This window comes from Microbulbifer maximicatervae (SeqCode) (assembly GCF_052467695.1).
Map to the genome: position 1 here is coordinate 757226 of NZ_CP174320.1, position 115343 is coordinate 872568.

Below are 115343 nucleotides of genomic sequence, written 5' to 3' on the forward strand. Positions count from 1 at the left end.
CGCCGTAGCCCGCGCCTCGGACGGCTTCGATACAGGATTCAGCCTCCGCCGGGCCGTATACCGACAGGATTTTATCGGACAGGTTTACCCGGGCATCAGTCACCCCGGCTACGGCCTTAACCGCAGTCTCAATTTTGTTGATACAACCGGCACAATTGACTCCACTCAAACGGAACACCGTTGGCGCAGATTGTTGCTCCTTCGTCATCTTGCTCTCCCGCAACACCAATTACAGCGACAAAGTTACAACCTTACCGCTAGGGGAAGGCAACAGTTGGCAGCGCACCGTCTGCCGAAATTTCGCAGTCAATTCATCCTTCAGCTTAGTGGTTGGCACCAGGGGCAGGAAAAGGCTGAGGATTCGCCAATGATCGCGCATGCGATGCGCCGGAATGTTATTATCGCGCCATGACACATCCCCTGCTTCCCGAAAGACCCCTGAGTATCTCTCCTTCTCTGGCTGCCACTGTCGGCCTGGAGGAAGCTGTGCTGCTCACTGCACTTGGCGACCTGGCTCCATTCCTTCCCCTGGAGCCCTACGGAGGCCGGGATTGGTATACCGCCGAGGGGGAGCAGCTATATCTGCTGCTGCCCTTCTGGCAGGCAGCGGATATCCAGCGGGTAGCCACCAGCTTGCGCAACCAGGGTGCCCTCCTGCTGGGGGCGGCACCATTCGGCAGTAGTGAGATTCTGAAGTTCGCCCTGTCCGGTGAGTACAAGCGCCCGGTGGCAACACCCCCTACCCCGTCCAACCGCAATGCCAACACTATTGCCCCCAGTTGGCAGCCGGATAGTGAAACCATGGCACGTATCGCCCAACTGGGTATTCCAGAGCACTTTGTAAGGGAGCAATTGCCAGAGTTTGTCACTTACTGGCGCGAGCGCGCCGAGCCCCGCCACTCCTTTGGCTCCCTGTTCCTGCGCCAGGTTAAAAGCAAGTGGGAGGCTTTTCGCGCAACGGCTCAGCGCAAGCAGCCACTGCCCAACGGCTGGCAACCCAGCGATGAGACCCTGCGCAAGCTGGCAGACGAGGGAGTCCCCAGCACTTTTGTCGGCCGCGGCCTACAGCGCTTTCTCGATTACCACCGCTCCAGTGGCAAGCAGTCCATTTCCTGGGATTTGGAATTCAATGATTGGATCATGGAAGACTGGGAAAAGCAGGACACGCCATTTATCGAAAAACGCAAGCCCACTGCTATGTCCCGCGACTGGCAGCCCAGCGAGCACACCTGGGAGCAGTTGCAGCGCCTGGCCATCAATCCGCGCTTTGCTGCCGAATTACTGCCGGAATTCATTTATAAATGGACCGAGCGCGGTGGCCACAGTGCCCGCTGGGGTGAACTGTTTATCGAGTATGCGCGGGAAGAGTGGGCCTATTACTGCCAGGGTATTGAGAAAAACCCGGTGGCCAAACCCATCTCCCGCAACTGGCAGCCCAGTGGTGACTGCCTGAGTCATTTGATGAACCAATGCGAGATAGATCGCGACTTCGCTCTATCCCTGGTTCCGGAATTTATTATTTACTGGCGCGGTCAAAATGCCGCACGTAAAAGCTGGGACGCCGTATTTGTGCGTCACGCGCGCCACCAGTGGGCGGAGCGCAACAAGCTGGCAATAGGAAACTCTTATGGCAATCCACAAGACTCCCACAACAACACCAACCAGCGCACCCGCGACCGGTCAATCGGCGACATACTCACAGACACAAACTGGTAGTGAACAGGGCCAGGAACTGCTGAACGAAAAGAAGCGTGCAATCAATGAAGTATTTGCGCTGTTTAAACTGAATTATCACAATCAGTTCAGCGCAGCGTTTCCAGACACTGAAACCCTTCACCACGCCAAGCGCCTCTGGCTGGAGGCCCTGCTTGCTTTCGCTCCCCAGGATATAATGCAGGGTGCCAAGCGAGCGATCCTGCAAAGCGAGTACCTGCCCACCGTACATAAAATGCTGCAGCTGTGCGCCGCTGGGGAGAATGGTTTACCGGAAGCACGCGCCGCCTATCGCGAGGCCTGCAATGCCCCCAGCCCCAAAACCAATTACAACTGGAGCCACTTAGCGATCTATCACGCAGGGCGGGAATCCAACTGGTTTTTTCTTGCCAATAACCCCGAGTCTATCGCCTACCCGGTCTTTGCTGAGCACTATCGAAAAATATGTGAACGAGTCCTGGGGGGAGAAAAACTAACCGCTCCAGAGCAATTAAAGCTGGAGGAAAACCCCGGCTCACCACTTTCCAAGGAAGAAAATTCGAAAAGACTCTCAGAGATGCGGGCAAAGCTTGGCATTTAGAAATTAACAGCCAACTGCTTACTCTGACTTTGAATACAGGGCCTGATATCTAAAGGCCCTCACGCCAATGACTTGTTAAGTAAAAGCCCTGATCTAGCTTTACTGTGCTTGAAATAAAAATAAACAAAGCACAGGACAGATCATGAATAATTTTAAGACCACCTTAAAAATAAGCTTTTTCCAGCCTTATATTCACTTTCGCTACAAATACCAGCGCTGACTTTGCCAATAGGAAATATATTGGGGCTACCCTCGGTGAAACCTCTTATCCTCAATTTTGCTCATCTGCAAACCCCCGGATAAAATCACAGATTCCTCAAGGATCTACAGACGGACGCTTTCATTGCAACAGTAGCGGCAGTACGATTAAGTTTTATGGCGGCTTACGCTGGAACAGATACCTCGCCCTTGAAATCAGCTATCTAAAACCTTCAGCTGCGCAAAGCAGCTTTTATACCAATAATGAAAATGGAGAGTATGCAAAGGCCGCATACCAGGTTGAAACACATTTATTGACCGCCTTTTTATTGGGTTTTTATCCTGTTAACTCCAATATAAATATGTTTGCCAGAGTCGGAGCTGGAGCTTGGAGAGGGAAATTATCAGAGCAACAATCCGCTCAATTTTATCTCCCCCAGCAATTATCCAATGGACAATTCACGGCACAACTTCAGACGTTCGATAAAGACAAGTCCCAAAACCACAAAGGCCCTCACTGGGGAGTTGGGGTCGGTATGAATTATGTCTATAGGAATCACTGGATTTGGAGACTGGAGTGGGAGAAACTGGAGCCCACTGGAGTAGACTTCAATGCAGAAACACTATCACTGGGTTTAGGGCGGCTTTTTTGAATTTTGTTAATTGACACCTATAACTTTATACAAATTAAATAGAGTTCCCACAAACTATTACTGGGAACTCTACCTTTAGGCGCCAAATCCAGTTAATAGAGTAGGTCCTAACTTCGACCAATCTAAAAGACGTTATTATTTTGGTGGTTGCCTTAATCAAATTTCACTCTAAAATCAGCTTCAGCGGTCTCCCATATAAGCTAAACAAGGTCAAGCCATGAACCGCTTTAGCCCCCTATTCATTATTTTTCTACTTTCCTTACCAGCCCTTGCTTGCGCCGATTTCTACTCACACAAATATGCTGGTATTTCTTTCGGTAACCAGCATGCCAATAACTTGTGTAGCGAAGCAGAAAAGCGAGTTCAACAAATTAGCGCCAGCTTAGATCAAGTGGATCTCAGTCGGTGTGATGATAAAAATAACGCCTGGAAACTATTTGCAGGAATTCGATGGACACCTTATCTGGCAATTGAAGCCAGCTATCAAAATTTCAATAAGTACCAGCTGGATACCCATATTTCATATGGGGGTGGTGAATACTTAAACTATTTCTCTAATTTTGATAGCCAGCTTTTCAATATATTTTCCCTGGCGTATCTTCCCCTGGGAGAATCATTTAGCTTATTCGGGAAACTTGGCACCGGCATCTGGTATGCGGAAACCAATGAGATTCAGAAGGGTGAAGTTTTTATCCTATACCAGCTTGAAGATGGCAGTTTAGTAGAACAATTAACTCCTGTCAGAGGTGAATTAAACGATAGCAGCAATGGATTCCACTGGGCATATGGTGCTGGTGTTAACTATAGCTATAGGGGCAAATGGAGCCTACGGATAGAGTGGGAACAGTTTTCAAAAATTGGGGGCGATACGTTTCTGGATGAAATAGATAGTGAAGCTATCACCATGGGCTGGAGTATGCATTTTTAATGATAAAATCCAGTTAAATACTGACAGAACTCCTCTCTATAAACAGCCATTAACTAACACATTCTAAAATGAACAACAAAAAGAATAAAATACTGAATGAAAAAGATCTGGAGGAATACCAAGAAGACTATCGAGCGAAAATAGATTATGAAAACACGCTAAAAGAAACCAAAAAAACTCATTCAATTATATACATTACAATAGTATCTATACTATTAATTTACTCAATCTTCGTTTCGAGAAGCTCTAGGCAGCTAGACAATTTTCAATGGACCATTCTTATAGTGTTTGTGCTGTTAATATTCGGAACAAAAAAACAGCTAGAGCAAGAAAAACTTGAAAACCCACCTTTTTGCACCGACTGTAAGAAAAACATGGAGCCCTATGAGTTTCGATCTAAAAGTAAATCACTAGATATTAATGGTATCGCCTACCTATGTAGGGACTGTAAGTCGAAAATAATTGATACTGAGCCATCACATTCTGGCTAATTCACATAGACAAATGGCCTATCTTTCCGATCCAATTAGATATCTATAAAATCAACAGCCAAGCTTCACAAGATTAGACGAAACTGTATCAATAAGTATTATGCCAAGATTTCTCAAGGCTTCAGCCCTACTGTTTTTTCTTTTTATTCTTTGGATTATCTATCTAGCCAATACCGGATCGAGTAGTATATTTTTTGACCTTGTCCGTGCTATCCCCTATGGCGATAAATTAGGCCATATCGCCTTGTTTGGTACTTTTGGCCTTATCCTGATACCTGCCACCCGCGCCACTTATTTTAAGCTCGGCTTTATTAGAATTTACTATGGTGCTATCGCAGTGCTTGGCTTTGCCCTGATTGAAGAGATAAGCCAGGCATTTGTTCGCTCAAGGACTTTTGACTTACTTGATCTGGCCGCCGATATCGTTGGAGTGATACTTGCGAGCTCTCTGGTTTACCTGGTTCAGAGAGCCCGCAACATTAACAATTTAAGCCAGCCTGAAAACCCCGATACCGCTAGTGAGACAACAGACGATTGATATCCCTCCAATCAACCAATTTAAAATTCTGGGCTGCGCTGGGCATTCGGTTGCGCCCATCCTGGACAACTAACAAACCTCGAGGATATTCCGCACCCAAAGCTGAACTGGTAACGGCCAAACCATCGGTCTCCGAACTGCCATCCACACCTAGCTGGGGATTCATACCAACCCGAAAATGGGTAATAAATTCATTCCCACTACGGCTGAATAGTGCATAGCTATCATTACCTTGACTGGATATCACTAGATAGCCCTTATCGCCATCCTGATAAAGTGCCAATCCCTCTATATCTGCCACCAGCTTTTCACCATCCACTTCTGCCACCAACTCTGGAGAGGCCTCTGATAAGGACTTTAGGTCCAGCCGCCAAATCCCCCGGTCTTCCTCAGCAAAAAACAGGGTTCCGAACTGGTCATCCACAACACAGCCTTCAACCTGTCCATAGTCATCAAACTGGATACCCTGCTCAATCTCAAACTCATTGGAGGACTCAGAGACATTGATTTTGAGCTGATGCAAGCTGGCCTCCTTATCAGAAACCCAGGCATAAAGCCCACTATCGTCCTGTTGCAGGCACAAGCCATAGGGATCATGAAGCCCTATACCCCGATATCCAAGATACTCCACTTCGCCCATTGCACTGATAGCAAATAGATCCAAACCGGGATTAGTACGATTAGAGGCAACGGCAATCGCATCAATATTAGGGTGGGAAATTTTACGGATATCGACATTATTGACCCTGCCCACTGGAAAATGCTGTTTTAACCCGCCGGACAGATGATAGACATTGAGCCCCTTTTTTTTATCTGTAGCAAAAATCAGGCTGTTTGCCGGCGAATGAGAGTTCACCCAAATAGCGGGATCATCAGCAGCATCACCATAAGAGTGAACGGGGTCAGTTTGTCCCCTGGCGGCAACAGTGGGAATAATTTCAAGCGGATTATCTGTAACGCTGGTCAGCTTGTTATTTATCGGGAAATAGGTTATTTCACTCTGCTTATCATTTAGCACGGCCAACCTATCACCAAAAACTGCAATAGAGGCAGGACTTTCTGCAGGCAATGTCCAAGACTGGTCGGGCCTACCACTTCCTGACAAGTCGAAAACCTGTACTCCCTGTTCCACAGCAATCCAGATTTGGTCCTGCTGATAATCCAGTTGCAAGCTGCCGAAATCATCACCGAGCTGTTTCGCCGAGATTAAAAACTCACGCTCCTCATCTCGCTCTGCATCGGCATTCAATGCCAATATCCCTATAGGCGGCTGTGATACCAGTAATCGCCCCCGACGGTTATCCACGCTACAACTATTAACCTCCTCCCCCAAATATATTGGGCGGATCTCGGTAAAGTCCCAGTGCTCATCACTGGGAGAAAGCAGGTACTCAAATCCCAGTCCGTCCTCTCCAATGGCAAACAGGTGATCTCTTCCTGCTTGTAGTGAAAAACAGAGTGCGCTCACAGGCTTGGCACTCTCAAGCTTTCCTAAAAGTTGAAGCTGCAAATCATCGTTTAGATCAGTAAATAATTGATATAGATGTAATTCTGCTTCCTGCTCTTCGTAAGCGGCCACCAGGTAGCTACCATCTTCTCTTGGCTGAATTACAAGTGCCTCTACTCTGCCATCCTTTTGAACTTGTATTTCTGCGGAATCATCTACAAGCACCAGCCCCTTATCTTTACTGGATAGCAACAAGTATTGCTGCTCAAGGAAACTGACCAGCTGAATCTGTTCAGCTATCACCCCCTTTAAAGATATGATCTTTTGCGAAGATAATCTTTGACTACCCTTTTCAAGATCGCATCCCAGTAATATAAGGCAGGACAAAACACCCACTATTGAAAAACGCATAATAAAACCTGCTCAGGATTTACCGGAAAATAACAGAAAATATTACTTTTGCAAAAAACAAAACCCCCACAATATTGCAGGGGCTTTATCAAGGTAAGAATTTACACTAACCAAAAAATTCCAGTTAAAATTTTAGAAAGTGCTGTAGCTCAACCCAATCGCATAAGTCGGACCGTATTCTTCGTACTGACCATTAAACCCAGACGTGTGAACATAGTAAGGCTCATCCGTGAGGTTAACCCCAGTAAAAGTGAGTTGAAGGCCATTATCAAAGCGGTAGCGGGCCGACAAATCCAATTGCAAATGGTCTTCTTCGTAGCGGTCATTGACCTCATTTTCAAGGTCTACTTCCAGCAGGCGTTCACTGCGGAAAGCTGCTGACAGGCGCATACTAAAGGCATCGCGTTCATAGCCTACAATAAAGTTGCCGACAAAATCCGCCTGGGAAGGCATAGATATTTTGTCACTGCGATCACTGCTATTGAGACCCAGATCAGCTTCTGAATCGGTTAATGTTGCATTAGCCCTGAGTAAGAACCCATTTTCAAAACCTTGGGTCCAGGCCAGTTCGGCACCGCTGATACGGGCGTTGTCTCCGTTAATCGGTTGCCATACTTCAGCATCATCAACCGCTAAATTCCCTACAAAACGGGTAAAATCGGTATTACTGGAAACCTCAGACATAACAATAAAGTTATCGATACTCTTATGGAAAAGTCCCACAGAGAACATACCCAGGTCGTCCGCATAGTATTCGGCAGATAGGTCGATATTGCGGGATTCATAAGGGTCTAATTCTGGATTTCCAGCTTCAACCTCCAGTTCCCCATCATCGTATTCAATTTTGGCCGGAGAGGGGTTCAAATAGCCAAATGATGGACGCGATAAGGACTCCGAATAAGCTGCACGGAGAACAACATTATCGTTGTAATCAAACTTGTAATTAATACTGGGGAAGAAATTGTCGTAGTCCCGCTCGTAGTTAACCTTAGTGGCATAAACCTCTTCTGCAATTAAATCGGCACCCGGCAGGGGCTCTTCCGACTCTGCCACATTCACTCCTTCAGCAGTAAATTCGGTGCGCTCATAGCGAACCCCAAAAACCAGCTGGGAGCGATCCAACTCAATAGAATTCATCACATACAAGGCCGTGATGTCTTCATTCATTGCGTAGTCACGGGCGGATGCCAAAGCGGTCTCCGTCTCATCTATGTCAAAATCACTGAGGTTAGCATTGATAAAACTATTCAGGCTTCCAACATTGACGCCAGGTCCAAATGCATCCAAACCATAATCGATACTATTGCGAGAAAAGTCCGCCAGAGTGTAATCCCCACCAAACCCTTCATATACAGTCGCATTTAAGTCACCAGCCTTTTCTCGCTGACGCTCATGTAATCCGAATTTAACTACTGAAGGATTGCCAGCCCAATCAATTTCTCTACTGATATCAATACGGAAGCTAATTTCTTCATCTTCAGTAAAGTTATCTTCAATGACCAACTCATCGAGTTGATAACTGGCCGGGTCCAATACTGCTTCAACATCCTCACTTCCCACCGCCATACGGGGAGTATCACCAGCTTCAACATACCCCAAACGCAAGGAGTCCAAGACAAAATCGGTATCGCGTCGATTGGGTTCAGATTCCTCTGCATGGGAATATCCCAAGGCATAGGACAATCCCCATTGCTCAAAATCATGCTCGCCACCAAATACCGCAGAAATAATTTCCTGTTCTTCCAGGCGGTCCTTCAGGGACTTCTCCAACGCGGCCTCTTCCCATTCTGCCGAGTTGGCTGAAATAGTCTCCGGCTCATCGCGCTCATCATCGAGTTTCCAGGAATTGCGCTGGCGAATTTCCTGATCAGAAAAATCGGAGTACAAGCTGTGGAGATAGATACTGGAGTCACTGCCCAGGTCCAGGTCGAAGTTGGCAGCAACGCCTGTGCGCTCCCTGGTAATGCTGTAATCTCGATGTTCTATTTCGGTCGCGCCCTTAGCGACAGAGCCATCTTCAGCCGTCAGCTCTTCCCAGCTACCGTCAGTCTCAATATTATCTGAGCCAAAATCCCGCTCCTGGTGACTTAGCGCCAGGGCCACCCCAAGACGGCGCTCGCCAGCAAGTTCAAAAATATTTGTCATTGTCGCAGCCACTTTGGGGCTGTACTCTTCCTGCAGCTCACTGTAACTATTCTCTACGCTGAACTTGTAGCGATTGCTGTCATAATCCAGGGCATTCAGACTTTTGATCTCAATGGCACCGCCAATAGAATCTGCGCTCATATCTGGCGTAAGCGTTTTAAACACCTCCAAACTCGCCAATAAGTCCGATGGAATAACGTCCAGGGCTACCGCCCGAGTGTTTGTTTCCGGTGCCGGCAGGCTCACTCCGTTAATTGTCGCCGCATTCAAATTTGGGTCTATACCCCGAACCCCGACAAAACGACCTTCGCCCTGATCCCTTGCAATAAATACCCCCGGCATCCTCTGTAACGCTTCCGTGACATTGGCATCGGGGAGTTCACCGATCGCATCAGATGTTTGCACCGCTACGACTTTATTGGCATCGCGCTGCCGATCCAAATCGCTGCGCGCATTACTCGCCTGAGCAGTAACTGTCACAGTTTCCATAGCCTGGTCATTCTCTGCGACAGTATTCGCGCTAATGATGGCAGTCGCCAGAGCCGCCAATGGCATTCCCAGTAACCGCAAGCCTGAAGTTCTGTATTTCATTGCGTCCCACTCCCACTTTGCCGGTGGCTTATTGAATTGGACGCAGACTAGAAGGCCGCTATGAACTTTACGTGACATTTTTTTTAAGCTTGTCATCACATAGTCAATTAGTACTGCGACGATAGATGTAAGCCCTGCTATTTACACAGATATCAATCGCCTTAAAAAGAACCATCAAGGCAATTAACAGTAAAAAGCGTCATATACTGAAGCCAAATATGGAGCAGTCATGAACGAAAGCCCCACAAACCCAGCACGCAGATCTCTATTTAAAGTCCTGGGTGGTGTAACCGCCACCGGTACTGTAAGCAGCTTACTACCCGGCTGTAGTGAAAGTGAAAATCCCACACGCAACTCCCTCACCTTTAAAGAAATCCCCCATGGCCTGGATTACCAACACCATCTACCAGAGGGTTATAAATCCACGGTTCTATTGAGGTGGGGAGATCCCTTACATAGAGAGGAAACATCTTTTCAGCCTGAAGAACTTAGCGCCAGTAGCCAGGAACAGCGATTCGGTTACAACAACGATTTTATTGCTTTTATGCCCTTGGCAGCGGGGATCAGTTCAACCCATGGATACCTGCATATACAAAGTAAAAATAGTGATCGCGGGCTTTTATGTGTCAATCACGAATACACCCAGCCCCATCTAATGTTTCCCGGTTATAACGACGAATACAGTGCCACCAGAGGAGTGAGTGCCGAGCATGTGGCCATTGAACAGGCCGCCTGCGGACACTCCATCGTGGAAATTCGAAGAAGTAAACAGGGCTGGAAAGTAGTGGCTGACAGTCCCTATAACCGGCGGATAACTTCTACGACGCCAATGGAAATCACTGGCCCGGCCGCAGGCGACGAACGTTTGAAGACCCACCAAGATCCCAGCGGAACCCAGGTCCTCGGTACCATAGGTAACTGTGCAGGAGGAAAAACCCCATGGGGAACCGTATTAATTGCTGAAGAGGGGTTTGGTGGCGCTTTTCAGGGAGACCCAAAAAAGCTCGAAGATTCCCTGGAGATCGAAAACCATCAACTTTTTGGTATAAAACCGGAAAATCGCAACTGGGGTGACCACGACCGCCGATTTGATATTCAGGTAGAACCCCATGAGCCCAACCGATTCGGCTGGATGGTGGAGTTTGACCCCTATAACCCCCAATCAAAACCGCGCAAACTGACCAGTTTTGGGCGTTTTGAGCACGAAGGCTTTACCCTGGTCTGTAAACCGGGACAACCGATCGTTGCTTACGGCGGCGATGATGATGAACATCAATTTGTCTATCGCTATGTATCCCAAGATAACTATCAGCCCGAAGATCCCGATACAAACCGAAAGCTACTCGTTAATGGCTCGCTCTATGCCGCGCGCTTTGCCGACGATGGCAGTGGCGAATGGCTGCCGCTGATATATGGCCAGGGCCCACTGACCGCAGAGAATGGTTTTCGCAATCAAGCAGATGTAATGATTGATGCGCGCCGCGCAGCCGCGCTACTGGGAGCCACGCCAATGGATCGGCCGGAGGACGTGGAGACTAACCCCCACAATGATTGCACCTATGTAATGCTGACCAAAAACAAGAAGCGCAGCGATACCGATGCCGCCAACCCCCGCGCCCGCAATACTGCCGGCCATGTATTGGAAATAGCGCCCCCCGGGAAGAAGGGAAACCGCGACCACACAAGCGCACAATTTCAGTGGCAGCAATTTCTACTTGGCGGAAATCCCAATGCTGAAAACCCCGCTGAAAGGGGCGCCTATGGACAGCAGTCCCCTTACGATATCTCTGAGCACGGCTGGTTTGCCAATCCCGATAACGTTGCTTTCGACCCCAGGGGCAACATGTGGATTGCTACCGATGGCTGTGAGAGTTTTGGTTTCCACGATGGTCTTTGGGCCATGGCTACCGAGGGGCCCCTGCGAGCGGCACCCAAGCACTTCTTTGGTTGCCCGCAAGGGGCTGAGGTATGCGGGCCGGAATTTACCCCCGACGGAAAAACACTATTTATTGCTGTGCAGCACCCCGCCGATTCACGCAACTCAACTTATGACAATCCCCTGCACCGGTGGCCAGATAATAATCCCCAGTTACCACCTCGGCCGTCGGTACTGGCCATCTACCGCGAGGACGACCAAATAGTCGGTAGCTAGGCAATTGATATGACGAACCAGGGACCCTGCTAAAATTTTAATCTAAAGCAGTTTTCGGCCTCTCATCCCGCCTATAGGCAGGTTGCCAGAGGCCTATAAGCCGAGGTCCCTATGATATCGAGGTGTGCAACCCTTTTACGCCGCCTTACCGCCGTGCTGGCAACTGCCAGTTTTATCCTTGCCGCCACACCGGGATCTGCCCAGGTACCGGAAAATCCGGTCAATCTCCGGGGCAGTGGCGCCAGTTTCCCCTACCCAATCTATGTAGAGTGGTTTCGGCAGTTCACCCATCGGGAAAACAACATATTTATTTTCTACGAGATGAGCAGTAGCGGTGATGGCATCAGAGACTTTCTCGGTCACACAGTCGATTTTGCCGCCTCAGATGCTGCTATTGAGATCGATGAGTTACGCAACCTAAAAGGTGGTGGCGTGGTACTGCCGGTTACTGCTGGGGAAGTGGTACTGGTATTTAACCTCCCCGGGATCGATAATCTAAAACTGTCCAGGGAAGCTTATGTGGGGATTTTTCTGGGGGAAATCACCCACTGGGATGATCCCAAGATTGCAGCTGTAAATCCCGATATCAAGTTGCCAAGGGATGAGATCACCGTTGTTACCCGTTCTGAAAGTTCGGGTACCTCCTATATTTTTTCTGGGCATATGAGCAGTGTGAGTCAAGAGTTTCGCGAAAAAATTGGTTTGGACAGAACACCCAGTTGGCCAAAACTGCCCAGATTTAAAAGAGCGCCGGGCAATCAAGGCGTAGCCGCTAAAGTAAGAAAGAAAGTTGGGGCCATTGGCTATGTGGAGCACGGATTTGCTCAACTGGTAAACCTACCTGTGGCTTCACTGGAAAACCACGCGGGAAACTATATTGCCGCAGGCCCCAAGAGCGGAGCAGAGGCTCTTTCAGAGATTGAATTTCCAAAAGCATCACTACCAATTAGTGGAGCTCCCAACCTAATCGCCTGGATTTGGGACCCCAAAGGAGAAACAGCCTATCCCATTACCAGTTTTTCCTGGCTGTTGCTCTACGCAGACCAGGATGATCAAAAAGCACAGGCATTAAGGCAAATGCTGGTCTTTATGTTGAGTAACGCATCCCAAAGCCAGGCCGGAAGCTTGGGCCTGGTGCCCCTTCCGGAGAATATACGTCAAAAAGTACTCAATGCCGTTACCTACGTGCGCTAATTTACGTAGCTTCAGCGCACTCCACAATACGATTACGTCCAGCGCGTTTGGCCTGATACAACGCAGAGTCTGCCCGTCGCATTAGCTCCAGGATATCTTCTCGCCCCTGCAGACGGGCTATGCCAATACTTGCGGTAAACTGGGCTTGCCCAACTGCACTTTTAATCACGATTTTAGCGATATCCCGGTGTATACGATTGGCAACCTTCATAGCTCCTTCGACATTGGAGCTGAGTACTAGCGCGAATTCCTCCCCACCAATACGCCCGAAGATATCCACATCCCGCACGTGTTGAGAAATTACTCGGGCAGTCGCACAGAGTGCCTGATCGCCGATTAAGTGGCCATGAATATCATTAACAGATTTAAAATTGTCGATATCCAGCATTAATACACACAATGGCATTTGGTTATTAATTGCCACAGCCACCAGATTACTGGCCTCTTCGAAAAAGCAGCGGCGATTAAAAATACCTGTTAGCGGGTCTGTGCGCGCCTCCTCTTCAGCCTTGGCTTTAGCGTACTCCAATTCCTGTGTGCGAAGTTTTACCTGTTGCTCCAGCTCAGTTCTCGAGGCTTCCAGGTGTAGTAGATACCTTTTTTCTGCAGTCTCTTTTTGTTGCCTTAAACGTTTTACCAGTAATCCGATAGCTATCATTATTGCCAACATCTCAACAAAAGAGGCAACCGGGGGCCAATAGTAATTAATTGGATTGTGCACCACATAACCGAGATCCCTCATCGCCTGCACCAAAAGCCCCAACACCAAAACGCTCCAGGCTAAAGCAAAAACGGCCGCAGAAGTATCCCCCTGTCGCCAACGCACCAATGCGACAACAACAACGCCAGGATAGAAAAACAGAGCGAGCATCATGGAAATGTGCGCCAGAGCTTCCCACTGCAGAACAACGCAAATAACCAGGAATAAACCATTGAGTAAAATTAATTTTAAAAAGTAATCCAGTCTTGGGGTGTACTTTGCCGTTTCAAGAAAGTATCGGGCAAAAAGAATTCCGGTCAGAATCGCCACAGCACTACTAATCGATTGATAGCGCCAATCAAATTGTTCTTGGAACAAATATTGATGGGTATATCCCAGCAGAGATCCCCACACCCAAATTTTCGTTACAGAATATAACGAGTATAGATACAGGATATTCTTACGCGCAGTAATAGCACCAATCAGCGCAAGAATGGCCATCAAAAAATAGCCACCAAAAAGAAATGACGTTAAAATAGCCTCAGCCTTACTCCTCTCTTCAAGTTGTTCAGGTCGCCAAATGCGCATACTGGGAAAGGCAACACCTAAAACTCCAACATCAAATTTAACCATCATTTCCTTTGATGCAAAGGGGGGGATTTTAAGTGGGAAAGCAAAGCGATGATGCTTGATTTCTCGACTGGAAAAAGTCTGATTCGCAGACAGGCTTGCCAGCTCCGTGTAAGGCTGACTGCCGCCCTGAATCCTGGAAAAGGCCGTCAGCCCATCGAGCTGGTTATCCACATATTCAATCGAGACATAAACTGTTTCACTACTGGAATTTTTTAATATGAAGTGAGACCAGAAGGCTCCGGATTTAAGCCCGGTAGATCCGGCAGTTCCCAAGGGAAGAAAAAATTTATTTTTGTAAGCTTTTTCAGCTTCAATAATGTTTCCAAACCCTGCTGGGTCATGCCAAATTGCATTTAGGCCACTCAGTTTACTTCCTCCATCCAACGAGGTGATATCCACAACTGTATGGGGGTAACTGGGCATAGAAAGAAGTATGGCAAACATCAGCACTGCACAACAAACCAAACGGTTGTGCCATTTAGGGCCGCCCTTTTGAGTCCACAGTTCAAACTCACCAATTGTTTTTTTCATTCTTACTATGTAGATACGCAACAATTTCCGTCTTCATAAAGACCAAATCAGTCATAATGGATACTGACTTCCAAAGTGAATTGATAATGCTTGTTGTATTTCAGAGAAATAGCTTCCATACAAGAAAGTCATCAATTCATACTTAAATAAAATAGCTATGTATGAATTCTACAAGTCCGCACCTGTACAAAAAACACACTAGTAAGGACTTTAAATTATCAGGTACAACTTTTTTCTACTCCCCCTATTTGGCAGTTTCACTCTTCATTTATCAAGCGCTTAAGTAATGTGTTTTATGCCTTTTAGCTTGAAATAAGGGTACACAGGCTGTTACGCCGTCTTACACCTTGGGACTAATCCTTAAAATCAAGTATTAATTAGGAGAGACAAAGAATACAAAATCTTAAATGCGCCAAAGAGAAAATTCCTGTTAACGATTACATTTGACTACCCACATCAAATTTAAATATTGTCTCTAGAACGCTAAATTTAGAAATTGTTGCTGATCCGGGGATCTCATCGTTGTTTACCAATCAGTACATATAGAAAATATGCCACTCTTAAATATTAAGGAGCCTCTAAAGAACAGCTGAATACAATTGGGCTTATCTCACAACACAAGTATTGAACCCTCCCTTAGACCAAACAATGAACCGCTAGTCATTCCTCAAGCAGGTTTCTGATATAAGGAGCCCGGTGAATTTCAGTGCAACTGGAGAGCTATCAAATAGCTAGCCTTACCAAACTAGACGCCACGATGTCGTCTACAATATCTAGGACCATCGCTTGATCTTCTTCCTGAGTAGAGCAGTTACTCCCCCTCTGGTATTTAGCGGCGGGTTGCTTATCAGTCAGCATGCTCCCAGGGTCTAAAAGTTGTTGCTCTACTACTTATGTCAAAGCCTCTTAAACCGTATTGGAGATACTTATGTTTAATAATGTTGGCTGGATTGTGGAGGCGAAAATAAAGAACGGACAGGAACAGGCCTTTAAGTCAATTGTTGATGAAATGGTAGAGATAATCTAGCAGCAAGAAACGGGGACACTGAATTATCAGTACTATATTTCTGATAGTGGAGAACTTATTGTATACGAGCATTTCAAAGATGTAAGTGCCGCGCATAAACATGTGGATACCTGGGAGAATTATTCAGAGCGCTGGCTCAAGACGGCAGAACCCACTCGCGTCATCTATTTAGGCGATCTTCCCAAAGATCTTCAGGCACGCCATGCAGGCCTAACCCCCCAGCAGTATCACACCTATGCAGGATTCGAGCGCAGCCATTAATAAACTGAATATAAAAAATTATACTAATTCTTATGATGATAGTATTGTAATTAGGAGTGCGAATTTTAATTCTTTGCTTTCCAAACGGTTAGTTTTAGCAATAAATTATAAATACTATCCCTATAAATCTAAGCCATGTCATAAAGCGCTTTTATCACTAGTACCAAGCCACACAAGAACATTACCAATAGAGTGTATTTCCTAAACTTTTTAAAGCTGACCTGATTCAATCTCCTTTTCGCGAGGGTTACACCAATAACCCCCCCAAGCCCAGCCGCCACACCATAGAATGCCAACTCTAGGGATACCGCCGAGAATGTAATATAAGTTCCCAGCTTTACAAGCTGCATTAACAGCCCATTAAAGGCCTTAGTGGCTATCAGGGATTCTTTCTCGAGGCCATAATTCAGCAAGAAAGGGTTCTTAAGCGGACCCATTGCCCCAATAAGACCGGAAGCAAAAGCGGTCACCAATCCCAAAGGTAAAAAATAGGGAAGTGACATGGGAAAAGATCTTTCCCTATGGCCAAAGCGATACTGAAGTATCGTGGACATTAAAAAAAGCCCAACCACTATTTGTATCCACTCTGGGGACATCTGTGTATAGGAATATGCACCTAGCAATGCCCCGACTAAGCTTCCTGGAGTAAGCCAGCGTACTACCCGCCAATCAATATAGGACCAGAAAACCAGTGCCCGGTAGGGCGAAGCCAGGCACTTGGCAATGGTTACCGTTGGTGCAACCAGGTGTGGGCCAACGATAAAGCTAATCACTGGAACAAGGAGCAGTGCCCCGCCCCCGGCCGCAAGCGTGCTGATATACCAAATCAAGACGCCAAAAAACAGCAGCAATAGCTCTATCATTTTACCGCTTCAGAAGTCACCAAAATCACAGTGAATAAAGTAGAAATTCAGGCTTGGGCGCAATTCCAACACTAACCGGCAATCCAATACTCTCTTCACTAGAAGAAACGCAGCCTTAGCTCAACCAGTACAATACCAAATGCCAGTAGCTAAATTGAAAAGAACTGCTGAATCCCGACAAGTACATTGGTTGTTGCTACGGAGGCCAGGATCAGCCCCATAACGCGACTTACGATACTGGCCCCGGCATCACCAATAAATCGATATATCCAGTTGGCAGTCAGCAACAGCAATATCACTATCGCCAACACCGCTATCATGGCAGATGCTGTACTCAGCTGATGAACCACATCAAATCGATGGTTATCTGTGAGTACCACAGCCGCGAGCATGGCTCCGGGTGAGGCAATGGAGGGCACCGCAAGAGGGAAAATCGCTGTCTCATGCCCCTCACGGATGATTTCTATCTCCTGCTCTGGCTTGCTCTCACCAAATATCATGGTTAAGGCAAACAGGAACAGGACGACGCCTCCAGCTACCTGAAATGCAGAAAGGGGCACGCCAATCGCCTCGAGGAAGAATTGCCCTGCGACCAAAAAGAACAACAAGATCCCGGTGGCAACGAGTACTGCCAGCCAGGCTATCCTGCGCTTTTGCCACTCTGCATGTCGTGAAGTGACTGCGATAAACACTGGCAGAGTACCCACCGGGTCAATCACAGCAAAGAAAAAGACAAAGCTACTGATCCAATCGTTCAATTGGGACTCCGACGTGCCGTGCTACTATCCGCTTAATTAGAGCCCCAGGCAGTATGGGCAGGACCGGAGCGAGGTGTGCTTAGGGGGTCCAACGCCGTTATCTACGGTAACTGCTGGCGCAAGCGTAACTTGTAACTTAGAAAAAAAGTCTAGTGCATGACGAATCACTCACCGACCGCCCGACGCATCGCTAAAACCATCCTCAATGGTTTTGACGCCTATTTCGCAGACTATCAGAACATCACTTTGGGCGCCAAGGCCCGTTTTGAAACCGCCTCCTGGCAAGCGGCACATGAGGCCAATAAAGCCCGGATCGATCTTTACAAAACCAAGGTCACCCAAGTGGTGGACCTGGTCCATTCGGTAACCAGCAAGGACACCAGCCAGCTGGAGCTGTGGCGTGATGCCCGCGCCACTTATGCACAGCTGATTGCCAATCACAGCAATTATGAGATCGCCGAGACCTTTTTTAACTCGGTGTTTTGCAGCCAGTTTCACCACACCAACATTCACGACAGCAATATCTTCGTCAAGCCGTCCCGAGCACCGGAAGACAAACCGCTACGGGATTACAGCATCTATATCAGTTACAGCGGCCGCCACGGCCTCGAGTGTATGGTCGAAGATATTCTCAAGGATTTCAGCTTCTCCACGCCCTGGGAGAATATGGAGCGCGACATTGCCCATATCTGCGAATCCCTGCGCAGCGCCCCCCTGGCCAATGTGGACAACGAGAAACACTTGCGGGTGGACATGCTGGAGTCGGTTTTCTACCGTAACAAAGCGGCCTATCTGGTGGGGCGCATAATCCTGAACGGCGAAGTTATCCCCATGATCCTGCCCTGCCTAAACAACGGGCGCGGCGGTATTTTTGTGGACACCCTTATCTACAATAACGACTCCGCCAGTATTATTTTCAGTTTTACCCGTTCCTACTTTATGGTGGATGCGCCAATCCCCTCCCGCTTTGTGCGCTTCCTGTCCACCATTATGCCGCTCAAGGAGAAGTCTGAGCTTTACAACTCTATCGGCTTCCACAAACACGGTAAGACCGAGTTCTACCGCCATATCCTCGCCCATATGAAGGTCAGTAACGACAAGTTTGTTATTGCACCGGGCATTAAAGGGATGGTGATGAGTGTATTCACATTGCCCTCCTACCCGGTGGTATTTAAAGTCATTAAAGATGAGTTCGACCAGCCGAAAACTGTCACCGAGAAGATCGTAAAAGAAAAGTACAAGTTCGTATCCCGCTCTGACCGGGTCGGCCGTATGGCTGACACCCAGGAGTACTCTTACTTTATTTTCTACCGCAATCGCTTCAGTGAAGAGCTGATCAAAGAACTGCAGGAAGTGGCACCATCAAAACTGATCATTGATGAGAAGCGGGTCATCATCAAACATCTATATGTAGAGCGGCGTATGGAACCGCTTAACCTCTACCTGCAACACGCCAATGAAGAGCAAACTAGAGAAGCCATGGAAGAATATGGCAATGCCATCAAACAGCTGGCAGCCGCAAATATCTTCCCAGGCGACATGTTGCTGAAAAACTTTGGGGTTACCCGTCACGGGCGGGTAGTCTTCTACGATTACGATGAACTCTGCCCATTGACGGAATGTAACTTCCGCAAGATTCCCGAAGCTCATACCTCTGAGCAGGAGCTGGCCGACAAGCCCTGGTATACCGTCGCAGAAGCCGACGTCTTCCCGGAAGAATTCCGCCTGTTCTTCTCTGGCAATCCCACCGCGCGCGCTGCATTCGAAAAGCAGCACGGCGATTTATACAACTATCGCTTCTGGAAACTCTTACAAGATCGTATTCGCGCCGGACATGTGGAGAGTGCTTTCCCCTATCGACGCAAGTGGCGTTTCCCGCGCCGTTCCCATAACCGTGCACAACAAAAGTAGACGACCAATCTATGACTATATTGGTAGGAGGACTTTTCCAAGGGAGCGGATAATCCGTGCATATTTTTCGCTGGGCTCTAGTTGCCGCAACTGTTTCCCTGCTGACGACCAGCGGTTGCGGCTATTTCCCCAGCGAGATGTCCATCCCCGGTAAGCTTCCGCCGGCAAAGCGCCCACCACCTTACGCACGAATCACAGGAAAACCCCACGTAGTTAGCTGCGCAACCCCCGCTCGGGGGTTTCCAACCCTGTCCTTTGATGAAGTGTTTACTTTTACCGAAAATCCGCGACAACCATTCGTAGAGTCATACGGCCTCCCCCAACAGTTCGACGTGATTGCCTATGTCTGGGGCGCGGAAAGGTGTACGCCAGCAGCCTTCTGTAACTACGGAGATTATTACCAGCTGCTGGGACGAGGACCCAGAGGCGACTTTGCGACCTGGATCTCAACACCACAATATCCCCGTATTACGATTCAATCCCCCTGCGGCCAGCGGCTGAATGTGGGCCAGGGCTATCGTTTTTCATTTAGTGATGGACAACTGGTGGGATTTAGCCCCAACTAAAGAAAAGAGTTGCCTCTAGCGTGATAGACAGTATTTGAGACATGCGGTGAAGACACCCAGTTAGGTCTGTAAAGCATCTATGCCCATACACCCTTGGGCACCGTACAATTCCCTTCTGCCTTTTTTAGTACCTCTGGGAATGCTTCTTCAAGTAGCGGTAAATAGCGTCCTGGGCCCGACAACCTCTACTCCCTTCATTAGCCAATCTGGTATTGGTTTGACCGGCATCAATTAAGCGGGCCTTCTGATTATCATGCCACTGTAATTCCATGATCTTCTTAATGGTTCGGAGGTGTCGAGAATTGGTCACCGGGTAAGTGACTTCGATCCGTTGATCCAGACAGCGGTTTTTCAGGTTTGCAGAGGACATCCACATCAGTTCATCGCCACCATTATGAAACACATAAATCCTTGCATGCTCCAGAAACTTATCCACCAAACTGATCACCTTAATATTGTCGGATAATCCAGGAGTGTCGCATACCAAAGAGCACTCACCGCGAACGAGTAATCGAATCTCTACTCCCGCAGCGCTCGCCCGATAAAGGTGGGCAATCAGCTTGCTGTCTATCAGGCTGTTGCACTTAAAGAATATGCCAGCTTTACGCCCAGCAAGGGCAGCCTCTATTTCCCGGTTTATGGCCTGCTCAAACGAACTTCTCAATGAGAAAGGAGAAACGATAATATGCTTGAAAACCTGTTTTGTATTGGGGAATCGCATAAATTCAAACAAGTTATAGATGTCGCGCCCCACTCCCTGATCATTAGTCAATACACTGAAATCACAGTAGACACGAGCAGTACTCTCGTTAAAATTCCCTGTTCCCAACTGGGTATAAAAGCGATTCTTTCCCTGTTCACGGCGAACTACAGAAATTAACTTCGCATGAACCTCCATTTCTGGAACACCGTAAACAACCAACACTCCTGCTTCTATTAATTTACGGGACCAATAAATATTGGCTTTTTCATCAAAACTCGCCCGCAATTCAACAACCGCAATTACTTTTTTATTATTTCTAGCCGCATTAATTAACGCCGCGATTACCCTTGAGTTTTTCGCCATTCGATACAAAGTAATACGTATCTCTTTTACCTGCGGGTCAATAGAGGCCGAAGCAAGGAAATTTGTTATTGCCCAAAAATCATGATACGGATAACAGAACAATCCATCATCGTCTTGCAATTGGTCAAAAATATTTTCACTGGTGGATAAAGCCAAGAGCGGTGCCGGCCTTCTATACCGACAACTTTTGGAGTCCGGGGCAAAGCCCATAAGATCTTTGGAGTTGTGATAACGCCCACCAGGGGTATAACTATCCCTGGATCCCATCTTCAGCTTTTTCTTAATCAGCTCCAACAGTGTATTAGGCATTTCCATGTCGTAAGCAAGACGTACCGGCTCTGCACGCTTACGCTGTTTGAGCGACCGTTCAACACGTTCGAGAATATCCCGGTTGACATACTCCCCCAGCTCAATATCTGCATCCCGACTTATCTTGAACATATATGCCTTGGCAGAAAGAATAGGCAGGACATTGCGGAAGACTTCTTCCAAGCACACTCGAATAATATTATCCAGAACGATGTAAACTTTCTCTTTCCTGCCTTGTCGCGATGGAATTTCCAGGAACCGGGGAAGAATAGCAGTAGGAATCTCCATAACTGCATATCTGCTTGGCTCCCCTTTTAAATTCAAAGTGATAGCGAAATAGATATTGTTGTCACTCAGCAATGGCATTGCTGATCTGCCATCGATAAAAAAAGGCTCTAACTCCGGTAAAACCAGACTATGGAAATAATTTTTTACAAATCCCAACTGATGGCTATTTAAACTATCTTCTCGAACAAGATAAATACTATGCTTTTTCAATCCCGATAACACTTTGACATAAGCTTCGGCATAGCGCTTTTCAAGCGTCAAAATACGATCATTAATAGTTTTCAATAGCTGGGAAAAGTGCTCCCTCTGCCCCACACCAGAATCAATACTCGCCAACCTCCGTACACCAGCAACCTTAATGCGGAAAAACTCATCCATATTCTGGGAGAAAATTCCGAGAAAGTGTACCCGTTCGATAGCCGGGACTGTTTCATCCTCGGCTTCCTGTAGTACTCGCTCATTAAAAGATAGCCAGCTTAATTCGCTGGGAAATAGAGGAATATCATTCAGCATAGATAGAGCACTTCACCAACGCTTCTACTATTGATCACCAAAATACAGATACCAGCCTCCCCAAATCCGCCCTACTGGTACAGAGCTTAAAATCTGGCTAACTATAAAATAATAGAACAAGGTGACAGCGTATTTTTGGATTCACTCCTTGTGATATCGGCTATAAAACCAACAGTAGAGCTTCTATCTTGGTAGCGGGATCAATAAATAAAGGAAAGATGCACTCTATCATGAGTGATAGCCTAAATTGGGTAGAATAATGATGTTAGCAGTGCAAATGGTATTTGTGACCCCACAGACAAACTGAAGGGTCACCTTTTTATCTAGGGAAGGTCTACAGCCCATTACTGACGATCTATACTACTCCGCCTCGCGCTGCTTTAAAAAGCGATAGATGGCATCCTGAGATCGACAACCTTTTCGTCCCTCATTAGCTAACTTGGAATTTGTTTGCCTGGCATCAATCAGCCGTGCCTTCTGATTATCACTCCACTGCAATTCCATAATTTTGCGAACTGTAGCCTGGTGCTCCGGATTCATAAGCGGGAAAGTGACTTCAACTCGCTGATCCAGGTTTCGTTTCATCAGGTCCGCCGAAGACAACCACATCAGCTCATCACCACCATTGTGAAAAATATAGACTCTGGCATGCTCCAGGTACTTATCTACCAAACTGATAATACGAATATTGTCTGATACGCCCGGAGTCTCACAAACCAATGCACACATCCCACGAACGATAATACGAATTTTTACACCTGCGGCACTGGCACGATACAGCTGCTCAATAATCTGGCTATCCACAAGGTTATTGCACTTGAAAAATAGCGCCGCTTCCTTCCCTGCCTGGGCGGCATCAATTTCACGATCTATCGCTGCAGTAATCGCATCCCGATAGAAAAATGGTGAAGTGATAATACGTTTAAAAGAAGGGCGCTTACGCGGTGCCTGCATAAACTCAAATACATTGTACACGTCCCGACCCAGCTCCTGGTTATTGGTCAATAAGCTAAAATCGCAATAGACCTTCGCTGTATTCTCATTAAAGTTACCGGTGCCTAGATGGCTGTAGAAACGGTCTTTGCCATCCTCGCGACGAAGCACAGAAATTAACTTGCAATGTACTTTGAGATTGGGCATGCCATACACTACATTCACCCCGGCATCGCTCAACTCATGGGACCAATGGATATTGGCCTTTTCATCAAAGCGCGCCCGCAACTCCACCACCGCAGTCACTTTTTTGTTATTGCGAACCGCATTTACCAGAGCCGCAACTACACGGGAGTTCTTTGCTACCCGGTAGAGATTAATCCGAATTTCTTTTACCTGAGGGTCTAGTGCGGCAGATGCCAGGAAATTGACAATCGCATGGAAGTCATAATAGGGATAATAATAAAGCCGATCCCCTGCGCATAGCTGTGAAAATACACTTTCATTTTTCGGTAAGGCTGGCAGTGGTGTGAGGCGCTTATAGCGAAGTCGGGCGGATTCTCCCGGAAATTTCATCAAATCTTTAGAATTGTGATAACGCCCACCGGGGGTATAGGTATCATAACGCCCCATTTTCAGTTTCTTCTTTACCAACTCCAGTAAAGCCTCAGGCATATCACCATCGTATGCCATACGCACCGGATCTGCACGCTTTCTCTTTTTTAGTGAGCGCTCCATTCGGTCGAGAATATTCTGGGTTACCTCTTCACTTAACTCCAACTCAGCATCGCGACTGATCTTAAAGGTATAGGCGCTGGCTTTAGCGATAGGCACCACATGGCGAAATATTTCTTTAAGGCATCCCCGGATAATATTATCGAGAACGATGTAGACTTTCTCCCGCTTCCCCTCCCGTGGAGGAATCTCCACAAAGCGGGGAAGTGTATCCGTAGGAATCTCCATTGCCACATAGCGCTCGGTACCATCATCCAACTCAAGTGCTATCGCAAAATAGATACTGGTTTCATTAATCAAAGGCATGGGCTTGCGCCCATCGATAAAGAATGGTTCCAACTCAGGCAGCACTTCCCGGTGAAAGTAACTTTCTACAAACTGGCGCTGGTTATCGCTAAGCGAAGTCTCCCTAACCACATGGATATCATGCTTTGCCAGATCCTTTAAAGCTTTGTTATAGGCCTTCGCATAGCGCAACTGTAACCTCAATACTCGATTATTAATCGATTGCAATAGATTACTGTAATATTCCTTCTTTTCTCCGCCAACGGAAAAGGCTGCTAAACGACGTACCGCTGCAACATGCACACGGAAAAACTCATCCAAGTTATTAGAGAAGATTCCCAAAAAATGTACGCGCTCAATAACAGGCACACTTTCATCTTCCACCTCCTGTAAAACACGCTCGTTAAATGAAAGCCAGCTCAACTCTTTGGGAAATAGAGGCACATCGTTAGACATTGCAAAACCATAAAACGCACCCAGTATCTGACGGCAGTTTAAAAATCCAGATTATTCTGGAAGCGGCCTTAACACGGGGCTGAGGGTCAAGATTAAGTAAAGAAATATGCCACTGAAATGTGGCTGTGAGCAAGCGCCTATAGCAATATAACGATCTAGTATGGCTTCACAGTTTTCTGCCACACTGTTTCAGTCCATAAATTGGCACAAATAAATAAAAAATATCTTTTATTTATAAAAGATATTTAATAATTTTGTAACACTTTTATAGGTTGCGCCTTTTTGGTGCGCTGTAAATTGACTGCACCCACTATTGGACTGAAAAGTGGCAAAATGAATAATAGAGCGTCCGGCTCCATACATTAGCGCTTTCAACGGGATATTGATGCAAGCTCCAAACGAACGCTATGCCGCCCTAGATTTGGGCTCAAACAGTTTTCATCTGCTCCTGGCGGAATTTCGCGATCAGCGCATGGTACGCCTGCACACAGACAGAGCCATGGTGCGCCTGGCCGAGGGGCTGGATATTAACCACCACTTGGACCCGGCAGTAACCGAACGTGCCCTGGCTGCTCTGCAACGCTTTCAACCAGTGATGGATAAACTGCCCCTCGACCATGTGCGTGTCGTGGGTACAAATACACTGCGTATGGCTGCGGCCAATGCCGATGGCTTTTTGGAAGAAGTGGAATCAATACTCGGTGTGCCAGTGGAAATTATCAGCGGTATCGAGGAGGCCCGCCTGATCTTCACCGGGGTTCTCGCCGCCGCCAATGGCCCCCCTCGCTTGCGCTGCATTATTGATATTGGCGGTGGCTCTACGGAGCTGGTTCGCGGTGGTGATACTCCACAGCAACTGGAAAGCCTGGATATAGGCTGTGTTTCCTACAGTAAACGTTTCTTCGCCGATGGCCTGATCAGCCGCAACACTGTAAACCACTTCCAGCGCGCGCGGCGAGCGGCGCGGGCCGAATTGCAGGAGCTACAGCATATTGCCGAAGGCGCGGAAGTTACCGGTTGCTCCGGGACTATCAAAGCGGTTGCCAGGATTTGCAATGATGGTGAAGTAAAGGCGATCAAGCGCGGGGATATCGATCAGCTTGCGCACCGGGTTTCCTCCGCCAAACATATCGCGGACCTGGATTTGCCCTACCTGGATGAAGAGCGTCGCCCGGTATTCGCTGCCGGCTTAGCGATACTGCATGCAATATTCTGCGAACTCGACATTATGCGTATGGAAGTCTCCCCCTATGCAATCCGCGAGGGCATAGTGCACGACTTGGCCGGGCGCTTGCACGGCGGGGATCGACGTGCAGATACGATTGCCGCCATGGTAGAGCGCTGGCAGGTAGATACCAACCAGGCTAAACGTGTCAGTTCCACCTCACTCAAGCTCCTGCAGCAGTTGCGCCCCCAGTACCCACCAGAAGGCAAGGTGCGACTGCACTGGGCTATCCAGTTGCACGAAACCGGCCTGGCCCTAACTCACAGCAGCTTCCGCAAGCTGGGGGCCTATATGGTTAAACACGCCGATATGGCCGGATTTGCCAAAAGTGAACAGGAGCACCTGGCCTATCTGGTGCACAACCAACGGGGAAGAATCAAACCGCCACGGGAGCACTATGGCTTCCACCCCAGCCCAGACCTTCTGTTATGCCTGCGCCTCGGATGTATTATTCACCGGGACCGCACCGAACGCAGCCTGGACGGCTTAAAGCTATATGACCAGGGAGACGCCTATCACCTGGAAGCCGATCAACAGTGGCTGGAGGATAGCCCGGCAATTGCAGAATTGTTGGAGCAGGAAGAGCAACACTGGCGCTCACAGAATCGGCCCCTACAGATAACGGCGGTATAAGAGCCAGGGGCCCTTGTGAGCCACTCTGAACACTGGCGTTTTACGCAAATATTCACCCTACAATCAAAAGCTATGAAACTGAGCGAAGTCACTCTCGAACACCACTATGCGGATATGGGGGAAGCCTTTGGCACCCCCATAGCACCCACTCCTTTCCGCCACCCCAAGGTAATCGATACCAACCCTTCAGTGCTGCAACTATTGGGAATAGATCCCAACGAGAAATCTGCCCCCGCCTGGGCCGAGCTGGGCTGCGGCGCCCGCCTGTTTAAGGGAAGCCGCCCATTTGCGATGAAATACACCGGTCACCAGTTCGGGGTCTACAACCCGGACCTGGGGGATGGGCGAGCACTGCTGTTGGGTGAAATCGAGAGTGAAGGCCGGCGCTGGGAACTGCATTTAAAGGGTGCAGGAAAAACGCCCTACTCCCGCTTTGGCGATGGCCGCGCAGTATTGCGCTCCACCATACGGGAGTACCTCGCCAGTGAGGCACTCTACGGCCTCGGTATTCCCAGCACCCGGGCACTGTGCATTGTCGGAAGCGACGAACCAGTCACCCGAGAGAAAATCGAAACCGGGGCCATGCTGATCCGAGTGGCGGAAAGCCATGTGCGTTTCGGTCACTTTGAATACCTGTTTTACACCAAGCAACTGGAGGCCCTACAGGAGTTGATCGGGGTTATTTGCCGGCGCTTTATACCGGGTACAGAGGGTATAGCAGTGGGCGACCAAGCTGAAGCACTGCTGCGCTTTACCACCCGCCGCAGTGCAGAGCTAGTGGCAGCCTGGCAGTCCGAAGGCTTTGCCCACGGCGTGCTCAACACCGATAACATGTCGATTATTGGCGACACCTTTGACTACGGGCCCTACGCCTTCCTGGACGACTACGACCCCACTTTTATCTGCAACCACTCCGACCACACCGGCCGCTACGCCTTTGAGCAACAGCCTGGTGTCGTACTGTGGAACCTGAATGCTCTAGCCCATTCACTGTCGGCCTTTGTCGGTGTAGACGCTCTGCGCGAATGCCTGGAGCAATTCCAGCCGGTGGTAAGCGAGGCCTATGCGCAACGTATGCGGGCCAAACTGGGCCTGGAAAAAGAAGAGGATGGCGACCAGGCCCTCTGCTCGGAACTGCTGAAGTTGCTTCAACACGGCGAGGCTGACTACAGCCTGTTTTTCCGCGCCCTGGCCCACTACCGGGGGGAGCGTCCGGCCAGCGCTTTACACGAGTTACTCAAACCCTCTCACCACAGCGCCCTGGATCAGTGGCTGGAGCACTATGATCGCCGCCTCACCCGGGAGACAAATAACTCCCGGGAGCGCAATCTAGCCATGCTGTCAGTCAACCCGAAATACATTCTGCGCAATTATTTGGCACAGAAGGTCATCGAGGCTGCTGAAGATGGCGACTATCATCCTTTGCGGACTCTGCGCCAGTTACTGCAATCCCCTTTCGCCGAGCACCCGGAGCGAGAAGTCTGGGCCAGTGCACCGCCAGAATCCGGCAAGCGTATCCCCTTGAGCTGTTCCTCTTGAAGGTGCCTTTGGATAACTCACAAAGGTCCCGAAATTGGGACAAATAGAAAGAAAAGGCAGGGATATGTGGCCAAATGCTACTTTTTGACTGTTAGATTTTACCTGATGACGACTAGCCCACTGCCCTCGTAGGTGACTTGATGTAATATCTGGGTCACCCTACTTTACATAGGAAAATAAGTGATGATTAGAAACCTGCTTCTGGCCACCTTTGGCCTGCTGTTCGCCCTGCAGGCCAGTGCTGCAGATATCCTGGGCAACTGGCGCACTATCGATGACGAGACCGGAGAGACAAAGTCCATCGTCAACATCTATGAAAAGGATGGGAAGTATTACGGCAAGGTAGTGGATCTTCTGATGAAGCCTAACGACACCGTTTGCGACAAGTGCCCAGGCGACCTGAAAGGTAAGCCCATTGTCGGCATGGATGTCATCAGCGGGCTGGAAAAGAAAGGGAAAAAATACGAGGACGGGGAAATTCTCGACCCGGTTAAAGGCAAGGTTTACGACCTGAAAGTCTGGCTGGAGGATGACAACACCCTTAAGCTGCGCGGCTACCTGGGCTTCCTCTACCGCACCCAAACTTGGCACCGAGTTCAATAAGCAACTAGGTGCAGCTCTCGGGCCCGAGTTCTATCGGGCCCAGAAACCTCTCTCTCAAGCCCAGTTAAAGCACCACCCTGCCGCTTTCACCGCTCGTTGCACGGGCCGACACCACTTTATCGTCTTCACTGGTATCAATTCGTACCTTGGCGCTCATACCTGCGCGCAGAGGCGGAGAATCCTTGAGGGGGTATAGACGCAATCGCACAGGCACCCGCTGCACGACTTTCTCCCACTTGCCACTGGCATTCTGCGGCGGTGTGGAAGCAAACTCACTGCCACTGGCGGGGCTCATACTGTCCACCTGAGCCTGCCACTCAAAATCCGGGTAGGCATCCAGGGTCACTTCCGCTTGCTGACCCGTGCGCACGCGACCCAGCTCAGTCTCTTTCAGGTTGGCCTCCACCCAAAGGCCAGTGGAGCCAATCATTTGCAGCAGGTTAATGCCCAGAGTGGCCATCTCCCCCACCTTGGGTACGGTATTGGCAATAGTGCCATCCACAGGAGCAATAATGCGCGTGCGCGATAACTGGTAGCGGGCGGTATCCAGTTGCGCTTGAGCCACTTTTAAATCTGCCTGCTCTTCCAGGGCAATACTGGGATCACCTCCCAGTTCAGCGCGCAAGCTGGAGAGCTTCTCAGCATTAATGGTGATCTGTGCACGGGCCCGCTCCAGCTGCTGGCGGGCGCTGTCCAGCTCCGCCTCGGAAAACGCCACCTTGCTCAGTTTTTCATTGCGCTCCAACTGGCGGCGATAAAAGTCCGCATCTTTGCGTGCCTGCTGCAACGCAGCATCTGCTTCAGCATATTCCGAACGACGAGCGAGCAATTCGTTGCGCACCTGGGCCAGGCGCGCCTCCGCCTCAGTCACCGCCAGTTCGAAGGCCGTGCGGTCGATCTGAATCAATAATTGCCCTTTCTCCACGACCTGGTTGGCACTCACCAGCACCTGAGTGACAACACCACTAACCTCGGGCGCCAGGGAAATCTTGTCCGCTTTCACGTAAGCGTTCTCTGTCTCGACAATATCGCTACCGCGCAACAGGTTCCATCCCCCTATCAGGACGGCCAGTACCAGGAAAAAGGAGAGTGCGAACTCTCGTTGTCCGGCGCGGTCTAGCTTAATGGACAGCTTTTCAGTCACATTCAATCTCTTCACGTGTCAAATTCTTGCGCAACCGCAATAGCAGCGACTGCAATTGATCCATCTCTGTGGCGGAAAAGCCCGCCAGTGCCTCACTGCGGATCTGCTGGGCTACACCGCCCAGTAACTCAAGGGCCGGCATTGCCTGCTCCGTCAGATAAATACGGAAACAGCGCCGGTCCTCGGGATCGGGCCTCCGCTCCACCAGTCCCTCCTGCTGGAGGTTATCCAGCTGGCGCGCCAGACTGATCGGCGCTAGGTCCAGGCGCTCGGCCAACTCTGCCTGCTTGAGGCCCTCCTCGCGCAGTAGATGCCAAAGCACCTGCCAGCGGGATCCACTCAGCCCATGGTCCTTGGCTCTGCGGTCAAAGTTTCGCCGCAGCAGCCGTGCTGCACTGTGTAGTTCAAAACTCATTTCAGTAACGGCATCTTCCCTGGACATATCTACTCTCCCTGTCTAAGGCCGCTCATTATAAGCCTGCTTATTATTTCATCAATGTGCGAGTTATCAATATCCCAAAACCCCATTAAAAAAGGCGGTCACTAGGACCGCCCTTTCGACCTGCATCCGGGATAGGCCTATTTCTCCAGAACCTCGATCTTATCGACCTTCTGGAAGCCCCGGGGCAGCTTGTTGCCGCGCCGGCCACGCTCGCCGCGATAGTGATCCATCTCCGAGATCTTGATCTTGGTATGGCGCTTACCGGCGTGAACGACCAGCTGGTCCCTGCCCTTCAATACGGCAACACCAATGACCACCTCTTCGCGGGCCGCAGCTCGGGCCGAAGTGATATTGATAATCTTGTTGCCCTTGCCTTTGGACAACTCCGGCAATTCGGTCACCGGGAATACCAACATGCGCCCCTCGGTGGTCACCGCTGCCAGCAGAACGTCATCGAGGCTCTCCAGCAATTGAGGGGAAAGCACCTGAGCCCCCTTGGGCAGGGTCAGCATGGCTTTACCCGCCTTATTGCGCGACTGCAAATCAGAGAGCTTGGCGATAAAGCCATAGCCCGCATCGGAAGCCAGTAACACTCGCTGCTCATCAGGGCCCATCAACAAGCCCTCAAAGGTGGCACCGGAGGGGGGATTAATACGCCCGCTGAGGGGTTCTCCCTGCCCTCGTGCCGAAGGCAAAGTGTGGGAGGCAATGGAGTAACTGCGACCGGTGCTATCGAGTAATAACGCGGGCTGGTTACTCTTGCCCCGCGCGGCAAAACCGAGACTGTCCCCCGCCTTATAACTGAGCGCTGCCGCATCAATTTCATGGCCCTTGGCCGCGCGAATCCAACCTTTTTCAGAAACGATAACGGTGATGGGATCTGAAGACAGCAGCTCTGATTCACTAAACGCCTTGGCCTCTTCACGAGCCACAATCGGGGAACGGCGATCGTCGCCAAACTCTTTGGCAGCAGCTAGAAGTTCTTTCTTGATCAGGGTTTTGAGGCGGCGCTCGCTGTTCAGGGTTTTGGTGAGGGTATCTCGCTCTTTTTCCAGCTCCGCCTGCTCGCCGCGAATCTTCATCTCTTCGAGGCGCGCCAACTGGCGCAGCTTGGTATCGAGAATGTAGTCCGCTTGGATATCCGTGAGCTCAAAGCGATCCATCAGCTCCTGCTTGGGCTCGTCACAGGTACGGATAATTTCGATCACTTCATCAATATTGAGGAAGGCAACCAGCAAACCTGCCAACAGGTGCAGGCGCTTCTCAACTTTATCCAGACGGAACTGCAGACGACGGCGGGTGGTAGTGGCGCGGAAAGTCAGCCACTCCCGCAGGATTTTATCGAGGGACTTCACCTGCGGGCGCCCGTCGATACCGATCATATTCATATTGACGCGGTAGTTGCGCTCAAGATCGGTAGTGGCAAACAGGTGATTCATCACCGATTCCATATCCACCCGATTGGACTTCGGCACAATTACCAGGCGCGTCGGGTTTTCGTGATCCGACTCATCGCGCAGGTCGCTCACCATAGGCAGCTTCTTCGCCTGCATCTGCTGGGCAATCTGCTCCAGGATCTTGGCCCCGCTCACCTGGTGGGGCAGCGCAGTAATGACGATATCGCCGTCTTCTTTGCCCCACAGGGCGCGCATCTTGATAGAACCGCGACCGGAGGTGTAAATCTTACGGATATCATCCCGTGGCGTAATAATCTCCGCCTCAGTGGGCATATCCGGACCGAGAATATGCTCACACAGCTCTTCCACTGTGGCCTTGGGATTTTCCAGCAGCTCTACAGTCGCGTTGACCACTTCGCGCAAGTTATGCGGGGGAATATCCGTAGCCATACCCACGGCAATACCGGTGGTACCGTTCAATAGAATATTGGGCACCCGCGCAGGCAGAACGCAGGGCTCATCCATGGTGCCGTCAAAGTTGGGCTGCCAGTCCACAGTGCCCTGACCCAGCTCCGACAGCAGCACTTCCGAATATTTCCCCATGCGCGACTCGGTGTAACGCATCGCGGCAAAGGACTTGGGATCATCCGGCGAGCCCCAGTTGCCCTGGCCATCAATCAGGGGGTAGCGATAACTAAACGGCTGCGCCATCAGTACCATCGCCTCGTACACCGCGCTATCGCCGTGGGGGTGGTACTTACCGATCACATCACCAACGGTGCGCGCGGACTTCTTATACTTGGCAGTATTCTTCAGGCCCAGCTCACTCATGGCGTACACGATACGCCGCTGTACAGGCTTAAGGCCGTCACCGATATTCGGCAGGGCGCGGTCCAGGATCACATACATGGAGTAATCCAGGTACGCCTTTTCGGTGTACTCCTTTAACGGCAGGCGCTCTGTGGCCTCATAAACAGAGGTGTCGGTCATACAGCACTCGTTATTTTGTTCGGAAGGGGCGGATTATGGCGGACTGAGGCGGGAGGTTCAAAGGGAGCTGACGGTAAAGGGCTATATCATTGGCTCGATTCGAAATTTGTCGCCTGTGTTTGGCCCATATGAGCCAGTTAGAGAGCATCATATAGAGCCAAAGGCTGCCATGCAGCCCAACGGGTATCTTTATCGCCAGGGACCATTTTGCAGAACATTAACATCAGACGATAAAACAGAACCACGATGATTTACTCAAGAAGAAGCTTTAAATAACGGATTACTTCCAGCGAAGCCCTGCTGTAAACCACTTGATTACAGTAAGAATTAGTTGACCCAACAGCTTAAGTGTCTCAATTTATATTAGCTATTACCTTTAATAATCATTTACATTCTGTTCAAAATATGTCTTGAAGAAATCTCTTTTCATAACCTCTTTGCCAAAATATTTTTCTGACTCAGCCAAGGCTCCATCCATAGGCATTCCATTTTCTACATGCATCAGGAAACTCCTCAAAAAAATCTGTGTATCAATACTTCTAAAAAAGATACCTTCATCTCTATCATTTACTATTTTTTTAAAATCTGAGTAAGATTCAATTTTAGAAAGTAAATCTTCAGCCAATGTATAAGCCAATTGTGCTACCTCACCATCAAATGAGCATCCAATACGATACTTTGCATCTATAAGCTCATCTGAATACAAGCCGACTTCAATTAGCTTTGGATAATCCGGGTTATATCGGCCCTGAGGAAAGCAAAGCCACTTATCATATATTGGGGAAATCACTTTATGATCTATACAAGCGTAATAACCCCAATTCCAACTCCTACTATTACGAATAATTCTTAAATATTTTGTAAGATGTAGAGTTGAACCTAAAGGAATTTCTTTATACTTAAACTGCTTCATTGCTGGCCGCCCCTACACAAAAAACTCAAACAATTAAAATTGGGAACTAAATTAAAAAAAGGGATTGCGGCAATTGCGCAATCCCCCTTTCATATTTACGTACCCTCAAAGAAATAGGACTTTTACAGAGGGGTCGTACAGGTAGAGTAATTGCGAGACCTGAGACGATGCGCAAAAATCAGCTCGATATCCTTGATTGCTTCAACATCTACCAGTGGACCGTAAATATCTTCTAATAAGAAGGATAAACGCCAGCCTGTTGCCGCAACACTGCGCTCTTTGAATAAATCCGTAACTGTATTGATAGAGCCTGCTCCAGATCCAAATACATCCAAAGCTGCACTCATAGATACACGATAGCTATTGTTAACAGCGGCCAGCTGGGAAAGCCCTGCAGTATCCCAGAATAATGCACTGTAAGTATTGAACTCTCCCTCAACACCAGCAGCGCCGTCATCCCTGGTTATTTCATAACCAGGGAACCGGTCCCGCACAACACTGGCACCGCCATAAGTGAGGTATGCAGGCGTTTGTGATTCACCACTGATGCTATACAGGGTGGGGATATTGAGGCCTATTGTTTCAATCTTATCCATATAGGACCCACCAACAAGTAAACAGCTCGATCCACCCTCCTCAAGGAACATCGGACCAGTAAAGAAGTTACTACCAACCGGTTCTTTCACTGTGCTGAACTCGATTGTTACCCAGGTGTCTGACCCGAAAGTGCGCGCCAGTAATTTCAGCTGCTCTTGGAAAGCCTCCCGGGCACTTAAGCGGGGACCACTTTGTTGATTTGGATCTGGGTGCAGGTAGGTTTGCGCAATACCATTAACATTATCGATGTAACCAAATACCTCTTCTTTTATCGAAAAGGTATCAGTTAATTGGTCCAAAGCGGCTGTACCAGGCCAATCAAAATCCATCATGATACCGTAAAGATCCCACATATCCTCAGCATTACGCAGATGGAATACAGACTCTTTACTAATATCTAAATTGCGAATAACAAATGGTCTTTGCCATTTGTACTCAAGGGCCTCAGCAGTATAAAGAAGCCATTTTTGTGCTTGATCGAAATCGTTGGCCGCTTTCAAGACCTCTTTTGGGACTCGACGTGAATGAATCAGGTCCGCAAAATAGCGCTGAGCTAATTCTGGAGCATCATTGATTATATCTGCAACCATGCGATTAGCTTGATCCAGAATCATAGGTAGACGCTTGGATTCCTGCACCAATGTCGCCTCACTTTGTGCAAGTTCCAGAACAATGGCATTTACTTCAAACCATAGGCTTTCCAATCTATAACGACTACCAGCTTCTAAAATTTTACCGCTGCTATCGTAGAGTTTTACACGGTGCTCAGCTGCCAGGGCAGTATTCGCATCCTCTAGCAAAATAAAATCACCCAAAGCATCAATGGTGCTGTTAAGCGTATTCACATGATCTGCGAAGTCACTAACAGCATCCCAGCTACCATCCATATAATCCTGGGCGGCTGTAGACAAAGATTCAAACAATACGGTACGGGATTCGAGCGCATCTTGCCTCTCGCGAAGGCGACTTATTTGAAGGCCAAGCGAGTCCTGTTGCGAACGATAATCCAGAACTATTTGCTCAAAGCCATCTTCAACACCGGCATCCAGTGCTAAGCGCTCCACTTCCGATTGGATTGTTTCCAAACGGTTATTTAGTCGCTGAAGACTTAGCTTCATTGAAGCTTGGATATTCGCTACATTTCGCGACCAAGAGGCTACTTCACTGCTATTCCGGGTATCATCAGTTACATACACACAGCTCTTTTCATAGCAGTTATCGATAAATGTGGCACCCAACAGGCTATATATACGATTAGATAATAGTTGGTGGCGCCCTGAATAGGCCTCTGTTAATGCCTGGGTATTATGGAGGTAGTTATCATAATCCAACTTGGCAGAAGCAAGACTACTGTCCGCCTGCACAATAAAACCTGTGTCTTCCCCATCGAGGAACTGACTCAATATATTGAAAGAATCAAAATGTGTATCGCTGCTAAAGCCATGTGGCACAGCTAACTTCGACATACCGAGGAAGTTGGTATCACCGGTAAGCCAGGACATAGCATTTTCCAGCTGATCAAGTTGAAAATGCCACTGCTCTACCGCCTGAGGTAAACCGGAATGCGAAGAGACTTCAGTAAAATCAGTGTCGGAGAATAGAGTGCGTAACTCAGCTTCCTTGGCTACCAGAGTATTCTGCAGAGATAAAATCTCATCGATCATTTGAGTAGACAAGGAAGAGTTAAGTTGGTCTGACTCTATCAATAAACCTGCCTGCTGTACTTTTACAGCCGCGAGATTACCCATTAACCGGTACAGCAAGGTGATATCTTTGTACTCGCCGGGCAGAACACCGGCTGGGGCGACATCGTTTTGGGTATTTGTTACCGAATCATAATATCGAGGGCTAACTTGCCCCCGAGAACTGGTCAATTGCTGCAGATAAGTGGGCGTATTCTCTACAAGAGCCACATACTCAACGAAAGCACTATTGAGCAGGGTAAAGGCATTCCCGACATGCTCAATTTCAATAGTAGCCAGCTCTCCATTCAAACGACTGGACAGCGCCTTATCCAGAGCAATATTGGCGTGAACAATTTCTGCGACCGCTCGATCGTAATAGAGATCCAGTAACGACTGTTGCAGGTCTAAATTCGTGGGGTATAACTCTAACTGTTCATAAATCAGAGCTTCAGCAACAGAAATACGTGCACGCTCAGGATCGCCATATAAATCAGAAAACTCTTTGGGAGAGACACTGCTAAGATAGCTATTAATGACCTCTTCAGATTTACCATCCAAGCTATACATTAAATCTAAATAACGGAATGCTGCATTATCGCGAGAATAAACCCCACCTTGCGGATCCTCTGCCTCAGCACTTACTGAATCAGCTTCGTTATAATAGAGCTGCTTACGAATAGCATCTACTAGCAGCTGACTTTCTACTTGAGTACCAATTCCAGTAGAAAACTCCAGTGCATTAGCTCCATCTAGTTTTGATGCAACTATCAATTCACTGCCAGACAACTTATCTGTGACTCCAGATTCGCCTCTAGCAGGAGAGTGCAACGACAGCCCAGCAACTAGTGCCAGTCCCATAACTGCTGTCGATTTCGACGAGTATTTCATTTATTCCCTTCCTATATTCTTATAATTTATCCCTTTAACCTGCTACATCTATCCACATACGATCATCGCAATAAAACAATACAACAATACAACAATACAACAATACAACAGGATAAAATTCGCACGCCTTCTAACATGGCAATTACTTTAATTCAACAACAAAAATTTTCCAACAACCCGCATTACCACCAAATTTATTAATTAAATAAATTCGCATATAGCAGGGGCAGATATACATGTTAAATATATTTACAGAAGGGCTCGCGTATAGCCCGAGAAACATCATTAAGAAAAATGCAAAATCTATAACTTATATCGCACAACCCACAAACTTAATTTAATGCTCAACAACTCACCACATAAGAATCTATATTATCCTGACTATAAACATGATTTTCATAAAGTCCATAATGGATAGTCTTAGAACATAAAATTTTCGATTCAGCTATGTTGAACAACTCAAAGTAGTGCCTATAAGAAATAATCATATTTTGGTCACAACTATATAGGAAAACATCAGAAAAATAATTAATTTTCTCAACATGGTTCCTTGTTAAGCAAGAAATACAATTTCTTATATTGATATTTTTTTAAACGATAGAACCAAATGAAGGTTTCTTATCCACGCAAAAATTATAAACATTCAATAGAGCTATAAATACTTCACTCAGAGCACCAATGCGGAGATAATTATTGGTATCCAATATCTATAAGGCTATCCATGCCGGACCTTAAAATCAAAGATCTTTCTATCGGCACCCTGCAAGGCGCGAGTTTTACCCTAAAACCCGGCTTAATTACTTGCATATCCGGTCAATCTGGTGCAGGTAAAAGCCGATTACTTAGAGCCATAGCAGATCTGGAATCTCACGCAGGTGATATATCCCTGGGTGGAAAATCTCAAAATGCTTACCCGGCACACCAGTGGAGAAGCCATGTGATGTTGGTTCCTGCACAGACTGCCTGGTGGGAAGAAACTGTCGGCGATCACTTCGCAACCCCCATGAATGATGCACTTAAACTTCTCGGCTTTCCTGAGGACGCGGTAAAGTGGCAAGTAAATCGACTGTCTTCGGGAGAAAAGCAGCGCCTGGCTCTTATTCGCGCAATATCCTATAAACCTCAAGCGCTTCTTCTAGATGAGCCTACGGCCAACCTAGACGCCAAATCTGCGCATGAGGTAGAGCAATGGCTGACAGGGCTCATTGAGGAGCACAAGCTACCTACGATTTGGGTAGCTCATAGCCAGGAGCAGATTCGAAGGGTAGCTCACCGCCACTTGGCCATTGTTGATAATCAACTGGAAGAACAGGAGATCCGTCGATGAGTGTAATCGACCTATCCTGGTGGCAGCTGTCTTTGGCAGCGGGGTTGGTATTGGCTCTAGCCGTATGCACTCATGTAGCGCGGCTGCAACTAAGTAGATCGTTAATTGTTGCCGCTCTGCGCACGGCTATCCAGCTCACCCTGGTAGGACTGGTACTGGAAACCCTTTTTGCAGTTGGCACCCTACTTTGGGTGGGACTTCTGGCTTTGGCAATGCTGCTATTTGCCGGGCAGCAAGTGGCAGCTCGACAAAAGTATCGTCTGCTCGGTGGCTGGAGTTTTGCCGTAGGCACTTTATCAATGCTGGTGTCCGCTTTCAGTATCACCATATTGAGTTTGGCCGTACTGATTGGCCCTACCCCCTGGTACCAACCCCAGTATTCCATTCCACTTTTAGGTATGTTGCTGGGGAATACAATGACTGGTGTTGCCCTAAGCCTGGACCGTCTAACAGAAAGTATGCACCGCTCCAGGGATATTATTGAGAATCGCTTGATGCTGGGGCATACCTGGCAACAAGCCAGCTTGGAGTTTCGGCGGGATGCGATGCGTGCAGGATTGATGCCGACAATTAATTCCATGGCTGCCGCTGGGATAGTATTTTTACCGGGAATGATGACAGGGCAGATTCTCTCAGGCACCTCCCCTACAATTGCCGTCAAATATCAAATCCTGATTCTTTTTGCGATTGCATCAGGCACCGGTTTCGGCACTTTTCTCGCTGTTGCCCTGGCCTCAAGACAGCTCTTTGATAAGCGGGAGCGCCTGCGCACTGATCGCCTGATTAAAAATGTCTAAAGTCTGTGGAGAGATGATTCGATCGAAGGAAGGAGCGCTGGACACCTGAGAACCAGCGCTCTATTAACCTTTAACGGCCAAAGAATAAGATAGCCCCGGCGATAATCAGACCTACCAGCAAGGCCCATACACCCCGCAGCATCAGCGATCGGGCATATTCCGCCTCTTTGTAACGCAGTGCATAAGGAATGCCGGTAATCGGCCCGAGGACGATCGTTACAATCCCCCAAACCCAGCGCTTGTTACCCAGGGCCGTCAACGCAGCCATCAGGCCACCAAACCAGCATAAAGTTACGCCAATTACAATTACCACCAACGCCAGGATGGACCACCATTGGTTGGCCAGGAAAATTTCTACAATTTGGGTTTCAGTCATGGAATTTAGCCAGTCCGTATTACCTTCCGATTACATCTTAATGCTCTCGGCACCTTAAAAGATTAGGTGCTTCCAGAACGAGACATCCGGATACCAACGCAAAGATGCTAAAAGAGCCGCCGCAGTGAGTGAAACCCATGCAGATGACCCTTTTGGTACCCTTCTAAGCTGAAATCACCATTGAGGAAAGCGGCGATACAGCCCTAGGACGCTATAGTAACCCTAAAGTGAATCCCGGGCGCATATTCCGTCTTGACTAAAAGATACCCATAGAGATAGCGAGCACTCACTATCATGAGTACTCAGTAACTATCTCCAGCCCCGTGATCTTCTGGGTATCGTTGGCAAATTCGTAGTAATCCGGCTTTTCATCGATAAAGATTTGATGGGTCATTGTTGTCTCGGCCGGAAGATCAAAGATCCCCGCTGGCACTGAGTATTGGGAAGTTTCCTTTAAGCGATAAAAGAGGTGCGAACCGCACTTTGAACAAAAACCCCGTTCAGCCCAAATTGATGAATCAAATACACTGACATGTTCCTCACCGGTAATCTCAACACTGGTTTGACAATCCACCGCCAACAGAGGACCACCGCCCCATTTTTTGCACATACCGCAGTGACAAACCCCCAAATTTGAAGAGGGTAAAGATGCGCTAATTGTCACTGAACCACAGAGGCAACTTCCGTGTACTTGAGTCATTTTTTTACCTAAGTATTTCTTACTTCAGAAAATCAATATCAAAATCGGGAGTGGAATCTACCATAGAAAACTAATCAGCCATTGATCAAAATCAGTAATATTGTAAGCTTCATATCGCAATGTGAAATAGTGCACAAACCTCCCAAGAAATAATCACTCCGCAATAAACAGCCAATAAACAATAAATCACTGCTTATTCAGCTCACCACACTAAACTCATCCTAACATCTAAAAAGTTAATGAAAATCCTATGATTTTTTTCAAGACAGCTAAATATGTGCACCTTATCAAGCAACATTAACGCTTATTTACTGGGATTCAGGCCAACTTATATATTCCCCGAGAGAACCCACTCAGCAACCAGGCATTACTTGAATTATTTTAAATAAACTCTAATTCGAAAATTCCACCCTTGGATCACCAAAATCCTTACCAATATAGTCAGGTGCGCAAGGGATTAATTCTGAAGCCTCTATTCCTGCATCAATCAAATACTTTTCGACATTTCGGCTTCGCTCCATTGCCAAATTTTCAAGTTCCTCACGAAGTTCCAGAGATGGGTTTCGGTAAAAAGCAACCTGGGCTCTTCCGCTTCTACTCATACCTGCCATGGAATAGGGGTATAGGGCTTGCCAGTCCCGGGCATTAGAGATGCCGCATACTCCTGGCCGTGCGTCAGGGTTCTTAAGTAAAACAAAGACCATACGCTGTAGTTGTGTCAGTGCTAAATTAGTTAATTTTGCACTGCCAGGTTCAAAGTCAATAGACGCAAATGATTTCGTCCTGAAACGCCCCCAGGCATAACGTGCTAACAAATAAACGCCATAGGGAGTCAAATAGCTTATCAAGGCATCTATAATTGCCTTTTGTAGCAACTCACTAAATACAAAACTAAAGGAGAACTTGGGATCGCGAATATTACCGCTAACAGGCATGCCAAACTTGATATCCCCCCGCCCGTCTTTTAGCAACCATAGAGCAATATTCAAGGGAATCAGCGTGGACTTCACCGGTAGCTGATCATCTTTCCGCACCCGGCGAACTTTTAGTTTTTCCAGTCGTATATCGGCAAAGCCATCGAGTTCATTTTCAAATACCCGAATATTAACTACCGCATCCCCCTGCCCTTGGAGAATTTTGTAACCCAACAACTTGGCCATATAAGGCGTAGCAGGTATCAAATTTACGCTGGTGAGATATCCGGTAAGATCAGCATTCCATTTTTTATCTCCCAAGTAATCTACAGTTCCCCCTATCTGGACCTCACCAAATCCGCCAGGCCTTCCATTAACAACAATCACCGCAGGAGGGTGTTCGGCCAAGTTACTTAAATCACTGAGATTAAAGTTGATATCCCGGACCGGTAAGCGGGCCCTGAATTCATCTTGATAGTCAACCCAACTAAAAGTGCCGTGTTTTAGGTAGAGGTCACCGAGATGATAAAGTAGCGGTGGGCTGCCCTCCTCCCTGAAAGCAAACGTGTCAATGCCACCAAAGCCTCGCAGCTCATTAATTTTTCGGGCTACCGGAAACTTCCCCGATAAATCCCTTAAGAGAATAAATCGAGGGCGCAGAAAGTCGATAAAACCTATAGTGAGTGTTTTCTTAGGGCGGTAATAGCTCAAACCTTCAACCCACAGGGACTTAAAATCAGCTATCCATCTATGGCGATCAAAATCCAAACTATCCGGGTTTCTCTCAAAAAAATGAAAGTGAATTGCTTCACCACTGGCAAAGCGCCATTCGGTATCGGTAAAGAGCAAATGCGACAAGGTTATGCTCTCACCGTGCACTAACTCTTCCCCAGAGGGTGAAAGTAAAGTGATGCCATTGACCCTTACAACAGCAAGTTCTGCCCCCTGACCACGGCGGTAGTTTCCCTCCAGCATTAAACTCGAGAAGCTGAAGCAATGATCTCCCTGATCCAGATAACCACTGGGAAAACATCCTGCAATTTCCTTAAACTGTAAATCCTTGAAATCAACCCCCTGCCGACTGATATTTAAGTGCCCGGCCCCCATACCGGATACAGATAAAAGTTTAAGTGGCAATTCCTGTGGAAAATTTTGCTCATGCAACTGTACATTACTTATTTTTATCCCAGAAAGGATAAGCTGCCTTCCGCCAGTGCCATTAATACCTTCTGCCTTGCCAATACTAAAGGCCCCAAATTCATAACAGGGCGCTATCTTTTCGTCTTTTAATAGTCCCCCTGGCATACATCCCCTCGCACCAGAGGCTTTCGCCAAAGATTCCCCTTGCAAGGAGATATTATCAATTTCAAATTTTGGTATTTTCAGTGGCCCCAAATTTTTCCTGGGTATTGATAGCCCAACCAATTCTACAGAACCTTGAACTGACCAGGGGTGTGACAATTTGATTTTCTGTAATCCCGGCATTGATAATTTGTCAACCCCAAAACAATGGTGGGAGTCACCTGCCCTGGCCCGACTCAGCTTATCGACAGTTACTGCAAGCCCCGAATCCCGCGTACACACCCGGATATTCTGCAAGCTTAGATTCGACACCGAGAACTCTGCACCGCTATCCCAGATAAATCGACTCCAACCCAAGCTCTGCACACCGGCTTCTAAATAGCCGCTACCCTTTTGCCAAAACGCGATAGGCTTACTCTTTAATGGTCCTAAATCCAAGCGGGGGGCGCCGGAATCTATACCCAATTTTACCCAGGAATCACCAAAGCTTATTTGTGGGGTCTCAATGCAATCGGCAAGCCCCATATCTTCATTATTTTCAGAAGAATAAGACCTCAACCCACAAAGCAGAACATCATCGACATTGAGCCCATAAAAATCGAGTGTATTGGAGGAAAAAGACGTTCTCTTCGTGAATACTCGCCCCAGTTGCAACATGGGTACAGTTTCGAAGTCCTCCTTAAATTCCACTTCTTCGATCGACCAACCGCTTTGCCCTAGCGAATGGATGTCTTGCCCAAATACACAGGTCGGTATCGATTTATACTTCTCCGCTAGCCAGGGAAGACACAAGGTTACTCTGTCAGCAGCAACATCCTGCAATGCAATTTTTGACTGGGTAGGCTTTTCCCGGGACCACAGCAACTCTAGCTTTGGTATAAGTACACCCCCAAGGTCAAAAACATTCTCGCCAGACAGGTTTTTCAGCTGCACGGATTGAATTGCTGAGTCATCCATATTGGCAATTAGATTGCGTTGGCTAAAATAAACGAAGGAGTAATCTCCCAGTGAAAGGCGCTCAACATCTACACAGTGAATATTTAGTGAACTCACTTGCCTACCGCCGGGAAAGCAGCCACTCAACTGCTCAGCATTTGCACCGGGCAAAGCGACATAAGATTCAGAGTCTGATGTACGTCTATGTCTTATCCTGGCAAGGGGTAGTTCTATCTTTTTTAAGTCAAATAATTTCCTGCCCCCCTTTGTCTTTGCTTCAGCACTAATCACGGAGATTTTTTTTACAGAGAGATCTATCCCCTGCTGCCAAGATATAAAGAGTGGCTCCTTTTGCTCTAATGAGCGGATATCAAAGCAAACTGGCAGATATTCGTGGCTTTTGTTGGCGCGATAAAATAACCTTTTCCAACCTTCAGTGAGACAGCCAGCCAGTTTCTTCAAAACAAGTTTTTTTAGCTCCAGGTTTGGGTTTTCTATGCTGGCCATCCCTAAGTCGTCAGGATTTTTATCCGCATCAATATTTTGTTGATCCAGTCTTCCTTTTTCGGTGCCGTAATTATCATCACCAACTCCTTGAGGAATACCCGGTAACTGACTGGTCGCCGCCCAAGGATTATTTGTAACCTTTCTTTTAAATAAGCTATCGCCACTTTCAAACTGCTGTATCAGTAAGCCATTTCCTGCACCCGCGGAATCATTTAGAAGTAATCGGTGAAGGCGCAGTTTTCCCAAAATGGCATAGCCATCTTCACCTCTCTGCCAAGCAAAATGTCCCCGCCCTGAAAAGCTGTTTAAACGTGCGCACAAAGGCTGCCAATCCGAGGGGAGAAAGTCCTGCGGCAAACACCCTGATAGTGACTGGATAAAAAAGTCCTGAACAGATAGCGGGCCGTTACGACCTATTGTATCAATGGCCTGCCAGCGTAGGTCCTGTAGCTTAGCTCTGGGACGGCCTCTGGCACCTATTGAAAATTGAGCCAATTGCAGAGGACCGCTGGAAAGCCCCCAATCAATATTGTGTTCAGCAGAGCCGAACTGAAAGGCAAACTCCTCTGTACTTTTGAGACCAACCATAGAGACACAGTGATCGGGCTTCTGCCACAGACCGCCCGGTACACACCCATTGGCTGTTTCAATCGCAAGGTGGGCAAAAGATAATATTCGCGTTTTGGCATAAAACTGAAGAGGACCAAATACACCATTATTAGCCCTGATGGGATGGCTGGTAGATCGAGCCATATCCAAGAGGTAGCCTCGATTAATTGAACTGGCTCCTGTATTTATTTTTAAGCGATCGTTCCAGTCAAAAACCGTTTTTTCCGGCAGGTCTAAATTAGCCGCTCGCAGACACAGGTGGGAATTGGCGTTACGCAGATGTCGTGGACACCAATCAAATGCCTGGGCAAAGCCTCGACTCCATCCCAAGCGCTTTTTCGGGCGCTCAAAATTAAACTCACTGATGCTAATAACCCCGGCCCGCCAATCCTGCCAAAGGCGATCACTGTGCCTCAGTACAACACTCTCACCATTGAGCTGCCGCCACTGGGCACGAGCTTTGCGGCCAAACCCGAATTTCATATCACCTTCTGCGGCAAGCCGGCGGGCGGAGGCGCAATGTCCAATCAGGCTTTGCAGCCCTGCTATTGCATCGGCCCAGCGCTGTGGCGGGCATCCTATAAAGTATTCCGCAGTAAACTTGTTAAGATCTGTATTGAGACTCGGCCAGGAAAAATTGACCTGGGTTCCTTTCAAGCTGCCTATCACCGTGTTGTATCGTGATTTACCTCTCTCCCAGGCCAATAAGTCACCGACCTGTAAATCCCCAATAGCAATATCTACATTCAGGGGAACATCACCTTTGCGCCATAATGCCAGCGTGAATTTATCGGTTTGGAGTTTGCCGATGGCTGCGCAGGTAGCTTGGCTCCAAATAGGCTTGTGCAGGTAGCAAAGTTCGCTATCTCGTATCTGGGCGCGACCGATAAGCAGCCTGAAATCGCGATCCTGCCGCGCTCCGCCTCCAAGATTCCAGCCACCCACCTCCCACTCCCGGTACAGTTCACCCGGGTAAGACTGCAGGTCCATATAGGCACCGCTCACCGATGCCTTGGGTAAATGAGCTCGCCCCCATAACAATTGCCACCAGCTGTAATCGAGCATTACCTCATGAGCAGAGAATCCCCGCCCTTCGCGATTCTCAGCTTTTACATCAATCGCTATAACACTTAGATTCAGCAGCGATACGCGCAAATGATCCACATGGAATTCAAGGCCTCGCTCCTCCATCCAGTCGCCAGCTTTTACCCGCACCCAGTTTGCTGCCCACCAGTGAAGAACTTCCACCAGCAATAGCCCAGCTAGCAGCCACCAGATTAAGCGGCGGAAAAAGGCACTCTGAGAAGCGGGCTCTGGGGGCATTAGAATTAAGCGCCAGAAAATGAATTTTATGCAGATTACAACTGCAATTAGGCCCATACAGTAAAGACCAGCACCTGGGGATTTTTTTGCCTTGGCGCTGCTATTCGCGATAATAAGCAGCTGCGTCGTCCATTCGCTCGCAGTCAAATGCGAACTGTCTACTATTTATCCAGGGGTGTATTTGCGCGGCGCGGAAGTTTGGGAAGCCAGTATCCTTACCGCCTCTCATTTTTTCTGTTACCCAGCCAGTGAGTAGACATGCAGGAGCATCCAAACTACCAGGACATCCTTTTGGTCGGCGGCGGCCATAGCCATGCTATTGTGCTGCAAATGTGGGCCATGAACCCTCTGCCAGGCGCGCGTCTGACCCTGGTCTCTCCCCAAGTGCAAACCGCCTACTCCGGTATGTTGCCCGGAATGGTTGCAGGCCATTACTCCCTGGAAGACACTCATATAGATCTTGCCAGACTCTGCCGGGCCGCTGGTGCCCGCTTTATACAGGCCTGTGCACACGAAATTGACATCGATAATCGCACCGTATCCCTATTGGGTAGACCTCCCATAGAGTACGACCTGCTCTCTTTGGATGTCGGCGCGACTCCCGCCCGCGAGTTACCGGGCTCCGAATTGGCAATCCCGGTAAAACCTATCGGGCATTTCTACCGTTTCTGGCAAAAGCTGCAAAAACAGGTTGGTGAAAACACCTCACCTTTCCGCTTGGGAGTTGTCGGCGGCGGTGCCGGAGGTTGCGAGCTGTCGATGGCAATGGCGCACGCTCTACAAGATGCCGTTAAGAAAAAGCAGGTAGAGGTTCACCTGATTCATGGTGCCGCCGCAATTCCCCAGGGCTATCCAATCAGAGCGCGCAAATTAATCTCAAAGGAGATGCAAGAGCTAGGGGTTCAGTTACACCATAACTGGACCGTTAATGAAATTACCGAACAGGGTGTCGTTAATGGGAGTGGTGACTGCCTGCCCCTCGATCAGGTAATACTCACCACCAATGCCTGTGCTCCCCCCTGGCTGGCCAACTCGGGCCTGTCCCTCGATGACAAAGGCTTTGTGGTGGTGGATCAAACACTCCGCGCCCAGGGGCGGGAAGACGTTTTTGCAGCTGGTGATGTGGCCAGTTTCGCTCCAGAACCTCTACCCAAGGCTGGGGTTTACGCCGTTCGCCAGGGGCCTGTTCTATTTCACAATCTGCGCGCCTCCCTGACCGGACGCCGCTTAAAACAATACCGGCCACAAAAAGATTTTCTCAGCCTGCTCTCCTGTGGTGGCAAGCGGGCTGTGGCAGTTCGAAATGGCTTCGCCGCTGCAAGCGGTCTGATGTGGCGATGGAAAGACTCTATCGACCGCACATTTATGCGACGCTTCAGTGAGCTGCCAATGGACATGGCTGATCACACTGCCAAAACCAAAGACATCGTCGACCAGCGCTCAGGCTCTTCTCTATCTCCTATGCGCTGTAATGGCTGTGGCGCAAAAGTTGGAGCCGACATCCTGCGCCGCACGCTGGCGACCCTTCCGGATCAGCATTCGGAATACCTGTTAAAGGGCGTCGGTGATGATGCCGCAGTTATGGACCTGCCGGCTAATCATTTATTAGTGCAGAGCTCCGACCAACTGCGTGCACCTGTAGATGATCCGTGGATATTTGGTCGCCTGGCGGCTCTGCACGCCCTATCCGACCTATTTGCTATGAATGCTCGACCCGCCACTGCACAAATCCTTGCAACCCTGCCTACGGCTGCAGAGGAAATTACCCGGCGAGACCTACAGCAGTTGCTCGCGGGAGCCATCCACGAGCTGAACCGGCACCACTGTGCCCTATCTGGAGGGCATACCGCCGAAGGTTCTGAAATGCTAATGGGCCTAACCGTCAATGGATTTTCCGAGCGGGAGCAACTCCTGGAAAAAACGGGTGCCCGTGGGGGAGACTGCTTGATCCTGAGCAAGCCATTGGGCGTAGGCACTATCCTGGCAGCAGAGGGCGCGGGTGAGGCTAAAGGCCTATGGTTGCAGCAGGCGCTGGAAACCATGTTGCATAGCAATGCCGACGCCGCAGAGATATTTGCCCGCCACAACGCCAATGCGCTGACAGATGTCACCGGCTTTGGCCTGCTAGGCCACCTATTGGAAATGCTCGGCCCTGAAGGGTTAAGCGCGACACTGATCGCTGAGAATCTACCACTAATCTCCGGCGCCGCCACTTGTATCGAGCGCGGATGGCTATCCAGCCTGCAACCGCAAAATGCCAATGCCTACGCCTTTGTGGAAAACCCCCAGGAGTGGCAGCGGTTACCCCAGTGGTCGCTGATTACCGATCCACAGACTTGCGGGGGACTCCTCGCTGCTGTTCCTATTGAGCAAGCCGAAGCCTGCGTGGGCGCACTGCTAGAGCGCGGTTACACCCAGGCGTCAATTATCGGTGTAGTGAGGGACTCACAGAATCCAGAAGTGAGCGTACACTTGCGCAGGTCAGCAGACTGGCGAGCGCTAATTTCACAGGACAACGAGACTGTACCAGGCCAGGTTTAAGGATTTTGCGAAACCGGAACAACAACCGGTTATGAGCTTTGTATGATTTCTATTGAGAGAGGCCTTCACCGACTCTGTTAACTTGTCATCTGTCTTTCAGCGCGACATACTGGCGCTAGAAAAAACATCGGTGACATATTTCCCGATACCAAAAAAGGTCTTCACAGATTGGGGAGTCGGCTTTTAGCAATCGACAGGAAGACCCCTATGAAAAAGATCGTCATTATTGGCGGCGGTGCCAGCGGCCTGCATTTGGCTACACGGCTCGGTCAATATTTTTCTTTTACCCCTTTCTTTAAGCGCCGCCGCAAGTCCCCCGCTGCACAAGTTACTCTGGTTGATCAAAATCGCACCCACCTGTGGAAACCACTGCTACACCAGGTTGCCTCCGGCGCATTGGATGCCAATATGGATGCACTGAATTATCAGGTGCATGCCCGCATTCACGGCTATGAATTTCAGTTGGGTAGCCTGCAGTCCCTGGATCGTGAACGACAAGTAGTCGGGCTCGGACCTGTTAATGATGAGGACGGTAGCGAGTTAGTACCCGCACGGGAATTGGAATACGATTATTTAGTACTGTGTATCGGCGGGCACAGTAACGACTTTCATATCCCCGGCGTCAGAGAAAACTGCTTTTTCCTGGATAGCAGCAACGAAGCACAAAAATTTCACCAAAACCTTCTCAATCGTTTCCTGCGGCTGGAGACACATGTTGATGATAAGTTAAAAGTGGCAATCGTTGGCGGCGGTGCAACCGGTGTAGAACTCTCTGCTGAATTGGTGGATGCCGTAAAACAAGTCGGCAACTATGGACGCATTCGTCCCAATGCGATGGAAATCACCTTGATAGAAGGGGGTGAGCACCTACTCCCAGCACTACCAAAACGAATTGGCAATAATGCTGAACGCGAACTGGCCAAGATGGGGGTTAATATCCTTACCGGCCACCATATTGCTTCAGCAAACGAACGTGGACTTACCACCTCCTGTGGCAGGGAACTCCCAGCCGCAATCCGAGTGTGGGCTGCCGGCGTCAAAGCTCCGGGATTCCTCACCCAGTTGGATGGTCTCAGTACCAACCGACTCAATCAAATCGAAGTGGAAACTACCTTGCAGACCCAAACTGACGCAAAGATATTTGCCATGGGGGACTGCGCCAGTTGCATTGACGGCAATCACCAGCGAGTGCCTCCGCGCGCCCAGGCAGCACAGCAAATGGCTACCCTGGTTGGCGACAATATTATTGCCCTATTTGAAGATAGACCTTTGCACCATTTTTATTATCGCGATCGAGGCTCTCTGGTATCCCTCAGTCAATACACTGCCGTTGGCAACCTGATGGGGGCGCTGGTTAAAGGCAGTCTTACCGTAGAAGGGCGCCTTGCTGGCCTTGCCTATCGCTCGCTCTACCGTATGCACTTGGCGGCAATCCACGGCTGGCCGAGAGCTATGCTGCTCTACCTAATCGGACAGGCGAACCGGTTTGTGAAGCCGAAGCTCAAGATGCACTAAAGGATCAATCCCATGAAGCTAAGGGAAAAATAGAAAGTTAGTGCAAAATTAACTAATAGTGCTACCAATAAACCCTGCACATGGAAGTGCCAGGGCGGTAACATTATGAGTCAGGCCAGCCCATCAATTAAGACCTCTGAGCTGAATGCGAGCTCCTCTGAAGATCCAAGCAAAGCCCTTGTGTGAAAATATAAAATGAAAAAACAGTATCAAAAAATCGTTGTACTTACCGGCGCAGGAATTTCAGCTGAATCTGGCATAGGTACTTTTCGCGGCGCCGATGGCCTGTGGGAAAACCATCGCCTGGAAGATGTCGCAACGCCAGAGGCATTTGATCGCAATCCGGCACTGGTACATAGATTTTACAATGAACGCCGCCAGCAACTGCTATCTGCAGATATCCATCCCAACCCTGCCCATCTCGCCCTGGCCGAACTGGAACAGAAATTCCAAGGGGATTACTTACTGGTTACTCAAAATATTGACAACCTGCATGAGCGCGCGGGCAGTGAGCAGCTAATTCATATGCACGGAGAGCTACTAAAAGCACGATGCCGTAGGAGCGGAAAACTATATCCGCTCAATTCGGATCTTTCGATAGCTGATACCTGTAGTTGCTGTCAGCAGGCGGGAAACCTTCGCCCCCATGTGGTCTGGTTTGGAGAAATGCCTCTGGAAATGGAAACTATCTATCAGGCGTTGTCCGATTGCGACCTATTTATCAGCATTGGCACATCTGGAAACGTCTACCCAGCAGCGGGATTTGTCGAATGTGCCAATCAGGCTGGAGCTCACACAATAGAGTTGAACCTGGAGCGCAGTAGTGTCGGCGATGCCTTCAAAGAACACCGCCACGGACTGGCGTCACAGGTAGTCGATAGTTTTATAAAAGAAATTATTAATTAAGGTGACTCTGAAACTGCATTTTCTGTCTGCGAGGATTTCATCGGGCCATAGCGCTGTATCAAAGTGGTTACTCCCTCATTATCACGCACAAGGATATAGAGTCGGTCAAACTCACTGGCCTCTCGAATGGGTCGCCCTTTTTCACCGCCGAGCAATTCCGCCAGTTTTGGAGTGGTATTGCTGTGCCCAACCACTAAAATTCTATTTCCCGCCTGCTGCAAAGAGTTAGCAAATTCTTTTAAATCTCTGGGGTTATAAATTTCCACTTCAAGCCCCAGCTCTTTTGACAGTGGCTCAACCGTTTCCCGGGTGCGGTTGTAGTCAGTGCTATAGATAGCATCTATACCCACTCCCTCAAGAATATAGGCGAGTTGCCGTGCACGCTGCTGGCCCGCCTCAGTCAAATGAGGGTCGCGACCCACCCCGGGCCCTTTCTCTTTTTCTGCATGGCGTATTAAGTAAATAACCTGAGACTCAGAAGAGTCGGCTAAAACCCAATTTGAAGCCCCAACCAGAACAAAAAGTGTACAGAAAATAAACAACTTAAGTCTTGAAAGCACAGTATAAACTCCCAGGTAAATAACGGGACAGACATATGCTGAATATAATAAGGTAAGTAAAGAGAGGATGCGGCGAAAATGCCAAATAATGCGATGAATTAAAATCGAACGATTTTTGAAAAAATATTTGATGCCGGATATCCGGCATCAAATTAGTGGTCATCCAGAATTAGATTTTCCACTCTTTTACGGTGTCCAGGCCGTACTCATCAATCCACTGGCTCAGGGCCTTAGGATTACGCTTTTTCTTTTCAACAGTAGCGCCGGTATACGGGTTGCGATAGTGACCAGTTTCCAGCTTGGGCTCTGCTGCCTTTGCTGCCGGTGCTGCACGACGGCCGCGACGGGGGCTGTCACCTTCCTTCTTGAGGTGACGGGCAACGCGAGCCTTCAGGGTTTGTACGTAGTCTGCAGGATCTTCATCGCCCAGCTGTGCTACCAACCACTCAACGATTTGCTGGCCACGGGCAACGAAGAACTCCTCTTCATCCATGTGGTATTCAGCAGCAAGGTTTACCAGTGCTTTATCATAGGCAATTACGCCATCTTTCTTGCGTTCAGCCTGAGCCATTTGCTCTTGTAACTCTTCGATTCTTGCCTGATGTTCGGCGATTTGTTGTTCAAGTTGTTCGTATTCCTGAAACATTCAATAAACCTCAACGACGGTTATTAAAAAACACAGAGATATATCTGTGGCGCTGGGCGACACAGATTGTTATTTCGGATATACCGTGTAAAAAATCAACAAACATCATGGCTGGCCAATGGCAAGCAATTTAGTGATGTTTAGTCCGGCATATTATGAATTGCCCGATATACATGAGTAGATACCACTACACATCGTGTAGTTCTGGTGTTAGGTATATTCGGCAAATACATTATTAAAAACTAGCCGATTTCAGCTCGGTTCGGCAAACACTCCGAATCACTGATTATATTTTTCGACTGAGGTCGCGAATAATAATCTTTCACCGGCAAATATCAACCATTTGTGTCCCTACCTTTGAATATAATAGGAATAATTCAAAATAAGGGCTAAAAAGTGTAACAAAGGCGGCCATATCTGCAATCTTAAAAGGATATCCCTAGGGAGCGCAATTAGCTATATTGTAGCTGCAGTCGTCAATTGCAAATTAGTCGCTGTGTAACGGTAATCGAGCATATTGCCAAATACAATTGGATACCCAGATCATACTATGTCCACTCACAATAATATCCACCATATACCGACTTTGGCCGCTCTGATGACGCCATTTCCCTACCATATCGATATCAATGCCACGGTAGAGGATGCTCTGGCAATGATGGAGGAGCACAAAGTACGCCACCTGCCGGTAACACGTGCGGGCGACTTGGAGACGGTCATTTCCCGAGGGGATATCGAAAGAGCCAATGCACCGGGACACCGCCTAGAAGAGCAGCAGCTCTATGTACATGACCTATGTGCCAGACGTCCCTTTATCGCAGATATCCACGACCCGCTGGATAAAATTCTCTTAGCTATGGCCGATACCAGTATTGGCTCTGTGCTGGTTATGCGGGAAGGCGAGCTGGTTGGAATTGTAACTGTGACTGATATTCTGCGCTTTTGTAGTAAGTTCATGGCAGAGTTGGCCCAGCCGGTAGACGATTCTATTGCTTAAGCTCACCGCGATTACAAGGGCCAAACCCAAAGCAACATAGGGATACTCACAACCAGTACCAACAATTCGAGTGGCAGCCCCATTTTCCAGTAATCACCAAACTCAAAGCCCCCCGGTCCCAGAATTAAGGTGTTATTTTGGTGCCCAACCGGCGTCAGAAATGCGCAAGAAGCTCCAATTGCGACAGCCATTAGGAAACTGTCCGGGTTCACCGCCAGTTGTTCTGCGGTGCTCATGGCAATTGAACACATCACAGCCGCAGTAGCGACATTATTCATAAAATCAGACAGGGTCATGGTAACCACCAGGATCAGCCCCAGGGCCAAAACAGCACTACCCTGAGCCAGGACATCCAATAAAACCTGAGCTATCAGGTCGGCAGCTCCCGTTGACTCCATCACATCGGCAACCGCAATCAGAGTGCCCAATAGCACTACTACGGACCCATCAACTGAGTCATAAACATTTCGCAACGGCACTATCTTCAACGCCATAAAAGCCAATACACAGGTGGCAAACGAGATCGCGGCTGGTAACAGGCCAAATGCTGCACCCGCGACACCAAGCACCATCGCCAGTAAGGCAATGGCCGCCTTCTCCTTGTTGGGGATGCTAATATCCCTTGAGGCCAGAGGCACACAGCCTTTTTCCCGCGCAAAGCTATATAAGTTTTTATCAGCCCCCATCATTAACAAAGCATCGCCGGCGAGTAATGGTGTCGAACGCAACCGGCGCACCGAGCGGCGCCCCTGGCGCGAGAGTGCTAGCAAGTGAATCTGGTATCTCGCTGCGAGGCGTGAAAACCTCATAGGGCGTCCCACTAAAGGGGAGTCTGGCATAACAACCAACTCCCGCAGCTGCATTTCGGTACGATCCGCCAGTGCTTTTATTGGGGGCTTATTCTGAGAATCACTCTCGGTATTATTGCTGCCCGATTGTCGAGCCTTACCCGATGAATCTGCCCCAAGGGCTCCCACTGTTTTCAAACTGAGATTGGACAAGCAGGTGGCAAGGCTCTCCGGCTCCGCCTCAATGACCAAAATGTCACCGCTATTTACTTTATGCCAGGGAGTCGCGGGAGACACCCTGGCATCATTGTGTACGACACCCACAACTTGGGCATCTTCTGTTCCCAGCATCTTGGAAATTTCACGTAGATTCTTGCCGGCAGCTACGCTTTTTTCCTCAACAAGTGCTTCTGTTAAATATGTGCCAGTTTCAAAGGAGGAGGCCCCCGTTCGGTTGCGCGTAGGCACCAAGCGCCATCCAACGAATGCGATAAACAAAACTCCGGCTATCGCAACTGCCAGACCCACCGGGGTGAAATCAAACATACCGTAACTACCGGCGCCAGAATCCGCCCGAAAACCGGAAACGACCAGGTTTGGCGGTGTACCTATCAGTGTGGTCATTCCCCCCAGAATCGTTGCAAAAGACAGGGGCATTAAAACCCTCCCCAGTGCCACTTTCTGTTTCTCGGCCATATCCACAGCCACAGGCATTAATAAAGCCAACGCGCCGACATTATTCATAAAGCTCGATAAAAACGCGCCGAGTCCAATGAGTAACAATATGGATACTGAGATACTCCCGCTTTTGCGGACAACTCGTTGAGCAAGTGCATCCATTGCGCCGGTATTTTGTAAGCCGCGACTCAGGATTAACACACAAGCTACAGTCACGACCGCTGGATGCCCAAAACCAATAAAAGCATTTTCCGGGGGAATCAGACCGGTAAAGACACAAGTCAATAAGGCTGCTATAGCAACCATATCGTGGCGCCACCGCCCCCATATAAACAGGGTTATAGTGACACTTAAAATAATCAGGATTAGTAACTGGTCAACAGTCATGGAGAAAGATATCCCTGAATATAAAAGCTGCTCAGATTTCTGTTCAGCTATCTATTCAGGGTATACCCGGGAAACTACATGGAGCGCACTTCTACGCCATAACCCCAGCTACATTAGGGGTACAAAATTCAGGAGAAAGTAACTGCCCGCTCTTCCAATGGATAAAACTGAGTACCTACTTTAATACAAACCCTGGCAGTACTGCAGGAGAACCAACCTCTATATCCAGTGACCTGAATATTTCTATAGGTGCCAACCATCGCCTGGCGCAAGCGTTGGGCCCAAGGTCTTAACTTTTCTCCATCGTAGCCGGAACCACAGGCACAAACATGCAAATTAACGAAATTAGCGGGAAGCCCCTCTTTAACCAAGGTATCTGCTAGCTGTCGAGGCGTGTAGGTTTTCCACTCTCCTCCTTGCCAGTTAGGCATGCCGTTTACATATACTTTTTTCTGCTTGTTGTTACTCGTGGAGCGCTCAGCACCAATAAATTGTCCATCCCCGGCACCCGTGCCATGGGTTACGATGTAAAGGGTATCGGCAGGGTTCAGCTTACTCAAACACTGGTTCACCCACCGATACATGGCTTTTCCAAAACCGGAGGTTACTTTATTGGCCAGGATTTGATTCACCGGTATGCCCCAGGCTTTCGCCAACCCCTCCGCATATTCCTGCATTTCATCACTATTTATCGGGATATAGATATATTTTTTAGCCACGTTTTTATCCTCTATACATGCAGGAGCAACCCGCCCATTATGTAATCCAAATGCTTCCAGGATTTTTAAATCCGCTGCAATAATTCAGGGAAGCTAAGATTTACCTTCTGTGACCTGAAATCGCATTAGGTTCAAAAAGTAAATGTAAACACTGAGCTATCGAGCAATAAATTAAAAAAGTATTCTCTCATACTGAGCATTAATTTCCGGTGTAAATATCAAGCTGTCATCTAACGCTAAGCACATCATATATTGCATATACAAGTAGCTTCTTCAGTTGCCATAGGCCTGGAAAGAAAATGGAGATACAATCAAATACCACCTACTTCCTAAATAAGCAGGAGTGCTACCTTGCGGACCGATACTGCGAATTACACGGACATCTTCCTGAATGATATTCCGCTGATGGACGTACGCGCCCCAGTTGAGTTTGTTCGCGGCGCTTTCCCTTCCGCAAGAAATCACCCCCTGCTTGACAATCACCAACGTGAACTGATCGGGACTGAGTACAAGAACAAAGGCCAGCAAGCAGCAATTGACCTTGGCTGGCGTTTAGCAACAGATGAAGTGCGAAGCTTATGTCTTTCACAATGGAGCGCATTTATACGTAAACAACCCCAAGGTTACCTCTACTGTTTCCGAGGCGGTTTACGCTCCCGAATGACACAAAAACTGCTACGCTCGAATAATATTGAATACCCGATAGTAGAGGGTGGCTATAAAGCCATGCGGCAGTTCCTGTTAAACAAGCTGGAAAAGCATTGTACCCAGCTGCCCTTTATCGTTGTTGCTGGTCACACCGGCAGTGGCAAAACAGAATTAATCCAGGCTGCGCGGCGGTATATCGACCTTGAGGGGATCGCAAAACATCGAGGTTCTAGCTTTGGACGCACCAGTAGTAGCCAACCTTCACAAATCGATTTTGAAAATCAGATCAGTATCGACCTGCTGAAGCTTTCCCAGCAGGCAGGTGCTATTGCGATTGAAGATGAAAGCCGTCTAATTGGACGCTGCGCACTTCCTCCAGTATTGCAAACCGCCATGAAGGCCGCTCCCCGGGTTCTTGTCGAGGAGCCATTGGAAACACGGGCACAGCGCATTGTGCAAGATTATGTTCACGAGGGCTTAGAGCGCTTTAAAAGCAGTGAAAAATCAGCAGCTGAATCTTTGGGGGAAGAATTACATCTCAATCTCAATAAAATCAGTAAACGCCTGGGAGGGCTGCGCTACAAGCAGCTCAACGAAGCCTTAGCTTCAGCTAACCAAGAATTACTGAGAACGAATAATAGTGATGTGTACATCCCTATCGTGGTGTCACTGTTGCAAGAATACTATGACGGCAGCTACGACCATCTTATGAAAAAATCGGAACAGAAAATTCTGTATCGAGGCAACTACAACGAAGTACAACAGTGGTTGAAGGAGTCCAACCACTCACTGCAAAAACCAGAATAACAATCCTCAGCTTTTGTGAGCGAGGCGATTTAATTTAAATCTCCGCATTAAAAACCAGTCCCTAAAACTGCGCGGCAGCCAGCGTGCCATCCAGGGCAACAGGCTGCTGCGGTTGCCAATACGCACCAAAGGACGAGCGCGTTTTCGCAGCAGCTCACGCACCAGCTTTTTGGCCAGTGTGCTTGCCAATGTAGCATTCTGTTGGGACTCCTGGGCACGGGCCCTAACCGCCTCTTCCTGCCGTTTATACAGGGAGTCCGGCGGCAAAAGACCGCGCAGGGATGTCTCAGCGTGGCGACCAAATTCCGATGCGATCGCGCCGGGTTGGACCGTCATTACCCGAATGCCAAAGGGTTTTAGTTCAAGTCGCAAAACATCAGAAATGGAGTGTAGGGCCGCTTTAGAAGCACAATAGGCACCAGAGAAAGGTGTGGGCATTACCCCGGAAACCGAGCCGATATTACACACAATTCCGCCCTGCTCCGAACGCATTAAAGGTACACAGGCCCTAATCAAAGCGAGAGGGGCAAATACATTGGTTCGGAACTGCTTTTCCAGTGCTCGCGTGTCCAGTTCCAGCAGCGGCCCCATCTGACCGTAACCGGCGTTATTGACCAAAATATCGAGCCGCCCGTATGCCGCTTTTACTGCGTGAACCACTCGATTGATATCCGCCTGGGAATTCACATCCAGAGCCTCTGTTGCAATTCCCAAGTCCGCCAGCTCCTGTAAACTTTCCGGGCGGCGCGCCGTGGCAATCACTATGGTTCCCCGGCGATGTAGTGCCAAAGCCAGCTCCCGCCCAATACCGCTTGAGCAGCCGGTAATTAAAGCCACTCGATCCGGAACCACATAACCCCGCCCAATTTGCGCAAGGCTTTCCGCAGCAAAACTTCGATTGGGAGAACGAAATCTGGAAATGGGCGGCTTATCCACAGGAACTGCTCCGTTTAATGGTCCTATCTCTCAATGGGCGTTTGCAGGTACTCAATCAATCCGAAAACATTGCCATAGGGGTCGAGAAAGCTCGCCATCAGCACACGTCCAGAAACTTCCTCTATATCCGTGTGCTGGCGCACCCCCATAGTACCGAGTCGCTCAATCTGCGCGGCCAAATCCAAAACCTGCCAGTAAGCAACTACACCATCGGCCCGGCTGATCGCACTGCGCGCATCGGCATTTAATCCGAGTTCGCAATCACCAATACTAAACGCCGCATAGCTATCGCTTTCATAGCTGGGTTTCTGTTCGAGTACCTGCGTATACCAGGCCACAGCCTCGGTAATGTTGGCAACTCCGTAGACTGTTTTGCGCAAGCCAAGAATCTGCCCCATTTGAGACACCCCGTTGAGTAATTTTTATCCACTGGGTGGGGCACTCTGGCGCAGTTTATTGCAGCTCTTGCTCCAATTGCTCCAGTAGGTCCAGGGGTTCCATCTCAACCCCTTCCAGTTCGGCGTTCCAGTTTATCCCCACCAATAAGACATCTTCATGCATGCCGGTGAGCCAGTCATCCATAAATTCTTCCAGGTCAATTGCCACGGCCTCATAGTCAGCCCAGTCTCCTTCGCAGTGGTCTTGTGCAAATTCTCTTTGCGACCAAAAGGGCATAACCTCGGTATCGGCCCGCTTTTCAGACTCACAAAGTGCAAAGCCCTCCTCACCCTGCAGGGCCCAGACGCAGCCCTGGCCTACAGCTTCAGGCAAAAAGCGCGCGCAATTATCTTCAAAATTATCGGTTAGGGTTTCGCTTTGCATAACAACTTCGCTTAAACGGTTTTACCGCAGTTTACGTTAGTTTTCCCGGCCTCAATAGGCCCTAAATTCTGTCGAATACTGCCATCGACTCAACATGATCGGTATGGGGAAACATATCCATGACACCCGCCTTACTCAACCGGTACCCCAACTTCACCAATTCACCGGCATCCCGAGCCAGCGTGGCCGGGTTACAGGAGACGTAGACGATCCTACTGGCAGAAAATCGCGCCAACCCGCGCACAGCCTCCAGAGCGCCGTCTCTCGGAGGGTCCAACAAGATTTTATCGAAACCTTCTTCTGCCCAAGGCGCACCTGCCATTTTTTCGTTCAGGTCGGCAGAATAAAATTGCACATTTTGTAATTGGTTCAAAGCGGCATTGTCCACACCCCGTTGAGTTAAAGCGCCGACACCTTCGACCCCGATCACTTCCGCTGCACGACGCGCCAATGGCAGGGTAAAATTCCCTAACCCGCAAAATAAATCCAATACGCGCTCGGAGGGTTGCGGATCGAGTAACTCAACGGCTCGACTCACCATCTGCCGATTTATCGCAAAATTTACCTGCACAAAATCCTGCGGTTTAAATCTCAGCGTCAGGTCAAATTCCGGCAACTGATAACTTAGATAAGCAGCTCCTTCTGTCGGCCAGATTCTCTCCAGGGAAGCATCACTGCCACCTTGTATATACAGGTGTATACTAGTGCTTTTAGCAAATGCTAACCAGAGCGCCAAGTCCTTATCTGACAGGGGCTTTAAATGGCGGAGCACCAGAGCTGTCACATCATCTCCAACCGCCACTTCCAGATGAGAAAAGTTTGCCCGGCCTTCACTTTCGCCAACAAGTTTTTTTAGCGACCCTAAATGTTCGGCAATTTTTGTATGTAGTACCGGGCACTCATCAATATCTACCAAATCATTGCTGTGCTTTTTTCGAAAACCAAAAAGCATCTCACCACCCTGGGATTTTTTCAATTTGCGAATGCCGATACGGGCCTTGCGCCGATAACCATAGGCATCAGCGGTTAACGGCGGCAGTATTTCTTCGGGTTCAATACCACCAAAGCGCGACAACTGATCCAAAAGAATTTTTTGCTTTTCAATAATTTGTGCCGATGGCTCCAGGTGCTGAACCGAACAGCCTCCACATGAATCCACATAGGCGCACTGCGGCGCGCACCGATCCGCTGAAGCCGATAGGATTTCCTCAACAATTCCCTCATCAAAACGGCCGCGCCGTGCGGTATAGCGGAATTTAACCTGCTCTCCCGGTAAGGCACTATCAATAAACACCGTTTTGCCACCCACCCGGGCAATACCGCGCATATCGTGACTAAATTTTTCTATTGTCGCTTCAGCGCGGCTCGGCAAGTTTTTTTTAACCGGCTTGCGGCCAGTAATAAAACGGGGCTTCTTACTCATAATTAATTGGGAGAATTCAGTACAACTAAAGAATAGAAAAAAGTTACAGGGTCAGGCGGTGACCGTTATCGCGCAACCAGCGGCGCAACTCTTTAAATCTGGGGCACACACTTTGGACTAAATCCCAGAAAGCGCGGCTGTGGTTATGATGTTGCAAATGGCAGACCTCGTGAGCCACCAGGTAATCCACCACCGGCTCAGGAGCGAGACAAACAAGCCAGTTAAACTGCAGCTCACCGCGGATACTGCAGTGACCCCATTTGCTTTTGGTGCGACGGACTTTTACTGATGAAATACTTAACCCCAGCTGCTCGGCCAACACATGGGATTTTTGCGTTAACAATGCCAATGCTTCCCGCTGGTAAAGGCGTTGTAAAGCGGTTTGCAGCTGTGTGTTATCGGGCTGGCGATAGCGGGTATAAAGCCTGATAGCACCATCGCCAATACCGGCACTTTTACTGCTCATTGCACGCTCTAAGGGAAGCTGCTGTCCCAGCCAGGGAAAACTCTCACCAAAAGCGTACTGATATTGCGGCACCTGCGCGGCGCGCCGGTCGGCTGCGAGTAATTGCGCTCTCACCCACTGGATATTTTCCTGCAGGAATTCATGCCCATAACGGGCTGCACAACGCTGTGGAATTCGCACTTCCACACCACCGGAAGACAGTACCAGTCCCAGTCGCTTGCGCCGGCTCGAGCGCACCAAGCGATAGGGAATATCTTCAAAAATAAAATCCTGGGCCTGTTTCAAGCGGGATCTCCACTCGCAACCCAGGAGCTAATACTAGGCACCATGAGCTACAACAGCCATGGTAATGCGAGAAATACAACTGAGTTTACCATTGGGCGCATAGATCAGAATTTCCCACACCTGGCTGCTGCGCCCAATATGCACGGGTTTTGCACGACCTCGAACCTCTCCCTCGGGGACAGGGCGCAGATGATTGGCGTTAACTTCCTGACCGACACAATAAAATTTATCGGTATCCACTAATAAGTTGGCACCTATGGAACCCAGTGTCTCCGACAATACGACATTGGCACCACCATGCAAAATACCGAAGGGCTGGCGAGTGCGATGGTCTACGGGCAAGGTCCCTTCCAGGTAATCATCGCCAATTTCCGTAATTTCCATTCCCAGGTAGCCGGGCATGCATTGGGATATTCCCTGGTTCAGTTCTTCCAGTGAAGGATCTAAATGCCAAATTGCCATTACAATAAATCTCTTGTGCGTGTGATACCGGAGCATTAACCCGGACTTCTTTACTTACATTCAGGACCAATAAATTTTTCTACTTACCAATAAAATAATCTGGCAGAAAAAAATCCGGGGGGATAATAGCCGGGCGTTAAATGCGTGGGGCCAAACAAGCCATAACGAAACAACTCCATATCCAACATCCGCAGCTCCCAGCGAAGGCGGCTGCGCTGCAAGTACAATGCCTGGGCCTGGGCTTCACTATCAGTGTTCCGATAGGCGTAATGCAGGGAAAGTAACTCGCGCTCTAAATTATCCCGGCGCCACAAAAGGCGCTGGTAATGCTGCTCTATACGGTATTCAGCGAGACCGCGCTCGTAATTCTGTAAAAACAAATCAGCAGTAGGGCCAGTGCAAACCCCTTGGTAATTACGTCCCCTACGCCCCTGGTGATAGCCATTTTCAGCAGTGCAGTAAGTCTCTACACCCTCTTCATGGCCCTGCAGCCATGCATCGCTATCCACATGCATATCGTAGCTGTCACACTCTTGGGCAATATCGTACACCAGCGACTGTGAGCGACCGCGAGCGCCGTCTTGCAGGCCCCGCTCATACCAGAGCCCCGCGCGGCACTCCTCTTCGGAAATTACTGCGCAGCCGCTTAACCCCAGCACCAGCAAGGCGAGAAAAAGACGTATTTTTCCTGCAAACATAAAATGGGACTCCCGGCCCGGCGCTGTACTTCCCGCCTGTTATTGGAATCCAGGTATCACTTAACCAAAGCGCTTGTCGGCGACAAAAGGATTGGTTTGGCGCTCCTGGCCAAAAGTGGACATGGGGCCATGCCCCGGTACAAATTGAACCTCATCACCCAGCGGCCATAGGCGCTCTTTGATAGAGCGAATCAGGGTATCGTGATCTCCCTGGGGGAAATCCGTGCGCCCGATCGAACCGGCAAACAAAACATCTCCCACCAGAGCCAACTGGCTGGGGCGGTGGAAGAAAATCACATGGCCGGGGGTATGGCCCGGGCAGTGGTGTACCTCCAGTTCCTGATCCCCTACAGTAACCGTATCTCCCTGCTCCAACCAGCGGTCTGGAGTAAATACTTCGACAGCGGGGAAACCAAACATCTGCGCCTGCATGGGCAACTGCTGAATCCAGAAATCATCGCCTTTATGCGGCCCCTCTATCGGCAGCTGGAGCTGCTTGGACAACGCCGCAGTGCCCCCTACATGGTCCAGGTGGCCGTGGGTCAGCAGGATTTTCTCCAGCTTGAGACCGCGCTCCTCCACCGCCGCCAGAATCTTATCGAGATCGCCACCGGGGTCGACAACAGCCGCGCGCTTACTGTCTTCACACCACAGCAACGAGCAGTTTTGCTGGAAAGGAGTAACCGGAACCAGGTGATATTGCAGCGACATAAGAGAGCGGCCCTTCATCTTTTACAGGAGACTGTTGAGGTAATTGGGGATTATACCGCGAGAGCCTGCTGAGAGGGTTGTGGATGCCGATGAGCGGGCTTATTCACTGTCTTGAGCAGGGAGCGCACATCCTCTATCAGCTGCTCAACAACTATCGGGTTCCGCCAGTAATCCTCAGGGGGCGAGGGAAAAGCCACTGGACTCAAAGCGCCGTGATCGCTGAGTGAACAAGTCTCATAATCACGGCACACCGCCTGGTTATAGGAGGGGCTCAGGGGTTTAAGGGGCCAGCCAAACAGGTCATTGGGGTGATAAAAATTCTTCCAGCGAAAATTGTATCCCCGGGAATTGGAGGTGACCGCCTGAATTTGCTCCCGGGGTCGATCGGCGCACCAGAGGGGCATTGTCGGCCCCAGGGTGTACCAATGGCTCAGGGTCTTGAGGCGCAAAAACCTCTCACGCGCCGACCCTTTGTGAACGCCTGCGGGACCACCATCACGCCAAACACCGCAACTGACATTGGGGCGCTGGGCATCCCAGAGGTAATTAGATAGGTTGATACAACCCACCGAATGGCTGACCAATATCACCGGGGCCCGCTCATCAACCTGATCAGCGGCCTTGGCCAGCGCCGCATAGATCTCGCGCTGGGTCTTTTCGTAGTTGCTATCCCGGCGATCCACACTGCCGGACTGCGCCGCCGTCTGCGACATCCCCAGGAGTAAATATTTTCGTGCACGCAGGAAGTCCAGCTCGCGTTTCTGCATACTCTCAAAGGTGCGTTCGATGTTACTCTGGAAGTGCTCCAGGCCGGGTAATTCAGCGCAGTAGAGACGCGACCACTCCTCCCCAAGCTCGGTTTCCAATGCCGAAAACAGTGGCTTTGCAAACGTGTTATCCACAGCCCCCATACCCGCAGCAGCAAGGATTACGATATCCGCCATGGCTTCCTCTTCTTATTATTCTATCGGCGCCTTCGCAGCGCTCGGCTTTTTTAATTGAATGAACATTGATGAAAACCCGCACAAGGGGCATTCTCACTGCCAAAGAAAAATCGAAAAAATACTGAAAGTGGCGCGAGGGGAAGCTGCACAATAATGCATCCCTTTACGAGCCGGTGTGGATACATCACAGTAAATATGAACTAACGTACCCACTAGTGAGCCGCAGAAACTGCATTGCGACGGGTTGAGATGACCGATTTAACCCGAATAGTAATATACTGCCCAAAGCTAAACCGGCGCCACTCCAATTTGCCACCCAAGAGGCAGAATCACCAGAAAGCTGGCCTATTACAGTGCTGTAACAATACCCGGGTCCTGGTGCATAATAGTGGCTGTACAAAAATCAAACATTTATAACAATCCCTCCCGCAGCGATGCTTTTAACTTCCAAATACAGCCTGCCGGATTGCCCCGAGCACGCCCTATCGCGCCCGCGCCTGCTGTCGGTTTTGAACCAATGCCACAGCGATCAACTGCTGCTGGTGACGGCTCCTGCGGGATACGGCAAAACCACGCTGGTTACCTCCTGGGCCTCACAGCAGGACAACCCGGTCGCCTGGTATACGCTGGATGCCAGCGATAATGAACCGAGCCAATTCTGCCGCTACCTGGTGGAAAGTGTGCACAGGGCGACCGGCAATGGTGTCCCCCAGACTCACCAGTTATTGTCCGCACCCCAGCGCCCGGACCCCTCGACTCTGGTGAGCCACCTGCTGTCGGAACTGCGGGGCCTGCCCAGCGAACTGCGCATCGTGCTGGATGACTACCACCAGATCGACAACCAGCAGGTACACGACACAACCCGCTTTTTGTTGCGCCACGCCCCCGCCGGTGTCGGTATTGTTCTCACCAGTCGCAGCCAACCGCCTTTGGGCCTGGCCACCCTGCGAGTTCAAGGACGATTACTGGAATTGGGCAGTAATGAGCTGGGCCTCAACATTGAGGAAATCGCCACCCTGCTCAAGCAGCGCCTGCCGTTTAATCTCGACGGCGACCGCGCAGCCCAACTGCATCACCTCAGTGAGGGCTGGCCCCCCGCCGTACAGCTATTCACTTTATCGGTGCGCGACAGCAACGAAGTGGATCGCTATCTGGCAGAGCTGGAGCAGGGCCACAGTCATATTCTCGATTACCTGGCTGAGGAAGTGCTGGAGCGGCTGGAACCCCAACTGCGCCAGCTCCTTTCCTGCACATCGATCCTCACCCGGGTTAACGCCCAGCTGGCGGAGCGCCTTACCGGTCGGCAAGATGGTCAGCAGTTGCTGGAAGAAGCCGCGCGCCGCGGGTTATTCCTGCAGGCGCAGGATTCAAGCCGCCAGTGGTTCCGCTTTCACCCGGTCTTCGCCCGCTTCCTGCAGCGGCAAATTAATGACCGCGAACACTTGCTGCAATTGCACAGCACTGCCTGTGATACCTGGCAAGAATTAGACCAGCCAGTGGAGGCCCTGCGCCACGCCCTGGCCGGCGGCGACCGCGAGCGGTTAAAGCAACTGCTCAACGATCGAGGAGAACAGCTTCTGCGCGCGGGGCAGTCGCGCCTGCTGCGGGACTGCCTCGACTGGCTCGGTGACGAAGCCCTGCAACACAGCGCCCGCTTTACCCTCCTGTCCGCAAAAATGGCGCGGGAGAATTTTGAATACGACCTGTGCGAGAAAAACCTGGCGGCCTCGGAAAGCTGGCTGCAGCGGGAGGATCCGGCACAGTGGCGCGACTTTGAAGGCGCCTTTGCCACCATGCGCGCCCAGGTGGCCATTGCCCGAGGGCAGACACTGCAAGCCAAGGAGTATGCTGAAGAAGCCCTGGCCCTACTCCGCGCAGACCAGCTGGGCGAGAGAATCTCTGCTCTGCTGGTCACCGGTGAGACCAGCTTCTGCCTGGGTGCCTTGCAAGAGGCCAACCGCTATATGCAGGAAGTTGAAGCCCTGGCGATCGCCGAACGGGATATCCCCAGCGCCGCCTGGGCCATCTGCCAACAGACAGAAATCGCCTTTGCCCAGGGCCTGCTGAAAAAAGCGTCCACGCTGCAGGAGAAGGTCCAAACCCTGGTGCAGAAAAATCACCTGTCTACACTGCCCATCTCGGAATTTGTGTGCCGGCTGCGCGGCCAGCTGCAATGGGAGTCCGGCGATCTGGAAGGTGCCGAGCAATCCGCTCGCCGAGGTATGCAAATCAACCGCCGGGTCGGCGAGCACTGGCTGCTGCCGGAGTACACCCTGCTGTTAAAAATCGCCCAGGCTCGGGGGGAGAAAGAGGAGTCCCTGGAGTGGCTAGAGCGTATCGAGCGGCTGCTCACAGACGGGCGCTACCACCGGGACTGGATCGCCAACGCCGATGCCACCCGCATCCGCACCTGGCGCGCCCTGGGCAATCAGCAGGCCATCGCAAGCTGGTTGGAACAGGCTACTCCCGTCGCCGACAGGCCCAGCAATCACTTTGAACAGTGCCACGGACGCAACCATGTGCGCGCGATGATTGAGCTGCACCACTGGTCCGATGCCAACCGCCTATTGAGCCGCCTAAAACAAGTCGCCAACGAGTGCGGCCTGGAAACAGATCGCCTGCGTAACCGGGTGCTGGAATCCCACCTGCTGTGGCTGAGGGAGCAATACCCCCAATCTGTGGAGGCTATTAGCGAAGCCCTGCTTCTCTCCCACGAACGGGATTTTCGCGCCAGCTTCCTGCAGATCGGCAAACCTTTAATCGTTATCCTGAAAGCCGCCCTGGAAAATGGCCTGGGAGAGGCGGAGTCCAGCAAAGCCCAACAACTGATCAAAGCGGCACAGCAGCAGCCAGAGCTGGACGGTGGTATTCGCATCGAACTGGATGACACCATTATCCGCGAGATACTGGCCAGCGATGCCGTGCCAGACTTCCTGCGCCACTCCCCGCTCACCCCGAGGGAATGGCAGGTACTGAATGCGATTCACTCGGGGCTGTCGAACGAGAAAATCGCCCGTCACTTTAAGGTGGCGCCGAGCACCATCAAGACCCATATTCGCAGCCTCTACCAAAAGCTGGACGTCAAGGATCGCCAGGAGGCCATCGCCCTGGCCGAGCAAATGCTTCGCTCGGTCCAGGACAAACCCTAAACAGTCCTGCTCCAGCGGCACAGGGACGTGCCCACTATGCTCCTCATCCCCGCCTGCCGATACCAAGCCACCCAAGGCCAGTCACCCTTTACCCCCCTCTCCCCCCTCGCCGGGGAGGAGGAAGCCCGCCAATGACTGCTCCATACTCACCCTATCCTTTAAAGGTGGACTATCTCCACATTTCAAATAATGAAACAAGGCAGTAATCCATGAGCGGCAACAGCTATGAGTGGTGGCGCAATAGCGTTATTTATCAGATTTACCCACGCAGCTTCTGCGACGCCAACGGAGATGGCATCGGTGATATTCCCGGAATTACGCAAAAACTGGATTATGTAAAATCCCTCGGCGTAGACGCCATCTGGATCTCACCCTTTTTTAAATCGCCGATGGTGGATTTTGGCTATGACGTTGCCGACTACCGCGATGTAGACCCTATTTTTGGCAACCTGGAAGATTTCGACCGGATGATCAAAGCGGCCCACGAGCGCGGCCTGAAAGTGATTATCGACCAAATCCTCAGCCACACCTCAGACCAGCACCCCTGGTTCCAGGAGAGCCGCGCCAACCGCGACAACCCCAAAGCGGACTGGTATGTATGGGTTGATCCCCAAGAAGATGGCACCCCTCCCAACAATTGGGTCTCCGTATTCGGAGGAGGCTCCTGGCGCTGGTGTACCCGCCGCCGCCAGTACTATTTGGCCAACTTCCTCAAGGAACAGCCGGACCTGAATGTGCACAACCCGGAAGTCCAGGAGCAGTTGCTCGCCGATATGAAGTTCTGGCTCGATCGGGGTGTAGATGGTTTCCGACTGGATGCGGTCAACTTTATTTTCCATCAGCAGGCCCTGGCCAATAACCCGGCGCGCCCGCTCAAGCTCGACGAGAAAGGCCTGCCACCAGTCAATCACTACGACTACCAGTGGCACCAGAATGATAAATCCCAGCCGGAAAACCTAGTGTTTCTCCAGCGGGTAAGACAGTTAATGGATCAATATCCCGGCACTGTGACCGTGGGCGAAGTTGGCGACGACAACACCCACAAGATCATGGCTGAGTACACTACGGAAAAACGCCTGCACATGGCTTATTCCTTCGATCTATTGACCGAGGATTGCAGTGCGGGCTTCCTGCGCGAAACCCTGGAAAAAAACCGCGACGTAATCGACAAGGGCTGGCCCTGCTGGTCGATCAGCAATCACGATGTACCCCGCTCAATAACCCGCTGGAACAAAGGCTTTAACGACGATCAAGCCGATGCCAGAGCCCCGCTGTTCCTGCTGATGCAATTGGCACTGCGCGGCAGTGTCTGCCTCTATCAAGGGGAAGAACTGGGCCTGCCGGAAGCGGAAATTGCCTATGAAGATCTAGTGGACCCCTACGGCATTAATTTGTGGCCGGAATTCAAAGGCCGCGACGGCTGCCGTACACCGATGCCCTGGACCAATACCAGCGAAGACAACGCTGGCTTTTCTACAGCAAAACCCTGGCTGCCCGTTTCAACGGAGCACCAGCTGCGAGCGGTAGAAGTGCAGCAAGACACTCAGCGCTCCATGCTCAACCGCTTCCGCGCATTGATCGATTGGCACCGGGAGCTACCCCAATCGTTGGCGACAGCAGAGCAGGAAGTGATCGACACGGGCAGTGATTTGTTTGCTTTTGTAAGGCGCAGCGACAGCGAAGAAATGCTGGTTGTTCTCAACCTGGGGCAAAACAGTGGCACCCTGGAACTACCTGCCGAGTTCTCCTGTGCGCACAATATTACCCCGGCATTATTTGCTGGCAATGCGGAAGGAAATAGCTTAGAGCTAGCTGCCGCAGACGCCTGTGTGCTGCTGCGTAAAAAAGCCTGATTGATTAGCAATATTTAAAAGATGCCCAGCTCATATTCGAGCCTGGGCATCGAGTAAGAATTACAGTCTCTCTGCAACGTCTCCTCCTTTCGACGTCTGCTTTCCCGCCGGCACAATGCCGGCTTTTTTCTCCTTAACTCCAATAACTCATCATCTATTGCCTGCAATACAAAAAGCCAGATAAAAATATTCGATGTGACTCCCCTCTCAACGTAAGTCTTCGCTATTGGAAATAACCAAATGCAAGGCCAAAATCATCAACTAATGAAAAATACCAACTCATCGAGTTAAGAATCCTTCAATCTCAATTTAAAGCACTACCACTGGAGAGTCACGTCATATGATTTTTCAAATTAAAAATTGAAAAATTCAAAACGTTTATATAAAACCGATAATAGGACTTATATTTTAGCTACTTCGAAATGGGACTGTCCTTCCTTGAAGTACAAGGTGAGAGAGGCTTCTCGCAACCTTCCCACCCTATCAGTGAGACTAGTTTCCTTAACAAAATATATGAATTGCTTCTCCCAGTGAGTATAAGTTTACCTCTTCTTTCTAAAACAACCGTACTTAATTTCAAATATGCTACCAGGAGACTCCCGTGAAGCATTCAGTCTTACTTGGTACTTAACCGCGAATATCTTCCATAACATTGCTATTCAAACTGTCTTATATACAGCATTTCATATCTTGTTCTACTTTCAATATAAGAATTCAAGAGAAGCTTCTCCTATTTCTGGAGAGAGCGGGCTAAGTCATTGACTTTAAAGGGGGTGGCACTATTGTCACGAGCAAGAAAAGCAGGTAGATATATAGCCGCTGTTATATATCTACCTTTTGAGGATTGCGCCAGAGCCTCTAACCTACTGATATTGTTATATTTTCTGGTTAATCTTGGATGACTGCAGCAGAAATATATAGAAGGGTGATATAAAGACGCTTCTTTTGAATTAACTGTTATGTGTAAATCATGAATACTGAACTTCGAAAAATCATCTCTGACTTCAAAGAAAAAGTTGAAGAGGCCAATGAGCTACTAAAGAGGTATCTTGAGATTGATGAACCTCATAATTGGGGGCCGCCTATTGAGCAGGTTGGCATGCTTGGAGGGAAGCATAAGTACTTTTTTCACGGTATTGGCTGTAAAGTTCATATCAGTAAAAAAGACATTGTTGACTTCGACTATGGAGCCAATGGTCGTATTGATGGTTTCGATGAGTGGAGACTATGTGGCTTCGTTCGTACTCGTAGCAAGCAATATCCCAATGTAAAAGAAAGTGATATTAAACAATGGTTTCAAGAGGCTATTGAAGCCAAAGAAATAAAGAAAGCGGATCCGAGAGAATATGGCAATTTGTACTATCTCGTGCAAAACACATAACAAAGCAAGGCAAAATCGCCCTGCGGGCTGGACGCGCTAACGCGCGCCTTTGCTTGCGGCGTTATGTGTAAACCATGATTGACCGAGAATCTAGAAATAAACTTGCTGAGCTTATTCGTCGCTTGGTTGCTGGCATAATTACAAATGACGAGTTTGAAGATGCTTTACCTCAGTCAAAAGATGATGCTGTATGGGAGGTTTTTCATCACGGGGTTTGGTGTCTGTACAGCGATATGAAAGAGTATAAACTTAGAGGCAAAGAGGCACTTTCCAATGAAGAGCGGTCTGTTGTAGCGCGTTGGATTCTTTTCCTAAAGTCAGATATTGAGTATAAGTGGCCCTCTGCTCGTTTCAGAGACAGATTTCTTAACTCAATCAGTTTCGGAGCTTTCGGGCAAAGCACTCTCGAAAAGTGGCAAGAACATGGTGAGTTGGCATATTGGCCTTTCACTGATATCGCTCAGTACAACAAGGCAAAACTGGGTAAAGGGTATCTCGGTGCCAAAAATACATAAATCGGGTAGCCAGTAGTTTCTAGCTACCGGCCCCCACACCACCCATCGTGCGGGTCCGCAATGGGCGGTTCCCTACCCGTAATGAATTTCTACCCAGCGATCACGTAACGAGACCAACCCCATCTTTTGGAAAACCTCATTGTTTAGTGCAATATGAATACCTTCTGTCTTTGCATTTCGCCAGTAACTTTTACCGGACGATCCACAAGTGACAGCCAGTGATTCACTCACACCCATGCGTAGCAAATTTCGAATTTTCGTTCTTACCCTACGCCAATTCTTCCAATAGCTCATTCTTAATCGCCGCCGTATCCAGCAGTCAAGATCAATACATTTTTGGTAGCCTTGTGCTATACCAAAATAATTAATCCAGCCACGGAGGAATACGGTAAGCTCTTTCATTTTCTTCTCCATCGAAATACCACGGGATCGCCCTGTAATCTGACGGACGTGATATTTAAATTGGCGCAGCGACTTATCATGCCAGACAAGCTTTGCTCCACTGAAAGAAAACCCCAGAAACTTACACCGGCTAACGGGGACTACTTGGCTTTTAGCATCGTTAACTTTGAGTTTAAGCTTGCGCTCAACAAAGCGTTTGATGCTGGCCATAACCCGTTCGCCGGCACGCTTAGAGGAAACGACAATCACGAAATCGTCCGCATAGCGGACGAAATTGTGTCGGCGTTTTTCCAGCTCTTTGTCGAGCAGATCGAGTACAATATTGGAGAGCAGCGGCGATAAAGGGCCACCTTGCGGCACCCCCTCATAACACGCTTGCCAACATCCATCTTCTACCCAGCCTACGCGCAAGTAGCTTGCGATCAGTTTGAGTAAACGCTTATCGTTAATTCTTTGGCCGAGTAAGCTCATGAGAAAGTCATGATTCACTCGATCGAAGAACTTGGATAGATCGACATCCACCGCTATTCGCTTGCCACCCTCGATATACTTTTGTAGCTTTTTCACCGCGTGATGCTGTGATCGCTTTGGCCGGAAGCCATAGCTAAACTCTGAAAAAGTCACATCGAAAATAGGGTTGATGATTTGCGCGATTGCTTGCTGAATAACACGATCAAAAATCGTAGGTATCCCTAGACCTCGCTGACCACCGTCTGACTTGCGAATGTAGACGCGTCTAACAGGCAGCGGCTGGTAATGACCTTGCCGAATGGCTTCGATAATTTCATCGCCGACTGCCTTGAAGTGCTGCACAAAATCATCAACGGTAATCCCATCAATGCCTGCGGCACCTTTATTCGCTCGAACGTGCTTCCATGCAGCATTGAGGTTTTCTTTGCTGAGGATAGCATCGAGTAGATTTTCATTTGAGTTGAGTGTCATGGCAGTGCGCTACGTCAATTTTATATCCGGCTGGCAACATATCGGTAGGCTAGCCCTGTCTTTTAACTCGTGGATTTTGGGTTCAGGCCTTCACCCTGTCCAAGGTATTAATCTTGGCATTTGGCTACTATGCCGTCGGCTGACTTCTGTTTAATCACCTTGATCATTACTGACCAAGGCGCCGCTGTGTCCCACCATTTTTGTCTACCCCACGATGGTGGCTAGCGAGTTGGGCCTATTTATGATTCAGCGGCCACGCTGACAGCTTCACAGCGGCAAGTTAAACAGATCTCCCCAGATAAGAACGTGAACTTTCACTACACAACTGCATCATTTACTCTACCCGTTAGACCACATGGCTTTGGTATCCTTGGCTACCTCGCCTCCAGGCTAAGCCTTATATGATGTTTCTGTTCGTCAGCTCGTAGTTTTGCTAGCGGCTTCCTCCCCACAAAACCTCGCGGTATTGCAGTTGCCATTCGCTAGTAGTTAGCATTTAATGGACCCATTAAATGGTGATCCTCCTACAGGGGACTTTCACCCCATTAGTTCACGCCCATGCTGGGCGTACCAAATCAATCAACTTCGCGCCTACGGCGCCGGACAGCTTGCTCTACGCTTCGCTTCGTTCCAGCTGCCGGTTATTGAGGCGTTATGTTTTTAGGAGATTGATGCGGTGACATGGATGATATTGGCTGCACCGGCAGCTATCGCGCTCATCGTTCTTCTTATTATTCGATTGTTTAGCAAGGTTGGAGGATACACCCTTTGTTGTCTGCTCTTCCTAGTCGGAGTCGCTCTATCTGTGTATGACTTCTATGCCAGTATTCTGAGTACGGAGCACTTGGCTGGTGACTGGGATTGGATTGGTATCGGGATCCTACTAGTAATGGGGCTAAGCGTGGTGGCTGGTTGCATTTTGTTTTTGGTGTATTGCGCACTCCATGCGGCACTTTCACAGAAATATAACAAAACCCAGTGGTAAAGCCAGCTTCGCTGTCTGGACAAATCAATGCGGCTGCGCCGCTATGGATGGCGTTAAATGAAGAAAGGAATCAAGACTACAGGAATACAATTACTGATCTTATTGGGCTTGTTTGTTGCTTCTATCGTTTGGTGGAGGCTTTGGTTTTACCAAGGCTTCGTTGGCCCCATTCCTTTCTTACATTGGTTTATCAGCGTGAATGGTGAGGCCTCGTATGACTTAACCTATTGTGAAATACTTATTCAACTTATACTGATTTGGCTATTATCTAATGTGTTTTACTATATAAAAAAACGTTATGGTAAGAGTATTTAACCACCTCAGGCACGCGACTCACTTTTCGTTCCGCCTTTCGGCTATACAAATAGTGCTCGCATGCTAAAGGCGTTCTGTGTCAAAGGAGTTATCGTGAGTATACCTAAAAGGGGAAGTAGAAAAATTGTAGTAGAAGGAAATTCGTACCGTTGGATCGTACGAGACCGGCCGACTTACACACAAGCTTGTCAAGGTGGGAAAATGCTTGCTGCTATTGAATTAGATAGCCAAAAAGGTTCTACGTTATCGGTTGAATTCAAGTGGCTGCGTCCAGATGTTACAATAACTAGCTATCCAAACTCTGTGACGCCAAAGTTAATTGAGTCATGTATTAAGAGTGCAATAAACGAAGGCTGGAATCCAATTAATCCTGGTCCAGCTTATAATTATTATTGCGAACTAGATCAACACAGAGCAAATGTATCAAATTGATGCCTACACTATCGCTTCGGCACAGTTTATACAGACGTATTGTGTAAAGGGATTTCATGACACTTTTCATATTAGGCATTCTTTCGGTGACAGTATTTTCCCCATTAGTATTGCCTTGGGGTCAAAAACTACTGATTTATTGTACTGTCGTATGGTTTTTGTTGTGGCTTATCTTTTTCTTACAAACTGAGCGTGAAAGTAACCCAATTTATGATGTAGGTATAGTTGGCGATAGTGCTACTTTAGGTATTTCAATTTTGGCCTTTGCTATCGTAGTATTTGCACGTAGCTTTATTCATTTTGTCATGAATAAAGCTAATCATAATCAAGTATGATAAGCGTAGGTAGAATTGCAAATACCACATATTTGCTGGACCTCCGCCATTTGGTGAATGTTAACTATCTAAGGGCTTTCGATGCAAATTAAATCGGTACATCCAGTAGTAAAAGCCTTCCTGATTTATCTTTTAAGTGTTATAACAATTGCGATGCTCTTTGCCCTATTTGATGATTGGATAAAGGAAAAAACCAACTACTCGCTCATTTTGAAAGGATACATTGTTGGCCCCCTCGTTTGGCCGGTAGCTTATTTGGGGCTGATTTATGGTAAATCGAGAAGTTCAGACAGTAGTTAGTGATGACAACTCCAAATCTTACCAAGGTTACAAGCTGATAGAGAGGCAGCCACATAACAATCACAGGCACATCGACGGCTTTTCCATTTCGGCCTCGCCTTGATTTTAAAGCCCTGCATATTGCGGGGAGTATGAGGCATAAGAGTGTATACCTACGAACTTGAAAAGAACATTTGGTCTGAGAAAGACTTCTCCCTAATGGGGTGGCACGACTCCAAAATATGGGGTTTCCTGGCTGATACGGAGAATTTCGAGTTTATGATAGATCTCGATTACATTTTTCAATGGATTCATCCAAGGGAAGGGGAAACGTATTTTAAGTTCTGGGTTGCTCCAGTTACGATGGTATTTGAAAATGCTTGCAATATTTTACTTGACATTGAATCAAGGCAAGGTGAGCTAGAAATCGCCGATCTGCATATGGTGAATGAGAGAAAAACAAAGAATGGTCGCTTCGATGAGTACGATTTTCGTTTTGACTGCCAGGAAGGGGAATTTAAAATAAGCGCCACAGGTTTCAAAATGTACGTTCGTAAAGCACCAATTTTACAGAGTGGGAAAGCTTTGAATTACAAATTACGCGGAGGTATAGATTTTAGCCGAGAGTACAGTAGCTCATAATAAGTGACTATGGTCGCTCATCAAGTTTTTAAGCCATACTTTCATTCCAATAGGTGTTATTTTTTACCATCGTATTCAGGGTCGTAATCTGCTTTCTCATGCAGAAAATCAGAGCCACCTTTTTAGGTTTGCCAGAGTCCACTAATCGCTTATACATCGGCTTTGGCATGGGATCGTATTGTATGGCGAAGAGTTTGTAGTTGTTTAATGGTATCCTTAATACCATTTTTATCACTGGTAAAACTAAAGAATTAATCAGTAGGTCTCACATAAATATCCAGTTGTTTGCTACCGGTATCGATACTGACATTGATCTCTTGAGGTTCCATAAGATAAGCTATCTCCGCCTTGCTATCCAGGCTAGAGGCCCACATGACTATTCAAGTTATGCCTAGTGAGTGTCTGTCACGTTCCTACTTGTTTTATAAACCGGCGCAGCAACGAACTGTGACAAACAAGGCCTTCGGTGGCCGCAGAAGGTGGATCTCAATTTACCCGTTAGCGAAAAGGATTTTCGACATCAGAATCGATTAAGAACAACCATACAAGTCGCAGCAATCGCTCTCTTTGTGCGAAGCGTTACTTACGGAGAAACTCTTGAAAAAAACAACCTTTTTTTTATTCGCTCTATTTGCCACAAGTAATACCATCGCTCAGGAAGACAATTACTACTTAAGAATATCTTATGGCAGCGTTGACACAGATATTGAAGCCCAAGAAGTTATAGATAGTTATGATTATTCACTGTCAGATTCAGAAGGCTGGAGCTTTTCAGCCGGTTACCGGATCAATAGGTTTCTCGCTTTAGAAGGTGGATTTAGCGATTTAGGAAAATCTAGTGGAATGTACCACTACTCAAGTACAGATACTAACTTTAGCATTACAGAAAACCTCAGCTCAGAGATTAAGTTAAAGACACTAGGCTTATCTATTTCTACTGATACGAAAAAAGCATTATATACAGGGCTTCGATTTGGATATCAGCGCTGGGATGTTAAATATAAATTCAAAGGGGAGTATTTGGAGTACCTTGCGGCCCCAACTGTTATTGGTGCTCCAGGTAGCGGGGGACCTGTTGAATACTCAGAATCAAGCAAATGGCGCAACGATGGTTACGATTGGTACTATGGGATAGCAGCAGGTTGGAATTATCAGAATTGGGCCATAATCCTGGAACACACAATCTATAACGTCGATAATGAAACCCCATCTTTCTCTGCATTAGCGCTTAGCTATAATTTCTGAATAATCAGTTTACAGATTCGAAGGCGGCCTCATCGAGGGCCGCGCTATTTTTAAAATAGTATCAGATCCTTGATACATCTCGATCTAGAGCCAATACTCACGGATAGATCGAGTGGTATGATAACAGAGCAACCTAAATGTCCATCGTCATCGCTGTGAGTCCTCACTTAACGGCCAGTGGTTCAAGCAACCGAGATGGGTACGTGGCATCCTTGATTTAATATCGCTCTTGAAAAGTAGATGCTTAACAAATTAGTGCTGTTCGCCTAAACACTAGGGGTAGGACTTACCTACTAATAGTAGATACCCTATATAGTTGGGTTTTGGCCTATCATGAAATGCACTATAAGCTAAATAGAACTTAGGCATATACTGAAAGCACCTGCATATGGCCTATACCTTAGGCTTGTTGGCCAAGTACTACAGCACGGATTGCTATTCGAAACCCCGTAGAAAAACCGCGACGTTATCAATATAGGATGACCCTGCAGCTTAATCAGTTGTCACGGATATATCCCTTTCAATAGCCCGCAGAAATAATGGTTTTTCACGCCAGCTTAATGCCGGCTATTTTAGCTTTAACTCTACACCTTCAAATTTCTCTTACCACCGTCACCAATGTCCACATAGCGAGTGGCGCAAACTGCTAAATTGAAATATCCAGTGCTGGAACAGACTCCACAGGTAAACCTTTGTCATTGGGAAACCCAAAGTGCAAGGTCAAGAATCATCGCCAAATAATCAAAACAACAGCGGCCAGCAATCGCTGGATTTGCAGAGCGCTGATATTGGCGCGGTTTACACTGAATTAAACACGTCACCCGCCGGCCTCACCGAGAATGAAGCCAGCGCCCGCCTGAAAAAATATGGTCCCAATGCCATTCAGGAGAAGGAGCAAAGCGCACTCGCTAAGTTTTTGCGATTTTTCTGGGGACCCATTCCCTGGATGATTGAAGCGGCCGCATTGCTCTCTGCATTAATTGGCCACTGGCCCGATTTCGCCATCATTATGGCCCTGCTGTTGTACAATGCGATTGCTGGGTTTTGGCAGGAACACAAAGCTGCCAATGCGCTGGCAGCACTGAAGGCCAGTATGGCCCCCAAAGCCAATGTATTAAGGGATGGGGAGTATCAATCCATTGATGCGGCGATGGTGGTCCCAGGGGATATAGTACGAATCAAGCTAGGGCAAGTCGTGCCCGCTGACGTGCGTTTTACTGAAGGGAAATCCATCAGTATTGATCAGGCCGCCCTTACCGGAGAATCTCTACCCGTCAGTAAGAGCATCGGTGATATTGGCTATTCCAGCAGTATCGCCAAACGGGGGGAGATGACCGCTGTTGTCATTGGTACCGGGCACAATACATTCTTTGGGCGCACCGCCCAACTTGTTGCCGGCGCAGGGCAAAGTGCCTCACATTCGCAGAAAGCCGTCACCCATATCGGTGACTTCCTCATCGTGCTGTGTTTGGTGCTGGCCGTTATTCTGGTGGGCACAGAGTTATACCGCGATATCGTGGTCGCGGAAACATGGCACTGGTCAGATATCATCAATATTCTTCGCACTGTACTGGTGTTGCTGATCGCATCGATTCCCGTTGCCATGCCTTCGGTCATCACTGTGACCAATGCTCTCGGTGCCCTGGCGCTATCCCGTAAAAAAGCGATCGTCTCGCGGCTGGAGTCCATCGAAGAGTTGGCCGGTGTTGATATCCTCTGCTCAGATAAAACTGGCACCCTCACCAAGAACCAATTGTGCCTCGAAGAACCTACCTTATTCAGCGCGGAAAACAACGACCAGTTAATTCTTGCCGCCGCTATCGCATCTGAAGCAGGCGCCAGTGATCCAATTGATCAAGCAATTTTTGCCGGCCTGAAAAATAAGGAAAAACTGAAGAAATATAAGGTTGAGGAATTCACTCCCTTTGATCCGGTGAGCAAACGCACAGAAGTCAAGGTACAGAATCAGGATGGGCAAACCCTATATTTCAGCAAAGGGGCCCCCCAGGCTATTGTCGACTTATGCAACTTGAGTGGTGCGAAGGCCGACAAAGCCACTGCATGTGTGCAACAACAGGCCTCCAGGGGGTTGCGCTCCCTGGGCGTTGCGCAGAAGGCAAACGCCTCTTCGTGGCAATTCCTGGGTATTCTGTCTCTTGAAGACCCACCTCGGGATGACTCCAAAGACACTATTCAGCGCGCACGGGAACACGGGCTTCAAGTAAAAATGATTACGGGCGACGATGTGGCTATCGGCAAGGAAATCGCCACCCAAGTCGGTATTGGAACAAATATTTTCGCTGCCAGTAGTGTGTTTACAAAGTCCCAGGATATGGACCACCTGCCATCTACTATCGTCGATACCGTTGAGCGTGCAGATGGATTTGGGCGAGTGTTTCCCGAACATAAATATGCCATTGTGAAAGCATTGCAAGGTAGGGGTCACCAGGTTGCCATGACTGGCGATGGTGTAAACGATGCGCCGGCCCTTAAGCAAGCTGACTGCGGTATCGCCGTTAGCGGAGCAACCGACGCCGCACGCGCGGCTGCAGCCATTATCCTGACCTCTCCCGGACTATCTACCATCGTCGATGCCATCGATGAAGCCCGAAAAATATTTGAACGTATTATTAACTACGTACTTTTCCGGGTATCCATGACCCTGGACATTATGGTGGTGGTTGTCTTTGCTACCATAATGTTTGGCTTCTCGCCCCTAACCCCGGTTATGATCGTACTAGTGGCTCTTCTTGATGACATTCCCATTATGACCATTGCCTACGATAATACTCTGCTTCCCAAGGAACCTGTGCATTGGCAAATGCGAGACCTATTACTGGGCTCCAGCATTATCGGCCTTTTTTCTATTGCTCAAACAATGGGTATTCTCTTTATTGGAATGGGATGGCTCAATAACACCAACTGGCAATCCTGGATCGCATTAAATAAAGAGCAAATTCAAACTATCGTATTTTTACAGATCGTAGCGGGTGGACATCTACTGTTATTCGTTGTGCGTTCTCGTACAGCTTTCTTTTCCAAACCACTACCCGCTTTCCCTCTGTTTATCGCAATTGTTGGCACCCAAGCATTTACCGTGCTGATGTGTGGATTCGGCTGGCTGGTGCCGGCAATACCCTGGACTATAATCGGTCTGGTATGGCTATACATGATTATCTGGATGTTTTTCCTAGACCTGGTCAAGAAACTTCTTTATCGAAGATTAAGTGATATCTGAGCCATCTACAAAAGCCTAAAAAGGTAGGCAGTCGAACTATGAATTGTTTCGAAGATTTCAGGGTAAAGCCTGACAGCAAGATAAAGCTCTCCGAAATAGATCCGGGCTTCAAACATTGTTACGAAAGTCGTGAAGAGGCACTCCCAGATACCCAGCGTATAGATGAGCAGATACGTTCATTCACTTACAAGCTTTACGCTGAGCGTAAAACATCTCTACTTATCTGCTTGCAGGGAATAGATGCCTCGGGGAAAGATGGCACCATCAAGCATGTATTAGGCGCAACAAATCCACAAATGTGTAGAGCGATTTCCTTTAAGGAACCTTCAAAAGAAGAGAGCGAGCATGATTTCTTATGGCGATATCACAAAGTAACCCCTGCGCGAGGGCATATATCAATCTTTAACCGCTCTCAGTATGAGGGCGTACTGATTGAACGAGTGCATAGCCTGGTTCCAATGGACATTTGGAGTGAACGCTATGAACAAATTAACAACTTTGAAAAATTACTCTCTGAAAGCAACACAATAATACTGAAATTTTTTCTTTATATCAGCCAGGATGAGCAGTTAGAGAGATTCAAGCAGCGTATTGACGATCCCGCCAAACAGTGGAAAATCAGCGAAAGTGATTATACTGAGGCAAAATATTGGGATGAGTATATCTGTGCTTTTGAAGATATGCTAAATCAATGTAGCACCGAATCCGCACCCTGGTTTGTTATCCCCGCAAACCACAAATGGTTCCGGGACTTGGCCGTAGCTTCAATTATTTCTGAAGCATTAAAGAAATTAAACCCCCAGTTTCCTGCCCCCACTGTTAACCTGGAAGAGATAAAAACGAAGTATCATCAACTTAAGAATTCGCAATAAACTAAAACCCTAAAAAGCAAGGGAAATGATAAATTTATTTACCATCTCCCTTAGCTATAGTTACAATCTAGTCAAGTCAATCTAGAAAGCACTACTGCGACTTAAATACCAACACCCTATTGTTCCTTGAGTCAGTAATAAACAGATTATCTTTATAACCAAAGATTCCTGTTGGAGAACCTAAAGTAGACGCACTGGGTAGTTCATCGGTATCATTAACTCCATTTTGGTTAGAATCATTATAAGCAGATTTCACAAAATCACTTTGCCCCAAGACAGAATCCGCAGCAGCATAATTTTCTTCAGGCCACTGATTCCAAATTAACACTCGGTTATTATCTGTATCAGTTACGAATAGCTGAATTCCATTTGACCAAATTCCAAACCATGGATAACGTAAATCTTTCTCCGTTGCATCATCCGGCCATTCCTCAGCACCAAAATTTTCCTGCCCGAGTACAACATCTGCCGCAACATAGTTTTCTGTGGGGAATTCATTCCAGAGCAAAATTCGATTGTTTTCAGAGTCTAAAATTGCAAGCTTATCTCCATCACTCCAAACTGCACTAGGGTAAGCAAGAGTTTGAGCTGTTGGCCCCCCACTATTACCATCCAAACTGTTATTAGCAGAGCAGCTCTCCATTGTAGGCTGACCAATAACTAAGCTTGCAATTGTATTATCTTCTGTGGGAATACTATTCCAAACCAACGCGCGAGAGTTAACTTCATCTACCGCTATAATTTTCCCGTCAACTAAAATGGCAGATACTGGTGTGTTAAAGCTATTACACCCATCGTCTCCCTCGCCCCATGGTCCTAAAACCACTTCAGGGGCTGCCGCCCCCTCCATAGGGATTTGATTATAAAGCGAAATCCGTCTTTCCCCCTTTATCTGAGAAACAACTAACTTACCGTCATTAATACTAGCTTGAACTGGCCATTGAAGCGTCTTTCTATCATTAGATGAATCGGAGCTATCCAGGCTATCGACACCTAGAGCAAAATCAGCAGAAGCCCCGTTCGAGGAAGGTATTTCATTAAAGACCAAGACACGATTGTTTTCTCGATCCGTTATAAATAGTTTTCCATCAGAACTAACGGCAGGACTACCAATAGGAAAGTCTCCAATATTTTTAGCACTTAGCCCTGCGTCTATATCTGAAAAATTATCCTGGCCAATCACCACTGACGCCGGAGCAAAGTTCTCGAAATACATCGGCACAGTAAAACTGCTGTTTACTGTAGGAATGGGATTTCCTACTAAATCCATTACATCAACATTGATTGTGCGTTTCTGCCCAGCGATCCAGTATTCTTTTGGAGTAATAGTTAGCGTATCATTTTCAACGGCGGTAGCAGACCAAACAACCTTATAGTCATCTTCAAGTAATATCCCACCTAATTGAAGACTATCTATATCCATAGTCTCAGAAAATTGCACTTCGAAAGAATCATTCTTTTCCAGGCGAATATTCTGCGGAAGTATACTATTTACAGTAGGGGCAATGCTCTCAACTTGATACTTGACGGCAATCTCCGTCATTTGATTACCAGCGCCGTCCTGGGCATTGATTACTAGGGATAGCTCTTCCCCTTCTCCCCAAACATCGTTCGGCCTCAGTTCTAGTGAATCTTCACTAACTTGGTATAGTTCCCCAAATTCCTGCATAGAACCAGACAGTGAGATATCACCTAGCTCTACAGGTTCATCAAAATTCAGTAACACCCTGTCACCTTCTTCGATAGTACTGCCACCTGCAGGAATAAGGGTTAAAGTTGGTGCAGTAATATCACCTGTCTCTTCAGGAGATTTGCCTCCACTTGATCCTCCGTTACAACCGTATAGTGATGAAACAATAGCAAGGCAGAGAGTTGCTTTTAAAAACTGAACTTTCATTTCTTCCCCAAGAAAATATTTACTTATCAACACAGGAACATGCTAATTTATTTCTCACGAAGAAATGACACGTGAACAAGCAATTTATATCGATTGTCAGAAGTAACGCGTTTTATGGCGGAAATTGGCGCAAAACCTTAAGTAAATATTTCTAATTAGTACCAGTGCCTCACAACCATATTTGGCTTTTGGTGAAAGGATTTCTCCCAGAGTGAAAAGGAATTAATTTCAGCTCACTGATGTCAATCTAAGCGTGATCAACTCAAGACAATTGTTAGGCTTGATTTCGCCACTATTAAAATGGGAGCAGCATTATCTACTACAGATCTGTCACTTCAAATAACAGATCTAGAGTTTGCCTTACCGACAAAGAAGATATTTTAAATTACATTTATCACTGCCAAGCAAGAAAGGAAGATATTTTTCATACACAACGTGTCTCTTACACACTGACTTTTCCCGAAACCTGAGCTATAAAAGAAAGATCTCTAGAATAGAAGTATATGGGGGATAACCACTTAATAACCTAGCCGCTGATCTGGCTATAGAAATCTGGAAGTTCTATATGATTTTTTCGGTCAGTGTTAATTGAGATAATACTAAAAGAAAAAACCAGGCAGCATACACTACCTGGCAGAGAAGGATTTGACTTGGTATCAAACGATCAGACCAAATTAAAGCTGTGCAATTTAAGCAAAGCATCGAAAATTTTAACAGGCCTCTACGGTATATGGAGATAAGCACAATCTGACCTGCCAGTCAGAAAACTATCTACCCTTATAATTAAATCCACTAAATAGTCTGTGGACTTTAGATCCGACTTACATTGATAGATAAAGAACCCTCGATAGGAGTTCACAACTCAATGTTTAAAGATTTATACCTTAAAAGATAACTGCTTCACTGAAAGAAAACTGCTAACCATATAGTGGCCTCATCTGCAGCTGTCTCCACCACCCGGTGCCTTTGATTTGCCCTAATCAACAAGTTATCCCCCTTCCCCAGATGGTGCCTCTCACCATTTTCCATTTTAATAACACCATAACCGGAAAGTACTAACACCCACTCATGCTCATCTTGATCATACCACCCTGTTTCAGGCGAGGACTGCCCGTAAGATACAATCCGCTCAACCCTGCAGCTTTTCCCCTCTAGCAAACTCTCAAAATGCTCCCTAGAGTGATCACCTGGTAGCTGAGTGAAAAAATTACCCATAAGTCTCCCCTAACATTAAATCGGCATGAAAAAACAATTTACAAAAATACAACTATACTAAAACCAATGGACTCTACAACTGGGATTAATATAGAAAAACATACGCCAATCGAAATTAAAATGAGCCCAAGACCAGAAAATAGAATATCTTTTGCTAAACCATCAATATTGGCTCTTTGACGCCCCCAATAACACAACACTCACATAAAATATAAAATAGATCATTCGAAATAGATATGAGCACCTATTAAAAAGCAGCAGATACCAGATCACGACCTATAAAACACAAAGAACATATAATGACTATATATTTACACTCAGGGCTACATAAAACCGGCACCACAGCAATACAATATTATGCCTATAAATATAGAAAGCTATTAAGAAGTAAAGGTATTTTATATCCCATTATTCATCGAAATTTAATTAGCATAGACAAGGGTCACCATCTTTTTGCACACTCATTTTCCGATCACCCTGAGAGCCCGCCTATATCCAGAGGAAAGTTGCTAGCATATGATTGGAAGTCAAAGTCGCAGAAAAATAACCTTGATCTATTAATTAGTGCAGAGCCTATTTGTCGACATACTTATAAAACAAAAGATTGCTCCTGGATTGAGGCTCGGCACCATTATTTAGAACAACTCTCCAACACATTACCCCCAGAGCAAACTAAAATCATCTTAACCTTGCGCAGACAAGATAATTTTGCCCAGTCTCTATACAAAGAACATATTATGAAAGGAGTATCTCCACTAGCGAAACTGCCATTCAAGGAGTTCCTATCAAAGATAGAAGGTAGAAACCTGAACTTTTATAAAAATATAGCAGCATTCAAAAAGTTCTTTCCCAATATACAAATACTCATTTACGAGCAGCTATGTAATGGCGACCTACCAGTTAATTTCTTTCGTGCTCTAGGGATTTCCGGCCTACCAAACTCTAACAAAATTATAAGAGAGAGCCTTTCAAATGAAGAGACCACTTTAAAGCAGATATTAAACCAGCAAATACACTCAAAAGCTGAAAATGCAAAACTATTGAAATGGATAAAATCTGGCAATACACAAAATATAATCAAGCGAACACTACCAAGATCATCACACCTATGGAACTCCGATGAAGATAGAGCTAATTTTTTAGATCGATATTCACAGGAAAATAAAAAAATAAATGATGAGTTCCTCGAAGGAGGTGAAGAACTTTTCCCATCAAATCATACACTTCCCCAAAAAAAGGCTAACATTATCACGCTAAAGCCATATTTAATTAAAACACTTCAAGCCCTATCTAGTGATATTCAACAGTTACTGGGAGAATACCGCTTTAGAAACATAATCAATGCTATAGAGCACTGATTGCCAAATCTGGTTAGAAGTCCTTTAATAAGAATAGCCAGCAACAAAGTATGTTACTGGCGCCTAACTATTTAGAGGGTCTAAAGTGATAAATCACTTACCACTGATATATCATTCCAAGAAAAACGCTCAGCGCGATATACACTCGTATCATTGACTTTCATCTCCCAAACCGTCTTTGCAGCCTGATCGCCGGTGACTTCAACAATATATGCATCTCTATTGTTGCCGGTACTAGCACTGGATGGGCCGCCCGCGCAAAGTAGAATATTCCCTCCGGAAAGTTCATCTACATCCCCTAAAGAATTGGTGTACTTTGGTGCAACGTACTCCCAAGTTTGCACTGCCACCATTTCCTCTGTGTTTAAAGAGAATTTCACTGCGCGGCTATTATAGACCTCACCACTGTATTCGGACTCATTCCTATTATCGTAAATCAGAATGTCTCCGTCTGACGCAAGCATAGCTGCATGCTGAGAAGCCATCCAGGTGCCATCTTGCAATGAAAATAATTTCTCAAGAAATCCCTCGGAAGCATCCAAATCCCTACCCATAATCCAGTTTACTTCGCCACTATTATGATCAATATTGACCACCCAGCTTTGAGAGCGACTTGACAGTAAAATCGAATTATCGGCAGAAATATAGTGTAACGAGTTAGAGTGAGTCCAATCCAGCGCACCATTGCTCGCTTCTCGACTGGCTAACTCACCGGGGAAACGCTGAGTATCGAGATGATCGAATGCAGACCATTCCCATACAGTATTGCCCTGCCCATCCACTTCAAGAATCGCATCTCCTTTTATCAATTGACCATCAATTGTTTCATAGGCGTTTGTTAATACCAGTAGGTTTCCATTTTCAAGAAGAATCGCATCGTGGTGATAGGCTGGTAGCTCAAATGATTGCAGCGTTTCACCGGCAAAGGAGATAACTCTTGCTTCCTGATCCAACAGCAACATTAAATTGCCATCCTGTAAATTGCGCACTACCGGAGCTCCGGTTAGAGGAACATCTCCGTGAAGGTACCAGACAACCTCACCTTCCTCATCGAATCCCCAAAAGGTATTATCCCTGTCACCTGAAGGTGCAAAAATAGTTACACCTCCTTCGCTTTGCTCTGTAAATGTAGTTACCTCAACTGGGGGAGCGCCTTCAGGTAACGAACCAGTCTTGAAAGAAATAGTCGAGCTCTGCACAACGTCTCCACTTTCCAGCATTGCCAGTGCAGTAAAACGGTAAGTGGTATCGGCCCTTAAACCTACTAGGGTCATATCATGCTCTGTGCCCCAGTCGGTATAATTTGTTCGCCGACGGTCGGTTATCGCCGAATTGATTCTGATCGCCACTCGCGACTCACTGCTAGTCGATACTTGCGCATTAACCATTAAACTATTTAGTGGATGCATCGAAAGGGTTAATTCTACTTCGTCATCCAAAGCAAGCAGAGCTTCATTCGCTTGCTCTACCTCAACACTCACGCCCGGATTGCTGTAAAGCATTACAATAAATACTAGAAAAAATATGGGTAACGTCGATCTTCCAGTCATAGCCAAATCCTATTTAATAAATATTAAAAGTAATCATCCCTACCCTGGTATTTCATTTTCAGGGGAGCTTCCAATAATCAGCTATCACATAACGCAAAAAGGGTGGGTTCGTTTACTTGGCTTTCAAACCAGAAAGAAATATTTTGGGCGATCCCAAAAAGAAAATTTCTTTATTAAATTTTCTAATGCGCAAAGGCCTGCACAATAAATATGAGAAATGGGATAAATGTGGATAATGGTATAGTCGCGACACTTACTAAGATGAAATAAATAATAAAAACTTTTTGAACGCTATTTCTATTATTCTGGTGTGGTTCAAGAACGCTGGAAATTGACTCGCAAGTTACGGTAGATAACTCATAAAACCTTAGCAACTAAGACAAAATTCCTCAAAATCACTAACAAATAGAAGAGCATCCTCTAAGAGAACCTCAGTATATTCCTTTTTGTTGTCACCAGCCCTTAAGACCCACCTTACCATCCCTTGGACTTGTAGTGGTTCATGCCGCCGCAGTACCAACCCGCAGCCGAGGCCGAGTATACGGTTATCTGCTTTGGGGAAATCACCAGCTATGGACTTGTCCCTGTAGTAGGGCAGAAATACTTGCCCTAAGACAAACTGTAGCTGGATTCAAAATCCACGGTTGTTTACACGGCCCACTGGTAGTAGAGAGGTGTGTAATGCATAGCCGATCTTCGCTGCAAAATCATCAATCCATTTCCACGAAACAGAAGGGATCTCTACGCAAAAAATCATCATTCGCCGCTGCCGTAGTGATTGTGGGATCTGCAATTCTTGCCCCACTGACCTATGCCGTGGATTATTCCAATTCCCGCTATAACTCGCGATACAGCGCTCAACATGGACATGGAAACTACGGAGCACACTCCAGGTATAGCAGGGACTACCGAGCAAATTCACGGCATAGCAGGAATTACAGATCGCACTCAAGGCACAACCGGGACTACAGAGCACACCCCCGATACAACAGAAATTACAGGGCGCATTCCCGATACAACAGGAATTATCGGGCTCACTCCAGATACGGAACACATTCCAGATACGCAGCGAATCCACGGCATAGCCGCCATATGTGGTTTAAATCCAATATTCAGGGAACACCGCGTATTGTGATCGACCTCAGTGATCAAATGGCATACTTCTATAAGGGCGGGCGCCTGGCCGGTATGTCCCCGGTATCTACCGGCAAACCCGGACACCGCACACCTACCGGTAACTTCCGTATTTCACAGAAGAAATACAGCCATCGATCAAATCTGTACGGTCACTACATCAGCCCACGGGGCTATGTAATGCGCAGCAATGTGGATGTGCGCCGCCACCGCAAACCTGCGGGTTCTCGATTCCGCGGGGCATCTATGGATTACATGATGCGTATCAATGGCCCCGTTACCATGCATGCCGGCCACGTCCCGGGATATCCCGCCTCTCATGGCTGTATTCGTATCCCCTGGCATATGGCTAAGATTTTTTATGCCCACGCCAAGGTTGGTACCAAGGTGTCCGTGGTGCCTTAAGTTGGAAGTAACAGGTAAATTTTTACCAACCATAAAAAAGGCGGACTATTTAGTCCGCCTTTTTTAATTAGGAAGCCTCGGCCTCTTTTCTCTTTGTTAAATCCATACGGGTAAAATAATCGTGGGCCGCTCGATTAACATGCCTTGCCAGCAATAAAGTAGACACCATTGTTGGAATCGCCATTACCGCATACATCCCGATGATGATGCTGTTTACGGCACTTAAAGAAGCCACCGCACCCAATATAATCAGCACCATGTAGAGTCCGGTATAAAGACCCTGCCAGCGGCCACCGAAAAGAAAAACATAGCATTTCATGCCGTAATACCAGCAGGTAACGATAGTGCTGAAAGCCAGCGGAAGGACCATTAGCAGTAGCAAAATTGGGCCGAACTGCCCAAACACCTGAGAAAATGCCTGTGCAGTCAGGGTAACGCCGGCAATATCCCCTTCCTGCTGCCAAGCGCCAGTCAGTAGTATCACCAGGGCAGTGCAAGTGCAGATAACCAGTGTGTCTACAATGGGGCCCAGCATGGCAACCACGCCTTCTCGAACGGGCTCACGGGTTTTCGCTGCACCATGGGCCAAAGACTCTGTGCCTATACCCGCCTCATTGGAAAATGCGCCCCGGCTCACCCCTACTGTGATTACCGAACCCAGAGTACCTCCAGCAATAGCTTGACCGCTGAAAGCATCCGAGAAGATCAGCGCAAATGCTGCCGGTACCTGCTCCCAGAAGCTGACAATCACCACAAGGGTCATGCCCAGATAAAATAGCACCATGCCCGGCACTACTCTTGCGGAGAATTTACCGATACGCTGGATACGACCGGCTATAACATAGGCCGATGCAACAGCAATTAATAAGCCAATAACAAAATCAAAAGTGAATGAACCTCCGGGCGCTACCCAACCCAAGGGCTCAGCAAAAGACTCGCGCAATAGCTGCGTGGTTTGATTGGACTGAAACACCGGCAACATACCGCAGAGTCCCGCCACGGCAAACAGTACTGCGAGCGGCATCCAGCGTCGGCCCAACCCCTCGCGAATAACATACATAGGACCACCTTGCAGTTCCCCGGAGGCATCGCGACCGCGAAACATCACCGCCAGCGTTGCTGTATAGAACTTGGTAGCCACCCCCACCAGGGCGGTTACCCACATCCAGAAAATCGCCCCAGGCCCACCAATCGTAATTGCGATGGCAACCCCGGAAATATTGCCAAGTCCCAGGGTTCCCGAAAGCGCTGTGGAGAGTGCTTGGCTGTGATTCACTTGTCCAGGGTCATTGGGGTCATCGTATCGGCCACTTAAAAGCCCAATACTGTGCCCAAGATGGCGGTAGGGACGGCCACGAGAATAGATTAATAGCGCGAGGCCGCCACCAACGAGTAGCACCAATAAGGGCGGACCCCAGACAAAACTGGCAAAAGCCTCTAATGCCTGATCAATAGCAGGGAATATCGACATAATTTAATTCATTTCCGGTGAGATTCGCCCAGTCTAGGTACGCTCACACCAGGCTGTCAAAATGCCGCCATAAAACTCCGCAGCCTCATAAATGCGAAAAATTTGGGAAAACCTGGAATCCCGGCAATAAAAAAGCCCCAAATAGGGGCTTTTTTAACAATCTTTTACAACTTTTTATCAAGCTGTAGTAGTTGCCTTTAATGCGGGCTCGGGTTCTGAACTCTCCCTCACCAGCGCCACCGATATAGCGCCAAGCAACATACACACCCCCGCCAGAACAATGATGTAAATTGCCTGGTTTTCGAAAACTGTTTTCAATATCAAGCCAGCTACCAGGGCAGAAACAATTTGTGGTGCGGCGATAGTGAAATTAAAAATCCCCATATAAACACCGGTCTTATCCGCCGGCAGCGAGTCGGAGAGGATCGCATAGGGCATGGCCAAAATAGCGGCCCAGGCAATGCCCACACCCACCATCGGTAGCAATAATCCCAGGGCTCCACTGGGTACGGAAACTTCTGTAATCAACAGATTCACCTGTGTGGGATCGCCCCCCTGGAAGAACAGGAAGCTGATGTATCCCAAACCGCCCAGTGCCAGCGATAGGGAATAAGTGAGCTTACGCCCCAGCACCTGAGACAAACGGGCCAGGACAATAGAGAAGATCGCTGCAAACAGGGAGTAAGCAGCAAAAATAATTCCTACCCAGTCACCGGCAGCACCCTTAGCGGCAGCGATATGTGCGGGAATTTCTTTGACGCTTTCCAGATAGGCGGGATCAAACCACTTGGCTTCCACTCCCCAAACGTGCTGAGTGATCGCAGGCGTGGTGTAAACCCACATAATAAACAGGGCAAACCAGGAGAAGAATTGCACCAGGGCCAGCTGGCGCATAGTGCGCGGCATTTTAATTAGCAGCTGGAAAAAACCGATCAAGCGCTTTGCCAGTGGGACTTTTTGCTGTCTCTCCCGCTCAAGTTGCGCGGAGTCGAGACCTTTATAGGCATTGTACTGCTCCGGCGGATACTCCTTGGTGCGCAGCACAGTCCACAACACACTACCCAGCAGCACTGTGGCGCCGATATAGAAAGCCCATATAACGGAGGGCGCCACCTCTCCCGCACGGGCAGTATTTTCCAGACCAATCACATTAGTCAGGATGAATGGCAACATGGAACCGAAGATGGCGCCAATGTTAATCAGCAAAGACTGTATCGAGTAACCCAGGGTGCGCTGCTCTGATGGCACCATGTCGGATACCAGGGCGCGGAAAGGCTGCATGGTCACGTTAAAGGCCGCGTCCATCAGGGCCAACATAACGCCGCCAAAGATAATGGGGGCCACTATCGCCACCACAATCCCGGCATTGGGCATAAACGCCATCCCCAGGGCTGCGGCGATGGCACCAAAAAGGATAAAGGGGTTGCGGCGACCGAAGCGACTCCAGGTCCGGTCCGAAGCTGAACCCACGATCGGCTGTACGATCAGTCCCATGAGCGGCGCTACTATCCAGAACAGGGATAGAGAGTGAAGGTCCGCTCCCAGGTCAGACAAGATTCTACTGGCATTGGCATTTTGCAGAGAAAAGCCAAATTGCACCCCGAGAAAACCGAGACTGACATTCCACACCTGCCAAAAGGGCAAGCGCGGTTGCTGGGCTTGCGGCGCAACGGCGCTGCTTGCTGATTGGGTCATAGAGGTCACCGCATCACTAGTTATGCTTATTCTGCCATTCTCACACGCACTCCCGGAGCATCCATCCTCCCCCATAGGGGAGGATGCGGGCCAGATCCTTCGCTTTAGGATAAACTCAGGCCCATGCGTATACGCCGGGCCAACACAAAACAGTGAATCCTAATCAAGCAACTGAAGTCCCGCGCGATGATCCTAAAACTCCCACTCCTGCGTCTGGTGTGCCTCGCAGCTACACTCTGCCTGAGCGCTCAATCCCTGGCCGCTGAACAGCGCAACTACCGCGATCACACCATGAGCGAAGACTCACTAACTGTACAGACGAGTGAGGGCGAGGTCACCCTCACCCCGGTTGGTCCGTCGGCGCTATCGGTGCACTATCGCCGCGAAGGCCTGAAGCAGTTGCCCTCATTTGCGTTGGCCAGCGATTCTGCCGGCCGACCCGAGGCGACGCTGGAGCAAAAAGGAGACAAGCTCGTTTACCGCACTGGCTCACTTACTGCGGTCATCCACAAGTCTCCCTTCCGAATCGAGTACTTGCGCGGTAACGAACAAATCCTGAGTGAAGAGAGTGGCTTCTTTGCCACCGAGACGATGCGCGGATTCCGTTTCGTACTGTCGCCAGAGGAAAAACTGCTGGGTGGCGGAGAGCGGGTTATGGGGATGGACCGTCGCGGTCAACGCCTCCCTCTGTATAACCGTGCCCATTACGGATACACCACCGAATCCAACCAGATGTATTTTTCCCTGCCAGCAGTACTGTCCAGCAACAAATACATTCTGCTGTTCGACAACTCTGCCACCGGCACCCTGGATCTGGGCGCAAACGAAGAAGATATCCTTCAATTTGAAGCCGTAGCCGGGCGCACCGCTTACATCGTGGTAGCCGGTGAGACTTATCCACAGTTGCTGGAAAATTATGTATCCACCACCGGCAAACAGCCCCTGCCACCCCGTTGGGCCCTGGGTAACTTCGCCTCCCGCTTTGGCTATCACAGCGAAACTGAAGTCCGTGCAACCGTGGATAAGTTTGCCGAAGAAGATTTCCCCCTGGACGCCCTGGTGTTGGACCTCTACTGGTTTGGCCCGGATATCAAAGGCCATATGGGCAACCTTGCTTGGGACAAGGAAGCCTTTCCCGAACCAGAAAAGATGATGGCCGACCTTAAAAAACGCGGCATCAATACCATCCTGGTGACCGAACCTTTTGTTCTCTCCACCTCCGAACGCTGGCAGGAAGCCGTGGCGAATAATGCCCTGGCCAAAAACCTGGCCGGAGAGCCCAAGCGTTTTAATTTCTATTTCGGCAATACCGGCCTGATCGATGTCTTCTCCGAAGATGGCCGCGACTGGTTCTGGAATATTTACGACGGGTTATTGGAACAGGGCGTAGCCGGCTGGTGGGGCGACTTGGGTGAACCGGAAGTTCACCCCTCCGATACCGTTCACGCAATCGGTATGGCCGATGAAATCCACAACGCCTTCGGCCACGCCTGGGCGCAATTACTGCACGAACGCCAAACGGCAAAGCACCCTGAGCGCCGCCCCTTTATTATGATGCGCTCCGGTTTTACCGGCTCCCAGCGCTACGGAATGATCCCCTGGACCGGCGACGTCGCTCGGGAATGGGGTGGCTTACAGCCCCAGGTGGAATTGGCACTGAGTATGGGCTTGCTGGGTTTTGGTTACACCCATTCAGACCTGGGTGGCTTTGCCGGCGGTGAGAAATTTGACCGCGAACTCTATATCCGCTGGTTACAGTACGGCGTATTCCAACCGGTTTACCGCCCGCACGCCCAGGATCATATTGCTTCCGAACCGGTTTTCCACGACCGCCGCACCCGCGATATCCTGCGCGAATATGTAAAACTGCGCTATCGCCTGCTGCCCTACAACTACACCCTCGCCTTCGAAAACAGCCAGACCGGCATGCCACTGTTGCGCCCGCTGTTTTTCGAAAACGAAAGTGACCTATCTCTCCTGGACTACAAGGATGCCTACCTGTGGGGTCAAGATTTCCTCGTTGCCCCAGTCGTGGAAGAAGATGTGGATGAGGTCGCGGTAAAGCTGCCCGGCGGCACCTGGTTCGATTACTGGACTGATGAACAATATTCTGGCGATCAGGCCCTGGTAGAAGTGAACCTGAAAACGATTCCTGTACTGGTGCGGGCCGGCGCCATTATTCCCACCATTGACGATGTCCACAGCAGTCGTGATTACTCCAGTAAAAACCTGACCCTGGACTACTACGCGCACTCATCAGCAGCAAAGTCCGAGCGCTATGTTTATGAAGATGATGGCGCTACCGCACAGGCTTTTGAAAAAGGCAAATACGAGAAGCTGCATTTCTCAGCTGAAAACAAACAGCAGGGTTTAACCTTCGCCTTTAATCGAGAAGGAGACGGTTATACCGGTATGCCGGAATCCCGCAAGGTCAATTTAAAGATCCACAACTGGCAACAAGTGCCTGCGCAGCTTGATGTTACCGGCGAATCCCTGCCTATTTTCGACAGTGAAAAAGACTTTGCTCAGGCACCCCGTGGGGCCTGGTACAACAAGCGCAAGCAGCAACTGCTGGTTAAATTTGACTGGCACAAAGAACCGCTGGATTTAGTGCTCAAAAATCAATAATTCAGCAAACCGCTGTTCACTGACAAAAAAATTTAAAGTCATCAGGAAACAATGAAGAAGTTACATTCCCTGTTTATTGCCAAACTCCTTTCGGCTTCCCTACTGGGCGCTGCTCTATTCGGCACTGCCGGCTGCAGCCAGGAGAGCAGCCCGGAAGAAATACAGCCCGCTGAAAAAGTTGCGGAGAAAAAAGCTGTTATCTACCAAGTGCTACCGCGCTTATTTGGCAACACTAACAGTACCAACAAACCCTGGGGCACACTCGAAGAGAATGGTGTGGGCAAGTTCTCCGACTTTACCCCAAAAGCACTGAATGAAATCCACGCGCTGGGCGCCACCCATATCTGGTACACCGGCGCCCTGCACCACGCGCTCGTTGGCGACTATACGGAATACGGTATCAGTAACGATGATCCAGATGTGGTCAAAGGCCGCGCCGGCTCTCCCTATGCCATCAAGGATTACTACAGCGTAAACCCAGACCTGGCCAATAACCCAGCAGAGCGATTACAGGAATTCCGCGCACTGGTGGAACGCAGCCACGCGGCCGGCCTGAAAGTAATTATCGATATAGTGCCTAACCATGTAGCCCGCGCCTATCATTCTCTCGATAAACCCCAAGGCGTGCAGGATTTTGGAGCTGGCGACAACACCCAGGTCACCTACGCCCGCAACAACAATTTCTACTATGTGGTGGGCGAAGACTTCCGCGTGCCGGTTGCAGAAGACAGTTATCAGCCACTCAATGGCGAAGCCAATGATCTTGTCGATGGGCAGTTTGTAGAGAGTCCAGCTAAATGGACCGGTAATGGCGCGCGCAGTGCACAACCTGCCATGCACGACTGGTATGAAACCGTCAAAATTAATTTTGGCGTTCGCCCCGATAACAGCAAGAACTTTTCTGAGCTACCCCAGGAGTATGCCGAGCGCGACTACCGGGCCCACGCCCAGTTTTGGGCAGACAAGAAAGTCCCGGACACCTGGGAAAAATTCCGCGATATCGCCCACTACTGGCTGGACTTTGGCGTGGACGGATTCCGCTATGATATGGCCGGTATGGTACCGGTAGAGTTCTGGAGCTACCTGAATTCCTCCATCAAAATGCGCAACCCCAACACACTGTTACTTGCCGAAATCTATACTCCAGAGCGCTATCGGGACTATTTGCACCTGGGCAAAATGGATTACCTCTACGATAAAGTCGGCACTTACGACGCTATTCGTGCGGTCATGGAGAACAAGGGCGGTGCAGATAAAATCGCAGAGGTACAGGCAAGCCTGGTAGATATTTCCTCTCATATGTTGCGCTTTATGGAGAACCACGACGAGCAGCGTATTGCCAGCGCACAATTTTCTGGCAACCCAGAGGCTGGTAAACCTGCAATGCTGGTATCTGCCGCGCTCTCTCCAGCCCCTACCTTGGTTTACTTTGGCCAGGAGTTGGGAGAGCCCGCCAACAAAGATGCCGGCTTCGGTAAAGCCAGCCGCACCACCATTTTCGACTACTGGTCAGTACCCAATGTGCGCCGCTGGAACAATGAGGGCGCTTTTGACACTGCACTGCTGACAAAAGAAGAAAAAGAGCTGCGCAGCTTCTACCAGCGCCTGCTTAATTTCTCCAAACAGAGCCCGGCCTTACTTGGCGATTACCTGGACTTGCACAGCTACAACCGCAAGCAAAACTCTGGCTATGGGGAAAAACAATTTTCCTTTGCCCGCTGGAGCGAACATGAAAAATTGTTGGTAATCGCCAACTTCGATAACAGGGCAGTGGAGTTTAATTTTCAGTTGCCTACAGCACTTCTAGAGGCCTGGAAACTACAACCGGGCAGCTACCTGGCTGAAAGCCAGATATCCAATAAGGTGGCAAACCTTATCTTGGAAAAAGACCAAGCCTCCACAAAGATCCAGTTGGCACCCTACGAAAGCCATATCTTTGCAATATCCACTGTTCCCCAGAAATAGCCACTCAGCCCTGGAGGGGACTACTCCCCTCCAAGAACGCTTAAGCACAGCAATTTATACCCACCCTACCCCCTTTCTCACAACATAATCCCGACAATCCCTAACCATACTCATCAGGTAACTCGCTTGACATAAACACTACCTCATGTATATTGCCTGCAATTATATTGTGCACAATTTAAATAAAAGCCGAAATTGATATACAAGGGGAGATTATGAACCGACAACCTAGCCACTATTTTTCACTACTAAACCTAATTTTGGCTGCACTTTTATCATCAGTAACACTTCCTACAATGGCTAAAACTAACAAGGCTGAACAGAGCGAAGCACCTATCCAGGTGACAGACGAGACTTTTAACTGCATCCGAGATATGACCAAGGTGCGGGGGTTTTATGTGGATAATTTACTGGGAGATCTGGATGGGACTCTAGAGGTCGCAAACTCCAACACTGGAGGTGTTTATCCTCCTGGATCAGTGGTCCAGTTAGTCCCCGGGGAAGTGATGGTCAAACACCAAAAAGGCTTTAACCCCGCCACTAAAGATTGGGAGTTTTTTGAACTGGATGTTTCTGAGGGAGGCAGCAAAATCCGTAAGCGAGGTTTTGTTGATGTAGTTAACCGTTTTGGAGGTAACTGCTTTGCCTGTCATGTCCAAGCCAAACCGCAGTGGGATTTAATTTGCGAGACCGGACACGGCTGTGAACCCATACCATTAACAAAAGAAATACTGGCCTTGCTGCAAAAAACCGATCCTCGTTGTGTATCGAACCCAAAGTTAAATCAAGAAGAGATTGCAAAATTGCAGGCGCTACAACAAGCTCTGCTGGCTAAAGAAAAAGAAAATAAATAACTAAAGAAGCCTGCAGACCAACTTCCTCGCCTGCAGGCTCTTATCAATTACAGTGCAATCACACTATAAATCATGGTTTGATCATTCACCTGCACCTTGTAGCTTCCGCTTACAGAAGTGTAGATATCAGATCCACCCTGCTCCAAGTCGCCATCGGAGTCGCTATCGCCGTAGTTTTCACTCCAGTCAGCATTAACATCGAATTTGAAACGCTGCTGGGATTGACCATCAAAATTTACCTGGATTTCCCAGGTATTGTCGGCAACTAATTCCATAGCGTCAGAACCCCAACTATTTGGTGTGCCACGGAAATAAAGTGAGGAAAAGTTGGATGCGTAACTACCACAGTCTGCACAGGTCAGGCTGTAGCTCAAGGTTTCATCATTTACCTCAACAATATAGGTACCTGATACCTCGGTGTAGATATCATCCCCACCCTGCTCCAGAGAGCCGTCCGCATTGTTATCCCCGTAGTTTTCAGCCCAGTCACTGCTAACATCAAACTTAAAGCGCTGGTTACTGCTGCCATCAAACACCACAGTGGCACGCCAGGTATTATCTGCAACCAGGGTCATCGTCTGAGTGCCCCAGCTATTGGGCGTACCGCGGAAATTTAATGCCGTAAAGTTTTGAGCATAACCAGCATTGGGATCAGTCACGGTAATGGTTGCCGTAGCACTATCGGTCAGGCCATCGTTGTCAGTAACAGTGACTGTCTCGGTATAAGTGCCCGCACTGGCGAAGCTCAAAGTCGTCGAGGAAGAACTACCACCACTGCTCCAGCTATAGGAAACCACACTACCGTCGCTATCAGTAGAGCTGCTGGCATCCAGGGTGACACTCTGATTGACTTCTACTGTGCTGGATACTGGAGTCACACTTGCAGTGGGTGCTTGCTGGGAAGAGACCTCGGTGATCGAATAGGCCAGAGTCTCATCATTTACTTCAATGAGATAGTTTCCGGTTACTGAAATATAAATATCTGCTCCGGTTTGATCCAATGTGCCATCAGCACCATCGTCACCGTAATTTTCGGTCCAGTCACCGTAGATATCCAACTTAAAGCGTTGGTCTGCCTGGCCATCAAAATTGACCACCAATTGCCAGGTATTATCTGCTACCAATTGAAAAGCCGTCGCTTCCCAATTATTTGCTGTGCCACGGAAATAAAGGCTGGGGAAACCTGTACCAGAACATTCATCACCACAGGGACCAGATAGCTGCCCACCGTGAATGGCAGCAGCGGAATAAGCTGCAACATTGAAAGTTGCATAGCCATTGCTGCCTACGGAAATAACATCGCCACTGCACTCATCATCTCCCGCCAGGACATTGCAGTAGTCCCCAGCAGGAAGGCCTGTATACAGTGTCTGGCTGAAAGAATTACCCTCGTTATTGATAACGACATAGCCTTTATCACCGCGTCCAAAGGCAATCTGGTTATCTCCGTTATCCCACCAATTTTCCATACTGGTGCCGTCGGTGTAGTTACGGAAACCCACCATATTGGCAATATTGCCCCATCGGTGCTGACATACCCATTCGTTGTTTTCACAACTCTCCGGACCAGTATTGGGGGGACCAATATCCGTATCGGTAAAGTCATAACCTGACATTACCTTCGGATAGCCATAGGGGTGTGCCAACATAAAAACATTGGCCAGGTTATACTTGTAGCCATCGTGATAGGTCAGGTTACCGCCACCCCCGTGGCCACGTTCACGATCGTGGTTGTCAATAAAGTGAACTGCATCGCTGGAAGATAAAAGTCCCCAACTCTCGCCAATACTGGCGAGGTTTTTAATTTGTCCGTTAAAATTACTCGCTACATCAGTGCCGTACTTAAATTCAGTCACACGGCCCAGGAATGTATAATTTGATGGCTGGATTTCAGAGGCTTCGCCAGCTGCGCCGATAACTTCAGAAAAGATCCAGGGATTACCAGCTTTACTCATGATGCTGTACATATCGCTGGGAGACATATGCTTAACCGCATCTACACGGAAACCATCAACGCCCATACCCTGTAATTTATTTAGGTAATCGGCCAGGGTCTGCTGAACATAACTGGAACCAGTATCCAAATCTGGAAGTCCACTCAAGCGGCAATTCCAGACATTATTTGCATCGCTATAGTTATCAATAGTGCAATCGGAGTGATAATCCCAAGAGGAAAACTCACCGGGGTGATTCAACAGTGTCCACTCGGTACCGCCCCAACCCGTGCCTCCACCATTCCAGGCCGCCGTATGGTTGATGACTACATCTGCGTAGACTTTTACACCCGCCGCATTACAGCGGCTGATCATGCTCTGTAACTCAGCCTCGGTACCGCTGCGGCTGGTCAGGTTAGTGTAGGAAACCGGCTGGTAGCGCGCCCACCAGGTGGAGTGGCTGATATGTTCATGGGGCGGGGAGATCTGCACCGCATCAAAACCTTTCGGCCCCAGGAACTCCTCACATTCACTGGCGATATCATTCCAGCTCCATTCGAACAGGTGTACAAAGGCAGTGCCTGCGCTGGCATGGGTACTGGACATGGCTCCGAGTACGATACTCGCGCCTCCCAGAAGCCCTTTTAGTGGAAATTGTTTTTTCATTTTAGCTTTCCTTTTTCTCTCATCTGTAGTCGTTATCTTTTTTGTATAAAGAGAACCCCGGAGGCAGTTGCCTACCAATGATTAATGACTCTCCATTTCTACATAAATAGGGTCAACCTATAAGCACGCCTTTTCCCAGGCACTTGCAAATACTTAGATTGCATTCGCCCCACAGTAGGAGCTAGAAATATTCTCCTCAGGCGACACAACCAATAGGCATTCGCTCAAGAAAAGAATTTGTGGGAAGCACCACAAGCGGCGAAGAAAAGTTCAGGCTTATCATCACAGGTGACCATTTATTATTTTTTGCAATTCAAGCCAGATATTTGGAAACCCCAACTATGCAGTATCTAAACTGCTGGATTTCAATACCCGGCCAATTGATCACTCATCCTGAGATATCCACAGACCACCAAAGGCATCAATAAGCCGGTAGTGTGTGAATAGATACCGAACAGCAGCGGTAATATGCACCTCCTGTGCTACTGCAACCCCGAAATTACAACTATTCGGGCATTTGGAAGGCTAATAATCAGTGCTTGAGAGCACATCCTCCCTATAGGGGGCGTAGTAGATATTTGTGCTACAGGTCTAAATAGCGAAGATAATTTGGCTTTTAAGACCAAAATTTAAACAGACGGGAAAACAGAATCACTCACAACTCTAGCTTTAAATGCTTGAAGTAATGACGGTATGTGAGCACTTCTTAGCGATGACTCTAGATAGATAGAAATTAATACCCCAGATATTTCTTAGTTATTCCATGAGCATAATCGCAGTGTTCATCAAACTCACTTACAGGCCAATCTCGAAACTCCAGTAGATCCTGACCTATTTCTGATATCTCATCAGATAGCTCAAGTTGAGCCAACCAGTTTGCAAGAATTGCACCCACACCCTAATTGGCACCAATCAGGATTCCGCTAATAGAACCTGTAGAATCTAAATCGCCATCGTGATTAACAGCCATCAGCAACGCTTCTTTGAAGCTTGGAGCTTTAAGGGCACAGTAAACTGAAATAACAAGAGCCTCTTCAGCCACCCAACCTTCCCCCACCTGTTCAATCGCCCGACCTCAAGGTCTATCTCCACGAGCAAGCTCTTCAGCCAACTCTATAGCTATAGCGTCTCCATATGATTTGGATGTTTACACAGCTCCGTTATAGCTGTAGTAATGCCTTATTTACCGTAGTCTAGAGTAATATTGCATCCAGGATATCGAGAAAATCGACATAATCCTGCATTATGTGCGCTGGGCTTACAAGAAATTACTCGACTGTTCGAAAAGTGTAAATGGAGGCAGTAATTGAAATTTAGCAAGCGGCAAGTAACTTTTCTTTCACTTGCCTTATTATCTGGATTTGTTGCATGGTACGCACTCGGTGCTGCATCTTCTTGTGCTCATTTTGATATTAAAGATTTTTGCAAAGGCGTATTTACTGTTGCACAAGATGAAATGGTGCTAAGCGAAAAGTTAAACTGCTTCCGGCTAGCCGAGTTATCTAGTTCGCTATGCGACTACACTTTCAAACTGGGTATAGGTGCGCTAGCCCTGGGTATATCGACGTTAATAATTAGCATTAGAGAATTAATCCACTCAAATGTCGTAGACAACTGGAATATCGAAAATTCATAATAAATTAATGAAAGTCACTCCGACAGGGCTGGAGCTTCACTTCGCAGTTTCTCTGTAACGCTTAAACCTTTTATAGCGCGTTATGAGCCAAGTAGAATGAATAAAGAAATTGCTAATTGATAAACAGCATATAACTAGCCAATGAACTACACCTCTGCGACATTTCAGGGCTTACATTTTGTTTAACTACGTTTTAGGTACCCAGTACGGCTACCTTAATGGTCGGGAACTGGATTTGTGTCAGTTCAATCAGTAGCTAAAAATATATAACAAACGACGGTACAAACACATGTTTTGCGTTTTGATCTCTCTACCAGTCGCTAGCAAGAGGGACGGGCGTTAAACATAGAACCTTTCTAAAAACACTTCAATTTGTCACTTAAACACCCAAATCACTAAGTTTATCTACCTACCTCCTACAGTAGATGTGGCAATCTGCCATACAAAACCTGCTATGCATCTAAGCTATTGCGGTAGACAATTTTGATTAGTTCCTCAGACTGCAGGCTCAAGTTTTGGCATAGTGTATCTGAAGGAAACTGCCTTACAACTTGGCACCATAGCTTCATTCAAGTGTGATCTCACCTTATCAGTAGAGAAAGTAATGTATTTTCCTTGTAAACTTACCGGGCAGTGAACATGTAGTTCATTCCATCTGCACTAACTATAAAACCGCTCAGCCGGTAACTGAAATAGACAGCTAGGCTCGATCTTTACTGTGAAGCTTCAGCTTTTATATTCAAATTAAGGGGAAAAGGATGAAATTTTTCAAAGGGATAAAGGTGTTTTGCCTTGCAGTGACACTTTCAGCTTTATACGGATGTGGTGTCGCACACGTAAAAACAGACGTTCAAGCGCAAAGTTTTGAAGACTATAAAAATATATTAATACAAGATGTAAGGGTGTACTCAAATGAAAGTGCAGCCAAAAACAATAGTGCCCTACAGGAAAAAATGAAAAGTTGGGAGCTCCATACCCGCAGTGAACTCGAGGAATTTGCCAGAGAGAGCGATTATCAACTCGTCAATTCCTTAGATGAAGCTGAAGGCAAGACTTTGCTCGTTGATCTTGATGTGAAGGTTCAATACGGAAATCGCGCATTGCGCTGGGCTGTTGGCTTTGGCGCAGGAAAGGGAGGCGTTGACTCTGTCCTGACTGTTAAGGACTCCGAAACCGGTGATGTTAAATACAAGGCTCACGCCGATAGTGATCTGTCCGTGGGCGGTGCAGGTGGAGATATTGGCGCTGTACTTAAGAAAAATATCAAAGCGCTCATTGACCAGTATCGGGAAGTCTAAACCTTACGAATTGAGCACTAGGGACGCGCGTATAGTGCGCGCTCCCTCTTCACCGAGTAAGTTTCTTTGGGAAAGACTAAAAGAACCGATCACGGCTTAACTCAAAGAGCCTGTAGCCGATAGTTACTTATGGTGTTGTAGTTAGCCCCCCACTCTCTAGGTAATTCCAATCCCAACATACTCCAACCAGCTCTCAATAACGCTACCAGGCAAGAATACATTTCGAATTCTGGTCACCCGCATTTTGGTTGTAGTAGGGCTTGCACGCGCTACCTATAAACTTGATCTACCTCAATACCCCCACCCCCAACTTCGCCATTATGCGCAACAAAATTATTCGATGAGATAGGCGCCAAATTCGACAAATGGGACAGTCAGGTACTCGGGCTGACCACCCCATCATGATAGATTAGACCTCTTGGTCAACTGCAGGTCGCACTGGCCAGTAACACGCTTAGTTGAGGAGAAAAAATGGAGCAGCAAAGCACCGTATTCGTTGTAGTGGACCCTAACGATGAGAAGCATGTAGCTCTGGAGCGAGCCCTGATCACTTCACGTGGACGCAATCCTCAGCCGCGACTGGCTGTATTCGTCGCAGTTGATGGTGAAGCGGTGGATACCCGTGCAGTTAACGACCACCTATTTCGCGATGAGTCGTGGTTCCGTGAACAAATTCGTGAACCCATCTCAGAAGCTGGTCTTTCCTGTGAGATCACTGTTTGCTGGTCCAGTGATTGGCAGGCGGCCATCGTGCAGGAATCAAAGCGTTGCAACGCAGAAATGATCTACCTACCAGTACACGCGAAGAGCAGCCGTCGCTTTACTTTCGCCGAATCCAAGTGGCGAGTCCTGAAAACAGCGCGCTGCCCGGTAGTATTGATTCGCCCCGGCGCCAAGGACGAGCGCAAAGTTGTATTGGCTACCGTTAACTACCAGGCAAAAACCCTCGAGCAGCGCGAGCTCAATCGCCAGATCAGCGAACGCGCGACCTATATCGCAGGTCATTACGGGGCAGAGCTACACCTCGTAAACGCTTTCCTGGATTCCATGCTCTACCCAGATCGCGGTGCTTTGGCCAAGCTTGCCGATAAAACCGGTGTCCCCACCCATCGCATTCACGTAAAGCGCGGCTATACCAGTGATGTTGTTGAGGAGGTGGCCCGTGAGATCGATGCAGACTTGGTCGTGATGGGAACCATGAATCAGTACGGCGAGACCGGCTCATTCCTGCGTGGCAATACTGCCGAGCGTGTAATTGGCCAGTTGGACGTTGATGTGATGGTATGTAACCAGTTCACCACAACAACAATGAACAACGATTAAGTCATCCCATTTTCAAGGATGCTGAAAGCCCCAGCAGTGCTATCTGCAGGGGCTTTCTTTTTTGGATTTACTGCGATTTAGCAGATAGCAGTAGCAGAGTTCCCTCTGTATCGAAATTCACCCTGCCATCCTCAACTTTGGCTCGCTTACCCGAGTAGTAATCGGTCAGTTCGATACCATCGGCAAACACACCTTTAACTGATACGCTCTTCTCACCCGCGGACAGTTCCATCGCCACAACTACCGGCTGCTCACCAGATAAGGTGCGGGAGAATGTATAAGGCTTATCCTCCAGCTTCTGGTGTACACCAGCGCCAACTGCCGGGTGCGATCGACGAAACATCCCAAGCTTCTGCCAATGAGCCAGCAATGCACGGGTTTCCGGCTTTTCCAAGTCATCCCAGTTCATATTGGTGCGCATAGAGGCGTCGCCAAATGCGCGATCATCAATCATGGGGCGCGCCAGTTCATCACCGTAATATATCTGCACTGCACCGGGCGCCAACATCAGTTTACTTGCGGCACTCAGTGTGTGCTGACGCTCGCGGTCAAATGAGTGATGGTCATCGTGGGAGCCCAGATAATTCAGGACACCGAACCCTTTTAGTTCACCACTGTTCAAGGAGGAGGAATAGCTGGAGAAAATATCCTCCGCTGGCTTGCCCGCAACCTGGGCAAAATCGAAGTTAATCAGGCTGTCAAAACCGTACTGATAAAAGTCCACTTTCCGATCGCTATAATCGTAAGAGCGACCAACACTGGGACCAAAGTTGTTAACGCCGAAATGGTAAACCTCACCCACCATAAAGAAATTGCGATCGTCCAATTTCTTCTTCGGGTTCTCAGCCTTCCACTCCGCCAGGGCTATATCCGCTTCGTTTTTCAGTATTGCCCAGGCTTGTGGCTCTACGTGTTTGACGGTGTCCACACGAAAACCATCGACACCGTATTCACGCACCCAGTCGGTTAACCACTTGATCAGGTAATATTTGGGGGCGCGGGGATAGCCAGTGCGCTCGAAAAAGGCATCCAGTTCACGCTGCTCTTGCTGCAGGCGGCCTTCTTTTTTCCACTTTGCCACCAGTTGCGGCGGCAACTCGACATCTTTCTCGCTCTCCGTGAGGATATCCGTCAGGTTCGCGTGAATTGCACACTCAACATTGCCGGCATAGTCAGACCAGTCGCATTGCTGGCTATTGCGCAGCCAACTCGAGGGCCATCTGGAATCCTGTTCAGTGACTGGCCCGGTGTGATTGAGAATTACATCCAGCAATACGCGAATCCCCTGGCTGTGAGCTACCTCAATCAATTCTGCCAGTTCTGCTTCGGTGCCAAAGTTGGCATCTACGGCAGTCCAGTCCTTAGGCCAGTAGCCATGGAAAGCGTAGGTGCGTTTATCGGACTCATTGTAGCCATGGATGTTCTCAATCACCGGGGCCATCCAGATAGCATCGACTCCGAGATCATTAAAATACCCCGCTTCAATTTTCTCGATAACGCCGCGCAGATCCCCTCCCTCAAAGCCACGCAGGTATGCCGCATCGTCTTTGCGACCGTAGGGGAAGTCATTGCTGCGATCGCCGTTATTAAAACGGTCCGGCAACATAAAATAGACTGTCGCATTGCGCCAAAAAGGATCTACCGGCTCTGCAGCCACGGCAGCTTGTACACCACCCAGCATCAGGCCAATCAATAAGCTGGTGAATTTTCCCATTGTTCTCTCTTTTATTCGCCGCTCAGAATTATTCAGAAGCTCCCCAGGCCACTCTAATAGGCCCAGTAAATCAAACATCCTCCCGCGCGGGGGCGTAGGTGCTGCGCAGGGTATAAGACCGGCAATAAGGTTGTGCAATTACCCCATAGTAAAACTATTTTGCGAGCGGCGCTTTTGCAGAGTAATGTAAAACCAGCAGATCGCGAGAAACCGCAGCGCTTTGTCGTGGTCCAAGCGTCACATTCTGTTAGCAGTCAAAGGAGGCAGGGAATGTCGGAACAACAATCTAGGCAAGGGTGGATCATCGGCATTATTGTGGTGGTCGTTGTCGCTGCAGCAGCCTACTGGCTCTGGACCGGCGAGGAAAAGAAAAAAGATATTCCCACCATCGGTGTTGTCGAAGAACCCCAAACTGCTCCCGAGCCAGAAGCCCTGGCACAACCTGAGAGCCAGGAACCAGCCCAACCGCCCGAGGAGCCGGTCATTGAAGAGGAGCCCGGCAGAGAGCCGCCTCCCCCCCTGAACGATAGCGATAAGGCCGCATATGACGAATTAATGTCCTTGGCACCCGACGGCGCCCTGTCCCGCTGGCTGGTACCCGACGAAGTAATACGTAAATGGGTGGCCGCTGCCAACGCAGCATCCCGTGGTGAGCTGATTCACAAGCATCGCCCGCTGAAAACCATTCGCGGCCCCATCACCGTTACCGGGTCATCCGCTGAAGGCTACCAGCTCTCCCCGGAGAACTATCGCCGTTACGACCAACCAGTACGATTGTTCGCACTGGCTAACACTGATGCAATCATCACCTTGTATCAGTACTGGTACCCCCGTTTAGCCCAGGCCTACAGCGAGCTGGGGATTCGTAACAAGTCATTCCACCAAGTGGTGATTGGAGCAATCGACAATGTACTGGCAGCGCCAGATGTTGAAGGCCCTATTCAATTGATACGCCCGTCGGTGTATTACAAATTCGCCGATCCAAAACTGGAAAAACTCCCTGGAATACAAAAGCTGATGATCCGCATGGGCCCCGACAATGCAGCCCGGGTTAAGGAAAAGCTGAAAGAGATAAAGGCTAAGCTCGAAGAAATGCCCGTTCAGGAGCAAACCCAATAAACAGGTCTCAGGTCACTCAGCTTTCAAGCTGGGTGGCCTCCCACCTTCAAGATTCGGTTGTTTTTTAACCATTTTATCGCCTGGACACAACAATCCCTGCCTTCATCAATTTGAACCGCCGAAAAACTTATTCAAAACGCCAGCGGTCATACCCATCCGATACTCAGCCCATAGCCATTGGGGTATATTACCGGCTGTTCACTAAACGATCCCAACACCAAGCGGTAACGGAGCGCCGCAGCCAAACGGCAACAGGCACTGCCCTATAGGGAAGATCCAGGGTTCAACAGGAGCGAATCAATCGTAGGGTGCCCTGCGTGCCCCTTCTGCTTACTCCCCACCCAAGATCTATTCTGTCTCCGCCGGTATAGGCTGTAGATAACAATCGAGGCTCATTTTGAAATATCGTTCCTTCGGCCAAATTCTGGCTGTGACTCTCTTATTTGCTGTGTCGCTGGCCCAGGCTACCCCTGAAATTAACATAGCCCCAACACCCACTTGGGTGGATGCCGTCGACCTCTCGAGTAGTGTTGCCACACCCGAAGGCAGTGTTAGGTATCACCTGAGCAACTCCCAGATATCCCATACGAACGAACAACACCAATACTATTTTCAGTTGGTGATGGAGCCCCTCAATCAGCAGGGGGTTAAACAGGTATCGGAACTGAACATTAGTTTTTACCCCGCGTTCCAGCAGCTGGTCGTTCACGAAATTACCGTCACCCGCAATGATCAAGTGATTGATCGCCTGGACAAACAGGACTTCAAGTTATTCCAGTCTGAGCAGGAGCTGTCCAGCAAACTCTACTCTGAAATGTGGAATGCGCTTTACATTCTTGAGGATATCCGACCCGGTGACAAAATCTCCTACGCTTATACACTCGAGGGAAGCAATCCTATTTTTGAACGCGGGGATTTTGGTACTTTCTACTTGTCATGGCCGGATGCCATCGACAGGCGCTATGTGAAAATTACCAGTGACAACAAGCTCAACTACCGTTTTAACAATGAAAAAGTACCGGTGAACGTTACCCGCAATAACGACACTTACCAGTACACGCTGGACCTGAAGCAGGTATCTCCGATACTTCAGGAGGGGGAATATCCTCACTGGCATGACCCATTCAACTACATCCAATATTCAGGCTATAACAGCTGGGCTGAAGTAAACGACTGGGCAATGACACTCTACGATATTGACCTCTCCCTGCCACAGGAACTCACCCGGCAATTGGATCAATGGCGCGCAGAGGAAGGCCTTGAGGGAGCTGTCAGCAAGGCTATTGCCTACGTTCAGGAGGATATTCGCTACTTTGGGATCGAGTTTGGAATCAACTCACACCAACCGCGAACGCCGAGAGAGACTTTGGATAAGCGCTATGGCGACTGTAAAGACAAGGCCATATTAATAACCGCCATGTTGTCTCACCTGGGGGTTAACTCTTACCCCGCTTTAGTGTCTTCAGGACGCGGTCGTGACCTTGCCAATGATATCCCCTCTCCCAGTTCATTTGATCATGTAATCAGCGTCATTGAGCTCAATGGACAAGATTATTGGGTTGACGGCACCGCTTCCGGACAGGGCTCCAATATCAAGAGCAAAGGCTTCTTTGATTATGAATTGGCGCTCCCCATTCGAAAGGGAACCCGAGCATTAAAACAAGTAACCACGATTTATCCCGCCAACGGCACTCTGCAACTGGATGTCACCGAAAATTTTGAAATCAATGCCGGTGCCAATACCGCAGGGCTAACTGTTGAGTCCACCTACAGCGCTCTCAAAGCGGAGCAGATGCGTCAATTTTTCCAGTCAGCAGACTCTGAATACATAAAGAGTAATTACGCAAACTTTATGGCAACTTACTACCCCGGTATTGAAATCACATCCAATATCAAGCACCAGGACAATCGGGGTGAAAATGTACTTCAGGTATCGGAGCTATATGAGATCAGTGATTTTGCCGAGTTGAACTCTGCTCGGAAGATTTTCTCACTGTATGGCTCCAGTATCGCCTCTTATATTACCAGCCCCCAGAAGCGTATTCGCCAGAGCCCATTAGCGCTGGCACATCCTGTGGATATCAACCACAAAGCAGTAGCCAAAATTACTGGAGAGGTTTTGTGGAGAGAGGAATCCCAGGATCTACAGATAGACAATCCCTGGTTCACCTTCTCCAGAACCTCCGATCATATTGGCAATAACATCTCGGTGAACTACGCCTTTAAATCCAAAGCGGACCATGTCCGCAATACGGATATTGCCGAGTATATGGAGGAACTCGATAAACTGGATGAAGCACTTCAATATCAGTTCTGGGCCAAGGGCGATAATTCGAATACTCAGGAAACCAGCAAGGCAATGAAAAACCTGGTTAAGTCACTGATCAGGAAGTAAATAATGAAAAAATTCCTTTTTGCCCCCGTTATTTACTTACTGGCCTCTTGTGCGGCCCACACTTCCATCGAACCCGGCGATAGCGAAATAAGGCTGCTAACCGAACAAATTGCTAGCGCTCCAGATACAGTTGCTTATGAAGATTTCTGGGTTGCCTATCTTGAGTCTCAGCAACCCCTGAATAATATCGCGGCCAGAGAGCGCTACCAGGCGGAGCTATCCGCGATTGAATCTGGGGATAAATCTTGTGAAGCCGTGGACTGGAAGGCCGTAACAAACAATAACATCCTGTCACTGACGCCCCATCTCAGCGCTGCAGAATGCTATGAGTCTGTGGGACAGTTAGAAGCAGCCAACTACCATAAAAACCTATTTGAATTTATTGCTACTGGTATCCTTTCCGGACGCAGTGGTGAGTATAGCTACAGTGCCTTTGAGGTCGGGAGCTGGGCAGATGCAGAAGACCTGCTCACCATATCCGGCTATGAAATTATTGATAGCTATTTTGAATTTGCAAATAGTCGCAATGCTATATACCGCGTTTATAACGTAAAGGAAGTAGGCGGCTATCAGGTATCGAAAATCTACTTCGATAATGCCCGCTTTCTACATCGACTGCTCGCGATCCGGTATCCATTTGCCGGCACATCAGATCAGCTCTATACAGATGTGATCCAGGTACTAGCCTCTACAGATTATGCCGCTCGACACGCCGAAGGCATTGTGTTTCATGCGGAGGGGCAGTATCCACAGGCTGAACAAGCTTATCTGGACGCTATTGTTATGGGGTCCATTTCCGCCAATATCAGTTTAGGGCGGCTGTGTCTCAGTGGCAAAACTGAAAAATTCGCAGTTAACGAGTGCGCACAATTATTTGTTACTGCTGCGGACCTGGGGCTCGAAGAGGCGAAGGTTTACCTAGCCTATATAGCCTTTATGGGCCTGGGAATTGATCCGGACAAAGAATTAGCAACTTCACTACTCTCCAGTGCCGAACAACACCTGAAAAAGGGCCAGGCGGAGTATGAACTCTACTCCCTTTTTGCGTCAGAGGAATTTAACTCAGCTAACGAATCCGGTGCTGCACAATTCTTGCAAGCCAGCGCTAATAAAGGTTACCCCGTAGCCCACTTTACCCAGGCTATTGGTTACCTTGAGCAGAATAATTACTATCAATTTGAAAAGCTTATTCAAAAAGCTTCCGATAGCGGCTTTTCACCAGCCCAGTTTTTTTACGCCAGCTACCTGCTGGAGGAGAAAAAAGAAACCAGTGGGGGCATGGCACTTCTCAATGAGGCCGCAATTGCAGGAAACCCCGCCGCACTCTTTGAGAGAGGGCGTATCACACAACTAGGCGCCCATGACCAACCGGTTAATATCAAACAATCTATCAGGGACTATCAAGCTGCGGCATATCGCAATCATCTTCCTGCACAATTAAAAATGGGGATCCTGCACTCCAAGAATATTATTGCAGATGCCAACGCCGATATTGCCTATGCCTGGTATTTATTGTGTGGACGGGCCGGCCACCTGGAGTGTATTACCAATATGGGTTACTCCGCCGAAAATGGTTATGGAGTGGAACAAAATCCGACCCATGCAGCACAACTTTATAGGCTCGCAGCTGCGGAAGGTTCAGCCAACTCCAGTGCCAGGTTGGCCGGACTCTACGAGGCAGGTAACGGAGTAGAAAAGGACCTGGAACAGGCAATCTATTATTACACTCAAGCAGCAGAGAGGGGATTAGCAAGCGCTATGAATAAGCTGGGGCTCATATATTTGGACTCCGGTAGTGATTCTTTCAACAACTATCCCGAGGCTCTTCATTGGTTCGAGCAGGCAGCGAATCAAAATTCAAAGTATGGATACTTTAACCAAGCCCGTATGTATGAACAGGGGCTTGGTGTAGAAGTTGATCTAGATCGAGCAATGTCACTCTACGAGGAAGCCTCAAAGAGAGGGCACGGCATAGCTTCACTGAAAATTGCTGAGGCCTATAGTCAAGACGATAATCCAGGCAAAAACCTTGATCAGGTACGTTACTATTTGAAATTAGCTACTGAACAGAGTGACGACCAACAATTGAAAAAAATCCTGGAAAACTGCGCTGACACAAAAGATTGCAATGTCTCACACTTAAAACAGTTTCTGAGTGGACTCCCTGCAGAATAAGATTATTTTTGCGGTCGACTATTCACAGCGAATAGTTGACCGCGTTCAACTTTATTTTGCCAACAGGCTCCCAAACCACTCTTTTTCCTACCTTAAAATCCTCAACTATTTTCCGACCTATTTTCTTTATTTTTATTGAAAAAATTTCTAGGTGCGACCGATAGCACCATTTTTTGCTCAAGCAAAAGATCAGCCTCAAAAGCAAGCCAGCCATCACAGAATATGACTGACAGCTCTTTATACTCCGCGCCAATTACATTTGGTTTAACGGATCTATCGAGGCGATATGACCTATTCACTGAAGTTACTCACGGCTATCAGTTTATCTGTATTTCTTACTGCTTGCGGTGGGGGCGGAAGCTCCGATGACAACGAACCTGACGGCACTCCAGTAAGCAGCGATAGCGATTCAGGGGCAAACTCTGACGGCGATGATGACGATGGCAATACTGGCTCTGATGATGACAGCTCCAGCTCTGATGATGATGACAGTTCAGATTCGGATGACGACGACGGCGATGACTCCCCTAGCATAAGCGGTGACAGCGGCAGCGTCAGTGAAGATGTCGAGACAACGGTTTCAGGGCAACTGGTCGATAACTCAAACAGCAATCAAACCTTTGAATCCGGAAATTTTCAAGGGACTTACGGAGAGCTTGAAATATCCAGCGATGGCAGCTGGACCTATACCTTGGACAGTGAACTATCCGATCCAATTGCTGGCTCAGAATTAGTGACCGACGCATTTAATATTGGTATCGGCTCCAGTGATTCAGAAGCCACTATATCCATTTCCATAACCGGTTACGACGATGCCTACACGTTCAACCCCGCCAGCCCACTGGCCACTTTGATTGTTGAAGGTAAGGAATTTTCTTCAGGAACATTCCTTTTGGAGGATGTCGATGGCAATACTCCGGAGTTTGTCGAGGAAACTCTTAACGGATCCTACGGCGATTTCAAGTTATACAGCAACGGAGATTGGGAATACAGCCTGAATGATTCTGCAGACAGTTTAAAAAATGGTGAAACGACAGAAGATACCATTTCATTCCAACTTAGCGATGGCATTACTCAATCGATTACCTTCTCTGTCGTCACTTTAGAGCCTGATGAAAGCAGTATCGTATTCATTTTCATGAACTTCTCTGATGCTGTACCTACAGATACCACTGATATCTCTGATATTGCAAATATGGTCTTTAACGATGAAGACTCTCTCGATAATACCTACCTAAAGAATTCATTGGGACAACTAAAATTCCTGCGTCATCGCATCAGCGACAGCTCCCTGGAACATTACTGCTATGGAGAAGGTAGCAATGAAGATAGCTCCATCGACTGTATCAGTTACAACATTCCGGATAACCAAGACGGTGGCACTCTAAGTGTTGACGATGCGGCAGCCCGCTCCAGCCAGGGAGGAGAATATACAGACGGAGGATACACTTGGCGTGACAATGCAACAGAATGGGCGGAAACCAATTTAGTTGATAACAATAACAACCCTATCAACCTAAGCGACTGGCGCCACCGTGTTTACATCTACCCACCAAAGGCCAAGAGTGCTGGGCTGGTTGGGGCTGGTGTCGCCTCTGTTGGTGGTAAGTGGAGCATCGTTACCGCTTATACAGACCAGATAATAATGGGCCATGAACTTGGCCACAATATTGGACTCAGCCACGCAGGCAATGATGACAACAATGATGGCGATACCTTCGATAGTGGCGAAAGCGAGTATGGAACAGATGGGAGCTTTATGGGGAATGCCTGGACTTCGCGCTTATTTGGCAGTGGTCACCGAGAGTACATGGGCTGGTATGATTTATTCCCTGAATATACCCAAACGGTAACCCAGAACGCCGGCAGCACCGAAGAGGTGGAGATTGAGGCTATTGAGCTGACTGCGGGAGAGCTCTCAGGAAACCTGCCCCAGCAGCTGAAAGTTGAGAGTGCGGGTAGTCAGAATGGAGAAGACTACTACTACGTGAACTACCATGTAGGCCATGACATACTGAACCCATCGTCTCATATGGAAAATTCAGTATCCGTTCATTATCTCGATAATAGACTCTTTAACCATGTAGCAGAACTCAAGGAGCCAGGAGATAGCTTTAGCGACTCAAATATTGGCTTAACCATTGAGTTTCAATCTATGGCCTCAGACAAACAGTCGGCCACTATCTTAGTCAGTTACAGTGATTAGACTATAAATCCATTACCGCAGGATAAATACTATGAAAAAGTTCATTCTAATAGCGTTTGCATTGAGCTTCTCCCTGTTTGTACAAGCAGAGGAGATTGTAACTGGCACCTTGGAAGAAATTATCTCTGAAGATTTTGAAACGGGAAAATCCGAGCGTAAGTTTTCCCTGAAAGATGAACAGACTGGCCGCTACTTTTTCCTGGATGCCGATGAGGCCAAGCTCAAAGGTATGAAATCTGGAGATCGGGTTAAAATTCGTGGTGAGCGTGGGGAAAAGCACATACTACGTATAAAAGAATCAGAGAAAATAGAAGTAAAGGATAGCGAATAGTCATTTATTAATTTAAAACGATTCACCTCCCTATCTTATTAAAGTGGAATAGTGCTCAGAGATAACCCGAGCACTATTCCAGATTTTCTTCTACCCCACCCTTAATTGATTTAACTGATCCATGTGCGGCATAAAGTTCAGAGCACAGCGGCGGTTAAAATCCTTGATTTCTTCCAGTTTATATTTGTGTGCAAACTCATTACCTGGACGCAACTGTTCCTGCCCCGGGTAAATCCCCTTGCCAGTCAACAGACAATTCCAGGATACATTCGGGAAATAGACATCCAGTTTTTGATCCAGTAGTTCATCAGTAATATTCTTGCCTGCCATCCAAGACATCAAGATTGAACGCAGGGAGGGAGATATCTTTTCATTAGTGCCATTGGCAATCCAATAATCCGTATCTGTTCTCGAACTAATACGATAGTGACAGACGATATAGTCCCGCACCGCATCAAAACGAGCGCTGATACGATTATTAAAGTCATCCCTATACTTATCTGTATGATCACCACTGTTATAGGCCTCTATAAAGCGCACAACAGTCTCCTGAACCATATCCAGCGCCGTTGCCTCCAAAGGCTCAATAAAGCCTTGGGAGAGCCCCACCGCCAGGCAGTTCTTGGCCCAGTGTTGGGCAACCCGACCCACCTTGAAATTTAATCTACGCGCCTCGACATCACTGTCTAGCAAGCCCAAGTGAGCGCGAAATTCCGTTTCTGCCTTGTCATCGTCGACAAAGCGAGAGCTATAAACATAGCCGTTGCCATTGCGATTAGTCAGTGGGATTTTCCAGGCCCAGCCATATTTCATCGCAGTAGAAATAGTGTGCGGTGCATACTCCCTTTCTTGGTCCGTAGCAAATACAACCGCAGAATCGTTAAACAGACTATCAGCGCTACTAATAAATGGAACCTTCAAGGATTGTTGTATAAGACTTCCACGGAAGCCGGAACTGTCCACATACAGATCCGCTTTGAGAACCTCACCATCAGTAGTTTTCAGGTAATCAATATTTCCCTGTGCATCGAGCATGGCGCCAGCCACTGTCGCCACCTTATAGCGAACGCCTTTCTGTTCTGCAACACGACGCAGGAACTGGCCCAATAAACCAGAATCAAAATGGTAGCCATAGGCAATTTCAAAAGGGAAGTTTTCTGGCGCGACCGGGGATAATTTTTGCCGAATCATCTCAGTTGCCAGAAAGAAGTGATCCGGATGCCCCTCCAGGTCAACGCCCTTCCTGCGCAGGTAACTATTATGAAAAAATGCCGGGATAGTAAATTGGTCAGGCTGGCCAACAAAGGGATGAACATATTCGGTAAAGCCCGGTTTAACCGACCAATCCCTAAAAGTAATTCCCACTTTGTAAGTAGCGTTACAAGCTGGCATCCACTCCGATTCGCTAACCCCTATAGTTTCCATAAAACCTTTTAGCGGCGGAGTTGATCCCTCCCCCACACCGATAATTCCAATATCAGGTGATTCCACCAGGGTGATTTCAAACCCTTTATTCTGCCAATGGGTCGCCATCAGATTGGCGGTTATCCAGCCAGCGGTACCCCCGCCAAGAATAATTATTTTTTTGCGTTGATTGCTCATGGCGACTCTCAAAAATTCGGCACCGCACTTATTGCCGGCCCCTTTAATATTTTAAAAAAAAACCGCCCGGCAAGCGTAGCTCAGCGGGCGGTTTCTTATCACACCTTCAGTTTTACACCGAAAGAACCAGCGATACTTAGTAGCTATAGTTCAAGCCGAGGTAGAATTGACGCCCAAACTCAGTATATTCACCGAGGACACCATCTACTCCATATGATTTCACATCAGCCTCATCAGTAAGATTGTTCGCTGAGAAAACCACATCGATACCATTATCAAATGCATAGGATATCTGAGCATCAACGGTAGTGTACGCCTCAGCTAAGGCCGGAGTAGAGCCTCCCGGTATCGGCATAATCAGGATAAATTCATCCCGATAGCGAACATTGACGTGGGAGCTGAAATTACCGATGTCCCAGAATACTGTAGTGCTCCAGACATTTTCAGAGAGGCCCGGCAACGGCAGGTTTTCACCATAGAGGTTACCGCCACTCACTTCGGTTTCACTCTCAGTATATGAATAGC

General features: G+C 48.3%; 89 protein-coding genes (2 of these 89 running past the window's edge). 46 read left to right on the forward strand and 43 right to left on the reverse strand.

Features of this window, described 5'->3' with window-relative positions; genetic code table 11:
• Positions 1 to 208, reverse strand: partial view of a heavy metal translocating P-type ATPase gene (locus ACJJI8_RS03230; protein WP_444934251.1) — the 5' portion only. The gene continues 2036 nt to the left of window position 1, outside the view; 208 of the gene's 2244 nt are visible here — the first part of the coding sequence; it begins with the start codon at positions 206 to 208; its stop codon lies beyond the left edge, outside the window.
• Between the two features lie 21 nt (positions 209 to 229).
• The gene (locus ACJJI8_RS03235) at positions 230 to 415 is read right to left on the reverse strand and encodes a hypothetical protein (RefSeq protein WP_444934252.1); all 186 of its coding nucleotides are present in this window, start codon (positions 413 to 415) and stop codon (positions 230 to 232) included.
• Between ACJJI8_RS03235 and ACJJI8_RS03240 the strand changes: the two genes are divergently transcribed.
• The 5 genes from ACJJI8_RS03240 to ACJJI8_RS03260 all read left to right on the forward strand — a co-directional run bounded on the left by ACJJI8_RS03240 (position 409) and on the right by ACJJI8_RS03260 (position 5101).
• Positions 409 to 1716 carry a DnaT-like ssDNA-binding domain-containing protein gene (locus ACJJI8_RS03240; protein ID WP_444934253.1) on the forward strand — a complete coding sequence of 436 codons (1308 nt, stop codon included), beginning with the start codon at positions 409 to 411 and terminating at the stop codon, positions 1714 to 1716. The genes ACJJI8_RS03235 and ACJJI8_RS03240 overlap by 7 nt on opposite strands.
• Positions 1628 to 2293 (forward strand): replication protein P, encoded by a 666-nt coding sequence (locus tag ACJJI8_RS03245; protein WP_108734620.1) that lies wholly within the window; start codon positions 1628 to 1630, stop codon positions 2291 to 2293. Before ACJJI8_RS03240 ends, ACJJI8_RS03245 begins: the two co-directional genes overlap by 89 nt.
• A gap of 188 nt (positions 2294 to 2481) precedes the next feature.
• Complete coding sequence (locus tag ACJJI8_RS03250) at positions 2482 to 3144, forward strand: outer membrane beta-barrel protein (protein WP_444935138.1); 663 nt, start codon at positions 2482 to 2484, stop codon at positions 3142 to 3144.
• Positions 3145 to 3361: 217 nt separating this feature from the next.
• Positions 3362 to 4072 carry an outer membrane beta-barrel protein gene (locus ACJJI8_RS03255; RefSeq protein ID WP_444934254.1) on the forward strand — a complete coding sequence of 237 codons (711 nt, stop codon included), beginning with the start codon at positions 3362 to 3364 and terminating at the stop codon, positions 4070 to 4072.
• Between the two features lie 591 nt (positions 4073 to 4663).
• Positions 4664 to 5101 carry a VanZ family protein gene (locus ACJJI8_RS03260; protein ID WP_444934255.1) on the forward strand — a complete coding sequence of 146 codons (438 nt, stop codon included), beginning with the start codon at positions 4664 to 4666 and terminating at the stop codon, positions 5099 to 5101.
• Here the strand turns inward: ACJJI8_RS03260 and ACJJI8_RS03265 are convergent.
• Positions 5079 to 6959: a phytase gene (locus ACJJI8_RS03265; protein WP_444934256.1), complete on the reverse strand. Its 1881-nt coding sequence runs from the start codon at positions 6957 to 6959 to the stop codon at positions 5079 to 5081. The two genes, ACJJI8_RS03260 and ACJJI8_RS03265, sit on opposite strands and share 23 nt — an antisense overlap.
• Positions 6960 to 7091: 132 nt before the next feature.
• A complete protein-coding gene (locus ACJJI8_RS03270) occupies positions 7092 to 9695 on the reverse strand; it encodes a TonB-dependent receptor (RefSeq protein WP_444934257.1) in 2604 nt (867 codons plus the stop codon).
• Between the two features lie 229 nt (positions 9696 to 9924).
• On the opposite strand from ACJJI8_RS03270, the gene ACJJI8_RS03275 reads away from it, so the two are divergent.
• Both ACJJI8_RS03275 and pstS read left to right on the forward strand, forming a co-directional pair.
• Entirely contained in the window at positions 9925 to 11847 is a 1923-nt protein-coding gene (locus tag ACJJI8_RS03275; RefSeq protein WP_444934258.1) for a PhoX family protein, read from the forward strand.
• A gap of 111 nt (positions 11848 to 11958) precedes the next feature.
• Positions 11959 to 13041 (forward strand): phosphate ABC transporter substrate-binding protein PstS, encoded by a 1083-nt coding sequence (gene pstS / locus ACJJI8_RS03280; RefSeq protein WP_444934259.1) that lies wholly within the window; start codon positions 11959 to 11961, stop codon positions 13039 to 13041.
• A 1-nt stretch (position 13042) separates the two neighbouring features.
• Here the strand turns inward: pstS and ACJJI8_RS03285 are convergent, their stop codons facing one another.
• The 3 genes from ACJJI8_RS03285 to ACJJI8_RS03295 all read right to left on the reverse strand — a co-directional run bounded on the left by ACJJI8_RS03285 (position 13043) and on the right by ACJJI8_RS03295 (position 17814).
• On the reverse strand, positions 13043 to 14905 hold the full coding sequence (locus ACJJI8_RS03285; RefSeq protein WP_444934260.1) for a sensor domain-containing diguanylate cyclase: 1863 nt from the start codon (positions 14903 to 14905) through the stop codon (positions 13043 to 13045).
• Positions 14906 to 16321: 1416 nt separating this feature from the next.
• Complete coding sequence (locus ACJJI8_RS03290; RefSeq protein ID WP_444934261.1) at positions 16322 to 17056, reverse strand: sulfite exporter TauE/SafE family protein; 735 nt, start codon at positions 17054 to 17056, stop codon at positions 16322 to 16324.
• Between the two features lie 149 nt (positions 17057 to 17205).
• Complete coding sequence (locus ACJJI8_RS03295; protein WP_282931144.1) at positions 17206 to 17814, reverse strand: MarC family protein; 609 nt, start codon at positions 17812 to 17814, stop codon at positions 17206 to 17208.
• Positions 17815 to 17970: 156 nt separating this feature from the next.
• Between ACJJI8_RS03295 and aceK the strand changes: the two genes are divergently transcribed.
• Together aceK and ACJJI8_RS03305 are read left to right on the forward strand one after the other, a co-directional pair.
• Positions 17971 to 19725 (forward strand): bifunctional isocitrate dehydrogenase kinase/phosphatase, encoded by a 1755-nt coding sequence (gene aceK, locus ACJJI8_RS03300; protein WP_444934262.1) that lies wholly within the window; start codon positions 17971 to 17973, stop codon positions 19723 to 19725.
• Between the two features lie 56 nt (positions 19726 to 19781).
• Positions 19782 to 20291, forward strand: coding sequence for a hypothetical protein (locus ACJJI8_RS03305; protein WP_444934263.1), 510 nt, complete (start codon positions 19782 to 19784; stop codon positions 20289 to 20291).
• 124 nt (positions 20292 to 20415) lie between these two features.
• Here ACJJI8_RS03305 and ppk1 (ACJJI8_RS03310) read toward each other — a convergent pair whose 3' ends face one another.
• Positions 20416 to 22467, reverse strand: coding sequence for a polyphosphate kinase 1 (gene ppk1 / locus ACJJI8_RS03310; protein WP_444907178.1), 2052 nt, complete (start codon positions 22465 to 22467; stop codon positions 20416 to 20418).
• 360 nt (positions 22468 to 22827) lie between these two features.
• Complete coding sequence (gene ppk1 / locus ACJJI8_RS03315) at positions 22828 to 24876, reverse strand: polyphosphate kinase 1 (protein WP_444934264.1); 2049 nt, start codon at positions 24874 to 24876, stop codon at positions 22828 to 22830.
• A gap of 385 nt (positions 24877 to 25261) precedes the next feature.
• Between ppk1 (ACJJI8_RS03315) and ACJJI8_RS03320 the strand changes: the two genes are divergently transcribed.
• From ACJJI8_RS03320 to ACJJI8_RS03330, 3 genes are all read left to right on the forward strand, one after another.
• Positions 25262 to 26734 carry a Ppx/GppA phosphatase family protein gene (locus tag ACJJI8_RS03320; RefSeq protein WP_444934265.1) on the forward strand — a complete coding sequence of 491 codons (1473 nt, stop codon included), beginning with the start codon at positions 25262 to 25264 and terminating at the stop codon, positions 26732 to 26734.
• A gap of 15 nt (positions 26735 to 26749) precedes the next feature.
• Positions 26750 to 28273: a protein adenylyltransferase SelO gene (locus tag ACJJI8_RS03325; protein ID WP_444934266.1), complete on the forward strand. Its 1524-nt coding sequence runs from the start codon at positions 26750 to 26752 to the stop codon at positions 28271 to 28273.
• Positions 28274 to 28456: 183 nt separating this feature from the next.
• Complete coding sequence (locus ACJJI8_RS03330) at positions 28457 to 28876, forward strand: DUF2147 domain-containing protein (protein ID WP_108734638.1); 420 nt, start codon at positions 28457 to 28459, stop codon at positions 28874 to 28876.
• A 64-nt stretch (positions 28877 to 28940) separates the two neighbouring features.
• Here the strand turns inward: ACJJI8_RS03330 and ACJJI8_RS03335 are convergent, their stop codons facing one another.
• The 5 genes from ACJJI8_RS03335 to ACJJI8_RS03355 form a co-directional block, all read right to left on the reverse strand.
• Positions 28941 to 30020, reverse strand: a complete 1080-nt coding sequence (locus ACJJI8_RS03335; RefSeq protein WP_282931136.1) for an HlyD family secretion protein — start codon at positions 30018 to 30020, stop codon at positions 28941 to 28943.
• The gene (locus tag ACJJI8_RS03340; RefSeq protein ID WP_444934267.1) at positions 30013 to 30462 is read right to left on the reverse strand and encodes a MarR family winged helix-turn-helix transcriptional regulator; all 450 of its coding nucleotides are present in this window, start codon (positions 30460 to 30462) and stop codon (positions 30013 to 30015) included. Before ACJJI8_RS03340 ends, ACJJI8_RS03335 begins: the two co-directional genes overlap by 8 nt.
• Before the next feature lie 137 nt (positions 30463 to 30599).
• Entirely contained in the window at positions 30600 to 32849 is a 2250-nt protein-coding gene (gene parC / locus ACJJI8_RS03345; RefSeq protein WP_444934268.1) for a DNA topoisomerase IV subunit A, read from the reverse strand.
• A gap of 376 nt (positions 32850 to 33225) precedes the next feature.
• Positions 33226 to 33762, reverse strand: coding sequence for a hypothetical protein (locus tag ACJJI8_RS03350; protein WP_444934269.1), 537 nt, complete (start codon positions 33760 to 33762; stop codon positions 33226 to 33228).
• A gap of 122 nt (positions 33763 to 33884) precedes the next feature.
• The gene (locus ACJJI8_RS03355; RefSeq protein WP_444934270.1) at positions 33885 to 36932 is read right to left on the reverse strand and encodes a hypothetical protein; all 3048 of its coding nucleotides are present in this window, start codon (positions 36930 to 36932) and stop codon (positions 33885 to 33887) included.
• Between the two features lie 721 nt (positions 36933 to 37653).
• Between ACJJI8_RS03355 and ACJJI8_RS03360 the strand changes: the two genes are divergently transcribed.
• Positions 37654 to 38259, forward strand: a complete 606-nt coding sequence (locus ACJJI8_RS03360; protein WP_444934271.1) for an ABC transporter ATP-binding protein — start codon at positions 37654 to 37656, stop codon at positions 38257 to 38259.
• Positions 38256 to 39056 carry an ABC transporter permease gene (locus ACJJI8_RS03365; RefSeq protein ID WP_444934272.1) on the forward strand — a complete coding sequence of 267 codons (801 nt, stop codon included), beginning with the start codon at positions 38256 to 38258 and terminating at the stop codon, positions 39054 to 39056. Before ACJJI8_RS03360 ends, ACJJI8_RS03365 begins: the two co-directional genes overlap by 4 nt.
• A gap of 70 nt (positions 39057 to 39126) precedes the next feature.
• On the opposite strand, the gene ACJJI8_RS03370 is transcribed toward ACJJI8_RS03365, so the two are convergent.
• The 4 genes from ACJJI8_RS03370 to ACJJI8_RS03385 all read right to left on the reverse strand — a co-directional run bounded on the left by ACJJI8_RS03370 (position 39127) and on the right by ACJJI8_RS03385 (position 45952).
• Entirely contained in the window at positions 39127 to 39432 is a 306-nt protein-coding gene (locus ACJJI8_RS03370; RefSeq protein ID WP_282931129.1) for a hypothetical protein, read from the reverse strand.
• A gap of 292 nt (positions 39433 to 39724) precedes the next feature.
• Entirely contained in the window at positions 39725 to 40132 is a 408-nt protein-coding gene (locus tag ACJJI8_RS03375; RefSeq protein ID WP_413663447.1) for a GFA family protein, read from the reverse strand.
• 392 nt (positions 40133 to 40524) lie between these two features.
• Positions 40525 to 45723: a DUF748 domain-containing protein gene (locus tag ACJJI8_RS03380; protein ID WP_444934273.1), complete on the reverse strand. Its 5199-nt coding sequence runs from the start codon at positions 45721 to 45723 to the stop codon at positions 40525 to 40527.
• A gap of 100 nt (positions 45724 to 45823) precedes the next feature.
• The gene (locus ACJJI8_RS03385) at positions 45824 to 45952 is read right to left on the reverse strand and encodes a hypothetical protein (RefSeq protein WP_444934274.1); all 129 of its coding nucleotides are present in this window, start codon (positions 45950 to 45952) and stop codon (positions 45824 to 45826) included.
• A gap of 29 nt (positions 45953 to 45981) precedes the next feature.
• On the opposite strand from ACJJI8_RS03385, the gene ACJJI8_RS03390 reads away from it, so the two are divergent.
• From ACJJI8_RS03390 to cobB, 3 genes are all read left to right on the forward strand, one after another.
• Complete coding sequence (locus ACJJI8_RS03390; RefSeq protein ID WP_444934275.1) at positions 45982 to 48264, forward strand: slr1591 family oxidoreductase; 2283 nt, start codon at positions 45982 to 45984, stop codon at positions 48262 to 48264.
• 207 nt (positions 48265 to 48471) lie between these two features.
• Positions 48472 to 49779 carry an NAD(P)/FAD-dependent oxidoreductase gene (locus ACJJI8_RS03395; RefSeq protein WP_444934276.1) on the forward strand — a complete coding sequence of 436 codons (1308 nt, stop codon included), beginning with the start codon at positions 48472 to 48474 and terminating at the stop codon, positions 49777 to 49779.
• A 195-nt stretch (positions 49780 to 49974) separates the two neighbouring features.
• Positions 49975 to 50685: a Sir2 family NAD+-dependent deacetylase gene (gene cobB / locus ACJJI8_RS03400; protein WP_444895995.1), complete on the forward strand. Its 711-nt coding sequence runs from the start codon at positions 49975 to 49977 to the stop codon at positions 50683 to 50685.
• On the opposite strand, the gene ACJJI8_RS03405 is transcribed toward cobB, so the two are convergent.
• Positions 50682 to 51245: a SixA phosphatase family protein gene (locus tag ACJJI8_RS03405; RefSeq protein ID WP_444934277.1), complete on the reverse strand. Its 564-nt coding sequence runs from the start codon at positions 51243 to 51245 to the stop codon at positions 50682 to 50684. The genes cobB and ACJJI8_RS03405 overlap by 4 nt on opposite strands.
• Positions 51246 to 51414: 169 nt before the next feature.
• Positions 51415 to 51891, reverse strand: a complete 477-nt coding sequence (locus ACJJI8_RS03410) for a DNA binding protein (protein ID WP_282931121.1) — start codon at positions 51889 to 51891, stop codon at positions 51415 to 51417.
• A gap of 550 nt (positions 51892 to 52441) precedes the next feature.
• On the opposite strand from ACJJI8_RS03410, the gene ACJJI8_RS03415 reads away from it, so the two are divergent.
• Complete coding sequence (locus ACJJI8_RS03415; protein ID WP_282931120.1) at positions 52442 to 52888, forward strand: CBS domain-containing protein; 447 nt, start codon at positions 52442 to 52444, stop codon at positions 52886 to 52888.
• Between the two features lie 11 nt (positions 52889 to 52899).
• On the opposite strand, the gene ACJJI8_RS03420 is transcribed toward ACJJI8_RS03415, so the two are convergent.
• Both ACJJI8_RS03420 and ACJJI8_RS03425 read right to left on the reverse strand, forming a co-directional pair.
• Complete coding sequence (locus ACJJI8_RS03420; RefSeq protein ID WP_444934278.1) at positions 52900 to 54741, reverse strand: SLC13 family permease; 1842 nt, start codon at positions 54739 to 54741, stop codon at positions 52900 to 52902.
• 128 nt (positions 54742 to 54869) lie between these two features.
• On the reverse strand, positions 54870 to 55460 hold the full coding sequence (locus ACJJI8_RS03425; protein WP_413663455.1) for a hypothetical protein: 591 nt from the start codon (positions 55458 to 55460) through the stop codon (positions 54870 to 54872).
• Positions 55461 to 55811: 351 nt separating this feature from the next.
• On the opposite strand from ACJJI8_RS03425, the gene mnmH reads away from it, so the two are divergent.
• A complete protein-coding gene (gene mnmH / locus ACJJI8_RS03430; protein WP_444934279.1) occupies positions 55812 to 56915 on the forward strand; it encodes a tRNA 2-selenouridine(34) synthase MnmH in 1104 nt (367 codons plus the stop codon).
• Between the two features lie 6 nt (positions 56916 to 56921).
• Here the strand turns inward: mnmH and ACJJI8_RS03435 are convergent, their stop codons facing one another.
• From ACJJI8_RS03435 to ACJJI8_RS03475, 9 genes are all read right to left on the reverse strand, one after another.
• Positions 56922 to 57851, reverse strand: coding sequence for an SDR family oxidoreductase (locus ACJJI8_RS03435; RefSeq protein ID WP_413663457.1), 930 nt, complete (start codon positions 57849 to 57851; stop codon positions 56922 to 56924).
• A gap of 23 nt (positions 57852 to 57874) precedes the next feature.
• Positions 57875 to 58249, reverse strand: a complete 375-nt coding sequence (locus ACJJI8_RS03440; RefSeq protein ID WP_108734658.1) for a VOC family protein — start codon at positions 58247 to 58249, stop codon at positions 57875 to 57877.
• A 55-nt stretch (positions 58250 to 58304) separates the two neighbouring features.
• Complete coding sequence (locus ACJJI8_RS03445) at positions 58305 to 58673, reverse strand: DUF2750 domain-containing protein (RefSeq protein WP_444895989.1); 369 nt, start codon at positions 58671 to 58673, stop codon at positions 58305 to 58307.
• A 61-nt stretch (positions 58674 to 58734) separates the two neighbouring features.
• Positions 58735 to 60096: a 23S rRNA (uracil(1939)-C(5))-methyltransferase RlmD gene (gene rlmD / locus ACJJI8_RS03450; RefSeq protein WP_444934280.1), complete on the reverse strand. Its 1362-nt coding sequence runs from the start codon at positions 60094 to 60096 to the stop codon at positions 58735 to 58737.
• Positions 60097 to 60139: 43 nt separating this feature from the next.
• Positions 60140 to 60847, reverse strand: coding sequence for a M48 family metallopeptidase (locus ACJJI8_RS03455; protein ID WP_444915426.1), 708 nt, complete (start codon positions 60845 to 60847; stop codon positions 60140 to 60142).
• Positions 60848 to 60880: 33 nt separating this feature from the next.
• Positions 60881 to 61309 carry a hotdog fold thioesterase gene (locus ACJJI8_RS03460; RefSeq protein WP_444892114.1) on the reverse strand — a complete coding sequence of 143 codons (429 nt, stop codon included), beginning with the start codon at positions 61307 to 61309 and terminating at the stop codon, positions 60881 to 60883.
• An 83-nt stretch (positions 61310 to 61392) separates the two neighbouring features.
• Complete coding sequence (locus tag ACJJI8_RS03465) at positions 61393 to 62007, reverse strand: DUF2799 domain-containing protein (protein ID WP_444895986.1); 615 nt, start codon at positions 62005 to 62007, stop codon at positions 61393 to 61395.
• A 60-nt stretch (positions 62008 to 62067) separates the two neighbouring features.
• Positions 62068 to 62718 carry an MBL fold metallo-hydrolase gene (locus ACJJI8_RS03470; protein WP_108734664.1) on the reverse strand — a complete coding sequence of 217 codons (651 nt, stop codon included), beginning with the start codon at positions 62716 to 62718 and terminating at the stop codon, positions 62068 to 62070.
• Between the two features lie 50 nt (positions 62719 to 62768).
• A complete protein-coding gene (locus ACJJI8_RS03475) occupies positions 62769 to 63662 on the reverse strand; it encodes a hypothetical protein (RefSeq protein ID WP_444934281.1) in 894 nt (297 codons plus the stop codon).
• Positions 63663 to 64096: 434 nt separating this feature from the next.
• Here ACJJI8_RS03475 and malT point away from each other — a divergent pair, with 434 nt between their 5' ends.
• The 4 genes from malT (at position 64097) to ACJJI8_RS03495 (ending at position 70560) form a co-directional block, all read left to right on the forward strand.
• Positions 64097 to 66811: an HTH-type transcriptional regulator MalT gene (gene malT / locus ACJJI8_RS03480; RefSeq protein WP_444934282.1), complete on the forward strand. Its 2715-nt coding sequence runs from the start codon at positions 64097 to 64099 to the stop codon at positions 66809 to 66811.
• Positions 66812 to 67020: 209 nt separating this feature from the next.
• Positions 67021 to 68664: an alpha-amylase family glycosyl hydrolase gene (locus ACJJI8_RS03485; RefSeq protein WP_444934283.1), complete on the forward strand. Its 1644-nt coding sequence runs from the start codon at positions 67021 to 67023 to the stop codon at positions 68662 to 68664.
• 970 nt (positions 68665 to 69634) lie between these two features.
• Positions 69635 to 70045, forward strand: a complete 411-nt coding sequence (locus ACJJI8_RS03490; RefSeq protein WP_444934284.1) for a DUF6896 domain-containing protein — start codon at positions 69635 to 69637, stop codon at positions 70043 to 70045.
• A 74-nt stretch (positions 70046 to 70119) separates the two neighbouring features.
• Entirely contained in the window at positions 70120 to 70560 is a 441-nt protein-coding gene (locus ACJJI8_RS03495) for a hypothetical protein (RefSeq protein WP_444934285.1), read from the forward strand.
• 72 nt (positions 70561 to 70632) lie between these two features.
• Here ACJJI8_RS03495 and ltrA read toward each other — a convergent pair whose 3' ends face one another.
• Positions 70633 to 71904, reverse strand: a complete 1272-nt coding sequence (gene ltrA / locus ACJJI8_RS03500; RefSeq protein WP_444934286.1) for a group II intron reverse transcriptase/maturase — start codon at positions 71902 to 71904, stop codon at positions 70633 to 70635.
• Positions 71905 to 72580: 676 nt separating this feature from the next.
• On the opposite strand from ltrA, the gene ACJJI8_RS03505 reads away from it, so the two are divergent.
• The 5 genes from ACJJI8_RS03505 to ACJJI8_RS03525 all read left to right on the forward strand — a co-directional run bounded on the left by ACJJI8_RS03505 (position 72581) and on the right by ACJJI8_RS03525 (position 74892).
• Positions 72581 to 72889, forward strand: a complete 309-nt coding sequence (locus ACJJI8_RS03505) for a hypothetical protein (protein WP_444934287.1) — start codon at positions 72581 to 72583, stop codon at positions 72887 to 72889.
• Positions 72890 to 73297: 408 nt separating this feature from the next.
• A complete protein-coding gene (locus ACJJI8_RS03510; protein WP_444907146.1) occupies positions 73298 to 73636 on the forward strand; it encodes a hypothetical protein in 339 nt (112 codons plus the stop codon).
• 56 nt (positions 73637 to 73692) lie between these two features.
• Entirely contained in the window at positions 73693 to 73971 is a 279-nt protein-coding gene (locus ACJJI8_RS03515; RefSeq protein WP_444907145.1) for a hypothetical protein, read from the forward strand.
• An 81-nt stretch (positions 73972 to 74052) separates the two neighbouring features.
• Positions 74053 to 74271 carry a hypothetical protein gene (locus tag ACJJI8_RS03520; RefSeq protein ID WP_444907144.1) on the forward strand — a complete coding sequence of 73 codons (219 nt, stop codon included), beginning with the start codon at positions 74053 to 74055 and terminating at the stop codon, positions 74269 to 74271.
• 258 nt (positions 74272 to 74529) lie between these two features.
• Positions 74530 to 74892, forward strand: coding sequence for a hypothetical protein (locus tag ACJJI8_RS03525; protein WP_444907143.1), 363 nt, complete (start codon positions 74530 to 74532; stop codon positions 74890 to 74892).
• A gap of 251 nt (positions 74893 to 75143) precedes the next feature.
• On the opposite strand, the gene ACJJI8_RS03530 is transcribed toward ACJJI8_RS03525, so the two are convergent.
• Positions 75144 to 75266 carry a hypothetical protein gene (locus ACJJI8_RS03530; RefSeq protein ID WP_444934288.1) on the reverse strand — a complete coding sequence of 41 codons (123 nt, stop codon included), beginning with the start codon at positions 75264 to 75266 and terminating at the stop codon, positions 75144 to 75146.
• Between the two features lie 223 nt (positions 75267 to 75489).
• On the opposite strand from ACJJI8_RS03530, the gene ACJJI8_RS03535 reads away from it, so the two are divergent.
• From ACJJI8_RS03535 to ACJJI8_RS03545, 3 genes are all read left to right on the forward strand, one after another.
• Positions 75490 to 76137 carry an outer membrane beta-barrel protein gene (locus tag ACJJI8_RS03535; protein ID WP_444907142.1) on the forward strand — a complete coding sequence of 216 codons (648 nt, stop codon included), beginning with the start codon at positions 75490 to 75492 and terminating at the stop codon, positions 76135 to 76137.
• Positions 76138 to 76849: 712 nt separating this feature from the next.
• A complete protein-coding gene (locus tag ACJJI8_RS03540) occupies positions 76850 to 79375 on the forward strand; it encodes a plasma-membrane proton-efflux P-type ATPase (protein ID WP_444934289.1) in 2526 nt (841 codons plus the stop codon).
• 38 nt (positions 79376 to 79413) lie between these two features.
• Entirely contained in the window at positions 79414 to 80247 is an 834-nt protein-coding gene (locus ACJJI8_RS03545; protein ID WP_444934290.1) for a polyphosphate kinase 2 family protein, read from the forward strand.
• 91 nt (positions 80248 to 80338) lie between these two features.
• Here the strand turns inward: ACJJI8_RS03545 and ACJJI8_RS03550 are convergent, their stop codons facing one another.
• Entirely contained in the window at positions 80339 to 82144 is a 1806-nt protein-coding gene (locus ACJJI8_RS03550; protein WP_444934291.1) for an Ig-like domain-containing protein, read from the reverse strand.
• A 900-nt stretch (positions 82145 to 83044) separates the two neighbouring features.
• Positions 83045 to 83359 (reverse strand): cupin domain-containing protein, encoded by a 315-nt coding sequence (locus ACJJI8_RS03555; protein ID WP_444934292.1) that lies wholly within the window; start codon positions 83357 to 83359, stop codon positions 83045 to 83047.
• 299 nt (positions 83360 to 83658) lie between these two features.
• On the opposite strand from ACJJI8_RS03555, the gene ACJJI8_RS03560 reads away from it, so the two are divergent.
• Positions 83659 to 84717 carry a hypothetical protein gene (locus ACJJI8_RS03560; protein ID WP_444934293.1) on the forward strand — a complete coding sequence of 353 codons (1059 nt, stop codon included), beginning with the start codon at positions 83659 to 83661 and terminating at the stop codon, positions 84715 to 84717.
• Positions 84718 to 84797: 80 nt separating this feature from the next.
• Here the strand turns inward: ACJJI8_RS03560 and ACJJI8_RS03565 are convergent, their stop codons facing one another.
• Positions 84798 to 86198 carry an aryl-sulfate sulfotransferase gene (locus ACJJI8_RS03565; RefSeq protein ID WP_444934294.1) on the reverse strand — a complete coding sequence of 467 codons (1401 nt, stop codon included), beginning with the start codon at positions 86196 to 86198 and terminating at the stop codon, positions 84798 to 84800.
• Positions 86199 to 86241: 43 nt separating this feature from the next.
• Here ACJJI8_RS03565 and ACJJI8_RS03570 point away from each other — a divergent pair, with 43 nt between their 5' ends.
• The 3 genes from ACJJI8_RS03570 (at position 86242) to ACJJI8_RS03580 (ending at position 87806) form a co-directional block, all read left to right on the forward strand.
• Entirely contained in the window at positions 86242 to 86475 is a 234-nt protein-coding gene (locus ACJJI8_RS03570; RefSeq protein WP_444934295.1) for a hypothetical protein, read from the forward strand.
• Positions 86476 to 87078: 603 nt separating this feature from the next.
• Positions 87079 to 87402, forward strand: coding sequence for a hypothetical protein (locus tag ACJJI8_RS03575; RefSeq protein WP_444934296.1), 324 nt, complete (start codon positions 87079 to 87081; stop codon positions 87400 to 87402).
• Entirely contained in the window at positions 87360 to 87806 is a 447-nt protein-coding gene (locus tag ACJJI8_RS03580) for a L,D-transpeptidase family protein (RefSeq protein ID WP_238152069.1), read from the forward strand. The genes ACJJI8_RS03575 and ACJJI8_RS03580 overlap by 43 nt, the downstream gene beginning before the upstream one ends.
• Before the next feature lie 67 nt (positions 87807 to 87873).
• Here the strand turns inward: ACJJI8_RS03580 and ACJJI8_RS03585 are convergent, their stop codons facing one another.
• Both ACJJI8_RS03585 and ACJJI8_RS03590 read right to left on the reverse strand, forming a co-directional pair.
• Entirely contained in the window at positions 87874 to 89277 is a 1404-nt protein-coding gene (locus ACJJI8_RS03585) for an alanine/glycine:cation symporter family protein (RefSeq protein ID WP_444934297.1), read from the reverse strand.
• 177 nt (positions 89278 to 89454) lie between these two features.
• Entirely contained in the window at positions 89455 to 90972 is a 1518-nt protein-coding gene (locus tag ACJJI8_RS03590) for an MFS transporter (RefSeq protein ID WP_444899705.1), read from the reverse strand.
• 186 nt (positions 90973 to 91158) lie between these two features.
• Between ACJJI8_RS03590 and ACJJI8_RS03595 the strand changes: the two genes are divergently transcribed.
• From ACJJI8_RS03595 to ACJJI8_RS03605, 3 genes are all read left to right on the forward strand, one after another.
• Positions 91159 to 93600 carry a glycoside hydrolase family 31 protein gene (locus ACJJI8_RS03595; RefSeq protein WP_444934298.1) on the forward strand — a complete coding sequence of 814 codons (2442 nt, stop codon included), beginning with the start codon at positions 91159 to 91161 and terminating at the stop codon, positions 93598 to 93600.
• A 51-nt stretch (positions 93601 to 93651) separates the two neighbouring features.
• Positions 93652 to 95565 carry an alpha-amylase family glycosyl hydrolase gene (locus ACJJI8_RS03600; RefSeq protein ID WP_444934299.1) on the forward strand — a complete coding sequence of 638 codons (1914 nt, stop codon included), beginning with the start codon at positions 93652 to 93654 and terminating at the stop codon, positions 95563 to 95565.
• A gap of 398 nt (positions 95566 to 95963) precedes the next feature.
• Entirely contained in the window at positions 95964 to 96419 is a 456-nt protein-coding gene (locus ACJJI8_RS03605) for a hypothetical protein (protein WP_444934300.1), read from the forward strand.
• A gap of 47 nt (positions 96420 to 96466) precedes the next feature.
• Here ACJJI8_RS03605 and ACJJI8_RS03610 read toward each other — a convergent pair whose 3' ends face one another.
• Together ACJJI8_RS03610 and ACJJI8_RS03615 are read right to left on the reverse strand one after the other, a co-directional pair.
• Positions 96467 to 99019 (reverse strand): alpha amylase C-terminal domain-containing protein, encoded by a 2553-nt coding sequence (locus ACJJI8_RS03610; RefSeq protein WP_444934301.1) that lies wholly within the window; start codon positions 99017 to 99019, stop codon positions 96467 to 96469.
• 898 nt (positions 99020 to 99917) lie between these two features.
• A complete protein-coding gene (locus ACJJI8_RS03615) occupies positions 99918 to 100076 on the reverse strand; it encodes an ADP-ribosylglycohydrolase family protein (protein ID WP_444907129.1) in 159 nt (52 codons plus the stop codon).
• Between the two features lie 249 nt (positions 100077 to 100325).
• On the opposite strand from ACJJI8_RS03615, the gene ACJJI8_RS03620 reads away from it, so the two are divergent.
• From ACJJI8_RS03620 to ACJJI8_RS03630, 3 genes are all read left to right on the forward strand, one after another.
• Positions 100326 to 100655, forward strand: a complete 330-nt coding sequence (locus tag ACJJI8_RS03620) for a hypothetical protein (RefSeq protein WP_444934302.1) — start codon at positions 100326 to 100328, stop codon at positions 100653 to 100655.
• A gap of 758 nt (positions 100656 to 101413) precedes the next feature.
• Positions 101414 to 101953, forward strand: coding sequence for a hypothetical protein (locus ACJJI8_RS03625; protein ID WP_282931061.1), 540 nt, complete (start codon positions 101414 to 101416; stop codon positions 101951 to 101953).
• Between the two features lie 471 nt (positions 101954 to 102424).
• Complete coding sequence (locus ACJJI8_RS03630) at positions 102425 to 103276, forward strand: universal stress protein (RefSeq protein WP_413663505.1); 852 nt, start codon at positions 102425 to 102427, stop codon at positions 103274 to 103276.
• A gap of 67 nt (positions 103277 to 103343) precedes the next feature.
• Here ACJJI8_RS03630 and ACJJI8_RS03635 read toward each other — a convergent pair whose 3' ends face one another.
• The gene (locus ACJJI8_RS03635; RefSeq protein WP_444934303.1) at positions 103344 to 104990 is read right to left on the reverse strand and encodes an alpha-amylase family glycosyl hydrolase; all 1647 of its coding nucleotides are present in this window, start codon (positions 104988 to 104990) and stop codon (positions 103344 to 103346) included.
• A gap of 270 nt (positions 104991 to 105260) precedes the next feature.
• Between ACJJI8_RS03635 and ACJJI8_RS03640 the strand changes: the two genes are divergently transcribed.
• From ACJJI8_RS03640 to ACJJI8_RS03660, 5 genes are all read left to right on the forward strand, one after another.
• The gene (locus ACJJI8_RS03640) at positions 105261 to 106109 is read left to right on the forward strand and encodes a DUF3014 domain-containing protein (protein WP_444934304.1); all 849 of its coding nucleotides are present in this window, start codon (positions 105261 to 105263) and stop codon (positions 106107 to 106109) included.
• A gap of 397 nt (positions 106110 to 106506) precedes the next feature.
• Positions 106507 to 108504, forward strand: a complete 1998-nt coding sequence (locus ACJJI8_RS03645) for a DUF3857 domain-containing transglutaminase family protein (protein WP_444934305.1) — start codon at positions 106507 to 106509, stop codon at positions 108502 to 108504.
• Positions 108505 to 108507: 3 nt separating this feature from the next.
• Complete coding sequence (locus ACJJI8_RS03650; RefSeq protein WP_444934306.1) at positions 108508 to 110679, forward strand: tetratricopeptide repeat protein; 2172 nt, start codon at positions 108508 to 108510, stop codon at positions 110677 to 110679.
• A gap of 286 nt (positions 110680 to 110965) precedes the next feature.
• Positions 110966 to 112885, forward strand: a complete 1920-nt coding sequence (locus ACJJI8_RS03655; protein ID WP_444934307.1) for a VCBS domain-containing protein — start codon at positions 110966 to 110968, stop codon at positions 112883 to 112885.
• A 31-nt stretch (positions 112886 to 112916) separates the two neighbouring features.
• Positions 112917 to 113216: a hypothetical protein gene (locus ACJJI8_RS03660; protein ID WP_444895935.1), complete on the forward strand. Its 300-nt coding sequence runs from the start codon at positions 112917 to 112919 to the stop codon at positions 113214 to 113216.
• Positions 113217 to 113306: 90 nt separating this feature from the next.
• Here ACJJI8_RS03660 and ACJJI8_RS03665 read toward each other — a convergent pair whose 3' ends face one another.
• Both ACJJI8_RS03665 and ACJJI8_RS03670 read right to left on the reverse strand, forming a co-directional pair.
• A complete protein-coding gene (locus tag ACJJI8_RS03665) occupies positions 113307 to 114818 on the reverse strand; it encodes a tryptophan halogenase family protein (protein WP_444934308.1) in 1512 nt (503 codons plus the stop codon).
• Positions 114819 to 114954: 136 nt separating this feature from the next.
• Positions 114955 to 115343, reverse strand: partial view of a TonB-dependent receptor gene (locus tag ACJJI8_RS03670; protein WP_444907118.1) — the final stretch only. Its footprint extends 2476 nt past the window's final position; 389 of the gene's 2865 nt are visible here — the last part of the coding sequence; its start codon lies off the right edge, out of view; its stop codon occupies positions 114955 to 114957.

Coding starts and splice junctions, on each gene's coding strand:
- ACJJI8_RS03240 (WP_444934253.1), top strand. CDS start 409: ATGACACATCCCCTGCTTCCCGAAAGACCCCTGAGTATCTCTCCTTCT.
- ACJJI8_RS03245 (WP_108734620.1), top strand. CDS start 1,628: ATGGCAATCCACAAGACTCCCACAACAACACCAACCAGCGCACCCGCG.
- ACJJI8_RS03255 (WP_444934254.1), top strand. CDS start 3,362: ATGAACCGCTTTAGCCCCCTATTCATTATTTTTCTACTTTCCTTACCA.
- ACJJI8_RS03260 (WP_444934255.1), top strand. CDS start 4,664: ATGCCAAGATTTCTCAAGGCTTCAGCCCTACTGTTTTTTCTTTTTATT.
- ACJJI8_RS03265 (WP_444934256.1), bottom strand. CDS start 6,959: ATGCGTTTTTCAATAGTGGGTGTTTTGTCCTGCCTTATATTACTGGGA.
- ACJJI8_RS03270 (WP_444934257.1), bottom strand. CDS start 9,695: ATGAAATACAGAACTTCAGGCTTGCGGTTACTGGGAATGCCATTGGCG.
- ACJJI8_RS03275 (WP_444934258.1), top strand. CDS start 9,925: ATGAACGAAAGCCCCACAAACCCAGCACGCAGATCTCTATTTAAAGTC.
- pstS (WP_444934259.1), top strand. CDS start 11,959: ATGATATCGAGGTGTGCAACCCTTTTACGCCGCCTTACCGCCGTGCTG.
- ACJJI8_RS03285 (WP_444934260.1), bottom strand. CDS start 14,905: ATGAAAAAAACAATTGGTGAGTTTGAACTGTGGACTCAAAAGGGCGGC.
- ACJJI8_RS03290 (WP_444934261.1), bottom strand. CDS start 17,056: ATGATAGAGCTATTGCTGCTGTTTTTTGGCGTCTTGATTTGGTATATC.
- aceK (WP_444934262.1), top strand. CDS start 17,971: ATGACGAATCACTCACCGACCGCCCGACGCATCGCTAAAACCATCCTC.
- ppk1 (WP_444907178.1), bottom strand. CDS start 22,467: ATGCTGAATGATATTCCTCTATTTCCCAGCGAATTAAGCTGGCTATCT.
- ppk1 (WP_444934264.1), bottom strand. CDS start 24,876: ATGTCTAACGATGTGCCTCTATTTCCCAAAGAGTTGAGCTGGCTTTCA.
- ACJJI8_RS03320 (WP_444934265.1), top strand. CDS start 25,262: ATGCAAGCTCCAAACGAACGCTATGCCGCCCTAGATTTGGGCTCAAAC.
- ACJJI8_RS03330 (WP_108734638.1), top strand. CDS start 28,457: ATGATTAGAAACCTGCTTCTGGCCACCTTTGGCCTGCTGTTCGCCCTG.
- ACJJI8_RS03340 (WP_444934267.1), bottom strand. CDS start 30,462: ATGTCCAGGGAAGATGCCGTTACTGAAATGAGTTTTGAACTACACAGT.
- parC (WP_444934268.1), bottom strand. CDS start 32,849: ATGACCGACACCTCTGTTTATGAGGCCACAGAGCGCCTGCCGTTAAAG.
- ACJJI8_RS03350 (WP_444934269.1), bottom strand. CDS start 33,762: ATGAAGCAGTTTAAGTATAAAGAAATTCCTTTAGGTTCAACTCTACAT.
- ACJJI8_RS03355 (WP_444934270.1), bottom strand. CDS start 36,932: ATGAAATACTCGTCGAAATCGACAGCAGTTATGGGACTGGCACTAGTT.
- ACJJI8_RS03360 (WP_444934271.1), top strand. CDS start 37,654: ATGCCGGACCTTAAAATCAAAGATCTTTCTATCGGCACCCTGCAAGGC.
- ACJJI8_RS03365 (WP_444934272.1), top strand. CDS start 38,256: ATGAGTGTAATCGACCTATCCTGGTGGCAGCTGTCTTTGGCAGCGGGG.
- ACJJI8_RS03370 (WP_282931129.1), bottom strand. CDS start 39,432: ATGACTGAAACCCAAATTGTAGAAATTTTCCTGGCCAACCAATGGTGG.
- ACJJI8_RS03375 (WP_413663447.1), bottom strand. CDS start 40,132: ATGACTCAAGTACACGGAAGTTGCCTCTGTGGTTCAGTGACAATTAGC.
- ACJJI8_RS03380 (WP_444934273.1), bottom strand. CDS start 45,723: ATGCCCCCAGAGCCCGCTTCTCAGAGTGCCTTTTTCCGCCGCTTAATC.
- ACJJI8_RS03385 (WP_444934274.1), bottom strand. CDS start 45,952: ATGAGAGGCGGTAAGGATACTGGCTTCCCAAACTTCCGCGCCGCGCAA.
- ACJJI8_RS03390 (WP_444934275.1), top strand. CDS start 45,982: ATGCAGGAGCATCCAAACTACCAGGACATCCTTTTGGTCGGCGGCGGC.
- ACJJI8_RS03395 (WP_444934276.1), top strand. CDS start 48,472: ATGAAAAAGATCGTCATTATTGGCGGCGGTGCCAGCGGCCTGCATTTG.
- cobB (WP_444895995.1), top strand. CDS start 49,975: ATGAAAAAACAGTATCAAAAAATCGTTGTACTTACCGGCGCAGGAATT.
- ACJJI8_RS03410 (WP_282931121.1), bottom strand. CDS start 51,891: ATGTTTCAGGAATACGAACAACTTGAACAACAAATCGCCGAACATCAG.
- ACJJI8_RS03415 (WP_282931120.1), top strand. CDS start 52,442: ATGTCCACTCACAATAATATCCACCATATACCGACTTTGGCCGCTCTG.
- ACJJI8_RS03420 (WP_444934278.1), bottom strand. CDS start 54,741: ATGACTGTTGACCAGTTACTAATCCTGATTATTTTAAGTGTCACTATA.
- ACJJI8_RS03440 (WP_108734658.1), bottom strand. CDS start 58,249: ATGGGGCAGATTCTTGGCTTGCGCAAAACAGTCTACGGAGTTGCCAAC.
- ACJJI8_RS03445 (WP_444895989.1), bottom strand. CDS start 58,673: ATGCAAAGCGAAACCCTAACCGATAATTTTGAAGATAATTGCGCGCGC.
- rlmD (WP_444934280.1), bottom strand. CDS start 60,096: ATGAGTAAGAAGCCCCGTTTTATTACTGGCCGCAAGCCGGTTAAAAAA.
- ACJJI8_RS03460 (WP_444892114.1), bottom strand. CDS start 61,309: ATGGCAATTTGGCATTTAGATCCTTCACTGGAAGAACTGAACCAGGGA.
- ACJJI8_RS03465 (WP_444895986.1), bottom strand. CDS start 62,007: ATGTTTGCAGGAAAAATACGTCTTTTTCTCGCCTTGCTGGTGCTGGGG.
- ACJJI8_RS03470 (WP_108734664.1), bottom strand. CDS start 62,718: ATGTCGCTGCAATATCACCTGGTTCCGGTTACTCCTTTCCAGCAAAAC.
- ACJJI8_RS03475 (WP_444934281.1), bottom strand. CDS start 63,662: ATGGCGGATATCGTAATCCTTGCTGCTGCGGGTATGGGGGCTGTGGAT.
- malT (WP_444934282.1), top strand. CDS start 64,097: ATGCTTTTAACTTCCAAATACAGCCTGCCGGATTGCCCCGAGCACGCC.
- ACJJI8_RS03485 (WP_444934283.1), top strand. CDS start 67,021: ATGAGCGGCAACAGCTATGAGTGGTGGCGCAATAGCGTTATTTATCAG.
- ACJJI8_RS03490 (WP_444934284.1), top strand. CDS start 69,635: ATGAATACTGAACTTCGAAAAATCATCTCTGACTTCAAAGAAAAAGTT.
- ACJJI8_RS03495 (WP_444934285.1), top strand. CDS start 70,120: ATGATTGACCGAGAATCTAGAAATAAACTTGCTGAGCTTATTCGTCGC.
- ltrA (WP_444934286.1), bottom strand. CDS start 71,904: ATGACACTCAACTCAAATGAAAATCTACTCGATGCTATCCTCAGCAAA.
- ACJJI8_RS03515 (WP_444907145.1), top strand. CDS start 73,693: ATGACACTTTTCATATTAGGCATTCTTTCGGTGACAGTATTTTCCCCA.
- ACJJI8_RS03520 (WP_444907144.1), top strand. CDS start 74,053: ATGCAAATTAAATCGGTACATCCAGTAGTAAAAGCCTTCCTGATTTAT.
- ACJJI8_RS03525 (WP_444907143.1), top strand. CDS start 74,530: ATGATAGATCTCGATTACATTTTTCAATGGATTCATCCAAGGGAAGGG.
- ACJJI8_RS03530 (WP_444934288.1), bottom strand. CDS start 75,266: ATGTGGGCCTCTAGCCTGGATAGCAAGGCGGAGATAGCTTATCTTATG.
- ACJJI8_RS03545 (WP_444934290.1), top strand. CDS start 79,414: ATGAATTGTTTCGAAGATTTCAGGGTAAAGCCTGACAGCAAGATAAAG.
- ACJJI8_RS03550 (WP_444934291.1), bottom strand. CDS start 82,144: ATGAAAGTTCAGTTTTTAAAAGCAACTCTCTGCCTTGCTATTGTTTCA.
- ACJJI8_RS03555 (WP_444934292.1), bottom strand. CDS start 83,359: ATGGGTAATTTTTTCACTCAGCTACCAGGTGATCACTCTAGGGAGCAT.
- ACJJI8_RS03560 (WP_444934293.1), top strand. CDS start 83,659: ATGACTATATATTTACACTCAGGGCTACATAAAACCGGCACCACAGCA.
- ACJJI8_RS03570 (WP_444934295.1), top strand. CDS start 86,242: ATGGGTAACGTCGATCTTCCAGTCATAGCCAAATCCTATTTAATAAAT.
- ACJJI8_RS03575 (WP_444934296.1), top strand. CDS start 87,079: ATGCCGTGGATTATTCCAATTCCCGCTATAACTCGCGATACAGCGCTC.
- ACJJI8_RS03580 (WP_238152069.1), top strand. CDS start 87,360: ATGTGGTTTAAATCCAATATTCAGGGAACACCGCGTATTGTGATCGAC.
- ACJJI8_RS03585 (WP_444934297.1), bottom strand. CDS start 89,277: ATGTCGATATTCCCTGCTATTGATCAGGCATTAGAGGCTTTTGCCAGT.
- ACJJI8_RS03590 (WP_444899705.1), bottom strand. CDS start 90,972: ATGACCCAATCAGCAAGCAGCGCCGTTGCGCCGCAAGCCCAGCAACCG.
- ACJJI8_RS03595 (WP_444934298.1), top strand. CDS start 91,159: ATGATCCTAAAACTCCCACTCCTGCGTCTGGTGTGCCTCGCAGCTACA.
- ACJJI8_RS03600 (WP_444934299.1), top strand. CDS start 93,652: ATGAAGAAGTTACATTCCCTGTTTATTGCCAAACTCCTTTCGGCTTCC.
- ACJJI8_RS03610 (WP_444934301.1), bottom strand. CDS start 99,019: ATGAAAAAACAATTTCCACTAAAAGGGCTTCTGGGAGGCGCGAGTATC.
- ACJJI8_RS03625 (WP_282931061.1), top strand. CDS start 101,414: ATGAAATTTTTCAAAGGGATAAAGGTGTTTTGCCTTGCAGTGACACTT.
- ACJJI8_RS03630 (WP_413663505.1), top strand. CDS start 102,425: ATGGAGCAGCAAAGCACCGTATTCGTTGTAGTGGACCCTAACGATGAG.
- ACJJI8_RS03635 (WP_444934303.1), bottom strand. CDS start 104,990: ATGGGAAAATTCACCAGCTTATTGATTGGCCTGATGCTGGGTGGTGTA.
- ACJJI8_RS03640 (WP_444934304.1), top strand. CDS start 105,261: ATGTCGGAACAACAATCTAGGCAAGGGTGGATCATCGGCATTATTGTG.
- ACJJI8_RS03650 (WP_444934306.1), top strand. CDS start 108,508: ATGAAAAAATTCCTTTTTGCCCCCGTTATTTACTTACTGGCCTCTTGT.
- ACJJI8_RS03655 (WP_444934307.1), top strand. CDS start 110,966: ATGACCTATTCACTGAAGTTACTCACGGCTATCAGTTTATCTGTATTT.
- ACJJI8_RS03660 (WP_444895935.1), top strand. CDS start 112,917: ATGAAAAAGTTCATTCTAATAGCGTTTGCATTGAGCTTCTCCCTGTTT.
- ACJJI8_RS03665 (WP_444934308.1), bottom strand. CDS start 114,818: ATGAGCAATCAACGCAAAAAAATAATTATTCTTGGCGGGGGTACCGCT.